General features: G+C 44.7%; 118 protein-coding genes, 1 tRNA gene and 1 pseudogene (2 of these 120 only partly in view). 75 read left to right on the plus strand and 45 right to left on the minus strand.

From position 1 onward, the window contains the following. Positions 1–67, plus strand: the 3' portion of a protein-coding gene (sixA, locus tag R7190_RS13685; RefSeq protein WP_005380537.1) for a phosphohistidine phosphatase SixA. 398 nt of this gene lie to the left of the window's left edge; the window shows 67 of its 465 coding nt (coding positions 399–465); the start codon falls outside the window, past its left edge; its stop codon occupies positions 65–67. Positions 68–163: 96 nt separating this feature from the next. On the opposite strand, the gene smrB is transcribed toward sixA, so the two are convergent. Beyond that, complete coding sequence (gene smrB / locus R7190_RS13690) at positions 164–694, minus strand: endonuclease SmrB (protein ID WP_005380539.1); 531 nt, start codon at positions 692–694, stop codon at positions 164–166. 62 nt (positions 695–756) lie between these two features. On the opposite strand from smrB, the gene prmB reads away from it, so the two are divergent. Together prmB and aroC are read left to right on the plus strand one after the other, a co-directional pair. Continuing rightward, positions 757–1689: a 50S ribosomal protein L3 N(5)-glutamine methyltransferase gene (prmB, locus tag R7190_RS13695; RefSeq protein ID WP_005380541.1), complete on the plus strand. Its 933-nt coding sequence runs from the start codon at positions 757–759 to the stop codon at positions 1687–1689. 179 nt (positions 1690–1868) lie between these two features. Beyond that, positions 1869–2954 carry a chorismate synthase gene (gene aroC, locus R7190_RS13700; RefSeq protein ID WP_031780893.1) on the plus strand — a complete coding sequence of 362 codons (1086 nt, stop codon included), beginning with the start codon at positions 1869–1871 and terminating at the stop codon, positions 2952–2954. Between the two features lie 223 nt (positions 2955–3177). Here aroC and R7190_RS13705 read toward each other — a convergent pair whose 3' ends face one another. Beyond that, complete coding sequence (locus R7190_RS13705; protein ID WP_005380544.1) at positions 3178–3801, minus strand: trimeric intracellular cation channel family protein; 624 nt, start codon at positions 3799–3801, stop codon at positions 3178–3180. Positions 3802–4133: 332 nt separating this feature from the next. Between R7190_RS13705 and R7190_RS13710 the strand changes: the two genes are divergently transcribed. The 3 genes from R7190_RS13710 (at position 4134) to R7190_RS13720 (ending at position 5624) form a co-directional block, all read left to right on the plus strand. After that, positions 4134–4664, plus strand: a complete 531-nt coding sequence (locus tag R7190_RS13710) for an elongation factor P hydroxylase (RefSeq protein WP_186584747.1) — start codon at positions 4134–4136, stop codon at positions 4662–4664. A 25-nt stretch (positions 4665–4689) separates the two neighbouring features. Continuing rightward, on the plus strand, positions 4690–4953 hold the full coding sequence (locus tag R7190_RS13715; RefSeq protein ID WP_017635933.1) for a YfcL family protein: 264 nt from the start codon (positions 4690–4692) through the stop codon (positions 4951–4953). Positions 4954–5099: 146 nt separating this feature from the next. After that, a complete protein-coding gene (locus R7190_RS13720; RefSeq protein WP_149192448.1) occupies positions 5100–5624 on the plus strand; it encodes an NADPH-dependent FMN reductase in 525 nt (174 codons plus the stop codon). Positions 5625–5699: 75 nt separating this feature from the next. Here the strand turns inward: R7190_RS13720 and mnmC are convergent, their stop codons facing one another. Continuing rightward, positions 5700–7718 carry a bifunctional tRNA (5-methylaminomethyl-2-thiouridine)(34)-methyltransferase MnmD/FAD-dependent 5-carboxymethylaminomethyl-2-thiouridine(34) oxidoreductase MnmC gene (gene mnmC / locus R7190_RS13725; protein ID WP_186584749.1) on the minus strand — a complete coding sequence of 673 codons (2019 nt, stop codon included), beginning with the start codon at positions 7716–7718 and terminating at the stop codon, positions 5700–5702. A gap of 128 nt (positions 7719–7846) precedes the next feature. Between mnmC and fabB the strand changes: the two genes are divergently transcribed. From fabB to purF, 10 genes are all read left to right on the plus strand, one after another. After that, the gene (gene fabB / locus R7190_RS13730) at positions 7847–9058 is read left to right on the plus strand and encodes a beta-ketoacyl-ACP synthase I (protein WP_005380557.1); all 1212 of its coding nucleotides are present in this window, start codon (positions 7847–7849) and stop codon (positions 9056–9058) included. Between the two features lie 340 nt (positions 9059–9398). Beyond that, a complete protein-coding gene (locus R7190_RS13735) occupies positions 9399–10532 on the plus strand; it encodes a 4-phosphoerythronate dehydrogenase (RefSeq protein ID WP_005380560.1) in 1134 nt (377 codons plus the stop codon). Then, positions 10529–11542: an aspartate-semialdehyde dehydrogenase gene (locus R7190_RS13740; protein ID WP_005380562.1), complete on the plus strand. Its 1014-nt coding sequence runs from the start codon at positions 10529–10531 to the stop codon at positions 11540–11542. The genes R7190_RS13735 and R7190_RS13740 overlap by 4 nt, the downstream gene beginning before the upstream one ends. Before the next feature lie 197 nt (positions 11543–11739). After that, a complete protein-coding gene (locus R7190_RS13745) occupies positions 11740–16179 on the plus strand; it encodes a FimV/HubP family polar landmark protein (protein WP_186584751.1) in 4440 nt (1479 codons plus the stop codon). Positions 16180–16321: 142 nt separating this feature from the next. Further along, positions 16322–17116: a tRNA pseudouridine(38-40) synthase TruA gene (gene truA / locus R7190_RS13750; RefSeq protein ID WP_017820799.1), complete on the plus strand. Its 795-nt coding sequence runs from the start codon at positions 16322–16324 to the stop codon at positions 17114–17116. 197 nt (positions 17117–17313) lie between these two features. Continuing rightward, positions 17314–18240: an acetyl-CoA carboxylase, carboxyltransferase subunit beta gene (accD, locus tag R7190_RS13755; protein WP_005380583.1), complete on the plus strand. Its 927-nt coding sequence runs from the start codon at positions 17314–17316 to the stop codon at positions 18238–18240. Between the two features lie 46 nt (positions 18241–18286). Then, the gene (folC, locus tag R7190_RS13760) at positions 18287–19549 is read left to right on the plus strand and encodes a bifunctional tetrahydrofolate synthase/dihydrofolate synthase (protein ID WP_017820798.1); all 1263 of its coding nucleotides are present in this window, start codon (positions 18287–18289) and stop codon (positions 19547–19549) included. A gap of 14 nt (positions 19550–19563) precedes the next feature. Further along, positions 19564–20157, plus strand: coding sequence for an SPOR domain-containing protein (locus R7190_RS13765; RefSeq protein WP_017820797.1), 594 nt, complete (start codon positions 19564–19566; stop codon positions 20155–20157). 61 nt (positions 20158–20218) lie between these two features. Beyond that, positions 20219–20710: a CvpA family protein gene (locus R7190_RS13770; RefSeq protein WP_005380590.1), complete on the plus strand. Its 492-nt coding sequence runs from the start codon at positions 20219–20221 to the stop codon at positions 20708–20710. A 36-nt stretch (positions 20711–20746) separates the two neighbouring features. Next, positions 20747–22261 carry an amidophosphoribosyltransferase gene (gene purF / locus R7190_RS13775; RefSeq protein ID WP_005380592.1) on the plus strand — a complete coding sequence of 505 codons (1515 nt, stop codon included), beginning with the start codon at positions 20747–20749 and terminating at the stop codon, positions 22259–22261. A gap of 67 nt (positions 22262–22328) precedes the next feature. On the opposite strand, the gene R7190_RS13780 is transcribed toward purF, so the two are convergent. Continuing rightward, on the minus strand, positions 22329–23204 hold the full coding sequence (locus R7190_RS13780) for a LysR family transcriptional regulator (protein WP_005384959.1): 876 nt from the start codon (positions 23202–23204) through the stop codon (positions 22329–22331). A 289-nt stretch (positions 23205–23493) separates the two neighbouring features. Between R7190_RS13780 and R7190_RS13785 the strand changes: the two genes are divergently transcribed. The 7 genes from R7190_RS13785 (at position 23494) to recR (ending at position 29242) form a co-directional block, all read left to right on the plus strand. Further along, positions 23494–24600: a response regulator gene (locus R7190_RS13785; protein WP_005380606.1), complete on the plus strand. Its 1107-nt coding sequence runs from the start codon at positions 23494–23496 to the stop codon at positions 24598–24600. 226 nt (positions 24601–24826) lie between these two features. After that, on the plus strand, positions 24827–24958 hold the full coding sequence (locus R7190_RS13790) for a hypothetical protein (protein ID WP_005380608.1): 132 nt from the start codon (positions 24827–24829) through the stop codon (positions 24956–24958). Between the two features lie 33 nt (positions 24959–24991). Next, positions 24992–25378 (plus strand): YbaN family protein, encoded by a 387-nt coding sequence (locus R7190_RS13795; protein WP_373921219.1) that lies wholly within the window; start codon positions 24992–24994, stop codon positions 25376–25378. A gap of 162 nt (positions 25379–25540) precedes the next feature. Next, positions 25541–26086, plus strand: a complete 546-nt coding sequence (gene apt, locus R7190_RS13800) for an adenine phosphoribosyltransferase (protein WP_005384957.1) — start codon at positions 25541–25543, stop codon at positions 26084–26086. Positions 26087–26094: 8 nt separating this feature from the next. Continuing rightward, the gene (gene dnaX, locus R7190_RS13805) at positions 26095–28200 is read left to right on the plus strand and encodes a DNA polymerase III subunit gamma/tau (protein WP_186584753.1); all 2106 of its coding nucleotides are present in this window, start codon (positions 26095–26097) and stop codon (positions 28198–28200) included. A gap of 82 nt (positions 28201–28282) precedes the next feature. Next, positions 28283–28612: a YbaB/EbfC family nucleoid-associated protein gene (locus R7190_RS13810; RefSeq protein WP_005380618.1), complete on the plus strand. Its 330-nt coding sequence runs from the start codon at positions 28283–28285 to the stop codon at positions 28610–28612. Positions 28613–28642: 30 nt separating this feature from the next. Further along, positions 28643–29242, plus strand: a complete 600-nt coding sequence (gene recR, locus R7190_RS13815) for a recombination mediator RecR (protein ID WP_005380619.1) — start codon at positions 28643–28645, stop codon at positions 29240–29242. Between the two features lie 51 nt (positions 29243–29293). Here the strand turns inward: recR and aqpZ are convergent, their stop codons facing one another. The 3 genes from aqpZ to R7190_RS13830 all read right to left on the minus strand — a co-directional run bounded on the left by aqpZ (position 29294) and on the right by R7190_RS13830 (position 30858). Then, a complete protein-coding gene (gene aqpZ, locus R7190_RS13820; RefSeq protein WP_054575356.1) occupies positions 29294–29992 on the minus strand; it encodes an aquaporin Z in 699 nt (232 codons plus the stop codon). Positions 29993–30223: 231 nt separating this feature from the next. Continuing rightward, positions 30224–30472, minus strand: a complete 249-nt coding sequence (locus R7190_RS13825) for a YkgJ family cysteine cluster protein (RefSeq protein WP_017820793.1) — start codon at positions 30470–30472, stop codon at positions 30224–30226. 137 nt (positions 30473–30609) lie between these two features. Then, positions 30610–30858 (minus strand): GlsB/YeaQ/YmgE family stress response membrane protein, encoded by a 249-nt coding sequence (locus R7190_RS13830; RefSeq protein ID WP_005380625.1) that lies wholly within the window; start codon positions 30856–30858, stop codon positions 30610–30612. A 188-nt stretch (positions 30859–31046) separates the two neighbouring features. Here R7190_RS13830 and R7190_RS13835 point away from each other — a divergent pair, with 188 nt between their 5' ends. Together R7190_RS13835 and R7190_RS13840 are read left to right on the plus strand one after the other, a co-directional pair. After that, positions 31047–31487: a YcgN family cysteine cluster protein gene (locus tag R7190_RS13835; RefSeq protein ID WP_005384948.1), complete on the plus strand. Its 441-nt coding sequence runs from the start codon at positions 31047–31049 to the stop codon at positions 31485–31487. A gap of 191 nt (positions 31488–31678) precedes the next feature. Continuing rightward, entirely contained in the window at positions 31679–33358 is a 1680-nt protein-coding gene (locus tag R7190_RS13840) for a mechanosensitive ion channel family protein (RefSeq protein ID WP_054575344.1), read from the plus strand. A 69-nt stretch (positions 33359–33427) separates the two neighbouring features. Here the strand turns inward: R7190_RS13840 and R7190_RS13845 are convergent, their stop codons facing one another. From R7190_RS13845 to gap, 10 genes are all read right to left on the minus strand, one after another. Next, positions 33428–33712 (minus strand): putative quinol monooxygenase, encoded by a 285-nt coding sequence (locus R7190_RS13845; protein ID WP_005384942.1) that lies wholly within the window; start codon positions 33710–33712, stop codon positions 33428–33430. Positions 33713–33729: 17 nt separating this feature from the next. Then, entirely contained in the window at positions 33730–34125 is a 396-nt protein-coding gene (locus R7190_RS13850; protein ID WP_005380685.1) for a VOC family protein, read from the minus strand. A gap of 140 nt (positions 34126–34265) precedes the next feature. Continuing rightward, positions 34266–34565: a ribbon-helix-helix domain-containing protein gene (locus R7190_RS13855; protein WP_005384938.1), complete on the minus strand. Its 300-nt coding sequence runs from the start codon at positions 34563–34565 to the stop codon at positions 34266–34268. Between the two features lie 136 nt (positions 34566–34701). Then, on the minus strand, positions 34702–36279 hold the full coding sequence (locus tag R7190_RS13860) for an alkaline phosphatase (protein WP_025767190.1): 1578 nt from the start codon (positions 36277–36279) through the stop codon (positions 34702–34704). A gap of 398 nt (positions 36280–36677) precedes the next feature. Beyond that, positions 36678–37037, minus strand: a complete 360-nt coding sequence (locus tag R7190_RS13865; protein ID WP_005380688.1) for a hypothetical protein — start codon at positions 37035–37037, stop codon at positions 36678–36680. Positions 37038–37288: 251 nt separating this feature from the next. Further along, positions 37289–38236 (minus strand): ChaN family lipoprotein, encoded by a 948-nt coding sequence (locus R7190_RS13870; protein ID WP_186584757.1) that lies wholly within the window; start codon positions 38234–38236, stop codon positions 37289–37291. Between the two features lie 98 nt (positions 38237–38334). Beyond that, positions 38335–39162, minus strand: a complete 828-nt coding sequence (rlmA, locus tag R7190_RS13875; RefSeq protein ID WP_186584759.1) for a 23S rRNA (guanine(745)-N(1))-methyltransferase — start codon at positions 39160–39162, stop codon at positions 38335–38337. 96 nt (positions 39163–39258) lie between these two features. After that, a complete protein-coding gene (locus R7190_RS13880) occupies positions 39259–41295 on the minus strand; it encodes a methyl-accepting chemotaxis protein (protein ID WP_025767192.1) in 2037 nt (678 codons plus the stop codon). 197 nt (positions 41296–41492) lie between these two features. Beyond that, complete coding sequence (locus R7190_RS13885; protein WP_017820788.1) at positions 41493–42377, minus strand: D-hexose-6-phosphate mutarotase; 885 nt, start codon at positions 42375–42377, stop codon at positions 41493–41495. A gap of 156 nt (positions 42378–42533) precedes the next feature. Further along, on the minus strand, positions 42534–43529 hold the full coding sequence (gap, locus tag R7190_RS13890; protein ID WP_047104409.1) for a type I glyceraldehyde-3-phosphate dehydrogenase: 996 nt from the start codon (positions 43527–43529) through the stop codon (positions 42534–42536). 337 nt (positions 43530–43866) lie between these two features. Here gap and msrB point away from each other — a divergent pair, with 337 nt between their 5' ends. Continuing rightward, the gene (gene msrB, locus R7190_RS13895; protein ID WP_005380698.1) at positions 43867–44274 is read left to right on the plus strand and encodes a peptide-methionine (R)-S-oxide reductase MsrB; all 408 of its coding nucleotides are present in this window, start codon (positions 43867–43869) and stop codon (positions 44272–44274) included. 118 nt (positions 44275–44392) lie between these two features. Here the strand turns inward: msrB and R7190_RS13900 are convergent, their stop codons facing one another. Next, on the minus strand, positions 44393–45214 hold the full coding sequence (locus R7190_RS13900; protein WP_065274728.1) for a DUF2989 domain-containing protein: 822 nt from the start codon (positions 45212–45214) through the stop codon (positions 44393–44395). Between the two features lie 101 nt (positions 45215–45315). Between R7190_RS13900 and R7190_RS13905 the strand changes: the two genes are divergently transcribed. Continuing rightward, complete coding sequence (locus tag R7190_RS13905; protein ID WP_186584761.1) at positions 45316–45600, plus strand: YeaC family protein; 285 nt, start codon at positions 45316–45318, stop codon at positions 45598–45600. Positions 45601–45695: 95 nt separating this feature from the next. Here R7190_RS13905 and ansA read toward each other — a convergent pair whose 3' ends face one another. After that, positions 45696–46709: an asparaginase gene (gene ansA / locus R7190_RS13910; RefSeq protein ID WP_017635822.1), complete on the minus strand. Its 1014-nt coding sequence runs from the start codon at positions 46707–46709 to the stop codon at positions 45696–45698. Between the two features lie 164 nt (positions 46710–46873). Further along, positions 46874–48724, minus strand: coding sequence for a signal peptide peptidase SppA (gene sppA, locus R7190_RS13915; protein ID WP_005380705.1), 1851 nt, complete (start codon positions 48722–48724; stop codon positions 46874–46876). 224 nt (positions 48725–48948) lie between these two features. On the opposite strand from sppA, the gene R7190_RS13920 reads away from it, so the two are divergent. Beyond that, positions 48949–50961: an NADPH-dependent 2,4-dienoyl-CoA reductase gene (locus R7190_RS13920; RefSeq protein ID WP_005380708.1), complete on the plus strand. Its 2013-nt coding sequence runs from the start codon at positions 48949–48951 to the stop codon at positions 50959–50961. Positions 50962–51020: 59 nt separating this feature from the next. Here the strand turns inward: R7190_RS13920 and R7190_RS13925 are convergent, their stop codons facing one another. Next, a complete protein-coding gene (locus R7190_RS13925) occupies positions 51021–52337 on the minus strand; it encodes an MFS transporter (RefSeq protein WP_186584763.1) in 1317 nt (438 codons plus the stop codon). 173 nt (positions 52338–52510) lie between these two features. Between R7190_RS13925 and R7190_RS13930 the strand changes: the two genes are divergently transcribed. Both R7190_RS13930 and R7190_RS13935 read left to right on the plus strand, forming a co-directional pair. Beyond that, positions 52511–53059: an NAD(P)H nitroreductase gene (locus tag R7190_RS13930; protein ID WP_005380711.1), complete on the plus strand. Its 549-nt coding sequence runs from the start codon at positions 52511–52513 to the stop codon at positions 53057–53059. A gap of 103 nt (positions 53060–53162) precedes the next feature. Further along, positions 53163–55130 (plus strand): DNA topoisomerase III, encoded by a 1968-nt coding sequence (locus R7190_RS13935; protein ID WP_149192546.1) that lies wholly within the window; start codon positions 53163–53165, stop codon positions 55128–55130. A gap of 44 nt (positions 55131–55174) precedes the next feature. On the opposite strand, the gene R7190_RS13940 is transcribed toward R7190_RS13935, so the two are convergent. Together R7190_RS13940 and R7190_RS13945 are read right to left on the minus strand one after the other, a co-directional pair. Then, the gene (locus R7190_RS13940) at positions 55175–55381 is read right to left on the minus strand and encodes a hypothetical protein (protein WP_005380717.1); all 207 of its coding nucleotides are present in this window, start codon (positions 55379–55381) and stop codon (positions 55175–55177) included. 183 nt (positions 55382–55564) lie between these two features. Continuing rightward, positions 55565–56254: an SDR family oxidoreductase gene (locus R7190_RS13945; RefSeq protein WP_186584765.1), complete on the minus strand. Its 690-nt coding sequence runs from the start codon at positions 56252–56254 to the stop codon at positions 55565–55567. A gap of 271 nt (positions 56255–56525) precedes the next feature. Between R7190_RS13945 and R7190_RS13950 the strand changes: the two genes are divergently transcribed. Further along, positions 56526–57449 carry a histone deacetylase gene (locus tag R7190_RS13950; protein ID WP_054577627.1) on the plus strand — a complete coding sequence of 308 codons (924 nt, stop codon included), beginning with the start codon at positions 56526–56528 and terminating at the stop codon, positions 57447–57449. A gap of 194 nt (positions 57450–57643) precedes the next feature. Here R7190_RS13950 and R7190_RS13955 read toward each other — a convergent pair. From R7190_RS13955 to R7190_RS13965, 3 genes are all read right to left on the minus strand, one after another. Continuing rightward, a tRNA-Ser gene (locus R7190_RS13955) sits at positions 57644–57734 on the minus strand. Between the two features lie 154 nt (positions 57735–57888). After that, positions 57889–59697 (minus strand): DUF3413 domain-containing protein, encoded by a 1809-nt coding sequence (locus R7190_RS13960; RefSeq protein WP_054577628.1) that lies wholly within the window; start codon positions 59695–59697, stop codon positions 57889–57891. 22 nt (positions 59698–59719) lie between these two features. Beyond that, on the minus strand, positions 59720–59947 hold the full coding sequence (locus R7190_RS13965) for a YejL family protein (protein WP_005380722.1): 228 nt from the start codon (positions 59945–59947) through the stop codon (positions 59720–59722). An 85-nt stretch (positions 59948–60032) separates the two neighbouring features. Here R7190_RS13965 and yejK point away from each other — a divergent pair, with 85 nt between their 5' ends. The 3 genes from yejK (at position 60033) to R7190_RS13980 (ending at position 63710) form a co-directional block, all read left to right on the plus strand. Beyond that, positions 60033–61031: a nucleoid-associated protein YejK gene (gene yejK / locus R7190_RS13970; RefSeq protein ID WP_005380723.1), complete on the plus strand. Its 999-nt coding sequence runs from the start codon at positions 60033–60035 to the stop codon at positions 61029–61031. A gap of 82 nt (positions 61032–61113) precedes the next feature. Beyond that, positions 61114–62442, plus strand: a complete 1329-nt coding sequence (locus R7190_RS13975) for an Hpt domain-containing protein (protein ID WP_170897258.1) — start codon at positions 61114–61116, stop codon at positions 62440–62442. 104 nt (positions 62443–62546) lie between these two features. Further along, positions 62547–63710: a hypothetical protein gene (locus R7190_RS13980; RefSeq protein WP_054701577.1), complete on the plus strand. Its 1164-nt coding sequence runs from the start codon at positions 62547–62549 to the stop codon at positions 63708–63710. Between the two features lie 90 nt (positions 63711–63800). On the opposite strand, the gene nhaC is transcribed toward R7190_RS13980, so the two are convergent. Continuing rightward, entirely contained in the window at positions 63801–65234 is a 1434-nt protein-coding gene (gene nhaC, locus R7190_RS13985) for a Na+/H+ antiporter NhaC (protein ID WP_005380726.1), read from the minus strand. A 431-nt stretch (positions 65235–65665) separates the two neighbouring features. Between nhaC and asd the strand changes: the two genes are divergently transcribed. Beyond that, complete coding sequence (gene asd / locus R7190_RS13990; RefSeq protein ID WP_005380727.1) at positions 65666–66781, plus strand: aspartate-semialdehyde dehydrogenase; 1116 nt, start codon at positions 65666–65668, stop codon at positions 66779–66781. 57 nt (positions 66782–66838) lie between these two features. Here asd and R7190_RS13995 read toward each other — a convergent pair whose 3' ends face one another. Both R7190_RS13995 and R7190_RS14000 read right to left on the minus strand, forming a co-directional pair. Further along, positions 66839–67702, minus strand: a complete 864-nt coding sequence (locus R7190_RS13995; RefSeq protein WP_170897259.1) for an ion transporter — start codon at positions 67700–67702, stop codon at positions 66839–66841. Positions 67703–67737: 35 nt separating this feature from the next. After that, a complete protein-coding gene (locus tag R7190_RS14000; protein WP_005380729.1) occupies positions 67738–68376 on the minus strand; it encodes a YchE family NAAT transporter in 639 nt (212 codons plus the stop codon). Positions 68377–69026: 650 nt separating this feature from the next. On the opposite strand from R7190_RS14000, the gene adhE reads away from it, so the two are divergent. Continuing rightward, a complete protein-coding gene (adhE, locus tag R7190_RS14005) occupies positions 69027–71729 on the plus strand; it encodes a bifunctional acetaldehyde-CoA/alcohol dehydrogenase (protein ID WP_005380731.1) in 2703 nt (900 codons plus the stop codon). Positions 71730–71872: 143 nt separating this feature from the next. Here adhE and R7190_RS14010 read toward each other — a convergent pair whose 3' ends face one another. From R7190_RS14010 to sodB, 3 genes are all read right to left on the minus strand, one after another. Further along, positions 71873–72616, minus strand: coding sequence for an SDR family oxidoreductase (locus R7190_RS14010; protein WP_005380732.1), 744 nt, complete (start codon positions 72614–72616; stop codon positions 71873–71875). A 134-nt stretch (positions 72617–72750) separates the two neighbouring features. Then, positions 72751–73254 (minus strand): VC2046/SO_2500 family protein, encoded by a 504-nt coding sequence (locus R7190_RS14015; protein WP_005380733.1) that lies wholly within the window; start codon positions 73252–73254, stop codon positions 72751–72753. A gap of 154 nt (positions 73255–73408) precedes the next feature. Next, positions 73409–73993: a superoxide dismutase [Fe] gene (sodB, locus tag R7190_RS14020; RefSeq protein WP_005396533.1), complete on the minus strand. Its 585-nt coding sequence runs from the start codon at positions 73991–73993 to the stop codon at positions 73409–73411. A gap of 285 nt (positions 73994–74278) precedes the next feature. Between sodB and R7190_RS14025 the strand changes: the two genes are divergently transcribed. After that, the gene (locus R7190_RS14025; protein ID WP_017635833.1) at positions 74279–74614 is read left to right on the plus strand and encodes a Grx4 family monothiol glutaredoxin; all 336 of its coding nucleotides are present in this window, start codon (positions 74279–74281) and stop codon (positions 74612–74614) included. 455 nt (positions 74615–75069) lie between these two features. Next, positions 75070–75930 (plus strand): HNH endonuclease, encoded by an 861-nt coding sequence (locus tag R7190_RS14030; protein ID WP_213962810.1) that lies wholly within the window; start codon positions 75070–75072, stop codon positions 75928–75930. A gap of 22 nt (positions 75931–75952) precedes the next feature. Here the strand turns inward: R7190_RS14030 and R7190_RS14035 are convergent, their stop codons facing one another. Then, positions 75953–76975, minus strand: coding sequence for a tyrosine-type recombinase/integrase (locus R7190_RS14035; RefSeq protein WP_318137551.1), 1023 nt, complete (start codon positions 76973–76975; stop codon positions 75953–75955). 157 nt (positions 76976–77132) lie between these two features. On the opposite strand from R7190_RS14035, the gene R7190_RS14040 reads away from it, so the two are divergent. Together R7190_RS14040 and R7190_RS14045 are read left to right on the plus strand one after the other, a co-directional pair. Beyond that, on the plus strand, positions 77133–77531 hold the full coding sequence (locus R7190_RS14040) for an ASCH domain-containing protein (RefSeq protein ID WP_258479787.1): 399 nt from the start codon (positions 77133–77135) through the stop codon (positions 77529–77531). Positions 77532–77577: 46 nt separating this feature from the next. Further along, a complete protein-coding gene (locus R7190_RS14045; RefSeq protein WP_258479786.1) occupies positions 77578–78090 on the plus strand; it encodes an ATP-binding protein in 513 nt (170 codons plus the stop codon). A gap of 30 nt (positions 78091–78120) precedes the next feature. On the opposite strand, the gene R7190_RS14050 is transcribed toward R7190_RS14045, so the two are convergent. From R7190_RS14050 to R7190_RS14060, 3 genes are read right to left on the minus strand one after another with little or no spacing between them, the layout of a single operon-like run. Further along, positions 78121–79182: an N-acetyltransferase gene (locus R7190_RS14050; protein ID WP_318137552.1), complete on the minus strand. Its 1062-nt coding sequence runs from the start codon at positions 79180–79182 to the stop codon at positions 78121–78123. A 6-nt stretch (positions 79183–79188) separates the two neighbouring features. After that, positions 79189–80712, minus strand: a complete 1524-nt coding sequence (locus tag R7190_RS14055) for a hypothetical protein (protein WP_318137553.1) — start codon at positions 80710–80712, stop codon at positions 79189–79191. Beyond that, complete coding sequence (locus R7190_RS14060; RefSeq protein ID WP_258479783.1) at positions 80709–81395, minus strand: helix-turn-helix domain-containing protein; 687 nt, start codon at positions 81393–81395, stop codon at positions 80709–80711. The genes R7190_RS14055 and R7190_RS14060 overlap by 4 nt, the downstream gene beginning before the upstream one ends. 163 nt (positions 81396–81558) lie before the next feature. Between R7190_RS14060 and R7190_RS14065 the strand changes: the two genes are divergently transcribed. The 8 genes from R7190_RS14065 to R7190_RS14100 all read left to right on the plus strand — a co-directional run bounded on the left by R7190_RS14065 (position 81559) and on the right by R7190_RS14100 (position 85854). Further along, the gene (locus R7190_RS14065; RefSeq protein WP_017821157.1) at positions 81559–81771 is read left to right on the plus strand and encodes a hypothetical protein; all 213 of its coding nucleotides are present in this window, start codon (positions 81559–81561) and stop codon (positions 81769–81771) included. Between the two features lie 110 nt (positions 81772–81881). Next, on the plus strand, positions 81882–82421 hold the full coding sequence (locus tag R7190_RS14070; RefSeq protein ID WP_104971994.1) for a phage regulatory CII family protein: 540 nt from the start codon (positions 81882–81884) through the stop codon (positions 82419–82421). Positions 82422–82430: 9 nt separating this feature from the next. Beyond that, complete coding sequence (locus tag R7190_RS14075; protein WP_318137554.1) at positions 82431–82766, plus strand: hypothetical protein; 336 nt, start codon at positions 82431–82433, stop codon at positions 82764–82766. A 63-nt stretch (positions 82767–82829) separates the two neighbouring features. Then, a complete protein-coding gene (locus R7190_RS14080; RefSeq protein ID WP_258479780.1) occupies positions 82830–83117 on the plus strand; it encodes a hypothetical protein in 288 nt (95 codons plus the stop codon). Continuing rightward, positions 83114–83335, plus strand: a complete 222-nt coding sequence (locus tag R7190_RS14085) for a hypothetical protein (RefSeq protein ID WP_258661817.1) — start codon at positions 83114–83116, stop codon at positions 83333–83335. Before R7190_RS14080 ends, R7190_RS14085 begins: the two co-directional genes overlap by 4 nt. Then, the gene (locus R7190_RS14090; RefSeq protein WP_104974954.1) at positions 83317–83544 is read left to right on the plus strand and encodes a hypothetical protein; all 228 of its coding nucleotides are present in this window, start codon (positions 83317–83319) and stop codon (positions 83542–83544) included. Before R7190_RS14085 ends, R7190_RS14090 begins: the two co-directional genes overlap by 19 nt. Then, complete coding sequence (locus R7190_RS14095) at positions 83541–83780, plus strand: hypothetical protein (RefSeq protein WP_054576242.1); 240 nt, start codon at positions 83541–83543, stop codon at positions 83778–83780. Before R7190_RS14090 ends, R7190_RS14095 begins: the two co-directional genes overlap by 4 nt. Next, on the plus strand, positions 83767–85854 hold the full coding sequence (locus R7190_RS14100) for a hypothetical protein (protein ID WP_318137555.1): 2088 nt from the start codon (positions 83767–83769) through the stop codon (positions 85852–85854). The genes R7190_RS14095 and R7190_RS14100 overlap by 14 nt, the downstream gene beginning before the upstream one ends. A gap of 136 nt (positions 85855–85990) precedes the next feature. On the opposite strand, the gene R7190_RS14105 is transcribed toward R7190_RS14100, so the two are convergent. After that, positions 85991–86368: a hypothetical protein gene (locus R7190_RS14105; RefSeq protein ID WP_318137556.1), complete on the minus strand. Its 378-nt coding sequence runs from the start codon at positions 86366–86368 to the stop codon at positions 85991–85993. Positions 86369–86439: 71 nt separating this feature from the next. Here R7190_RS14105 and R7190_RS14110 point away from each other — a divergent pair. Next, a pseudogene (locus R7190_RS14110) lies at positions 86440–86820 on the plus strand (replication endonuclease); the annotation flags it as partial. Here the strand turns inward: R7190_RS14110 and R7190_RS14115 are convergent. Then, the gene (locus R7190_RS14115) at positions 86817–87440 is read right to left on the minus strand and encodes a hypothetical protein (protein ID WP_213885520.1); all 624 of its coding nucleotides are present in this window, start codon (positions 87438–87440) and stop codon (positions 86817–86819) included. The pseudogene R7190_RS14110 and the gene R7190_RS14115 sit on opposite strands and share 4 nt — an antisense overlap. A gap of 199 nt (positions 87441–87639) precedes the next feature. Continuing rightward, positions 87640–87840 carry a hypothetical protein gene (locus R7190_RS14120; RefSeq protein ID WP_086458842.1) on the minus strand — a complete coding sequence of 67 codons (201 nt, stop codon included), beginning with the start codon at positions 87838–87840 and terminating at the stop codon, positions 87640–87642. A gap of 362 nt (positions 87841–88202) precedes the next feature. On the opposite strand from R7190_RS14120, the gene R7190_RS14125 reads away from it, so the two are divergent. Continuing rightward, a complete protein-coding gene (locus R7190_RS14125) occupies positions 88203–88475 on the plus strand; it encodes a hypothetical protein (RefSeq protein WP_086458841.1) in 273 nt (90 codons plus the stop codon). Between the two features lies 1 nt (position 88476). Here the strand turns inward: R7190_RS14125 and R7190_RS14130 are convergent, their stop codons facing one another. The 3 genes from R7190_RS14130 to R7190_RS14140 form a co-directional block, all read right to left on the minus strand. After that, the gene (locus R7190_RS14130; RefSeq protein WP_079765352.1) at positions 88477–88728 is read right to left on the minus strand and encodes an ogr/Delta-like zinc finger family protein; all 252 of its coding nucleotides are present in this window, start codon (positions 88726–88728) and stop codon (positions 88477–88479) included. A gap of 78 nt (positions 88729–88806) precedes the next feature. Next, positions 88807–89835 carry a phage portal protein gene (locus tag R7190_RS14135; protein WP_318137557.1) on the minus strand — a complete coding sequence of 343 codons (1029 nt, stop codon included), beginning with the start codon at positions 89833–89835 and terminating at the stop codon, positions 88807–88809. Continuing rightward, positions 89832–91607, minus strand: coding sequence for a terminase large subunit domain-containing protein (locus R7190_RS14140; RefSeq protein WP_318137558.1), 1776 nt, complete (start codon positions 91605–91607; stop codon positions 89832–89834). Before R7190_RS14140 ends, R7190_RS14135 begins: the two co-directional genes overlap by 4 nt. A 166-nt stretch (positions 91608–91773) precedes the next feature. Here R7190_RS14140 and R7190_RS14145 point away from each other — a divergent pair, with 166 nt between their 5' ends. The 24 genes from R7190_RS14145 to R7190_RS14260 all read left to right on the plus strand — a co-directional run bounded on the left by R7190_RS14145 (position 91774) and on the right by R7190_RS14260 (position 110198). After that, the gene (locus tag R7190_RS14145) at positions 91774–92631 is read left to right on the plus strand and encodes a GPO family capsid scaffolding protein (protein WP_318137559.1); all 858 of its coding nucleotides are present in this window, start codon (positions 91774–91776) and stop codon (positions 92629–92631) included. Beyond that, the gene (locus R7190_RS14150; RefSeq protein WP_318137560.1) at positions 92631–93635 is read left to right on the plus strand and encodes a phage major capsid protein, P2 family; all 1005 of its coding nucleotides are present in this window, start codon (positions 92631–92633) and stop codon (positions 93633–93635) included. The genes R7190_RS14145 and R7190_RS14150 overlap by 1 nt, the downstream gene beginning before the upstream one ends. Before the next feature lie 10 nt (positions 93636–93645). Beyond that, complete coding sequence (gene gpM / locus R7190_RS14155) at positions 93646–94362, plus strand: phage terminase small subunit (protein WP_031429732.1); 717 nt, start codon at positions 93646–93648, stop codon at positions 94360–94362. A gap of 114 nt (positions 94363–94476) precedes the next feature. Next, complete coding sequence (locus tag R7190_RS14160; protein ID WP_318137561.1) at positions 94477–94896, plus strand: head completion/stabilization protein; 420 nt, start codon at positions 94477–94479, stop codon at positions 94894–94896. After that, positions 94893–95384: a phage tail protein gene (locus R7190_RS14165; protein WP_140111655.1), complete on the plus strand. Its 492-nt coding sequence runs from the start codon at positions 94893–94895 to the stop codon at positions 95382–95384. The genes R7190_RS14160 and R7190_RS14165 overlap by 4 nt, the downstream gene beginning before the upstream one ends. Beyond that, entirely contained in the window at positions 95368–96024 is a 657-nt protein-coding gene (locus R7190_RS14170) for a virion morphogenesis protein (protein ID WP_140111657.1), read from the plus strand. The genes R7190_RS14165 and R7190_RS14170 overlap by 17 nt, the downstream gene beginning before the upstream one ends. A 3-nt stretch (positions 96025–96027) precedes the next feature. Continuing rightward, positions 96028–97158, plus strand: coding sequence for a DUF2586 domain-containing protein (locus tag R7190_RS14175; RefSeq protein WP_140111659.1), 1131 nt, complete (start codon positions 96028–96030; stop codon positions 97156–97158). 3 nt (positions 97159–97161) lie between these two features. Continuing rightward, positions 97162–97617, plus strand: coding sequence for a phage protein (locus R7190_RS14180; protein WP_025517560.1), 456 nt, complete (start codon positions 97162–97164; stop codon positions 97615–97617). 12 nt (positions 97618–97629) lie between these two features. Then, the gene (locus R7190_RS14185; protein ID WP_025517563.1) at positions 97630–97848 is read left to right on the plus strand and encodes a TraR/DksA C4-type zinc finger protein; all 219 of its coding nucleotides are present in this window, start codon (positions 97630–97632) and stop codon (positions 97846–97848) included. Further along, positions 97845–98342 carry a hypothetical protein gene (locus R7190_RS14190; RefSeq protein WP_318137562.1) on the plus strand — a complete coding sequence of 166 codons (498 nt, stop codon included), beginning with the start codon at positions 97845–97847 and terminating at the stop codon, positions 98340–98342. Before R7190_RS14185 ends, R7190_RS14190 begins: the two co-directional genes overlap by 4 nt. Then, positions 98339–98569 (plus strand): hypothetical protein, encoded by a 231-nt coding sequence (locus R7190_RS14195; protein ID WP_031856782.1) that lies wholly within the window; start codon positions 98339–98341, stop codon positions 98567–98569. Before R7190_RS14190 ends, R7190_RS14195 begins: the two co-directional genes overlap by 4 nt. 2 nt (positions 98570–98571) lie before the next feature. Continuing rightward, positions 98572–98856, plus strand: a complete 285-nt coding sequence (locus tag R7190_RS14200) for a hypothetical protein (RefSeq protein WP_045607483.1) — start codon at positions 98572–98574, stop codon at positions 98854–98856. Continuing rightward, on the plus strand, positions 98853–99116 hold the full coding sequence (locus R7190_RS14205) for a putative phage tail assembly chaperone (RefSeq protein ID WP_140111663.1): 264 nt from the start codon (positions 98853–98855) through the stop codon (positions 99114–99116). Before R7190_RS14200 ends, R7190_RS14205 begins: the two co-directional genes overlap by 4 nt. A 41-nt stretch (positions 99117–99157) precedes the next feature. Next, a complete protein-coding gene (locus R7190_RS14210; protein WP_164673212.1) occupies positions 99158–99298 on the plus strand; it encodes a DUF6890 family protein in 141 nt (46 codons plus the stop codon). 11 nt (positions 99299–99309) lie between these two features. After that, positions 99310–101196 (plus strand): phage tail tape measure protein, encoded by a 1887-nt coding sequence (locus R7190_RS14215; protein ID WP_318137563.1) that lies wholly within the window; start codon positions 99310–99312, stop codon positions 101194–101196. Then, a complete protein-coding gene (locus R7190_RS14220) occupies positions 101196–101537 on the plus strand; it encodes a DUF2590 family protein (protein ID WP_025605235.1) in 342 nt (113 codons plus the stop codon). Before R7190_RS14215 ends, R7190_RS14220 begins: the two co-directional genes overlap by 1 nt. Then, positions 101537–102724: a baseplate J/gp47 family protein gene (locus tag R7190_RS14225; RefSeq protein WP_318137564.1), complete on the plus strand. Its 1188-nt coding sequence runs from the start codon at positions 101537–101539 to the stop codon at positions 102722–102724. Before R7190_RS14220 ends, R7190_RS14225 begins: the two co-directional genes overlap by 1 nt. Next, positions 102711–103313 carry a phage tail protein gene (locus R7190_RS14230; protein ID WP_140111669.1) on the plus strand — a complete coding sequence of 201 codons (603 nt, stop codon included), beginning with the start codon at positions 102711–102713 and terminating at the stop codon, positions 103311–103313. Before R7190_RS14225 ends, R7190_RS14230 begins: the two co-directional genes overlap by 14 nt. Positions 103314–103326: 13 nt before the next feature. Beyond that, a complete protein-coding gene (locus R7190_RS14235; protein ID WP_318137565.1) occupies positions 103327–106518 on the plus strand; it encodes a phage tail protein in 3192 nt (1063 codons plus the stop codon). Further along, positions 106519–107055 (plus strand): adenine glycosylase, encoded by a 537-nt coding sequence (locus R7190_RS14240; RefSeq protein ID WP_318137566.1) that lies wholly within the window; start codon positions 106519–106521, stop codon positions 107053–107055. A 9-nt stretch (positions 107056–107064) separates the two neighbouring features. Next, positions 107065–107754 carry a hypothetical protein gene (locus R7190_RS14245; protein ID WP_318137567.1) on the plus strand — a complete coding sequence of 230 codons (690 nt, stop codon included), beginning with the start codon at positions 107065–107067 and terminating at the stop codon, positions 107752–107754. Then, positions 107745–108416 (plus strand): hypothetical protein, encoded by a 672-nt coding sequence (locus tag R7190_RS14250; RefSeq protein WP_318137568.1) that lies wholly within the window; start codon positions 107745–107747, stop codon positions 108414–108416. The genes R7190_RS14245 and R7190_RS14250 overlap by 10 nt, the downstream gene beginning before the upstream one ends. A gap of 2 nt (positions 108417–108418) precedes the next feature. After that, the gene (locus R7190_RS14255) at positions 108419–108616 is read left to right on the plus strand and encodes a hypothetical protein (protein ID WP_318137569.1); all 198 of its coding nucleotides are present in this window, start codon (positions 108419–108421) and stop codon (positions 108614–108616) included. A 952-nt stretch (positions 108617–109568) separates the two neighbouring features. Then, the gene (locus R7190_RS14260) at positions 109569–110198 is read left to right on the plus strand and encodes a DsbA family protein (RefSeq protein WP_186584790.1); all 630 of its coding nucleotides are present in this window, start codon (positions 109569–109571) and stop codon (positions 110196–110198) included. A gap of 78 nt (positions 110199–110276) precedes the next feature. On the opposite strand, the gene R7190_RS14265 is transcribed toward R7190_RS14260, so the two are convergent. Both R7190_RS14265 and rnt read right to left on the minus strand, forming a co-directional pair. Continuing rightward, positions 110277–111602 (minus strand): Na+/H+ antiporter family protein, encoded by a 1326-nt coding sequence (locus R7190_RS14265; protein ID WP_017821192.1) that lies wholly within the window; start codon positions 111600–111602, stop codon positions 110277–110279. A 28-nt stretch (positions 111603–111630) separates the two neighbouring features. Further along, positions 111631–112275, minus strand: coding sequence for a ribonuclease T (gene rnt / locus R7190_RS14270; protein WP_137282275.1), 645 nt, complete (start codon positions 112273–112275; stop codon positions 111631–111633). A gap of 341 nt (positions 112276–112616) precedes the next feature. On the opposite strand from rnt, the gene motY reads away from it, so the two are divergent. After that, positions 112617–113498, plus strand: a complete 882-nt coding sequence (gene motY / locus R7190_RS14275; protein WP_005384887.1) for a flagellar protein MotY — start codon at positions 112617–112619, stop codon at positions 113496–113498. 120 nt (positions 113499–113618) lie between these two features. Here the strand turns inward: motY and R7190_RS14280 are convergent, their stop codons facing one another. After that, positions 113619–113923: the 3' portion of a DUF2753 domain-containing protein gene (locus R7190_RS14280; RefSeq protein ID WP_005384886.1), read on the minus strand. It continues 130 nt past the right edge of the window; only the last 305 of its 435 coding nucleotides appear in the window; its start codon lies beyond the right edge, outside the window; its stop codon occupies positions 113619–113621.

The following is a 113923-nucleotide window of genomic DNA, read 5'->3' on the forward strand; positions in this document are numbered from 1 at the left end:
GCTAGTGTGCATTGAATATGATTTACAAACACAAAATGGTGAAGTGCTATGGCATATTACGCCATAAGTGTCTAAACCAAAATAAGCGTTTGCAAATTAGAGACAGAATAAGAAAGGCAGGAGATCCCTGCCTTTTCGTTTCGTCGTGTCTACAGCAAGCTTGTTACTTTTCAGGAATTGAAAGCAACACTAACAACGCACCATCACCACCAAATTCTAGTGGCGCTTGGTGAAAAGCCATAACGTCAGGATGCTGTGCTAACCAAAGTGGGGCTTTCTGTTTCAGGATGTGTTTCCCAATACCATGTTGCACACACGCACAATGAATCTCGTTTTTGATGCAATAGGCTATCATCGCACCAAGCTCGCGTTTTGCTTCTTGCTGTGTCATGCCGTGCATATCGAGGAACACGTCCGGTACATACACGCCACGACGTAGACGTTTGACTTCATAAGTGGAGACGTCGTCACGTGCATAACGAGTTGGACCTTCATCGTTTAATAGAGGGACAAACTCGTCTGAAAAGTAAAATTCAGAGTCACTCGCTTCACGGTTGGAGCGCTTGATTTCTTTTTGCTTAGTATTTTTTTTTGGTTGCTGGATTATGGTATCCTGTCGCAACTTTTTTACGCCCTGTACTGCTTCCTGAAACAAGGCGAAATCGTCATCGTTCTCGGTGTCTTTTTTGCTCATTAGGTAAACAATTTCATTAATAAACTTTATTGGCAGTATTGTAGCGCTTTTCGGAGGCAATTTTGGATAAGATTTTTGTAGAAGAAGCGGTATCGGAACTGCATACCCTTCAAGATATGATTCGTTGGACGGTAAGCCGCTTTAATGCAGCGAACCTGTTTTACGGTCATGGTACTGATAATGCGTGGGATGAAGCAGTTCAGCTTATCCTGCCAACCTTATACTTGCCGATTGATGTGCCTCCGCACGTATTGAACTCTCGCCTAACGACAAGCGAGCGTCTGCGTATTGTTGAGCGCGTAGTAAAACGCATCAACGAGCGTACGCCAACAGCATACCTAACAAACAAAGCATGGTTCTGCGGTCTTGAGTTCTTCGTTGATGAGCGTGTACTTGTGCCACGTTCTCCTATCGGCGAATTGATTCAAGCGGAATTCCAACCTTGGTTGGTGGAAGAGCCTACGCGCATCATGGACCTATGTACGGGTTCTGGTTGTATCGCGATTGCTTGTGCGCACGCTTTCCCTGAAGCAGAAGTGGATGCTATCGACATCTCTACAGATGCTCTACAAGTGGCTGAGCAAAACGTACAAGATCACGGCATGGAGCAGCAAGTGTTCCCAATTCGCTCTGATTTGTTCCGTGATCTTCCAAAAGAGAAATACAATCTAATCGTGTCCAACCCACCATATGTGGATGAAGAAGACATGAACAGCCTGCCAGATGAGTTCACGCATGAGCCTGAGCTTGGGCTAGCTGCGGGTACGGATGGTCTAAAACTAGTGCGTCGTATTCTTGCTAACGCGCCAGATTATCTAACAGATAACGGCATTCTTATTTGTGAAGTCGGAAACTCAATGATTCATATGATGGAACAGTACCCAGAGATTCCATTTACTTGGATTGAGTTCGAGAACGGCGGTCATGGCGTGTTTATGCTAACGCGTGACCAGCTGGTTGAGTGTGCAGAAGAGTTTAAACTGTACAAAGACTAATAGAGTCTTGCACTAAACATCAAAACACCGAGCTTTATGCTCGGTGTTTTTTTATGCATACCTCGCCGATATTAACTCTTTACATCAAAACGTAATAAAGCCACTATGAATCCACGAAGAATTGGAAAGCAGCTATGCTCTGTTTTGAGAGAGCGTGGCGATAAAAACTTGAGGAAGTAATGGCAGGAAACAGTATCGGACAACATTTCCGAGTGACGACATTCGGGGAAAGTCACGGTATCGCACTGGGATGTATCGTAGACGGATGTCCTCCGGGGTTGGAAATTACAGAAGCAGATCTACAAATTGATCTCGACCGCCGTCGTCCAGGCACATCACGTTACACCACACAACGTCGTGAACCGGATGAAGTTAAAATTCTTTCTGGCGTTTTTGAAGGCAAAACCACGGGCACATCGATCGGTTTGCTAATTGAAAACACCGATCAGCGCTCAAAAGACTACTCTGACATCAAAGATAAGTTCAGACCGGGTCATGCTGATTACACTTACCACCAAAAATATGGCATCCGCGACTATCGCGGTGGCGGCCGTTCTTCAGCTCGTGAAACCGCAATGCGTGTGGCTGCTGGTGCAATCGCGAAGAAATACTTAAAAGATGAGTTTGGTGTTGAGATTCGTGCTTACTTGTCACAAATGGGTGATGTATCTATCGACAAGGTAGATTGGAACGAAATCGAGAACAATGCATTCTTCTGCCCTGATGCTGACAAAGTAGAAGCATTTGACCAACTTATCCGTGACCTGAAAAAAGAAGGTGACTCTATTGGCGCAAAAATCCAGGTTGTGGCAACTAACGTGCCTGTTGGTCTTGGGGAACCCGTATTTGACCGTTTGGATGCAGACATCGCGCACGCACTAATGAGCATCAACGCGGTGAAAGGCGTAGAAATCGGAGACGGTTTCGAGGTGGTAAACCAAAAAGGCAGTCAGCACCGTGATACGCTTGCTCCTGAAGGTTTTGGTAGTAATCATGCGGGTGGCATTCTTGGTGGTATCTCGACTGGTCAAGACATTGTCGCAAACATTGCGCTTAAGCCAACATCAAGTATCACTGTGCCGGGTGAGACCATCACAAAAGAAGGTGAACCAACTCAGTTGATCACCAAAGGTCGTCATGACCCATGTGTTGGTATTCGTGCTGTGCCTATCGCAGAAGCGATGCTGGCAATTGTGGTGATGGATCATTTACTACGCCACCGTGGTCAAAACCATGGCGTAACAACTGAAACACCGAAGATTTAAGAGCTTTGTGTCATTCCAGCGAGCTATAGCGAGACTAGGAATCTAATTTCAGCACGATGAAAAGAGAAAGAAACATCTCTGACGACAGAGTGCTCGGATAATAGATCCTGAATCATGCTCCTTCGTCGCTGTTCAGGATGACTGAATATAAAATTATGCCACTCACTGAATCGCGGGTGGCACAATTTTATCAGGCAACCTTTTTTGTTTAAGTAGTTTTTGCTTAATGAATCGAGCCTTCGGTTTCCAAATGGAAAGAAGGCAGACGCCACTTAAAGCGTACCGCAGCCATACGCAACATGTAACCAGTAACCAGTGTAATAATAGTGGCAGTGACATCGGGAACATTGAATTCTAATAGCGCTAAGTACATTCCTGATGCGATAAGAGCGACAGAAGCGTAAAGCTCTTCATGCAGTACCAATGGTGTTTGGCGACAGATTAAGTCACGAAGTAGCCCACCGAATACACCAGTTACTAACGCTGAAACCATACAAATACCAGGGTGCAAGCCCATGCCCATCGCAATTTTTGTTCCGATGATACTAAACACGATTAAACCTAATGCATCGAGGCGAATGAACAGACCTTTCAGCTTAATCACCCATTTCGCTAAACCTGTTGTTAGCACACCTGCAACACACGTAATTGCAAGGAACTCTGGGTTTTTTACCCAACCAAGAGGGTAGTGGCCTAATAGAATGTCACGTACGGTGCCACCACCAATGGCCGTTGCGCTGGCCACCAACATAACACCAAACCAGTCCATCTTTCTTCTACCAGCACTTAACGCACCTGTCATGGCTTCAGCCGTGATACCAATGATATACAACACACTTAGCAACATAGGGAAACACTCAACGTAAAAAGTCACTACGTTCTACGAGAATCAGCGTAGGCGAAGTAACAACACTTACAAACGGTTCTATCTCTCTTAAAAAGTGATTAAAACCAGCAACATGCTTGTAATCAAACGGCTTCAAAATAGCGGTTTGAACGGCATCAAAATAAGGCGAGAGTGTAGTGGTAAATAAGTACGCTGACGAATGAGAAATTGTATGGAGAAAGCGACCTTCAGATAAATTCAACTAATAACCAAAAATGTGGGGGTGCCTTTACCTCATAACTAAAAACAGCGACAATATGCAGCGCATGTCAAACTGAAGTACAAACTCGACGATGACCCACGAATACCAAGACTTAATCACCATTTTTAATGACACCTTTTTAGAACAATTTAATACGAAATTAGAGTTAGGTGGTGATGAGCCTATTTATCTTCCTGCTGATGATGAACACCCTCATCATCGGATTATTTTTGCTCGGGGTTTTTACGCCTCTGCTTTACACGAGATTTCGCATTGGTGTGTGGCTGGTCCAGAGCGTCGTTTGCTGGAAGATTTTGGTTATTGGTATGAACCTGATGGGCGAACAGCAGAAGTTCAAGAGGAGTTTGAGAAAGTTGAAGTGCGACCTCAAGCTTATGAATGGATTCTGGCACAAAGCGCTGGCTTCCCTTTTACGGTGAGTTGTGACAATCTACACGGCGATTTTGAACCAGATAGGCTCGGCTTTATGAAAAAAGTGCATAAAGAAGTGCTAGGTATTTTGGACGTTGGCTTGCCTTTGCGAGTGAAAATGCTTTCTGATGCCCTGCGCGCATTTTATCAAACTAAGCCACTGGAAGCGTCGGACTTTTGCGTTAAATAACCACTAATAACCTCAGAGATACACCATGATTATTGAATTTGAAGAAAAACTACTGGAACTGATTGATGCTCGAATTGAAACAGCATCTGACGATGAATTGTTTGCTGGTGGTTATTTACGTGGTCACATCTCTTTATCCGCGGCGTCTTGTGAAGAAGAAGGGATTAGCGATATTACTGAGCTGAAGTCACGCATTGAGAGCAGCTTAGAAAATGCGCGTACCGAGTTAAGCCCGGCCGATCGCGTGATTGTCAGTGATTTGTGGCAAGAGCTCCAGGCTCAGGCTTAGTCCCTAAGCAGCGTTCTCCCTTTATTTAATCCTAGTCATTTACTACTTCGAAAAATTCGAACCTCTCCATAAAATTTTTGTGGTTGTAGCGAAACTGTTCAACTTTTATTCTGATCAGCATAAAACGTGAACAAAGGATTACAACCATGAAAATTGTCGCATTTGGTGCATCTACCAGCTCTACCTCAATCAACAAACTACTTGCTACATACGCAGCAAATCAAGTCGAAGGCGCTCAAGTGAATGTTCTAGACTTAAACGATTATCAAGCGCCAATGTTTAGCGAGGACAAAGAGAAAGAAATAGGTCAAGCTGAAGGGGCTGTCGCGTTTTTACGTGACTTGGCGGAGGCTGACGCTCTCGTTGTCTCCTTCGCAGAGCACAACGGTTCGTACCCAGCGGCCTATAAAAACTTGTTCGATTGGGCGACGCGCATTGAGCGTAATGTATTTCAAAACAAACCTGTCGTTTATTTAGCAACTTCCCCAGGTCCCAGTGGTGCGCAAAGTGTTCTTGCGGCGGCGACAGGTTCTGCACAATTTTTTGGCGCGGATGTAAAGGCATCGTTATCTGTGCCGAGCTTCTACGAAAATTTTGACGTGGAATCGGGTAAGGTTGTAAACCCAGAAGTGGCAGAGCAAGTGAAACAGGCAGTTGCACTGCTGAAGTAATCTCAGTACGAGCGACTTAATGAGTTAGCGATTCCCGACACGTATCTGTGTCGGGAATCAAAACAGAGAATACTCTTACAGCTCGGTAATGGCTTTGCCTTTTCTTAGTTTACGAACCCACATTCGACTTGGGTGAAGTTCGGTCAATACATCAACCGGTAATGGCAGCGGGTCCCCACAGATCTGGGAGGCCAACACTTCAGCTAATAATGGTGCAGAGCTCAGTCCACGAGATCCTAAACCTAAGAAGCAGAATAGGTTAGGGTACTGATGAATGGTTTCTACCTCTTCTTCTTTTTGATTTTGTAAGTTGGCGTATTGCGTTTTGATCGTCTCAAAGTCACCCACATTTCCGACAAATGGTAAGTGATCTCGGCTAACACAACGAATACCTTGGCGAGATTGATTACCAGTGATATCTACCTCTTTTGCCCATGTTTGATTCGGTACACATTTCACTAGCTTTTCCGCATTATCTTTTTGGGCGTTTTCATCAAATTCGTAGTCAAGGTGACTGCGGTCGTAGCTTGCACCGATACACAAGTGTTGATTACTTGGGTTAACAGGTGTCATGTAACCGTCGTAACACAACACCGTTTTCAGCTGACTCAGCGTTTCGGTTGCTGGCGCATGACTGACTTGTCCTTTCACTTGTCCCATTGGTAGGGAAGCGGTTTGACTCAATGTCTGGAACTCATGGCCGTTCGCAATTACAACCGTTGAGTGCTCAAATGTTTGACCACTCGCCGTTAGTAGCCAGAGCTGACGCTTTTCATCCCAATCTAATGCCTCAACAAGATGTTCAAACTTCGTTGAGAGTAACGACGTCTTCTCCAATTGTTTAATTAACCCACGCGTTAACTCGGCAGGGCACAGCCACCCTCCCATTGGGTAGTGCACAGACGCCATATCAATAGGTAACCCGATAGTGTTCGCAGTTTCCTCGGCGGACAGCTTTTGAATGAGCTCTGGAGTGAAGTTACCCGCAAGTATTTTCTCCAGTTTGTCTGTGGATTTGTCATCCCACATCAACTGAGTTACGCCACACCATCCATGATCAAAATCGATCTCTTGTGCTGCTTGTTCAACAAACTGACGTGCGAACAAAAATGCAGGAGCAAACACTCGTGAAACACCCGTGTGCGGGCCATTAAGCAGTGGATAAACGGCTCCTTGTCGATTGCCTGAAGCTCCTTTGGCTGGTTGTTTGTCTTTACAGTAAAGGGTGACGTTTTGGCCACGACGAACTAACGTTTTCGCTAACGCCGCGCTGGCTATACCACCACCAATGATGGCAATCGAATCAAGATTGCTAGATGCTGAGCGATTGAACCAAGGGAGATGGTTCGACTGCTTTTCACGTTGCTCCATAGAGCCGGCGATCATTTCTCGCTTAGTGCCGAAACCTTTCACCTTTTTCATTGTAAAGCCAGCTTCGTTCAAACCACGACGTACAAAGCCTGCTGCGGTAAACGTGGCAACTGTACAATCTTGCTTGGCTAGCTTTGCCATGTTGTTGAACAGGCCTTGGTTCCACATTTCTGGGTTTTTGCTTGGCGCGAATCCATCTAAGAACCAAGTATCAATCAAACCTTGTTCGTTGTATGGAACTTGCGGCATGCAGTCTTTAATGTCACCAAACCAAAGGTCGAGTGTGATTGCGCCGTCTTCTAAAACAATGCGATGACACTCCGGCACAGCGGCAGGGTAGTGCTTTTGTAACTTTTCCGCGTACTCAGCTAGCTCAGGCCAAGCTTCATGCGCCTTCTTTAAATCGGCTTTGCTTAATGGGTATTTTTCAAAGCTAATAAAATGCAGCTCTTTCAATGTTGCGTCCGGATGCTGACGACGAAACTCACTAAACCACTGGCATACTGCTAAGAAGTTTAATCCCGTGCCAAATCCTGTTTCACCAATGACAAAACGTCTTTGGTCAAATTCCTGCCATCTTTCTGGGAGATGATTTTGTTTTAAGAAAACGTAGCGTGTCTCTTCAAGACCGTTTACGTTAGAGAAGTAAACATCATCAAATTGGTCTGAAACCGGAGTACCAGCTTCGTTCCAACCAAGTTCTGCGTTTTTTATTGAAGTCATAATGGTGCAAATTTGTGATTTGGCGCGGTAAGAATGGGGCGATTGTACGAATTTATGGGAAAGCTGACCACTTTTGTTGACTATCTTAGTTATCATCTAGCGGATTTTTGAATTATAGGAATGTCATAATGAAACGAGTCGTAATCACCGGTATGGGTATTGTTTCAAGTATCGGTAACAACGTCGAAGAAGTTCTAGCGTCTCTTAAAGCGGGCAAATCTGGCATCACTGCATCTGAGCAGTTCAAAGAACACGGTCTTCGTTCGCAAGTATGGGGTGACCTAAAAATCAACCCGGCGGAACACATCGACCGTAAGCAGATGCGCTTTATGGGTGATGCGGCTGCTTATGCATACCTATCAATGGAGCAGGCAATCGCAGACGCTGGTCTTACAGAAGAGCAGGTTTCAAACGATCGTACCGGTATCGTTGCAGGTTCTGGCGGTGCTTCTGCATACAATCAAACGGTAGCGACAGACACGATGCGCGCCAAAGGCGTAAAGCGAGTTGGTCCTTACATGGTTCCTCGTACTATGTCTTCTACTGTTTCTGCTTGTCTTGCTACGCCATTTAAGATTCGTGGCGTGAACTACTCAATGAGCTCTGCATGTGCAACATCTGCACACTGTATCGGCCATGCTATGGAGCTTATTCAACTAGGCAAACAAGATATTGTTTTTGCTGGTGGCGGCGAAGAGCTAGATTGGTCTCAAACTATGATGTTTGATGCGATGGGCGCACTGTCAACCAAATACAATGACACGCCAGACAAAGCATCTCGTACATACGATGCAGACCGTGACGGTTTTGTTATCTCGGGCGGCGGCGGCATGCTGGTTATTGAAGAACTAGAGCACGCACTGGCACGTGGTGCGAAAATCTACGGTGAAATCGTAGGTTACGGTGCGACATCAGATGGCTACGACATGGTAGCGCCATCAGGTGAAGGCGCAATTCGTTGTATGAAGATGGCGATGCAAGACGTTGATGGTGTGGATTACATCAACACGCACGGCACATCGACACCAGTTGGTGACGTGAAAGAGCTTGGTGCTATCCAACAATTGTTTGGTGAGAACAGCCCTGCAATCTCTGCAACAAAAGCAATGACTGGCCACGCACTCGGCGCAGCGGGCGTGCACGAAGCAATTTACTCAACACTTATGCTAGACAAAAACTTCATTGCTCCAAGCATCAATATTTCAAACTTGGACGAAGCAGCACAAGGTCTGGACATCGTGACAGAAGCACGTGATGCAGAGCTAACGACCGTAATGTCAAACAGCTTTGGCTTTGGCGGCACAAACGCAACTTTGGTTATTAAAAAGTACCAAGGTTAACTGAATTTGTTGGCGCCTTGCGAGAGTACTGTAAACGCCAACAATCCAGTTTCCAGAGCTTGATCAGTCACACTGATCGAACAGACGCAGACTCTATCCCATGGAGAGCGGGATAGGATCCTTTTGTTCTGGAACTTTGCCCGGCTATTTAGCCGGGCTTTTTCTTTTCTCTGTTTCTGCTTTTCTCTAGGCTTCCCGTCAATCGATTCTATAGGAGTTACCTCCTTGAGGTTTATTGGTGTTATATCTTGAGATTTTTCGGGAAAAGGGCACAATCGCTTTAGTTTCGCATCTTGCGAATAAACGAACTCTTACAAATGGATGTTAGAACGCTGGCGCTATGAAAATTATTGTTGATGAAAATATGCCGTATGCTGAAGAACTATTCAGCCAACTCGGTAACGTAATTCTAAAACCAGGTCGTACACTGACCGCCGATGATTTAGTGGATGTTGATGCCCTAATGATTCGCTCAGTCACCAAAGTGAATGCTGACCTGATCAGCAAAGCAAACAAGCTGAAGTTTGTTGGTACGGCCACGGCAGGCATGGATCATGTTGACCAAGCACTCTTAAAAGAGAAAGGCATTTTCTTCACTGCGGCGCCAGGGTGTAACAAAGTGGGTGTGGCGGAATACGCGTTCAGCGTGATGATGGTGCTCGCTCAGCAACAAGGTTTCTCGGTATTTGACAAGACGGTAGGTATTATTGGTGCAGGCCAAGTAGGTAGCTACCTAGAGAAATGTTTGAAAGGCATGGGTATTAAAGTTCTCATCAATGACCCATTCAAACAAGAGGCTGGTGATCCTCGTAGCTTTACTCCGTTGACAGAACTGATTGAAAGCTCAGACATCATTACACTACATACGCCAATCACCAAAGATGGCCCATACCCAACGCATCATTTGATTGATGAGAAGGTATTAAATGGTCTCCGCAGCGATCAAATTTTGATTAACGCGGCTCGAGGTCCCATCGTTGACAACGCTGCTTTGAAGCAACGTCTTTTGAAAAACGATGGCTTTACAGCGGCACTTGACGTATTTGAATTTGAACCAGAGGTTGATATGGAGCTTCTGCCTCTGCTAGCATTCGCAACCCCTCACGTTGCAGGCTATGGTCTGGAAGGGAAAGCTCGCGGTACGACGATGATTTTCAACAGCTATTGTGAGTTCTTAAATAACGAATTACGTGCGCATGCCAGCGATTTACTGCCAACCGCGCCTGTTCCTACTATGGTATTGGACAGAGCTTGGGACGAAGCAACACTGCATAACATAACGCAGTTAATCTATGATGTGCGTAGAGATGACGCTCTTTTCCGCCGTGAAATCAGTAAGCCAGGCGCTTTTGACCTGATGCGTAAAAACTACTGGGATCGCCGTGAATACAGCGCTGTCACGCTAGTGGGTAACAAAACATGTAACCTTGCTCCATTAGCAGAACTAGGTTTTCAGATTGAGGTAAGTCAATGAGCCAGCAATATAATGTTGCCATTTTAGGTGCGACCGGTGCGGTCGGTGAAACAATTTTGGATGTGCTTCAAGAGCGCAAATTCCCAGTAGGCGAAATCTTCCTACTCGCGAGTGAGCGCAGCGAAGGCAAGACTTACCGCTTCAATGGTAAAACGGTACGCGTTCAAAACGTAGAAGAGTTCGATTGGTCTCAAGCGCATATCGCACTGTTTTCTGCTGGTGGTGAGCTATCAGCCAAGTGGGCTCCAATTGCCGCTGATGAAGGCGTGATTGTTATCGACAATACATCACACTTCCGTTACGAGTACGACATTCCTCTTGTTGTGCCAGAAGTAAACCCAGAAGCGATTGCAGAGTTTCGTAACCGTAACATCATTGCGAACCCGAACTGTTCAACCATCCAAATGTTGGTGGCACTAAAACCAATTCACGATGCGGTGGGCATTGAGCGTATTAACGTATCAACCTACCAATCGGTATCTGGTGCAGGCAAAGCGGGTATTGATGAGCTAGCAGGTCAAACGGCGAAGCTGCTAAACGGTCTGCCTGCAGACAAGAAGCAATTCTCTCAACAGATCGCGTTTAACTGTATTCCACAAATCGATCAGATGATGGAAAACGGCTACACCAAAGAAGAAATGAAAATGGTGTGGGAAACACAGAAGATCTTTAACGATCCATCAATCACAGTCAATCCAACGTGTGTACGTGTTCCTGTATTCTACGGTCACGCAGAAGCACTTCACATTGAGACTCGTTCACCTATCGATGCACAAGAAGTTGTTAACTTGCTTGAGCAAACAGACGGTATCGAAGTGTTCCACGGTGAAGACTTCCCTACACAAGTTCGCGATGCGGGCGGTAAAGACCATGTAATGGTTGGCCGTATCCGTAACGATATCAGCCATCATAGCGGCGTAAACCTGTGGGTTGTTGCTGATAACGTGCGTAAAGGCGCGGCAACTAACGCGGTGCAAATCGCAGAAGTTCTGATCCGCGATTACTACTAAGTCGCTTACAGTTCATTTCAAAGCCTCGCACAGTGCGAGGCTTTTTTGTACGAACGAAACAAAATAGTGTGAGATTAGTACGAATATGGCGAGAGCCACACATTTTTTATTCTCAACGCTATAGTTTTGCATGCGATATCCGATATATTTAACCGATCACCATTTCAAATTGTATTTAGCACAAAACTGAGCCTTCTATGCGTCAAAATTATAAGCGTTTGTTAGCAGCCCTTGTGTTGATGAGCGCGACTCAGACATCATCAGTGGTTCAAGCCGAAGGAATTCGTCTTGTTGGACCGTCTGGTGAAGTGCAATCATCTCCGAGCTATGCTGAAGATATTGAGCGAGCATTACCTGCTCCTCCTGCGAATACTCAACCGTCACGTTTCTTTGGTCCGACTGGTGAAAATCAAACACTATGGTCGATCGCTTCAGAATTACGACCTTCACGCGGTGTTACCGTTCAACAAACGCTTCTTGCCATTTACCGAATTAACCCTCAAGCGTTTGAGAACCAAAACATTCATGAATTGATCCCAGGGAGTCGGCTACGAGTACCTTCTTTAGAGCAAGTGCAAAGCGCGACCACAGCGCAAGCTGTTGCGATTATGAAGGCGCATGAAGCTAAGTTAAAACAGCCGAAGCCGACAAATAGAGCGACGCCAGCACAACGAGTCACCGAGCAACCAAAGCCACAAATTAAAGTAGAACCCAAGTCTGCGACTAAGCCAGAGACAGTGGCAGCAACGGAGCCAAAACCAACTCCGAAAACAATACCCGTCATCCCTGCGCCACCAGTAACCACCTCTCCGCAGGGTGAAAAGCAGGTCAGTGCGCTAAAGGACAAACTTCAAGGCTCACAAAGTGAATTAGAGTCATTAGAAGAGAAGAACCATCGTCTTCGATTGATGCTGTCAGAAGTGCAAAGCGAAGTCGAAACTTTGAAAAGCGAGTTGAATGACGAAGAACGCATTCGCTCAGAAGTCGAGAAGCTGCTTGCTGAAGAGCGCCAACGCCTTGCTGAACAACAGCGCATGCAACCAAGCACCATGGACAAAATTTTGTCTAATGGTTGGCTCGTTGGTCTTGCGGCATTAATTCCTGGTGCTTTGATTGCGTTGCTAGTTGTTATGCTTCTTGGCCGACGCTCTAAAGCGAAAGAGGAAGAAGCGGCTGCGCAGGAACAGCAAAACGTTGATCCTCTTGCGGCGCCAATCGGTTTAGCGGCGGCGGATGAGCTGGATGAAGAGCTCACGCTTGATGATGAATTGTTTGCAGATGAAGATATCAACGCACAGTCTTTACAAGAAGAGAAGTCAGATTTAGAAGAAGACGTCTTTGCTAACCTCGACGATGAAGAACTTGATTTCAATCTGGAAGGGGACGATGACCCATTTGCAGATATTGGCGATGACGGTGACCTAGATGTTGGTCTGGATGAGTTTGAGTCATCGAACAATGGTATCCAAGTCAACGGCGAAGAAAAGGCGCTTGGTTTAGAAGAAATGGAGCGAGCCTTAGATGAGGTTGCTCCAGAACTAGAAGTGCTCGATGACGATGAGTCTGGCTTCGATCTTTCGGATGATGCGAATGAGAAATCAGACTCGCTTTCAGACGACGCATTTGCCGAGTTACTTGCAGCCGATGAGCCGTCAGAAGAGTTACCAAGTGACACTGTCGACCAGGATATGCTTGATGACTTGTTTGCTGAACTTGGCAACGATGACTTCGATTTAGATACTGATGAGCCTGAGTTAAAACAGCCCGTTTCGGATGATGACTTTAGTGTAGGAGAGGCATCTGACGACGATATCGATAAGCTATTGGCCCAGTATGAACAACCGGCTAGTGAATCGGAAGTTCGAGAAGCTGACGCCAATGAAGGTCCTGTTCTAGATGAAAACAGTACAGAGCTACTCGATGAACTCATTGATTTTGATGAAGATGACACAGACGAGTTTGATCCACTAAACGAGCTAGAAGCAATCTCTGGTTTTGAAGGTGATGACTCGATCGAAGAGTTAGACGCAGATAGCACAGACTTACTGGACGAACTCATTGATGATGTTACCTCTGAACTTGATGAAGAGACTGAAGCTGATTTAGATCCGTTTGATGATCTGATTCGAGAGGACGAGAGCCCAGAGCAGAATAAATCGGAAGAGGAAGAGTTACTGAAATCACTTGGTTTTGGTGAGCCAGACGCCGACGAAAAGCCATCTCCCGTAGTTGGGTCAGAACAAACTCATGAAGATCAGGACATTGAGTCTGGGTTGGACATCGACGCTTTATTAAGTGAAAGCCAGCCAGACACGCAACAAGCTGTAGAAGATCAACCATTAACCGAGCCAGAGGCTGCCTCAGAGCCATTTAGCAGCGATGAATTTCTTGGTGATTTAGAGGACCTCTCACCAGAGAATGATCCTTTAATGAGCGAGCTAGACGACCTATTTGAGTCAGACAGTGAAGAACTTCTGCCAACAGAACAAGAAAAAGCGGATTTTTCTGCTGAACTTGACGCTCTATTTGATAGTGAAGACGATTTACCGCAGCAAGTTGAAAAAACACAAACGGAGATAGAGGAAGCTTCATCACTACAACAAGAGGCTACCGATACTGATTCAACACAAGAACCATCCGTGGAGTCCGATGCTGAGGTACAGCCTCACGTTGGGCAAGAGGAAGACATTCCAGCCTTCACGCCGACACCAAATACAATAGAAAATGAATTCGGTGTTCCACAAGAAGAAGATTGGCTACTGGATGAGCCTGAATTGGAGCCGGAAACTGAGTCGACCAACGATTCAGAAGAAGAATTCAATTTTGATGAGCTAGATCTTCCAGAATTCAGCGAAGAAGATGCTCTAGCATCTATGGCTGGCGAACCTGCGTTAGAAACGTCCGAGTCCGTTGAACCAGAACAAATTGAAGCCGACTTGCCAGCTGAGTCCGAAGAAGAGTTCAATTTTGACGAGCTGGATCTTCCTGAGTTTAGTGAAGAAGACGCATTGGCGTCCATGGCTGGCGAACCTGCGTTAGAAACGCCCGAGTCCGTTGAGCCAGAACAGGTTGAAGCAGACTTGCCAGCTGAATCAGAAGATGAATTCAATTTTGATGAGCTCGATTTGCCAGAGTTCAGTGAAGAAGATGCACTGGCGTCTATGGCTGGCGAACCTACGTTAGAAACGTCCGAGTCCGTTGAGCCAGAACAAGTTGAAGCCGACTTGCCAACTGAGTCCGAAGAAGAGTTCAATTTTGATGAGCTCGATTTGCCAGAGTTCAGTGAAGAAGATGCACTGGCGTCTATGGCTGGCGAACCTGCGTTAGAAACGTCCGAGTCCGTTGAACCAGAACAAGTTGAAGCCGACTTGCCAACTGAATCAGAAGATGAATTCAATTTTGATGAGCTAGATCTTCCTGAGTTTAGTGAAGAAGACGCATTGGCGTCTATGGCGGATGAGCCGGAGTTAGAAACGTCCGAGTCCGTTGAGCCAGAACAGGTTGAAGCAGACTTACCAGCTGAATCAGAAGATGAATTCAATTTTGATGAGCTGGATCTTCCTGAGTTTAGTGAAGAAGACGCATTGGCGTCTATGGTGGATGAGCCGGAGTTAGAAACGTCCGAGTCCATTGAACTAGAACAAGTTGAAGCCGACTTGCCAACTGAGTCCGAAGAAGAGTTCAATTTTGATGAGCTCGATTTGCCAGAGTTCAGCGAAGAAGATGCCTTGGCGTCGATGGAAGAAGAGCCAGAATTACCGAGCTCTGAGACTGCAGATATAGAACCAATCTCCGGTGAGGATGAAGAGTTAAGTTTTGACGACCAAGATCTTCCAGAGTTCAATGAGGAAGATGTTCTCGCGTCAATGAACGAGGGTGCTTCAGGGAGCCCTAAGGTTGAAGCAGAGACATCGAGACCAGCTATTCAAGCCGATAACGATCATGATGCTTTGTTTGAAGTATTTGCGCAGCAAAACGGCTTTGATACTGACCCAGAAGTGCAGCCAACAGCGACAGAGGGTGAGCCGCTCAGTAATTTGGATGATGAATCATCAATGGCTAACCTTCTTGCGGAAGACGCAAACTCAGAAGTATTTGAAGGTAAACTAGACAGTGACACCATCGCAAGTGCAGGTATGGATTTTGAAACCATGCTTGATGTTGGAGATGATTGGGATGGCTTTAAACCCGCTGCTGATAACGTAAGTTCTACTGAAGAAGTGCCTGAGGACCAGCGTGATGTTTGGAATTCGAGTGATGCACTAAGTCAGCCAGAGATCGCGCAAGAAAACTGGGCAGAGCAAAGCGACTTGGATGACTTCGACCCGAAGAAAAATCAATTTATGACGATTGATGAATTGATGGCTCAGGTCGACAGAGAAGGTGGTGAGTTCGAAGAAGAAGACCTTAAGCTCGATGTCGGATTGAACGAGTTTCCAGATGTTATCGGTGAGATCGGCGATATTGACGTAGATAGCAATGCTGAAGCGGCTGGGAAACTGGATTTGGCTAAAATCTATCTCGAGATGAACGATTCTCAAGGGGCGATTAAACTACTAGAAGAGGCGATTGTTTACGGTGAGGATGATATTCGCCGCGAAGCAAAAAGCCTGATTGACGCCATTAATGGCCGATAAACCGAAACAAAAGGGTAGCGTTTGCTACCCTTTTTGTGTCCCGTTAGTAGGATGCTACCTTTATGTCACCCTTGGTGAAACTGGCAACTTGAGGTGACTTGAGTATATACTTCCCGCCCCATTTTAGAGTTCGAAGGTTAAGATGAGAATCGCATTAGGTATCGAGTACAACGGTACAAACTACTTTGGTTGGCAGCGCCAAAGAGAAGTGAAAAGTGTCCAAGAAGAGCTAGAGAAAGCATTGTCCGTCGTCGCTAATCACCCAGTTGAAGTTCAGTGTGCTGGTCGGACAGACGCAGGCGTGCATGGCACGGGACAAGTTGTGCACTTTGATACCAACGTTACTCGAAAAATGGTAGCTTGGACCATGGGCGCAAACGCGAACATGCCGAGCGATATAGCGGTTCGTTGGGCTCAAGAAGTTTCAGATGATTTCCATGCAAGATTCTCAGCGACAGCGCGCCGTTATCGTTACATTATTTTCAATCATGCTTTACGTCCAGGCATCTTAAACTCGGGGGTTAGTCACTATCATGGTGAGCTCGACGAGAAAAAAATGCATGAAGCAGGGCAGTTCCTACTCGGCGAAAATGATTTTACGTCGTTTCGCGCGGCGCATTGTCAGTCTCGCAGTCCATTTCGAAACTTGATGCATCTGAACGTTACGCGCCATGGAAACTATGTGGTTATTGATATTAAAGCCAATGCGTTCGTGCATCATATGGTTCGTAATATCACGGGTAGCTTGATAAAAGTTGGACGTGGCGAAGAGAGTCCTGAATGGATCAAGTGGTTATTAGACGCCAAAGATCGCAAAGTAGCGGGTGCGACAGCGAAAGCGGAAGGTCTGTACCTGGTAGATGTAGACTACCCAGAAGAGTTTGGGTTACCTGAAGTGCCGATCGGTCCACTGTTTTTACCAGATAATTTGAACTAATTTTACAAACTTATTTCAAAATATCGGTAGTGTTTATATTGAATGTGAACGGAAAACATACGCTATTTACGATATCAAAAATAGGTACAACCAGTTTTTTATCTACAGTAGCTGCAAGATATGGTTTAATCCGTCGGTATTATGTCGAATTTATATCTTTCGCAATGAAGCGGAAGAGTTGAGAGAAAAGGTCTTCCATGAGTTGGCTTGAAAAGATTTTAGAGAAAAGCAATCTAGTAAGTTCACGCAAAGCTTCTATCCCAGAAGGTGTGTGGACTAAATGTACCTCTTGTGAACAGGTTTTATACCATGCTGAACTAGAGCGTAACTTAGAAGTTTGTCCAAAGTGTAACCATCACATGCGTATGAAAGCGCGTCGTCGTTTGGAAACATTTTTAGATGAAGGTAATCGAGTTGAATTAGGTTCCGAACTTGAGCCACAGGATAAACTGAAATTTAAAGATTCTAAGCGATACAAAGAGCGTATCTCTGCTGCACAAAAAAATAGCGGTGAGAAAGATGCGCTAGTTGTGATGCAGGGTGAATTGCTTGGTCTGCCGCTTGTGGCGTGTGCGTTTGAATTCTCCTTTATGGGTGGTTCAATGGGTTCAGTCGTTGGTGCTCGCTTTGTGAAAGCAGTGGATGCAGCCATTGAAAATAACTGTGCGCTTGTTTGTTTCTCAGCAAGTGGTGGTGCTCGTATGCAAGAGGCTTTAATGTCTCTTATGCAAATGGCAAAAACCAGTGCTGCGCTTGAGCGTTTATCAGAAAAAGGTCTGCCGTTTATTTCTGTTCTAACTGACCCTACAATGGGTGGTGTATCAGCAAGTTTGGCTATGTTAGGTGATATCAACATCGGTGAACCTAAGGCCCTCATTGGCTTTGCTGGTCGTCGTGTAATCGAGCAAACTGTACGTGAAGATCTTCCTGAAGGTTTCCAGCGTAGTGAGTTCCTACTTGATCACGGTGCTATTGATATGATCGTTGACCGTCGTGAAATGCGTCAGCGTGTGGGTGGTCTTATCGCTAAGATGACTAACCACAAGTCTCCTTTGGTGGTTTCGGTTAACGAATCTCCAAATGAAGAGCCATATTCTGTACCAGAAGCGGACGAAAAAGGGTAAAGTATCAACTAACATAAAAACCAAAGAATTTAATGGTTAAAGTTAGATGACCCAAAACCCAATTCCTCAAGCCACATCTTCATTAGAGATGTGGCTTGATTATTTAGCAAATATTCATTCCTCAGCAATTGATCTAGGCTTAGACCGTGTCCAAGCGGTAGCAAACAAAGCCAATCTTACCAAACCAGCTCCAACCGTAATCACCGTTGCCGGAACCAATGGCAAAGGCTCAACGTGTGCGTTAATGGAAGCCATTTTACTTGATGCTGGCTATTCAGTCGGTGTTTATAGTTCTCCGCACCTGATTCGTTACAACGAGCGTGTACGCATTAATGGCGTTGACGTTGTAGATGCCAAGCACTGTGAAGCATTCGATTATGTAGAAAAGCAGCGTGGTGATGTTAGCCTTAGCCTCTTTGAATTCGGTACGCTTGCTGCGCTACGTATTTTCCAAGTAGAGAAAGTTGACGTTGTCTTACTTGAAGTAGGACTTGGCGGCCGTCTAGACGCCACTAACGTTGTTGACCATGATGTTTCTGTTATTACGAGCTTAGCGATCGATCATGTGGATTGGCTTGGTGATGACATCAATGTTATTGGTTTTGAAAAAGCGGGCATTTACCGTTCAGGGAAGCCAGCAATTTGTGGTCAACCGACGCCACCAGCGACCGTGGCGGCTCATGCTGACGATATTGGTTCTGAGTTCTTCCAAGTAGGTATTCAGTACGATTACCAACTAACTGATAATGGTTGGAAATGGAGCAGTGGGGCATTTGAGTTAGAGGATTTACCAATCCCATCGCTACCATTACAAAATGCAGCCACTGCACTGATGGCACTAGGGGCTTCGGAATTGCAAATCACTGACATAAATATTGTCAATGGCTTGAATAATGCTCGTTTGGCGGGGCGTATGCAGGTACTGCATCACGAACCTGAAATAGTCCTTGATGTCGCTCATAACCCGCACTCTGCTGAGTATTTGGTAGAGAGAGTGAAGCAACAATATCTGGGTAAGAATATCCATATTGTGGTTGCAATGCTGCATGACAAGGACATTAAAGCAACCATTGAAGCTCTAACTCCAGTTGCAACACAATGGTATCCAGCGTCGCTTACTGGACCGAGAGCGGCGACCGCTGATGAATTGTGCCAATACTTACCTGATGGGCAAGTTCATTTTGAAAACCCTGTTGACGCCTTCGAGAGTGCGAGAAGCCACGCAAAGACAGGAGACGTTATTCTGGTGGTTGGCTCATTCCATACCGTCGGAGAGGTATTGGAACATTGGCAATCAAATAATAAATAAGTAAAGGTATTTTGATGGCAAGTAAATTCCAAAGTCGTTTAGTCGGCACCATCATTCTAGTCGCAGTCGGAGTCATTGTTCTTCCCGATGTGCTAGATGGTAAGAAACTGCACTACAAAGAAGAATTTGCCAGTATTCCTATCAAACCAGAACTTGATAGTGATGTGGAAAACTTCGAAATATTAGAGCCAGTGGAAGACGACATTACGTTACCGGATTCTCCGGTTGAAGCTGTAGTGCAAGAACGTGAGGATGCTCAAGTAGCCGTTTCTGAGCCCGAGCCAGCGCCAACATCTAAACCTGAGGTCATCAAACAACCAGAGCAAGTTGAGGTCGTCACTCGTCCTGTTCAAGAGAAAAATCAATATGAAGATTCAGCTTGGATCATTCAGTTGATGGCACTTAAGAATCACGAAAATGCTGTCGCGCTTGTCGCGGATTTGCAAAAGCGTGGTTATCAAGCTCACACAAAGAAAGAAAACGAGTTTACGAGAGTGATTGTTGGCCCTGATGTGTCAAAAAGTAAACTTGAACGACAAGTTCAAGAATTACAAAAAATTACAGGTTCAAAAGGTCAATTGCTTAAATTTAAGCCATTAAATCCATAAGAAAACGTTTGCGTCAGCATTTTTTCTGTTAAAATGCGCGCCAACTTAAGATGAAGAAAAGATGAATTGGATAGATTTTATCATTTTAGGTGTGATCGGATTTTCAGCTCTGATCAGTTTAGTTCGCGGTTTTGCTAAAGAAGCTTTGTCTTTGGTGATTTGGTTCGGAGCGTTTTTTATCTCCAGTAATTACTATGCCAAATTGGCGGTGTACTTCACCAACATCGAAGATGATATGTTTCGTAACGGAGCGGCGATTGCGGCGTTATTTGTCGCAACCTTGGTAGTTGGTGCAGTGGTGAATTACGTCATTGGTCAACTGGTACAAAAAACAGGGCTATCAGGTACGGACCGAATTCTCGGGATTGTATTTGGTGGTCTACGCGGAGTCTTAATTGTTTCTGCGGTGCTGTTTTTTATGGATGCGTTTACTGCATTCCCAAGCTCGGATTGGTGGAAAGATTCACAGTTGATCCCTGAGTTCAGCCGTATCATCGCCCCATTCTTCGAGCATTTACAAGCAACATCAAGTTTTCTGTCTGGCACTATCTAGTAGTGCCAGCTACTGTCGCAAATCGAGGATTAGGACATGTGTGGTATTGTTGGAATCGTGGGCACAACGCCTGTAAACCAGTCTATTTATGACGCGTTAACGGTGTTACAGCATCGTGGCCAAGATGCCGCTGGTATTTGTACCATAGAAAGCAATCGTTTTCGTCTGCGTAAGGCGAACGGTTTAGTCAAGGATGTATTTGAAGCAAGACACATGCAGCGCCTGCAAGGCGAGGTCGGAATTGGTCATGTTCGTTACCCTACAGCAGGCAGTTCAAGTGCTTCAGAAGCTCAACCTTTCTACGTAAACTCTCCTTTCGGTATTACACTTGCCCACAACGGTAACTTGACCAACGCTAACGAAGTTCGTCAGAAGCTGTTTGAAAAAGATCGCCGTCATATCAATACCACTTCAGACTCTGAAGTATTACTAAATGTACTGGCGCACGAAATTGACTCAGTAAAAGGAAATGTCACGACCGAAGACGTATTCCGCGCAGTCACCAATGTTCATCGCACAATTCGCGGTGCTTATGCTGTGACCGCCATGATCATTGGTCATGGTATGATTGCATTTCGTGACCCACACGGTATTCGCCCGCTGTGTTTAGGTAAGCGTGAAGTTAACGGCAGAGCAGAGTACATGGTTGCGTCTGAATCGGTGGCATTGGATGCGGTCGGTTTTGATTTCGTCCGTGATGTTGCACCTGGTGAAGCGATTTACGCAACGTTTGACGGTGAGCTTTACACGAAGCAGTGTGCAGATAATCCTAAGCTTAACCCTTGTATTTTCGAGTTCGTGTACTTTGCTCGTCCGGATTCGTTCATCGATAAAATTTCGGTATACAGCGCTCGCGTTGAAATGGGTAAAAAGCTGGGCGAACGTATTCGTGAAGATTACGCAAACCTTGATATCGATGTTGTCATTCCTATCCCTGAAACGTCTTGCGACATTGCACTGCAAATCGCTCAAGCGATCGATATCCCTTATCGCCAGGGTTTCGTGAAAAACCGTTATGTTGGACGTACGTTTATCATGCCTGGCCAGCAACAACGTAAGAAATCAGTACGTCGCAAGTTGAATGCTATTCGTTCGGAATTCAAAGGTAAGAATGTGTTGCTGGTGGATGACTCTATTGTTCGAGGTACAACGTCAGAGCAGATTATTGAGATGGCTCGTGATTCTGGTGCCAAGAAAGTGTACATGGTCTCAGCGGCTCCTGAAGTTCGTTTCCCGAACGTATACGGCATTGATATGCCAAGTGCTACAGAGCTTATTGCCCATGGCCGTGACAACGATACAATTTGTAAGCAGATTGGTGCCGATGCGCTTATTTATCAACGTCTAGAAGATTTGGTAGAGGCTGTAGGTCTTGGAAACCAAGACATTACTCAGTTCGATACTTCCGTGTTTAACGGCGAATACGTAACGGGTGATATCGACCAACAATACCTAGATTTCTTAGATGGTCTTCGTAATGATGATGCGAAAACACAACTTGAAATCCAACAGGATTTAGCAAACCTAGAGCTTCATAACGAAGGCGCATAGGATGCGCTTTCTTAAGTCGTAAAAAAACCAGAGCTTCGGCTCTGGTTTTTTTGTTTTCGCTATCTAGTTAGTGAATGTTATAAGCGATCACAAAGTCAATAAAGAGGCGAACTTTCTCTGGCAGGTGGTCTTTGTGGTTGTAAAGCATATAAATGTCGCGCGGGTTTGCACTCCAATCTGGCAGTACGCGTACCAAATCGCCGCTCTCGATGTACTCTTTGATCATTACATCTGGCATTAGTGTGATGCCTAAACCTTCGGAACAAGCGCTGCGCACCACATTGAGCGCGTTTGCTTGAAAACGACCACGATCAACATTCACCACAGACTCGCCTTTGCTATTAATCAAGGTCCACTTAATAAGTGGGTACCCTTTTAGCAATGAATGGTTAGATAGCTCTTCTGCATGGTGTGGCGCAGGATTCGAGGTTAGATAGTCAGGGCTTGCAACGAGAATATCCTTCACTTCGCCAATCTTACGCGCGATGAGGCTAGAGTCGCGTTGCGGTCCCACTCGAAAAATTACATCCCATTCAGTAGGGTCAAGCTTGTCCGCATTATTCTCTGTCGTTAGCTCAATGTTGATGTCCGGGTACTGCTTCATAAAGCTGTTGAACATCGGCATCATCATTCGTTTAGTTAAGTTGTAAGGCGCGGATATCTTAATCTTGCCGGATGCTCCTCGGCAGTCGTCAGTGATTTCCTCTGCTGCGGTTGTTAGCCTTTGTAGTAAAGGAGAGCACTCATGGTAAAAACGTTCCCCTGCTTCAGTGAGCGAGAGTTTGCGAGCATGACGGTTCAATAGTCGAAGATTGACAGAGTCTTCTAGCGCTTGAATGCGTCGGGTGATGGTCGCAACCGGGATCATGGTTTTTCGCGAAGTTGCGGTGTAGCTCCCATTTTCGACAACCAGTCGAAACAGGTTTAAGTCATCTAATTTCATATTTCCAGACACATTAAATTACCGATTACGGTTAATTTATAATTAACTTTGTGATCAAAGCTTGCTTTAAGTCAACATGTTGCATCATTTGAACACAGCAACCCTGTTTGAGTAAATACTGTTATACGCCGTAATATTTGTATTAATGCAGTTTCCGAGCTAAGTTTTATAACAAGGCGAAGCGGCCTCAGGTCTTGCTGTGACACGTTTTGCTGGAAGTAAACACAACAAAAATAATGACTTAATAATAAATCTGTTTTTTTGACTGAGCTTTGTGAGGGATAAAGGTATGTTTAAGACTCACAGTCAAACGGCAATGGTCTCGGCACAGGAAGTGATTAATCAAAAACTAATAATGTTGGTGGACGATGATCCAATATTTCGCAAAGTAACCAATGCCTATTTAGAAAGTCAGGGTTTTAAAGTAGTAGAAGCAGAAAACGGCCTAGAAGCGCTTCAACAACTCAGGGAATGCCAACCCGATCTTATCTTGTGTGATTTATCGATGCCGGTCTTAGATGGTATCGAGTTCGTCGAAGAAGTTAGTCTCGAATACCCATATATGCCGCTTATCGTGGTATCAGGCACGGATGAAATGTCCGATGTCGCGAAAGCGTTGCGGTTTGGTATTAAAGATTTTCTTCCTAAACCGATAGGTAATTATGAGCACCTATCTCAGGCGATAGAGAATACGCTAGAAGATACCGATAGCCACTTCTCAGAACAACGTGACTTTTCAAGTCAGTGGTTCAGGGTTGATGATGGTGGTGAAATCCCAGATGAACAAGAGCTGTATTGGCATCTGGAATATTTGCAACAGAATCCGAGTGCGGCAAGAGATTTACTGCAAGCTCTATTGCCAGAGAAGGATGCTGCTCAGGGAGATTGGCGCTGCTCGTACCGTTTATTGCAATCGACGGATGTGATGCCCTTGGTTTTCGATTATCGTTGGTTAATGAATGGTCAATTTGCGTTTTATCTCGTTGATTCTGCTTCCCAAGCTAATGATGGAGTTGCGACGACATTGCTCGTTAGGGCATTGTTTGACGATTATCTCCGTAACTTGAAAAGTTTCAGTGCTGATCTCAAGGACATGGTAGGGATCATTGAAAAAGGAATTGAGTGTTCGGAGTGTGCGGGTGCAGTCAATGCTGTGTTTGGTGTCGCCGACCTCGCTTCATCCTCGGTCTCTATATTGCCTGCGGGTTTAGATAGCCATTGGTCTGACGGAAATACGAATCAACACATCGCAGCAGGTAACCGTTTAGGGGGAGGAAGTATGAAAAACTTCATCACCCGCGATTTACCGCTTAGTGTTGCAGGACAGTTATCTATCGGGTGTTTAGGTTCTTCAAGTTTTAGTTTAAGTATTACCCGGAAATCCCGACTAGTATAATTATGACTTGCAAACCAACAATAAGCAGCGTCCTGACGCTGCTTATTATCTTTTTAGAACCACCAAAACAACATACGTTTAGTTTAATAACCTTACTTTTTACTGGTGTTTAGATTTGGCTGTTTAATGTATAGTCAGCGCTTAAAACAATAATGACCCATTTGTGCAACGATAATTTAACGCTGTGCCTTGGGAAAAGCAAAGTCAACTAGTGAGAAGACACATCATGGCAGACAAAGATTTTAAAGAGCCTTATAATATTTTTTACTTTTTAGGTTTTATTGCAGTTCTTTTGATCCCAACACTTCCTGCAACGCTAACCTGGCTTCGTGTAATGAATGGTTACGCAGGCTTTTAATCTAGCTATTTTGTACCGGAGTTCACCATTCGTATTAAGCGTTACTTTTTCAATACTGTTGGTGGACTCTGTATTGTGCTCGGCATAGCCGGCATAGCCCTTCCACTTTTACCCACCACACCTTTTATTTTGCTTGCTAGCGCATGTTTTATGCGTGGTAGCCCCGCATTTCATCAATGGTTACATAACCACAAAACGTTTGGACCCATTCTCGACAATTGGCATAAGCATCGGGCTGTTACTTCAAAAGTAAAAAAGCGTGGTGCGATTTTTATTGCGCTTAGTTTCATGGTTTCAATCGTTGTTATCCCCCTCGTTTGGGTAAAAATTGGTCTTTTAGTGATGCTAATCGTTTTACTCAGCTGGTTTATGCGTCTGCCTGTGATTGAGTTGGTTGCTGACCGAGAAGAAAATCACTAAGATTGTAGAGAATAGTGTGCCCGCTCTTCGAGTGGGCGTTTGTATTTTCAGCGCCTGTGACTTTTACGAAAATAAGCACATAGTGGTGAAAACCTATTGTTCGTTGCCCTCGTGATACTGCGATTAGAGAGGGCGATGAGCCAATCTAAGTAAATCGGTATTATGACTACAGAAACAATTTCACTGATCAAATCTAGCATCAAAAGCATCCAAGACTACCCAAAGCCAGGCATTCTATTTCGTGATGTGACGAGCCTTCTTGAAGACGCGAACGCATACCAAGCGACGATCAACTTACTTGTTGAACGTTACAAAGATATGGGCTTTACCAAGGTTGTGGGTACGGAAGCTCGTGGCTTTCTATTTGGCGCGCCTTTAGCGCTTGAGCTAGGTGTTGGTTTTGTACCAGTGCGTAAACCAGGCAAGCTACCACGCCCTACTGTTGCTCAATCTTATGAGCTTGAATACGGCGTTGATACACTAGAAATCCATACAGATGCCATCGTTGAAGGCGACAAAGTACTGGTTGTCGACGATTTATTGGCAACGGGCGGTACTATTGAAGCGACGACTAAGCTGATTCGCCAACTGGGTGGTGAAGTTGAGCACGCTGCGTTCGTTATCAACCTACCAGAAATCGGTGGCGATAAACGTTTAGAAGCACTAGGTCTAAACGTGTACAGCATCTGCGATTTTGAAGGACATTAATACATTCAATGAGTTATTTAGCTTTAGCGCGAAAATGGCGTCCTAATCAGTTTGACCAAGTTGTCGGACAAAAACATGTCCTGACGGCGTTGGAAAACGCACTGGCGCAAAACCGTTTACACCATGCTTATCTGTTCAGCGGGACTCGTGGTGTGGGTAAAACGAGTATCGGTAGGCTGTTCGCCAAAGGCTTGAACTGCGAAACCGGCATTACCGCGACACCTTGTGGTAAGTGTGATACTTGTCGTGAAATTGATGAAGGTCGCTTTGTCGATCTTCTTGAAATCGACGCAGCATCACGTACTAAAGTTGAAGACACTCGTGAACTGTTAGACAACGTTCAATACAAACCTGCTCGTGGACGTTTTAAAGTGTACCTCATCGATGAGGTGCACATGCTATCGCGTCACTCTTTCAATGCGTTGTTGAAAACCCTGGAAGAGCCGCCAGAGTATGTGAAGTTCTTACTCGCAACAACTGATCCACAAAAGCTGCCTGTCACTATATTGTCGCGTTGTCTTCAGTTTCATCTGAAACCAATCAGCGTTGATGATATTCACCAGCAACTTGATTACATCCTAGGTCAAGAGCAAGTTTCAGCAGAGCCAAAAGCGTTGGGTATGATCTCACATGCTGCAGATGGCAGTATGCGTGATGCTCTTAGCTTGACTGATCAAGCAATTGCATTAGGTAACGGTGCGGTGCAAGCCGATATTGTCAGCCACATGTTGGGGACGATTGATACCGACCAAGCGATTCACTTACTAGAGTCAATCAGCAGCAAGAAACCTCAACAAGCTATGGATAAAATCCAACAATTAGCGGCAAATGGTGTTGAGTGGGATGGTTTGTTGCAGCAAGTCGCAACACAGTTACACCGAATTGCGATGTATCAAGCGTTGCCCGCGTCGTTAGACCGAGCACAACCAGATGCAGAGAAAATTGAGCTGTTGAGTAAAGCTCTAAGCCCGCAAGACGTTCAGCTTTACTATCAAATTGCATTAAAAGGTCGTGAAGATTTGACCCTCTCGCCAAATGGGCGAGTCGGTTTGGAAATGATTGTGCTGCGTATGTTGGCGTTCCGTCCATCAAATAACAGTGGGGCAAATGTTGTTTCTAGTAACTGCGAGCCAGCGTCATCTCCGGCTCAAAGTACCAGTCAACCAAAGGCTGCGCCAGCTCGGACAGTAGCATCTCCTCGAGCTCAGCAGCCGAGTCCAGCACAAAGCTCACCACAAGTGGCGCCTCAACCTTCATCCAATTCACAACCTGAATATCACGCGAGTGGATATGAGACGGTTCCGCCACAGTATGATATGGCGCCGCCGATGAGCGAAAACCCTGCACCGCAGCATGAAACGCCACCTCAACAAGTGCAAGAGAGCGTTTCAACACCGGCGCGCGGTGGTCTAAGCGGTTTACGTCACCAATTACGTTCTCAGCGTCAAGGCCTACAACAGAACACTCCTCAAAATGGTGGCTCAAAAAAGCCTAAAGCGGCATCTGCACAACCAGAATCGGTTATCGACCGAGTAGCGCAATTGCATGGCAATTCCGCGCAGGTGTCGCCAAACTCAGCTCCGAAGTCGACGGAGCCACAAGTTGAAGAAGCGTATCGCTGGCGTCCAAGCAAGCCTGTTGAGACAAAAGTAAATACAAAACTGACACCTACGCAGCTCAAGCAGGCACTTGAGCATGAGAAAACGCCTGAAATGGCACAAAAGCTCATCGATGAGTCATTAGAACATAATGAATGGGCGAAGCTAATCAGCTTAATGGAGATCCCTAAGCTGGTAGAGCAACTTGCGCTAAACTCTCATTATAGTAAGGAAGGAACAACCGTTTCGTTACTATTGAGAAGCAGCCAAGCTCATTTGAATACTGATAGAGCTCAAGCCGAATTGCTCAAAGCACTTAATACCGTGTTAGGTGAAGAGTGCCACATGAGCATCGAAATAGGGGAGAGTGGAGAAACACCACTTGAACTGAGAGATAGGCTCTACCAAGAGAAATTACAGCAAGCGCTGAACAGTTTAGAAAACGATCCAAATGTTCAATTTATTGAACGTCGTTTTGCTGCAGAGCTTGATAAAGATAGTGTGCGCCCTATCTAATAATCGAATGGAATGGGGTTGAAAACCCAAAGGTATAACCCCATTAATTGATGCAACACCTCATTAAACCAGAGAGATAAACATGTTTGGTAAAGGCGGTATGGGCAACCTAATGAAGCAAGCCCAGCAAATGCAAGATCGCATGCAAAAGCTTCAAGAAGAAATCGCGAATATGGAAGTAACTGGCGAGTCTGGTGCTGGCCTAGTTAAAGTTACTATCACTGGTAGTCACAGCGTACGTCGTGTTGACATCGATGAAAGTTTGATGGAAGACGACAAAGAAATGCTTGAAGATCTGATCGCTGCGGCGTTCAACGATGCAGCCCGTCGTGTTGAAGAAACTCAAAAAGAGAAAATGGCTTCTGTAACTGGCGGTATGCAACTACCACCAGGTATGAAAATGCCATTCTAATCTGCTGATATTTAATTAAGCGGACTTTTAATGCGTACCAGTCATATGCTGGAGCAATTGATGGAGGCCTTACGTTGTCTACCTGGGGTTGGCCCCAAGTCAGCGCAGCGTATGGCCTTTCATTTGTTACAGCGCGATAGAAAAGGCGGTTTGCAGCTTGCAGATGCGCTTAGTCAGGCAATGACAGAAATAGGTCATTGTACTGAGTGTCGAACCTTCACCGAAGAAGAAGTCTGTCACATTTGTACCAACCCAAAACGCCAAGAAAATGGTCAAATTTGTGTGGTAGAAAGCCCGGCAGACATCGCAGCCGTTGAAGCAACAGGCCAATATTCTGGTCGGTACTTTGTTCTTATGGGGCATTTGTCGCCATTAGATGGTATTGGTCCAAGTGATATTGGATTAGATGTCCTTGATTACCGCTTACGTCGCGGTGATATTACCGAAGTGATTTTGGCGACAAACCCAACAGTTGAAGGTGAAGCCACTGCCCATTACATCGCAGAGCTATGTAAAGAGCACCAAGTTGATGCCAGCCGCATCGCGCATGGTGTGCCTGTCGGTGGGGAGCTAGAGCTTGTTGATGGCACGACGTTGTCACATTCGCTATTAGGTCGACACAGAATTTAATAAAAAGCCGCTGAACTCAGCGGCTTTTTTGATCTTGGGAGTTGGGAACGATTAATCGTTCGATTCTTCACCAAGAAGGTTTTTGTAGATAACCGCACCAAGCACGCCACCCACAATAGGCGCAACCCAGAACAGCCATAGCTGAGAAACCGCCCAGTCACCCACATATACTGCGACTGCCGTGCTACGAGCAGGGTTTACTGACGTATTGGTGACAGGAATGCTGATCAGGTGAATGAGAGTCAAACACAGGCCAATTGCGATAGGTGCAAAGCCTTGTGGCGCACGTTTGTCTGTTGCACCCATAATGACAATCAGGAACATCATCGTCATGACAACTTCAGTCACAAGTGCAGCGATCATCGAGTATTGGCCTGGAGAGTGTTCCCCATAACCATTGGCGGCAAAGCCAGAACCCACAACATCGAATCCTGCTTGTCCAGATGCAATAACGTAAAGCACGCCACCTGCGATAAGCCCGCCGATCACCTGTGAGATGATGTAGGGAGCAACGTCTTTTGTCTCAAAACGACCGCCAGTCCAAAGGCCAACTGTCACTGCAGGGTTCAAGTGACAACCTGAAATATGACCGATAGCAAATGCCATCGTCAGAACGGTTAAACCGAATGCCAAAGAAACGCCCAACAGACCAATACCCACTTCAGGGAAACCCGCAGCCAACACCGCGCTACCACAGCCGCCCAACACTAGCCAGAACGTGCCAAAAGCCTCAGCCAAATACTTATTCATGTTCTTTCCTGATCTTTAATTAAATGACCCGCTGAACATAGTCGAGAATTGTCAATAAATTGTGAGGAAGATCGCGCAAAAACCGCAAATGGAACGCTATGTGGCAAGATTTCTCAAGGGTGAGATAAAAAGCAGAGGGGGGGGAAGTGCTAAATCTTGAGTTTGCTTTGATTACTGCCTCGGAGAGAAACAACCGAGGTACTAACTTTAAACGTGTGGTCTAGAGTCGCATTACGTCAATTGTTCTAATTCAGTGATGTTGTCGAGTGCTTCTTGATTGGTGTTGCCGCATACAATCGGACACGGTTTAAAATCGTGACAGACTTTGGGGCGTTCAGGCTTACCAAATAGCTTGCACAAATTGTCGTCGTTGAGTTGCACACAACGAACACCTGCAGGTTTGCCCTTGGGCATTCCAGGTATTGGTGAAGAGATACTTGGCGCAATACAGCACGCTCCACATCCTAATCGACAATCCATAATGTAAACCTCTTAAAAATTAAGGGGGCAATTATGGTCATTTTGACGTGGATTGGAAGAGTGAAGAAAGAAAAAAATAAAAGGGCGCGCTTAACATTACGCTCCCTTTTTGGTTTTTTGCTTTTAAATCATCGTGATTATTTTAAGAAACGGTTATAAACAAACAACAGAATAAATGCGCCTAGTGTTGCGGTAATGATACTACCAATGTTGACGCCAGTTGCTCCGCCGAAACCGAGAATGCCGCCAAGGAAGCCACCTACAAATGCCCCTGCAATACCAAGTAACATTGTTGCAATCCAACCGCCCCCATCTTTTCCTGGCATGAGCCATTTAGCAAGTGCGCCGGCGATTAAGCCCAAAATAATCCAAGAAATAATACCCATGAAAACTCCTTAATGCCTTCTTGATCAATTGAGTAATGGAAACTTTTTTAAGGATAGAACAGTAAAACGAAAGTAGTTGAATATCTCCACCGTTATGTGGGAAGGATGCAAGATCTTCTCAAAACTTGAACTTTTGCGTTGAGAAGAGTATAAATCGCCCCCTAAATTCCCTTGGTGAGACCTGAAGTATGAGCACTCCATTTTGGCAAAGTAAATCGTTAGAGCAGATGACAGAAGAGGAATGGGAATCTCTCTGTGATGGTTGTGGCAAATGTTGTTTGCATAAGCTGATGGATGAAGATACCGATGAAATCTACTATACCAATGTGGCTTGTAGCTGGCTGAACAGTAAAACGTGTTCATGTAAGGATTACCCAAACCGTTTCACTTCGGGTGAAGAGTGCACCAAGCTGACCCGAGAAGACATCGACGATTTTACTTGGCTGCCACACACGTGCGCTTACCGTCTGTTGGCTGAAAAGCAGCCTTTACCAGAATGGCATCCGTTGATTACCGGCTCTAAGTCCGCAATGCATGCGGCTGGGGAAAGTGTCCGTAACAAAGTTGTTTACGAGATTGATGTGGTGGATTGGGAAGACCATATTTTAAATCATCCCAACCGTCCTTAGTCGAATAAAAACAAGCCTTTCATTTATTAAATGAAAGGCTTGTTTGCTATTGGGGCTCCCAACTTTGACGTCTCGCTAACGAAATGCTGCTCAGTTTATTATTTAGTGTTGTAAACTTAGGAGTATGATTTCAACGCTTTACACTTCTATTCCTGATTGTTTTGATCAGGATTGTTCCCTATGAGGTAAACATGACGTTTCATTTCCCCCAGAAACTGCGCCTGACATCTTGGGTGACATTATTCGCACTTGCCGTCATTATGCTCTCCCCAATGGCTGTTTATGCGACTGCTACTGACGATATCCAAGAGCCTTCTGCTGCCGAAATCTCGATTGACAACTTGAACCGAGAGATTGTGGATTTATCCCAAAGCCTCTCGCAAGCGAGTGGCGACGAGCGTGATGCCCTTCAACTGCAACTATTCCAAAAGAATGAAGAATTAAGAAGCCAGTTAGCGTCAGCGATTGAACGTGAAACTATCTCTCGCGACAAGCTGATCTTGCTAGTTAAAAAACAAGAACAATACTCTGAGGACGCGACGAACTATCTATCGGAAAAAATAAAGAAAGTCGTCGAGGATTTAAATAAGGCTAAGGATGAAGAGAAGCTTGCTCTTGTTAACGATTATCGAGAGCTACAGCGTTATCTTGATGTTAGCTTCGATTCGAGCTGGCAAAATCTCGCTTGGTTGAAGGAGCTAGGGGCCCAAAACGAGCGCGCAGAAGCGGAACTAAAAGATAAAATTGATAAACGTATGCGCTTACTGTCTGCTTCAATTGAGTACTTGAGTCAGCAAAGTGAGATCATTGGCTCCCAACTTTCGTCTAGCCCAGAGTCGGAAAAAGCGTCGTTGCAACTTAGTCAGCTCATTACTAAACAAAGGCTAAATATTGCGACAGAAAGCTTACGCAACCTGATTTCAATTGGTGATAAAGTCGGTTTAGAAACGTCTGAATACAAACGCCAAATTTTTGAAGTGACGGGTAATATCACCCATGATTTACTGAATACCAAAGTTGTGTGGTCAATACTGAGTCACTGGTCCAACTCGGCACTGGATTGGTTTGCCGAGAATGCACCGCAGCATATCTTCCAGTTGTTTGTTTTTGCGCTGATTTTATTGATCGCTCGCGGACTGGCTAAGTTAACTCGCAAAGTCGTCCGTAAAGCAGTTGCATCGAAAAACTTAAAACTTTCCCACTTGATGCAGGACTTCTTTATCTCGATGTCCGGCAAATTCGTGTGGGTGATCGGTATCATGGTGGGCTTATCTCAGCTTGGTTTGAACCTAGCGCCAATCCTAACCGGTTTCGGTATTGCTGGTGTGATTATTGGTTTCGCGTTGCAAGACACGTTATCCAACTTCGCGGCGGGTATGATGCTGCTTATTTATCGCCCATTTGATGTTGGTGATTTTGTGTATGCTGGCGGTGTGGATGGCAAGGTAAGCCATATGAGTTTGGTGAACACCACAATCCGTACGTTTGATAACCAAATTATTATTGTGCCTAACAGCAAAATCTGGGGAGATGTTATTAAGAACGTCACGCATGAACGCATTCGCCGCGTGGATATGGTGTTTGGCATTGGCTATGCGGATGACCTCTTAAAAGCGGAGTCAGTATTGTCTGATATCATTACCTCTCACCCTTCGGTACTTCGCACTCCAGAGCCAATGATCAAAGTTCATACATTAAATACGTCTTCTGTAGATTTTATTGTGCGTCCTTGGGTAAAAACGGATGATTACTGGGATGTATACTGGGATGTGACGAAAGAGGTGAAACTACGCTTCGACCGAGAAGGTATTTCGATTCCTTTCCCACAACAAGATGTGCATTTGCATATGGTGGAGAAGCAAGACGCTTAATCACAGGTCCCAACAAGTGAAAGGCACTCTAGGTAGAGTGCCTTTTTTGATCTTCGGTTAGCGTTATTGTTACAGTTCGTTAAAGAACACCAGTTTCGGCTCGCATTCTAACAAGTTGTCGATCTGGCTAATCAAAAGAGCAAAGTGTTCTGTTTTACCATGAAGCTCAAACGCTTGTTGGTTTTTAAATTGCTCCTGAAAAACGAAGTGGCATGTATTGTCTTTATCTTGGAACAATTGATAACGAACGCAACCTTCTTCATTGCGAGTAGGTTCAAGCGCTCGGGTAAGTACCTCTTTCAACTCTTGTTCTTTTCCCGGTTGTGCATGAAAGGTAGCCGTCAAGTGAATCATAATGTTTACTCTTTTTGTTATAGGTAACGCCCTTGGCGTTGCAGGAACTCAATTTTGTAACCATCAGGGTCGGTTACAAAAAAGAACGTTGCTAAATGCTTTTGTTGATGGTCAAAGGCTTTGATGTCACCAGTTTCAATGCCGAGAGATTTAATGCGTTTGTGGGCTTGTTCAATGTCCTCCACGCTGACGGCAAGGTGGCCGTAACCTGAGCCGTGAGTGTAGGGCTCACTTTGGTCGTGATTGTGCGTCAGTTCCAATTCAAAGCCAGTTTCTTGGTTGGCTAGATAGGTTAGAGAAAAGCCATCAAAGATGTATTGATCAGCGACTTCTAGTTCAAGTACGTCACAGTAAAATTGTAGAGAGCGGTCCAGATCACTTACTCGGATCATGGTGTGAATCATTTTTGTCATAGGTACTCCTTGATAGTCCGCACAGGTTAGCGATTTCAAAAGGAGTCTGGGTAGTACTCTAGTACGACAAATTAGAAGATGCTCAAGGGTTTATAATACGGATGCATAGCCTAGGATGGTTATTGCTCGGTTGGTTGCTATTAACTGTTAAGTTGCGCAAGTGCTTGACGAGTGGTCTCTTGAGGTTGGCGGGCGTAAGTGAGGCAAGCGCATCGAAGTAAGGAGGCAAAGTTGTTCACTTCACCATTGTATTCGAGTGCCTCTTGATAAACAGTGCTTATGAATTTAGGAACCGTCATGTTTTGAGCACTAGCGATTTCCTCAAGAATTGTCCAAAAGCTCGCTTCAAGTTTTACACTGGTCGCGTGACCATCAATACGGATAGAGCGGGTGATGAACTGATAGTTGTCTTGGGGTTGCTTAGCAAAGATTTCGCACATTTTCTTTATTCATATAATTAAAGACCCATAATTATTGTGGTGTACGATTTAAAACGTCAACTGTTTTCATGCATAAAAAAACGCTCCCTTGCGAGAGCGTTGAAACATCACGAGTTGTGAAGTAAGTGCAAGTTGATTATTTAATTTGTTGCTTCAAGTACTCGCCTAGTTGCGAGTGGTGCATGATTTTTGATACTGGAAGGATAGTTTCTGCAGGTCCCCAAGCAAATACGTTGACAGGAGTATGCGTATGAGTACCCGTCCCCCATACTGTGTTTTGCTTTGTTGCATGCTCACGCGCTAGCAAGTTGCCACGGTCGTTGTAAGGAAAGAAAGCATCAAAGTCATTGATTGTCGGTACGTTCTCTTCGCTTAAGTATTTGTGTCCAGCGAGTCGGTATGGATTTGGTTTACTTGCTAATACGCGTTCTGCTTGCTCAGGCGTAATCGAAAAATCGCTATTTGCGTTCACGACTTCCGCAAACTTCTCTGGAGTTTGCTCTTTCTTATCAAGCGCTTGGAATTCACTGATCATGCCGTAGTAACTTTTCTTTTGGTTGTATAAACCATCGAGGATCTCGAACTGACCAAAGTTGAAGTTTGGCGCGTAATCCTGATTTTTGAATGCTTCGCCGTCGCGTTTTTGTGGTTTAGGCAAGTTTGCTGATGAGTAGCTAAAGCCAAAAGAGCCGGTTTCGTGGTCAGCAGTAACAATGATCAGGGTGTCATCACGGCCTTTTGCCCACTCATAAACTGAGTTTACCGCTTCATCGAATTTAAGCATTTCATGCAGCATCGTACCTGCATCGTTACTGTGGCCAGCCCAGTCAATTTGGCCGCCTTCAACCATCAAGAAAAAACCGTCTTTGTCTTTTGAAAGAATGTCGATTGCTTTGGTGGTCATTTCTTTCAGCGATGGCTGCGTGCGTTTTGGATCGTTTTTGCTTTGACTGTAGGCAATACCATCGTTCATGCCCGAGTAAGCAAAAAGTCCAAGTAATTTGTCACCTTTAGCTTGTGTGAGCATATCGCGGCTGAAAGCCAGGTTGTAACCTTGGTCTTGCGCCTCAGTAAGCAAGTTGCGCTCATCTTTACGTTTCGACTTTAGGTAGACATTACCTTCAGTGAGCTTTTCAAGTTGCTCGTATGTCTCTCCCTTGTCGTTTGTCGACTTTGGAATCCAATGACGAAGTCCCCCAGACATCATCACGTCTACGCCTGTTTCGAGCATATCCGCCGCAATACTGTTTTCTAGGGAGCGATGTGGTTGATGAGCGGCAAATGCTGCTGGCGTTGCGTGGGTCATACGCGTATCAGAGACGAGCCCTGTTGCTTTACCTTTACTTTTGGCTTTTTCCAAAATAGTTTCGACATGGTTGCCTTGGCTATCAATGCCAATGACTTCAGAAGCGGTAGGGATTCCTGTCGCTAGCATCGTAGCTGAGCACGCAGAGTCGACGACAATTGCGTCTTCTGGATTGGTCAGTGATGATCCAATCACACCTTCTTGAGCGAGTTTGTATAACGCTGTGCTTTCGCCTTTGTAAACCGAGTTAGGTGCGTGTTTTGCGTAGGTCTCGAGTAAACCAACTTGTTGAGGACCCATGCCGTCGCCGATCATCAAAATGACGTTTTTGATTTCAGCTGAGAGTGCGTTGAAAGAGAGGGTAGATGCAGCCACTGCCGTAACGATTGGAGATACTAAGCGCTTCATTATATTTTCCTTGTTTATTGAAAGCGCAGGCATTAAAGCAATGATTTATGAAGGTTTTGTGTCGGTAATAAAAGTTTAACCAAATTGTCGTTTTTGTTTGGTTTTGCAGAAAAAATGAGTCGCTCTCTAACGTTCGTTAGTTTGGAAAGAAGAAAGCCCACAAACGTGGGCTTGGATTACGCTTAGGAGTTGAAAGCATGGACTAAAGTTATCCATTCAGTGCTTTCACAAGAAACCTAGTTTAGGGAGCAATAAACGAGCATGTATTATCGGGCCACAAGAGCGGTCGAATTCACTTACGTTTGCATCATATCGTTCTTTGGCTTATTAAATTATGGGCTGCAGTAAGTGTTTGGTTCAAATAGGATTTGTTGTCGTGATGATTATCAGACTGGTTATCAGACTAATGCCAGTATGATGCCACCAACGGTAAGTGCCGCAGAAAGGTATTGACCCGCAGAATATGAGCCATCCTCTTCTTTCTCGATTTTATCGGGGTGATCCATGCCAAGCGCACCATGCGTGAAAGATTCGACCTTTTCACCAACAGATTTATCTTCTGCTTCTATTTTCTTGCTGTCGTGCTCGATTTGTTGCAGAGCGGCAAGTAGCGCTTTGCCTTCGGTCGAAAGCGTCACCTTATTGTGTTCGACTTTCAGCGGTGAAGCACTAGTTTCTTCTTGTGCAATACTTGCTTGTTTAGAGGCGACAGATTGTTTGGCATAGCTATTAACAGAAGTGCTTCCTACTGGATTCATCGAATACTCCTTGGAACATCGACACTCGGTCACTGAGTGCGGGTAAAAAGCAGTTATATTTTTATCGGCGGCAAAGTTTATTTCTGAAGCTATTTGGATAAAAACAGGTCTGCTTTTGCCGCTTCTAGTTTCTATTGGTGATCATTAGCAAAAAATAGACCAGCAGGAAGCAGACCCTTGTCACTCGATGAACTCGGAGCGGTGTGATGATGCAACGCAACGGCAAGGTAGTAACTTAAATTGAAGACCAGCTACTTACATTGAAGATCGTTATTGCGTTTAGTTAGATGTTGATATGCCGCCATGCGGTGAGCATCTTGTACATACCGTACTGGTGGTGCGAGAACCTCTAACTGATAGTCTGTATTATCAGAAAGCACGTTATCTGTTGGGCTAATTACAACCACTTTTAAGCTCGGGCTGCGGCTTAAGATTGATGCTGCCGTACCCAACCCTTGCTCGGTGTGAAACTTGCCTGCAACATGGACAACCTGAGCGCCTGGGTTGTCGTCTAGGTAGCTAACGATAGATTCCGCCATAGTTTCATCCCAGGTAACTTGAGCTGCAAACTGTTTTTCCGTCTGCTCTGGCTTACCGTGATGCATGGATGCCATGAACTTTTCTTTGTACGGACTACTACCAGTGTTGATGGCTTGTGCAATGAACATCCGCTGATCATCATCGAGCTTGTTAATGTAATCTAACCCTTGTCGACCAATGCATCGGACAATGCTCTTTGGTGCATTTGCTGCAATGACCGGGAGATTTTTCTGCTTAGCAAACTCCACGAGAGGGCGATAGTCGCTTTCATAATTGGGCCAAGCGTTGGCTTGTTTCATTAAGTACTGTTCGCCGATCTCCCCACGTAGGTAAGCGTCAACAACAGGTTGTTTGTCGCGGGTAAATTGTTCCATAGATAACGCGAGTGAGCGGTCGTAGGACGTAAGTTGTTTGAGCATATCGGTTTGAAAGCGATGAACGCCGGCGTGTGTGTGCCATTCACCAATAAGAATGACATCTGCTTGTTGCAGCTCAATTGGCAGTTTGCTTAGAGCGATGTGCTCGCCAGAAGGGGTGTATAGTTGATAGTCGTAAAAACTAGTGACTTCCGCTGAGGTTGCGTGAGAGTTGGTGTGCGTATATGAAGAGCAACCAGTAAGTAAGCCTGCAAAGAGCAAGCTCAAAGTAGAAAAGCGCATTGAAAAGCCTCCAAAAATGTCCGGATGATATTAATGGAGGCTGAGCAATGAATCAATATAAATGATAACTATTTGCGTTTGTTGTTTTTTTTGACTTATTAATTGAGTGTTTTTTTGCGATATACACGCAACATAAAATCAGCCTCACATTGGAAAAGTGTAGCGGATTTCAACTCTTCACGAAGAGCATCGGTTGCTTTCCATGCGAATGGCGTCATTTGCAATAAATCGATTGCGGCTCCGTTTTTCAAGTCCATAACATAGTTAAGATGCTGCTGGTGCTCTAATTCAAACCCTTCAATATGTTCTGGTTCTTCATTGTGAAGACGAACTTCTTGATAAATGCGCTCACGCAGTTGGTATAAGTGGCGGCTAGCAGGAGTAACCGTGACAACAACGCCGTCGTTTTTTACAACGCGCTGCAGCTCCTCAGCTTTACACGGGGCATAAATGCGCAAAATGGCATCTAAGGATTTATTTGCGAAGGGAAGTCGGTGACTAGAAGCCACACTAAAGTTGCAGTGCGTGTAACGCTTCGCCGCGTAACGAATGGCAACTTTGGAAATGTCTAAGCCATAAATCGTGGCATGGTTCGCTTGTGTTTCTATCGTCTTTTGTACTTGATCTGTGTAGTAACCTTCACCACAACCAATATCTAATAATTGATGGGTGCTCCCCTCAGTGTATGTTGCACACAGCTGCGCCACTTCTTGGCGCATTGGGTTGTAGTAATCTCCTTCAAGGAATCGACGACGAGCTTGCATCATCTCTTTGTTGTCACCAGGATCTTTAGAACGTTTGTGGTGCGCTGGCATCAAGTTAACGTAGCCTTCTTTTGCTAAGTCAAACTGATGATTGTTTTCGCACTTAAACGTTTTTTCATTTAACGCTAGAGCTTGGTGGCATAGAGGGCATTGATAGTTCATGACGATCTCGAACAGAAAGTAGGGCGGCAAATTCTATCAAAAAGCATGGTCTCAAGTGAAACAAAAAGAGCCGACTGGGTCGGCTCTTATTAAGTATTAGTGGAAGAAGTCGACTTGCTCTTTCAAGTTTCGTGCTTGTTGTTGAAGTTCAATGGCACTTTGCGAGGTTTTTGCGCTCGTGTTGCGGCTTTCTCGGTTAAGTTCACTGATAGAATGGGCATTTGCTGCAATTTCTTGTGAAACTTGAGCTTGTTCTTCTGAAGTCGCTGCAATGGCGTCGGCTTGAGAGGCTATCGACTGCACTTGTACTGCGATGGCTTCTAATGCTGTGCCCGCGTCTTGTGCTTTGTCCAAGACCTGGTTTGCACTGCGTTGGCTGTCTGTCATCATATTAACTGCATTATGAGTCGACCCTTTTAGTTTCTCGATAATTTCCACGACATCTTGAACTGAGCTTTGGGTTCGGTGCGCAAGTGTGCGCACTTCATCTGCTACAACTGCGAAGCCACGGCCTTGCTCACCTGCTCGTGCTGCTTCAATGGCGGCATTCAAGGCAAGTAAATTGGTTTGCTCAGCAATTTCATCAATCATTTTAGTGACGGTTTGAATACTCTCGCTATCGCGATTTACTTGCTCGATAGCCGTTGCTGATTGATCCAATTGATCGTTAAGTTGAGCAACGTCGATACATACGCCTTCAACAATCGCGAGACCAGATTGACTATCAGTATTTGCTGAGCGTACGTTTTCCGCAATGCTTTCGACTTGTTGTGCGACAGATTGAGCGGAAGAGGCCATTTCTTCAATCGCTGTCACAACTTGCTCGACTTCTTGTTGTTGTCGGTCGGCTTGGGTCAAATTGCTATGTGCATCGTTGGCAACGCTGGTGGAGTTGCTCTCCACTAAGTCGCTTGTTGAACGGATCTTACCAACGAGTTCATTGAGCTGACTTGCCATACTGGCGACACCCGAGCTCAGGTTCGTAATTTCATTCTTTGATGCTTTACGAGACGCTGGAATGTTCAAGCTGACTTCGCCGCCCGCTAAGCGAGTCATGTATGAGTTTAGAGTCGTGAGAGGTTGTAAGCTGCGATTCAAGAAAAGTGTCAGTACAACAAAAGTAATGATTGCCGCTACCGAAGAAATGATGGCAATGAGTGTGAGAAGCGTGTCGCTACCTTTTGTTACTTCTTTGATAAACGTACCACCTAGCAGTTTCCAGTTCCAACCTGGAACCTCTGTGTAGACAAGATACTTTTCGCCTACGTTACCTTGGTACTCGAAAGGGTAGCGAATTAATCCACTAGATTGTTCGAAAATCTGGCCAAAAGGCTTGTGACCATTGTAGTCGGCGACTTCTAGTATTGACGAATCTGAGCCGCTTTTTGCTGGATGAAGTAGGTATTTACCAAGATTGTTTTCGTCGTTATCAACGATAATGGTGTAACCAGTGTCGCCCCATTTTATCTCTTCGAGTGCATCGAACAAGGTTTGTGTCGCTTGGTCTACTGGTAAGCCAATAAACGATAGGCCTGCTACCTTTCCTGTCGCATCTTTGATTGGGGCATAGTAGGTAATGTAGCGCTCGCCATACAATTTAATTTGAGCGTAATACGGTTGTCCTGCTTTAAGTTGCTGATAACCAGGATGGTTGATGCCTAGCGTGGTTCCGACCGCTCGCTGACCTTGTGGATCTTTTAGGGAGGTGGACACCCGAATAAAGTCGTCACCCAATGGTGCGAATAGCGTTGCTATAGCGCCGGTATCACGTGTGAAACTGTCGACCAACTTGGTGTCATTAATTAAGCTTTCACTGTATTGAGTGATGTTTGGTACTTCATGTCCCATGAAGTCAACCGTGTAATTTTCGACATAGACACCGGCAAGGTAGCCATTGCGAAAAGTAGATTCGAGGACTTTAGCGGTGTGCAGGTAAGCATCGAATTGGCCAGCAATGGTTTTTGCCATTGATTCTACTTTAGATTGGTGTTCTTTCAGTGTGCTTTCCAATAGAACATCGGAAGCGTTGCGGTAAACAAGCGCTGCAATACTGCTGAAAGCAATGAATAGACACAAAGTGATCACCAGTTTCAACTGGAATCCGACACTTTGATTTCGGTATCTCTCTAACATAGACTAATTCCTGATATTTTTATTATTTATGAGTTTTGTATCGGTATGCTATCGGTTTATATGATCAATTTTTTTGATATTTATTAATGAAACCGTCAAAAGTGACCAGTAACCAATAAGTTAGTAAAGATAGGACCATCTAAGCAGAGCTTTTATTACAAAAAAAGCCGGGTATCCCGGCCTTTATATGGTGATTCTTACTGCGCTGAAATGACAGTGACAAGTTCATGTGTCTCACCTGGTTGGAGCGTTTGACCTTGCTCAATACTTGGTGCATGAACAGCAGACTCCACACACAACATGGTTTGATAACCATCGTCAGCCATGTCACCCATGCTTTGCGCACCTTCTGCCCAAGGGTTCCATAATACTGCTGAGTTGTGGCCTTGGTTGTGTACGCTTAGCGTACGATCCAATACCGGGTCTTTTACCAAAATTTTCGCTTCTGGTTGCGTGTAAACGCGATCAATGGTGTCAGTTAGTTGTAGAACATTACCACCTTGGCATACCGCATCAGCTTTCAAGCTATCAATGTACTCGGCACCCATGCCTGTCGTTTGTGCTTGCTTAATGTCTCCAACGTTTAGGTAAGTATGTAATGCGCCAGAGAAGGTCCAAGCCTCGTCATCAATGTTCATGACTTTGAGCGTCACTTTTAGCTCATCGCCCACTTCAATCACCAAACGAGCGTCAAACATATGGGGCCAAATATCGTGGATTTCTTCTGTCGGGAACAGAGCAAGTTCAACAATCACACCGTTATGGTTCTCACGATGTTCAACCAACTCCCATTCTGCGGTGCGGGCAAAGCCGTGAGCTGGAGCAGCAATACGCCCAAACCAAGGCCAACAAACCGGAATGCCACCGCGAAGAGCAGCTTTACCATCGAAGACAGCTTTTTCGCTCATCCAGATCAGATCTTCTTGACCTTTAGGCGTGAACGACACGACATGACCACCGTGTAGCGAGATGCCTGCCGTTGCTTTGTCATGAATCACGCGGACGATTTTTATCTGATCAACTTCAACGATAGTGACGTTATCAGATAGCACCGTTAGGGCTGGGAGAGTTTTTAAATCCATGTGTAGTTTCCTATCGCTGGGGGAGAGCTTTTAGACGCGCTTCGCACATTAAATGCAACATCGAGCCTGCATTCTCTCAAATTCCAGATACAAAAAAGGCGACTCTAGAGCCGCCTTTTCTTTAACGAAGTTATTCGCTAATTGCTAACTTTCTAATTACTTAGAGATGTGAGCGATTAGGTCTAGAACTTTGTTTGAGTAACCGATTTCGTTGTCGTACCAAGATACAACCTTAACGAATTTGTCAGTTAGCGCGATACCAGCTTTAGCATCGAATACTGAAGTGCAAACTTCGCCGATGAAGTCTTGAGATACAACTGCATCTTCAGTGTAGCCTAGAACGCCTTTTAGTTCGCCTTCAGAAGCTTCTTTCATCGCTTTACAGATGTCTTCGTAAGAAGCACCGTTAACTAGGTTAACAGTTAGGTCAACTACAGAAACGTTAGCAGTTGGTACGCGGAAAGCCATACCAGTTAGTTTGCCGTTTACTTCTGGAAGTACAACGCCTACAGCTTTAGCAGCACCAGTTGAAGATGGGATGATGTTTTGAGAAGCACCACGACCACCGCGCCAGTCTTTAGCAGAAGGACCATCTACAGTTTTTTGAGTTGCTGTAGTTGCGTGAACTGTAGTCATAAGACCAGATTCGATACCGAACTTGTCGTTAAGAACTTTAGCGATAGGCGCTAGACAGTTAGTAGTACAAGAAGCGTTAGAAACGATGTCTTGACCAGCGTAAGTGTCGAAGTTTACGCCGTTAACGAACATTGGAGTAGCGTCTTTAGAAGGACCAGTTAGTACAACTTTTTTCGCGCCAGCAGTGATGTGCTTACGTGCAGTCTCGTCAGTTAGGAAAAGACCAGTTGCTTCAGCTACAACGTCAACACCGATTTCGTCCCATTTTAGGTCTTCAGGGTTGCGCTCTGCAGTAACACGTACAGTTTTACCGTTAACGATTAGGTTACCGCCTTCAACTTCAACAGTACCGTTGAAACGGCCGTGAGTTGAGTCATACTTAAGCATGTATGCCATGTAATCTACGTCGATAAGGTCGTTGATACCTACAACTTCGATGTCAGCACGCTCTTGCGCTGCACGGAATACGAAACGACCGATACGGCCAAAACCGTTAATACCTACTTTGATAGTCATTATAGTTGCTCCACAACTTAATTTCTGATTAAAGATAACTGGTAGTAAAATTACAGAATCCAGTAAACATCTGCAAGTGATAATCGGACTTAACTTGTTTAAAGTCAAAAAAAAGCGACGCTTTTTTTAACAATTCTTTGCAAATGTACGTTTTTTAAACTTTTGACTGATTCTTCTGTAGCCCAGTTGGCGTAATATAACTGGTGAGATAAGTGCTCTTATCAAATTAATTACGCATGGTGTCCTGGTGAGAAAGTATGTGCTACAACTGTTAAGAGAAGCAAGTTTTTTGCTAAAAAAGTCAATACCAAGAACAGTAAATAAGGAGCCGAAAGTCGTGGAACAAAGCGGGAAAAAAGTGACGAAGTCAGATGAACAGTGGCGTGAGCAACTGTCTGATGAAGAGTTCCGTGTTTGCCGAGAGCAAGGTACAGAGCCTCCTTTCAGCGGTAAGCTACTGCATAATAAGGAAACTGGTGTTTATGCTTGTACTTGTTGTAATGCCCCTCTCTTTGTCTCTGATAACAAGTATGACTCTGGCTGCGGATGGCCAAGTTTTGATGCGCCTATCAACGATCAAGCGGTGCGCTATTTAGAAGATCTAAGTCACGGAATGGTACGTACAGAGATTCGTTGTGCAACGTGTGATAGCCATCTAGGGCACGTTTTTGAAGATGGCCCACAGACCACAGGAGAGCGTTTTTGTGTTAATTCTGTGTCGTTAATTTTCAACAAATCAGAATAATAACGACAAAATTGTGCTCGAGATTGTTTTATCCTTTCAGGATGATTCATGCTCAACGGTGATCTGAGTGTCGCTCGACTTAAACGAAAAACTCCCGCTCATTGCGGGAGTTTTTCGTTTATATCTCAGTGGGTATCATTGCTGGGGAATAGATACCTTTCTCTATGGCTTTCGCCACCGATTCGGCTAATTCATCCAACTGCTTATATCGCTCTGGATGACTGAAATTGAACATACGTTGGAGCTGCTTTTCATCAGCAAGCGGTACGTCGAATCTCTTCGCGACCATTGCCCATAGATACGCTTGCTCTTTGTCTCCAAGCCCCTGATGAATACTTGCCATTGACTTGAGAATGACCGGATTGATGTTGTCTTCATCAGATAAAGACAACGCGTTATTAAGAAGCTCCAGGGTTTTCTTGGTATCTCGGTTGGTATAAAAAGTGGCTAATGCATATTGCATCTCAGCATTATTTAATTGGGGAGACCCTTCCATTTGTAAAAATGCGCGCCGAGCTTGAGTATCTCCCGTTTGAGACCATAAAAAATACAAAGTAGCCGGGTCTTCTGAGCCTTTTAACTCGTTTACAATGCGCTCTAGCTCATCAATACTGTGTACCAATGCATTAAAGCGTTGTCTTTTGAGAGCACTTTGATCAATAGGGGTGATCTGGGAGGCGAGTTCTAAGCATTTCCTATATTCAGCGACCAGACCGTATTCGATGATTTGGTTTGCTTCCGATGGGTTTTTCAATTGCTCAAACCGATGCCAAACCAAATTTGTTCTTGGAATTCGACATTGGCCGTCATCCATATTGAGCTGCTCGCAACGCAGTTCTGGTGTTTTTTGGCACAACTCTTCGGTTGTCACGTTACCTTCAAAACAGCCCGATAGCGCAAAACATGCGAGGCTGAGAAGTAACCAGTTTGTTCTTTTCATGGCTTTGCTTGTGATCCGTTACACCAATTCATTTTCGTATTCTTGACTCAGTTTCTTAACCCGTTATGTTCTGTAAATAGAATGTAATAAGAAGGTACACTATGGACGCAGAACAACTATTACAAGCGATGACTCCAGAAGTTTATGATCGCTTAGTCTATGCAGTAGAAACGGGAAGATGGCCTGAGGGTACAACACTTTCTAAAGAGCAGCGAGATTCGTGTATGCAAGCTGTGATGTTGTATCAATCAAAACATAATACTGATGCGCAGCATATGACGGTTGCAGCCGGTGGTGAAATCAGTTTTAAATCAAAACAAGAGCTTAAAAAACAATTCAGCGGAGAAGAGAGAGATATTGTTCGTGTGAATCCGAACATTGATTAATCCTTACGCCTTATTTCTCAAAATTTTATTATTTTGATTTTGAAAGAAAAAAGCCCAAACTGTATTGGGCTTTTTAGATCGTAGAAAGCTTGAACTTACAGGCTCATTTCACCACGCAGTACTTGTTGCATTCTCTCTTTTACTTCTTCGTAAGAAAGGTTTTGGCTTAGAAGGTAGTGTAGTTTTGCCAGCGCCGCTTCGGGCGTCATGTCAAAGCCACTGATAACACCAGAGTCTGCGAGCGCACAACCTGTGGCATATCCGCCCATATTCACTTTACCTGCCAAACACTGAGTTAGGTTTACGACAATAACGCCGCGCTCAGAGGCTTCTTTCAGGTGACCAAGCAGCTCAGGGTTCTGAGGAGCATTACCGACACCAAAAGTCAGAAGAATCATCGCATTCACGGGCTGACGAAGCGTGTTGCGGATAACTTCGTGTGAAATACCAGGGTACATGGTGATCACACCGATTGGTTGTGGCGTGATGTTGTGAACCTTAAACTCACCTTCTGGTTGTGCACCAACGGTTACGCTGTTGCTAACTTGAATATTGATCCCAGCTTCCAATAGTGGAGGAAGGTTTGGTGAAGTAAAGGCATTAAAACCGTCTGCATGAGATTTTGTGCTGCGGTTACCACGCATCAATTGATTATTGAAGAACAAAGTTACTTCGTTGATCGGGTAGTTTGCCGCAATATGTAGCGCGTTTAATAGGTTTGCTTGGCCGTCAGAACGCAGCTCTGCGAGAGGGATTTGTGAACCCGTTACAATCACTGGCTTACCAAGGTTTTCAAGCATGAAAGACAATGCGGACGCTGTGTACGCCATGGTGTCAGTACCATGTAGGATAACGAAACCATCGTATTTGTCATAGTTGTCACGAATATCATTCGCAATCTGCTGCCAGTCAGCAGGTGTCATATCTGATGAGTCAATCAGAGGGTCGTATTCGTGGATGGTGTAATCCGGCATTTCAGGACGATGGAATTCGGGCATGCTTGCTAATTGCTTTTCCATAAAGCCAGCAACAGGCACATAGCCGTGGTCGGATTTTTGCATTCCGATGGTACCACCGGTGTAAGCGATGTAGATGTGTTTTCTAGTCATCGTTTTTTCTTTCGTGTAGGGGAACAGAGGCGGGGATTATATACCTAAATAACCTTGAGATGCGAGGCTATACGCACAGCATCAGAAAGTCATCTGAGGAGATGCAAAGCCTAATAAAAAGGGCACTTCAAGTAGAAGTGCCCTTTGTAATATTGATGGAAAAACTACTGCACTTGGCAGTTCAAACAAAATGCGTATTGACCTTTAGGATCGTTGAAGCTTTGGAGCAAGCTTGCGTCTTGTTCGAATTGTTGAGCTACGGGTTGAAGACTTTTTGGTAGCAAGCTTGTAGCATCAATACCTAGAGAGACTTTCACCTGTTTCATAAACTCTTGTAGAAATAGTTCAGTAGGTGAAAGAGGCTCTTCTACCCAGTAAATGCCATAATCGGTCACGTTCGCTAGTTTCGCCGCTAGCTCTACAGCATCATCAAAGTCACCCATTTGATCGACAAGACCAAAGGATAGTGCATCTTGGCCAGTCCAAACTCGACCTTGAGCAACTTTGTCAACTTCCTCTAGAGACATATCGCGATTCTCGCCAACTAGAGAAATAAAGCGCTTGTAACCGTGTTCGATACCTAATTGGAACACTTGAGACGCGCCCTCAGAAAGGCCAGTGGTAATACCGTCACCTGAGAACGGCGATGTGCCAACGCCATCAGTGTTAATACCTAACTTGCTAAAGCCTTTTTCAAACGTGGTGATGACACTAAATATACCAATGGAGCCCGTCAGGGTTGTTGGCTGAGCAACGATTTTGTCTGCGCTCATTGAAATCCAATAACCACCAGAAGCAGCCAAACTCGACATGGATACAACAACCGGCTTACCTGCTTGCTTCAGAGCTTCTACTTCGTTACGAATCACTTCAGAAGCAAAGGCACTGCCTCCTGGACTATCTACTCGTAATACGACCGCTTTCACTTTTTCATCATTGCGTGCTTGACGCAGCAAGCTTGCGACTGTGTCACCACCAACAGTTCCGCGAGGTTGTTGACCGTCCATAATCGCGCCACTTGCTAGAACAACGGCGATGTCGTGCTGAGGTAGTGTGTAATCGGGACGAATCGTTGCAAGGTAGTCGTAGTAACCAATCGCGTTGTAGCTGTCTTTGCCGTCACTGCCAAACTGTTTTGCAAATAGAGTGCGAATGTCTTGGCGTGTAGCAAGTTCATCCACTAGCCCCAATTTGACTGCGAGCTGAGCAATATCGCCATTTACAGACTTCATCTCGTTAATCAGCTCATCCATGGTTGGATTAAGCACTTTCGCATCAATGTTTCGGTTTGTTGTTACGTCATCAACAAAAGCACTCCACAATTGAGTAACCCAACGTGTTGCTGACTCTTTCGCCGCATCGGACATGTCATCACGAATAAAAGGTTCGATAGCGGATTTATAAGTACCTACGCGAAAAACATGAGTAGAAACGTCAAGCTTTTCAAGTAACGTTTTGTAGTACATTGAGTAAGCGCTGTAACCTTTAATCAATACACCACCATCAGGTGCCAGATAAACTTTGTCAGCGTAACTTGCCAAGTAATATTGGCTTTGGTTGTAGAAATCACCTACGGCGTAAACGGGTTTGCCTGACGCTTTAAATTCGTTCAACGCTTTCGCGATGTAACGTAGTTTCGTGAGATTTGTTTCTGGCATGTCTCGCAGTGCTAGCACTAATCCAGACACTTTAGGATCGTCTTTCGCGTAGCGAATGGTATCAACGATATCGAAAAGGACGTTTTCTTTCGGTAACTCATTACCCAAAAGGGAACCAGCAAAAGAGTCCATTGGGTTTACATAACGTCTTTGTTCGACAATTGGGCCTGAAAGGTTCATCACCAATGCCGATTCTTTTTCGACGACAGGTTGACCGTCTCCGGTATAAGTAAAGGCAAAGTAGAAAACGGCAATCATCAGCAAGAAAATTAGGTTTGCCAGTGCGAGTCTGATGAAAGTGATACTTTTCCATATCCCTTTAAATATCAAACCAATAAATTTGAAGAGTTTTTTCATCTTGTCTCCATAACGAGATAGTTACGCCGAGTCTAACAAAGTATGGGTTCTTATCTCTAAGATCTCAAAAGATAACATTTTTTTAGCTTATCACGACCACTCAACAATTGGCATATTTTCACACGAGATTGATCGGTGTTACAAAAATGTAAACGCTTGTTTGATTTTTTGGTTGAGCAGGCTTAATCTGGTCAGACCATGATAATAACAATGGATGTTAAGTGATGTCTGCCATGTACCCAAACCTATTAAAGCCACTGGACCTCGGTTTCACACAATTACGAAACCGAGTTCTGATGGGATCAATGCACACGGGCTTAGAAGAGCACAAAGAAGGATTACAGAAGCTCGCTGCTTTTTATGAAGAACGCGCGAAAGGCGGTGTCGGACTGATTGTAACCGGAGGTTTTTCTCCTAACTTACGCGGTCGTTTACACCCGTTGAGTGCTGAATTCAGCAAGCCAAAACATGCTAAAGCCCATAAAGTTGTGACAGAAGCGGTGCACAAGCACGGTGGTAAAATTGCGTTGCAAATTCTCCATGCTGGGCGTTATGCAATGCATCCATTCTCGCAAAGTGCATCTGGCATTAAAGCGCCGATTGCAAAGTTTGCTCCGAGTGAAATGAGCGACCGCCAGATAAAGAAAACCATCGACGCGTTTGCTAATAGTGCGGAGTTAGCACAGCTTGCTGGTTATGATGGCGTCGAGTTAATGGGCTCGGAAGGTTACTTGATAAACCAATTCTTATGTAAACGTACTAATATGCGTTACGACGAATGGGGTGGCAGCTATAAAAAACGTATGCGTTTTCCGCTAGAAATTGTTAAAGCGGTACGCAAGGCGGTGGGTGACAAGTTCATCATCATCTTCCGTCTTTCTATGCTGGATCTTGTCGAGCAGGGCAGCACTTTTGAAGACGTTATCGAATTGGCGAAAGCACTTGAAGAGGCTGGCGTCACGATTATTAATACGGGTATCGGTTGGCATGAGGCTCGAATTCCGACCATTGCGACTCAAGTACCACGTGGTGCGTTTACATGGGTTACGGAAAAAGTTAAACCTCACGTTTCGGTTCCTATTATCACTTGCAACCGTATAAATACGCCAGATGAAGCAGAACGCATTTTATCTTCAGGTCATGCCGACATGGTTTCGATGGCGCGCCCATTCTTGGCCGATCCTTACTTTGTTGCTAAAGCCGAACAGGAAAAAGCGCAGCTTATTAATACGTGTATTGGTTGTAATCAGGCGTGTCTAGATAACGTGTTTAAAGGTAAGCGCGCCAGTTGCTTAGTGAACCCTCTAGCGTGCTATGAAACCGAAATTGTTGTTGAACCAGCCTTTAAGAAGAAAAACATTGCAGTTGTTGGTGCTGGCCCTGCGGGCTTGGCTTGTGCGACCACACTGGCTGAACGTGGCCATAAGGTTGATTTGTTCGAAAAGAACGACCGCATCGGTGGTCAGTTCCGTCTTGCGATGCAGATCCCTGGTAAGGAAGAGTTTCGAGAGACGATACGATATTTCGCTAACCGTATTGATGAAACAGGCGTGAATCTGCACTTATCGACGGAAGCGAACTATGACTTACTCACAGAATATGATGAGATAGTGATGGCATCGGGTGTTGAGCCACGTAAAGTCAATATTGATGGAATTGATAACCCAGAGAAAGTCGTCGACTATCAAACTCTCATTCGAGACAAAACGCCAGTCGGTGAGAAAGTGGCTATCGTAGGTGCTGGTGGCATTGGCGTAGATGTCGCGACCATGCTCACAGAGCCAGTTGGACAAACGTTGGATGACTGGTTGCATGAATGGGGAATCGACAAGGAGATGTCTCAGCCGGGCGGTTTATACCCTTACCCTGATGCGGTCAGCGATAAAGAAGTCTGGGTACTTCAGCGTCGTAAAGGTCGTGTAGGTAAAGGTCCGGGTAAAACGACAGGTTGGATCCATAAACGTACCCTTGAAAAACGGGGCGTACATTTAGTCGGCGGCGTGTCTTACGATAAAATTGATGATCAAGGTTTGCACATTCATGTAGACGGAAGCGCGCAGGTACTTAATGCAGACAAGGTTATCATTTGTGCTGGGCAAGAGTCTGTACGTCCGTTTGAAGATAAATGGTCTGAACTTGGAGAGAAGATTCATATCATTGGCGGAGCTGACCATGCGGGTGAACTTGATGCTGTGCGTGCGATTCGTCAAGGTGTTAAATTGGCGGTAAAACTCTAGCCTTTTAATGTGTGTTTACCATAAAAGCTGCGCTTTGAGCGCAGCTTTTTTGTATAGAACTAGTCACTGATATCTGGCAGTTGTTTGGCCATTACCACGCCAGCAAAAGTAATAAAAGAGAACACTAACACCACAGCTGAAAGGCTCAAGAAGTTCGACATAACACCAAGAGAGCTCATTAGAAGCAGCATTATCCCAACCACTGTGTTACTCACGGCTACATAGCTCGTACGTTTGTCACCTTCTGCGATATCAACTAAATAGGTTTTTCGTCCGACTCGTATTCCGTCGTGGGCAATACAAACACAAAAGTAAAGCAGAGGAATCACGAATAGGAAGCTTTGGCTAGCGGTGACCCATGTATCGTAAACAAATAACACAACACCAAGTAGCGCGCTCATCATTGCGCCTATGACCATCACACTGCGGCTAGAACGATCGGACATTCTTCCCCAGAAAGGACCTGACACAAAGGAGGCCAAGCCACTCGCAAACATAAAGAGAGCTAGCACCCAGAGCTGTCCACCCAGAGATTGCTGTGCCAGCACAACGTAGTACGGTGCACTCAGCGCAGAACATAAAAATAGTGTCCGCGTGATAACGAATCGACGAAAGGTCACGTCTGTCTTAAGTAACGCGAGTTGTTTAAATGCTTCGAGGACGCCATTTCTACCACCGTCTACCTCACCGGCATACTCATTAATTCGCGCATAGACGAATGCCGCGATGAGCCATATGACGCCCGCTAAGCCTAAACTCAGACCGTAAAAGCGCTCTGTCGGCTCTACGTCCCATAACCAGGCTAGTGCCAGAAGGCTAGCGAAAAGCAGCGTAACCAGGCCAGCAGCGCTTGAAGACCAGCCGTTGACTTGACCTCGTTGGTTTTTAGGGATGGTTTTGCCCAATACATCTTTTGATGCGACGGAATTTAAACCGCGTGAGAGGCTGAAGATCACAAGACATGCAATCACACCATAACCCGCAGCTGCTCCTGTTAGAGTTAATGCGACCAATCCGATTGCAAATATGGAAAGAGCCTGCAAGATGCTGCCAATTACCCAGACCCATTTTCTTACTGGAATGCGTCGGATGTAGTGCGCGATGCTAAGTTGTGGGATAAGGGATCCTGACTCACGAATAGGAACTAGCCAACCAATTAAGTAAACCGGAGCCCCGAGACTTTGTAGTATCCACGGCAACGTGACTTTAGGGTTGATTAACGCATCGCCGACCTTCGTTAAAAACTGAGCGAGAATGATTTTAACAAAGTTGCCGGGAACTTGATGACAAGCTGATTCAGGAATCGCCTTACAGGCACGGGCATCTTCGTCATTAACGATCTTTTCGTAAATGCTGTTTTGTTTGTCCTTGTTCATCAACCTGCCTATGTTCAACTTATTCATTTCGCGAATAAATTAACATTAAACCCAGTTTGATGTTAAGTGAAGCACGTTATCAAGCCCACAGAAAACCGGTTGTTATTCGCAGGAGCAGATTGTGCTAAAGTGGCGTAAACAAAATAACAACGATATTCAATAAGGATTCTTTCATGGACGCTCTCGATCTTTTGCTCAATCGCCGATCTATCGCGAAGTTATCTGCGCCTGCACCAGAAGGTAAAGCACTTGAGAACATCATTCGTGCCGGCCTTCGTGCGCCTGACCATGCGGGATTAACCCCTTGGCGTTTCGTTATCGCACAGGGCGATGGTTTGAAAAAACTGTCAGATATCTTGGTAAAAGCGGCAGAAGCTGAAAATAGTGATGAAGCGGTGGTCGAAAAGGTAAAGAATGCCCCATTTCGCGCACCAATGGTGATCACGGTGATTGCTAAAGTAACAGAACATGAGAAAGTACCAGCACTAGAGCAACACTTATCTGCGGGATGCGCTGTACAAGCGATGCAAATGGCAGCCGTAGCGCAAGGCTTTCAAGGGTTTTGGCGCTCAGGTAAGTGGATGTTCCATCCAGAAGTTCATCAAGCATTTGGTTTAGAAGGTGACGATGAGATTGTTGGTTTCTTGTACTTAGGCACGCCTGGTTGTACACCGATGAAAGTTCCTGAGCGTGACCTTTCTCAGTTTGTTGAGTTTCTATAACTGAGCATCTAGGTAAATTGACTGTTTATTTATACAGTTTTTCTTGATTTGTTAGGGCTACATTCGTTAATGTGGCCCTAATTATATTTATTTCCAAAACGTTATGTCTCGTCTGTTTATTGCTGAAAAACCAAGCTTAGGCCGTGCGATTGCCGCTGCACTGCCAAACCCTCAAAAGAAAGATCAAGGATTCATCCGCTGTGGGAACGGGGATATCGTTACTTGGTGTATCGGCCATTTGCTCGAACAAGTCGAACCTGACGCTTACGATGAGCGTTATAAAAAGTGGAATATGGCAGATTTACCAATTGTTCCGCAGCAATGGCAGCTCAGACCGAGGAAAAGCGCAAGTAAGCAATTAACAGTGATTCGTAAATTGCTCAAAGAAGCTAACGAAGTCATTCATGCAGGAGACCCAGATCGAGAGGGTCAGCTGTTAGTTGATGAAGTTCTGGACTATTGCAAGTTATCTAAAACCAAGAAGGAATCTACACAGCGTTTGCTGATTTCCGACTTAAACTTACCTGCGGTTAAACGCGCACTCAGTTCTATGCGCAGTAATCGCGAGTTTATCCCACTTTCAGTTTCTGCATTGGCCCGCTCTCGGGCTGATTGGCTGTATGGTATGAACATGTCTCGTGCTTATACCTTGCTTGGTCAAAAAGCAGGGTATCAAGGTGTTCTCTCGGTAGGGCGAGTGCAAACGCCAGTTCTTGGCTTAGTGGTGCGTCGTGATGAAGAAATCGAAAACTTTGTCCCGAAGGACTATTTTACCCTACATGCTCTGATCCCATATCAAGATGCCAATGGTACTTTTGATATTCGTGCTCGTTGGAAGCCAAGTGAGGCATGCAAGCCTTGGCAGGACGAAGAAGGTCGAGTGTTAAACCGTAAGTTGGTGGAAAATGTTGCAAACCGCATCGCAAATCAACCTGCAAAAGTGACGGAGTCGGAACAAAAGCAAACCAAGCAATCAGCACCATTACCTTATTCGTTATCTGCCTTACAGATCGATGCCGCGAAGCGCTATGGTATGAGTGCGCAACAAGTACTAGATACTTGTCAGGCATTGTATGAAAAGCACAAGCTGATCACTTACCCGCGTTCAGATTGTCGCTATTTACCGATGGAACACTACTCACAAGCAGGGACGGTGACAGCTGCTATTGCGAATAACGCAAAAGAGTTGCAAGTTGCCGTTCAGGGAGCAGACTTAACATTAAAGTCCAAAGCCTGGAACGATAAAAAAGTGGATGCGCACCATGCGATTATCCCTACACCGAAGCAAGCTAATGTGAATGCGCTTTCCGGCAATGAGATGAAAGTGTATCAATTGATTGCGCGCCAGTACCTCATGCAGTTCTATCCGGCGGCGGTTTACGCAGAAGCGAAATTGGTTTTCGATATCGCTGGTGGTACGTTTGTCGCGAAAGGTCGTCAGTTAGTTTCGCCGGGTTGGAAAGCGCTAATGGGCAAAACTGACAAGGAAGATGAAGGTATTGATGCCGTGCCACCGCTACCCGAAGGCACCGTGTTAACTTGTCGTGAAGGGGAAATAAAAGACCGAAAAACCGAGCCACCAAAGCATTTTACCGAGGCATCGCTGTTGCAAGCGATGACCGGGATCGCCCGTTACGTTGCGGATAAAGAACTGAAAAAAATCCTTCGTGACACTGATGGGCTAGGCACGGAAGCGACTCGCGCTGGTATTTTGGACACGCTGTTCAAACGCCAACTGCTTACGCGTCAAGGTAAGTCAATTCTCAGTTCTCCTGCGGGAAGAGGTCTCATTCATGCCTTGCCAGAAGATTCAACATACCCTGATATGACGGCTCATTGGGAGCACCAGTTACAAGGTATGGCAGAGAGAAATCAAGCATATCAGCCGTTCATGCAAGCACTGGAACAACGCATTGATAGCTTGATGGCACAAGTAAAAGCAGGCCCTATCCCTGATTCATTACGTCATTTACCCAAGGTGGAACGTCCTGCGTTTAAACGTAAAAAGCGCAGTTATTCAAAGAATGGTGGCGCGACTAAATCTCGTGCAACCAAAGGTAAGCAGGCATAGGACAAGCGCGGTGTAATTAAACACCGCGCATGCTTGAAAATAGATTACTCGAACAGGTCACCGTGGTTTTGGATCGCGCCTCTTACTTCACCTTGAGTTAACACGCGTTTGTCCAGTACCTCTTTCACCTGGTTGCCCAAGTCAACTAATGTATCTCGATTCGCTTGAGTTTGGCGTTTACCAGCACTTCTCAAGCAGTAATTTAGTTCGTGCTCTTCGCTAAAATTAACCAAATCCCTATCTGCTGCCATCGTGCTTTCTCCTTATTTGTTCTACTTTTTCCTAAGTCTGGATTGGATGTAGATAAATTCAAGTTAGATTGCGCGAATTATGCTGGTGGATCACTGATGAACATTATGTTTGCCAACCAAGTCACGATTATGAAGCCTAGCTTTGATGGTATTTGGTTTAGTGATGGCTGTGTCTTAATGCTGCTACCAAGGTAACTCAGTACCATCGTAGTTAATAAATCGACCTGAAAGCTGCGGTGTGCTCAGTTCTATCACGTTCGCTAGGCCTAGCGCGGAGGTTTGCGTATCTATCAAAGCATTTGGCCCGCCCATCGCCGTTTTTACCCAACCAGGGTGAAGCGCTAAAACGGTAAATCCTTCAGGTGTTAAATCATTACTTAAGCTTTTCACAACCGAGTTAAGCGCCGCTTTCGATGAGCGATAAATATAGCCGGCGCCGGACGTATTTTCGGTCATACTGCCGACTTTTGATGAGATACAAGCAATCTTTTTCATCTTGCCTTGTTGTAAGCGAGGGTAACAGTACTCAACCAGTTTTAACGGAGCAATGGTGTTTACTTCGAAGACTTTACGCCATGCTTCTACGTCAGTATTTCCAAAGCCATATCCCTTGGGGCCGTAATATCCTGCATTATTGATGAGTAAGTCGATGGCAGGGAGTTTATCGGCAAGCTTAGCGACTTGTTCGTAGTGCGTGACATCCAGTTCGTGCAAAACTAGATTGCTGAATTGTGAGGCTAGAGTTTGTAGTTCTGAACTGTTCTCTAAGGAACGGCTAGTAGCATGCACTTGGTGGCCTTGCTTCAGGTACAGCTCAGTTAAGCTAAGGCCAATGCCGCGATTTGCTCCGGTAATAAAGACGGTTTGACTCATACAAACACCTATGTTTTTTTGATTTCAGTTGAAAGTCATTGTGTTAGTTAAGCACAATAAAATCAACCAACCACCACGCACCAACAACAAGAGATGAAAATAGGGACAGGGCACAAAGAGAGCCAAATAGTGCGCCGAGAATAGCAAAGAAAGTAGAATTCATATGTATATTAAATTTAATTGATATTGAAAATCATTATCAATTAAATTGCGTTTTATTCAACCCTTTAAGTTGATACTATTTCGTTACCATTGTTATTAAGAATTTCTCATGCTGCCATTTATCTACCACCCGATTTATTCTCAACTTGAGTTGCCAGAGGGGCATCGTTACCCAATTATGAAATACCAGTACCTCTATGAATCGGTATTGGTGCATATGGAGAAAGATAACTGGAAAGAGCACACGCAGTTTTTCCAGCCCGAAGCATTAACTGTTGGGGAAGTAAAACGTGTTCATGACGAGGAATACGTCGAGTTACTTGTTAGTGGAAACATGCCAGCTGCGAAGATGCGCCGAATAGGTTTTCCTTGGAGTGAGTCTCTCATTACCAGAACGCTAACGTCAGCAGCGGGCACGGCTCTGACCGCAAAAAAGGCACTTGAGTACGGTGTGGCCATTCATTTGAGTGGTGGGTATCACCACGCACACAAAGAGTTTGGCAGTGGTTTTTGTTTATTTAATGACTTAGTGATCGCGGCCAGGCAAGCGCTCGAAGTCGAGCATGTCGATAAAGTATTGATCATTGATAGTGATGTTCACCATGGGGATGGAACAGCAACTTTATGTGACGATGAGCCAGATATCATCACGCTTTCTTTCCACTGTGATAAAAACTTCCCAGCGAGGAAGCCTCAGTCTGACCTCGATGTGCCTTTGGTGCGAGGAACAGGTGATGAGGATTTTTTAATGGCGTTTAAAGAAGTGGTCGATATGGCACTTAATCTTCATCGCCCTGATTTAGTTATCTACGATGCTGGTGTCGATATACATCAGGACGATGAGCTTGGATATTTTGATGTGTCGACTCAAGGGATTTTAGAACGTGATAGATTTTTAATGCACACAGTGAAATCTCGAGGTATCCCTGTCGCAGCTGTCGTTGGAGGTGGATATCGAACGAATCATGCTGACCTCGTCCCAATCCACTTGCAGCTTATCAATGCCGCTAAAGAAGCCTTTATTGATGAGTAGATACAACGAGACGTAAATATCAAATTGATTCAACACAGGAACGAACGAAAAGGGCATTAATTTTTTGTGGGTTCTTTCTGAGTGTGGCGGAGTGCTTAGTTGCGTTCAAGAAGTGATAAGTGATTTGTACAAATCTTTTTAAGTCTGGAGATGCGAAAAAGCCCGCTAATTTCTTAGCGGGCTTTTTCTAAAAGTGGCGGAGAGATAGGGATTTGAACCCTAGATACGCTATTAACGTATGCCGGTTTTCAAGACCGGTGCTTTCAACCACTCAGCCATCTCTCCGTTGTTGAGGCGCATAATATAAGGCTTTGAAAATGTTGTAAACCCCTAGTTGAACTGATTGGATGTTTACTGCGCAAATTTGTGGTTTGTGTTGTTTAAATAAACAAAAACTCCCCAAAAAGGGGAGTTTGAATAGTATATGGATTGCTAGGTATTAATCGTTTTTAGAATAAAAACGCTGTAACTCAGTTAAACCTTGCATCAAAACTGGCAACTTCGGTGCATCATCTCTAAGTCGTTTGTAGTTTTTGTCATACAGCTTGTAGTTGCCAAACTTATCGATCACTGTGGTTTGCGAGCTAGTAATTAAGGCAAGCTCGCGAGTATCGCCCGCCAAGATCCAGCGACGACGACTTTCATCGAATAGGTTGCGACCACTACTGTAATCATATGGGTTGGAAGATACGCCGAGCATATCTTGCAACAGTGTAACTGAGAGGTCCAAGTGACTTGTGCTGTGATTAAATTCGCCAGCTAGCATTCCAGGCCAATGGATCACCATCGGAACTTGTAATTGATAACGGCTGTAGTTGCTGTTTGCTCCCCAGCTGTTCGTGTTGGTTTCGTTAAATTCACTACCGTGATTAGAAGTGATGATTACGATGGTGTTTGTCAGTTGTCCCGTCGTTTCTAGTTCATCAATAATACCTGCGATAGTTCTATCCGCCGACTTCACTGCATATTCATAAGCTTTTTTGAATCGCTCACTTGCGGGCATTTCTTCGTCATTATTTGAAGGAATCGATTCAAAATTATCAACGGTGGTGACTTCGATGTAACTAAACCATGGCTGACTTGCTTTCTCTGCTAACCATGTATTCCAGTTTGCGATAGATTGTTTATCGGTATGAGCTTGCGTGCCATTTAGGTCTTCCGCTAAGTTCAAGTCGCGGAAAATAATTTCTGAGTAGAGATCATCTTCAAACCCACTGCCACTGAATAAACCAAAGTTGTAGCCCTGATCTTTCAGTACATCGAGCAATACTGGGGAAGCACCTTGCGCCTTGATGCTTGATGCATAACTGGTCGGTAAGCCATAGAACAAACCAAAGGCCCCGTATGTATCATTACTTGAGCTGTAATGATTACGGAAGTTCTGATTGTTTTCAGCAAACTCATAGAGGTTAGGCATCTCTTCTTGGTTCAGCGCATCCGCTCGTAAATTGTTTATGCTGATCATCAACACATTGAGCTTATTAACTCGGCGGTTAAACTCAAGCTTTTCAAGAGGGTAGTTGACTAACTCTACGTTGCCTTCGTTTTCTGCTAAACGTTTTAGGTATTCCTCACGGTCAAGTAGACCATGTTTTTCCATAAAACTCTTCGCCGTCATCGGGTAAGACAAAGGGAAGTTTGAACGCTGGCTAGTAATTGGGTTGTAAAAATACGCATCTGCCCAAATGTAAACCAAATGGCTGGTCATAAAGCTGAGGAAAAAGACGGCCGCGAGAGGGCGTCCTACGTGCTTATGAGATAGTTTGCGCTGTTTTCGCCATACCCATTCGGATAGTGCGAGTTGAATAAGGAAGATCAGCGGCATCACAACAAATAAATGTTGTAGGTCAGTGCTGAGCGCACTTTTGTCTTCGCTGAATAGTAACTCCCAGACAACGGGAGTTAAGTGCAAATTGATCGACTGATACGCTTGGGTATCAATTAATAATATGGTTTGCCCAACGGTTGCGAAAATCACTGCCACCAAACGGAACAATTTCCGCGATGGCAGGATAAACGTCAACGGGAATAGAACAAGCAAGTAAAGTGCGAAAACTAGAAAGCCAAAGTGACCAACCCAAGAAACCGCCAGATAAAACTGACCAAGTAACGTCTCGGGCCAAGGAGACTGAACAATGTAGCGTGTGCCTATCAACATCGATGCAACGATATTGAAGAATGCAAACCAGTGACCCCAACCAACTAGTCGAGATACACGTTCGCCGTATGAGTTTCCGCTGTCTACCATGTATGTGTTCTATTGTCCGTGATTAGTGTGTTTTTGGTGTTTCTAAAGAAGACATCAGCGCCTGAGCAAATTTTTCAGCAATCGCTTTGCGTTGTGAAGCAGCAACACGTTGATTTAAGACATTGGTTGCGATATTTCCGGCAATCATTAGCGTCAACTCAGGAGAAGCAGCGTGTTTTTCAAGAACTGTTGCTACTTCAGCAAGAATTTTTTCTACTTGCTCGTCAGTATATTTAGATGTAATCGGCATAAAGACTCTAATAATGATAGTAAAAGCGGCTTATGATAACCTACAATGCCCATCAACTAAAACCTTGTAGCAAGATAAAATCACTATGAGTCTTCATCTTTCAAACGTTATTCTGCATCAACTGTGCAAAAACGATCAGGACGAGCTGGTTGTAAACTTTCGTCCAGCATCATTAGAGAACGATGCATCTACAGAAAACTTAGTCGCTGAGCTTCACCGAGTATTCCATTCTAAAGCTGGTAAAGGTTTTGGCGCTTTCCAGTCAGACAGCGAATTTCAATTTTGGCTTCAAGAAATGCGCAAAGGAGAGCGAGATTTTTACGACTTCTCACAAATTAGTGCAAATCGCTTGAAAGAAGAGTTGATTAAGTACCCATTTGCGGATGAAGGTATCTTGGTTTTCGCTGAGTATCAGAGTTTAGCAACGGACTACTTGTTCATCGGTATCTTACCAATGAATCAAAGTTTAAAAGTGACCGAAGGTTTGGACATCAGTGCGACAGATTACTTAGATATCACCAAAATGGATATTGCCGCACGCATCGACCTGTCGAGCTACGAGACCGACAAGGAATCCAATCGTTATCTGCAATACATTAAAGGACGCGTTGGCCGTAAAGTGGCGGACTTCTTCCTAGATTTTCTGCAAGCGGATATTGGCTTAGATACTAAACAACAAAACTTAGTGTTGATGCAGGCGGTGGATGATTTTTGTGCTGACTCGAAGCTAGAAAAGCAAGAAGTGAACGAGTACAAGAAACAAGTTTACGACTACTGCAATGAGCAAATTAAATCCGGTGATGAGGTTCAAATCTCAGAGCTTTCCGGAGAGCTTCCTCAAAGCCAAGATGGCACGAGCTTTATGGATTTCACCAAAGAGCAAGGGTACGAGCTTGAAGAGTCTTTCCCAGGTGATCGTGCGACGGTTCGCAAACTGACTAAATTTGTTGGAGCTGGTGGTGGTTTGAATATTAGCTTCGATAGTCTCTTACTTGGCGAGCGTATTTTTTATGATCCAGAGACGGATACCTTAACGATTAAAGGGACGCCTCCAAATCTAAAAGATCAGTTAAGTCGCAATTAAAATCATATCGTTAAATAAAGAGAGCAAACGGCTCTCTTTTTTTATGTGAATAAGAAACATCCATAGTATATGCTTGTAATTAATGGAGATATGCGAGGGGCAAGTGTTGCTGCAGCTAAAAGAAGGAATACGGCGGTTTGTTTGGTTCTGGTTCGTTTTGTGGTGTGTTTTAGCACTTGGCATTTGGCTGCAAGCCAAACAAACGATTCAAACGATTTCGACTGTAAATGAGTTAGGAAGTAAAGTTGAAGAAGTCAGGCACTTTTTTAACTTCGATCTGCCTTACCGTGTTAAACACGTCGACCAAATTTCACTGAAACTTCAGTTGGCTTATGCAGTTCGCTTACAGCTTGAAAGTGAGTTTTCTGAAGGGAAAATCACACCAGACATCACTCAATTACTTTATACGACCGACCGATTTTTAGAAAGTGCTCGAGCTTTTGTAAGAAGTGACAGTGAATTGGTTTCGTTAGCAGAACAGTTACGAAGCAGCCGTGCTCGAACAGAAAACTCTGAGCAAATTCAGGCAATGTACTATCGTTTAGGTGCGCTTGTTTTTGAGTCTGTCTTTAGTGACTCTGCAACGAATAGCGATACTTACCGTGACTTAGACCGACTTTTTATTGAATCAGAGACGCTCTCTCCCGAAGAGCGAAGCGCTCTTCAGCGCCAGCTTGCTCATACCTCAAGCGCACTATCTGCTCAGGCACAGGGCAGTTATTTATCTAATCAACTGCTTAATCCAGATTTCCCGAACCAGTTAACTTCGATAAATGATCAGTTGGAACAGAAGCTAATGACTTTTATTGTTTGGTTGTCTGTAATCAGTGGTTTGCTCCTTTTCCTCATTTCATGGGGAGCCTTCTCCCCAAAAACGATTCAACCGATACCACTACCCAGAACCGATGATAAAAAGTCAGAGCAAGTTGGCGATGATAAAAATGGAGCTAACGCTGTTCCCTCAGCTCAGTCAGAAAACTTTCAAAACGTCCAAATGAACGAAGAAAGTTGTAATGAGGTGAATTCATCACAAGTGGAAGTAGTGGAACGTGAGCCGTACATAGATATCAATAAAATGTTAGATTCTCTGTCTGGTGACGAGGGCGCTGTGCGGATGTTACTGGAGGTCTTTATTCAGGATCACTCTGGCGATGGCACTAAAATGTATCAGCTGTTAGAAGAGGATAAAGAGCAAGCGCAAAGAGCCGCACACAGTCTTAAAGGGGTCTCAGGGAGTTTAGGTGCAATGCCATTGCACTGTATTTCGGGTGATATTGAACTGTTGATTAAACAAGGGCAAAAAGTGCCGGAAGAGAAGTTGGCATGTTTAGATGATGTCCTAAAACAAACCATACTTTTTGCTAATAATGTTCTCAATAGTAAAAAGATAACAGAAGCGCTAACAGATTGATATTGCTCTGACTTAATGTCATAAGAGTTGAGGTAATAAAGGCTCGAACTATATGACTTAGTTCGCTTTATTCCTGTTCTATACAATTTGTTAAAGGTGTTTTCATGTCCGTTCGCCGAATGTCTTCAATGATGTTGATAGGGCTGGTTATGATGCTTTCAGGGTGCTCCCTGCTCGAAGTCAAGATCGAGAGTCAAACCGTCCCTCTTACCAAACAAGAGCTCAATATGCGTCTTTTGACTCGTGAGTATGCGCAGCAGTTTTTTGCTCAGGTTGAGCAAGCAGCAGACGCACTACACGAACAATATGAGCCTCATGATAAAGTTCATCAATCTTATATTTTACTTTGGAAGATAAATGCTGAAGAAGGCATCCAAGCTTCTGCATACCAAGTGTCCCCAATGGCTGCACTGATTGATACATGGACTTTCACGCTACAAATGGAACAGTTTTTTACTACCGCTTCTGGTAATGAGCTCTTTGCGTCTGATGAGGCCAAGTTAGTTTCCGTTTATTTAGCGAAAGAGGTAGATAAACTGGCTCAATCTTTATTGAAGAAAGAAGCATACATCAAGACACAAACGTTTGTTGCAGAGTTCGCCAAGCAGCATCCATTCGCTGATTTAAGCATGATTAGGACTCCGGCTTACCGTAGGTGGTTAGATGCAAACCAAATTAGCGAAGAGGAAGCCGTTACAACGCTAGGCACGATGCCAGAAGCACTTGGGGATGTCTCTGAACGTCTAAGTCTGGTATCAGAACAGACACCAAAAATTATGACGTGGAAAGCGCAGTTGTTGGCCTTGAATAGCTCTGCCAGTATCGAAAAAGTCAATGCGGCGCTCAATAGTTTGCAAGTTACCGCTGATTCGATGAGGGATTTTATCGATAACAACCCAGAGTACATGCGTTATTTGGCAGAACAAATGGCGCTGGAGTTACAACCTTTGGTTGACGATATCGATCAAAGGACGGAGGCGCGTTTATCTCAGTTGGGTGAAGAACGCCAAGCTATAGAGCTGATGGTTGCCAGAGAACGTCAAGAAATCGCACAGATCATTACCCATGAGCGCGAGAAGTTTGCTCAAGATATGGATCGAGTGTCGCAAGAGGTTGTGAATCTCGCAATGACTAAGCTGATTGAACTTGTCAAAAGTACCATCATCTACTTTATTCTGTTCATTGCCGTTATATTCTTTGCACCGCTTGGCTTGGGCTATTGGTTTGGGAAGCGTGCAGCCGTGAAAACGCCAGTCAAACAAAGCTAACGATTTGTTTTGGAAATAAAAAAAGAGCGCTTTAAAGCGCTCTTTTTTAGTATTGAATTCGAAAGGGAGGTTCTTCCTATCTCTGCGAAGTTAAGCGGTTTGCTGCTTTAATTCGCCTTCAGCTTCTTCAACTGCTTCTGCTGTTGGTTCGCACTTATCAACAAACCAACCCATGTAAGAAGTGAAGATCGTTACGATGATACATACAAAACTCAGCCACATGAACGGGGCATAAGACAGTGTAGCAACACCCAAAATACTGGCCATGTAGATACCGTTGTCACTCCAAGGGACCATACCTGAGGTTAGCGTGCCGCCAAATTCTGCGTTACGAGACAAATTCTTACGTTTGTAGCCTAGACGGTCATAGTTCTTCGCACAGATTTTTGGGGTCAGGATAAGTGAAACGTACATCGCTGAACCAAATACGTTGCCCATAAAGGCCGTACCAATTGTGCTTGTTGCCAATGAACCTGCACTTTGAACGCGTTTTTCAAACAGCTTCGCGATAGTCTCTAGCACGCCTACTTTATCTAGTAGACCACCAAAACCAAGGCCGAATACGATAACCGCTACCGACCCAAGCATTGAAGACATGCCGCCACGGTTAAGGATTGAGTCAATGAAATCTACGCCAGATGAGATTGCAAACGGAGCCCAAGCCGTGTTGAACGCGGTTAGGAAATCGACATCTTGGATCATCACTGCCCAAATAATACCTAGCAGAGAACCAAAACTGATCACTGGGAATGAAGGCATACGCATCGCTAGAAGTGACAATACGATGATCACAGGAACAAATGAGTAAGGGGTGATGTAGAACTGCTGTTCCATCGCTTTAATGACAGAGTCTACCTGGCTCATGTCAACTTGACCTGCGTAGTGGAAGCCAAATGCAGTAAACATAATGCCTGTAATAATGTAGCTAATGAGTGCTATCGGCAACATGCCTTTGATATGTTCCATCACTTCAACGTTAGACATAGATGAAGCAAGGATTACTGAATCCGATAGAGGCGACATTTTGTCACCAAAGTAACAGCCTGAAAGTACGGCACCTGCAGTGATTGGCGCAGGAACACCAAGACCTTGACCGATACCCATCATTGCAATACCTGCCGTGCCAGCCGCACCCCAAGACGTGCCAGTCGCTAGCGCAGTCAATGAACAGATGATCATGGTCGCGAGCAAAAAGATGGAAGGGTGGATTGCTTTAAGGCCGTAGTAAATAATGGTTGGAACAATACCACCAGAGATCCAAGTACCTACAAGCGCGCCAACGGCCAAAAGGATTAAAACGGCTCCAAGTCCATTGGAAATGCCATTTAGTGCTGCTTTTTCCAGATCTTTATACTGATGGCCAAGCTTTATGCCCAATATCATGACAATGAACCAACCGATGTATAGCGCTAGCTGAATCGGTAGGTCTAGCTTGGCTGTGAACGAAAATGCCAGCAGGAGAAATAAACCGAGCGAGATAAATACCTGTATCAAGCTTGGTAGGCGTGGTGTAACTTGCTTCATATGTGCCTCTGTCAATCTTGGAGCAATAGAGGAAGGCGCTCCTTGTTGTAATCGCGCATAACATACATTAACAAAAATTATATTTCGAACATTTGGTGTTTTATCTTGATGTTCGTCGGTAAAAACGTTTGCTTGTGAAATTAACTGTTAGTTTGTTTTAACTTTTTTGGTTTTAAATGTTGTGTAATGTGAAATTATTGTGCTTCATGTGTTATTTTCTCATTGAGTGGTAAGACCAATTAGGGGGCTAAAGTGCTTTCCCTACTTGAAAAATGGTTAAAACCGCAAACCAAACACTAAAAAATCTCGTGTCACCCGGTTTTTCAGAGGAAAAGGTTAAAAAACGCGCTTATTTACAAAATAGGGGTTGAGATTTTGCTGTGAAAAATTAACTATGGGGTAGGTTTTTTAATACATGGAGAGTTAATACGATGAGAGTTGGTTTAGTTGGTTGGCGCGGTATGGTTGGTTCAGTCCTTATGCAGCGTATGGTTGAAGAGAAAGACTTCGACCTAATCGAACCAGTATTCTACAGTACTTCTCAAGTTGGTATTCCTGCTCCTAACTTAGGAAAAGACGCAGGCTTACTGCAAGACGCGTATGATATTGAAAGCTTAAAACAGCTTGATGCGGTAATCACCTGTCAAGGTGGTAGCTACACAGAAAAAGTTTTCCCTGCACTTCGTCAGGCTGGTTGGAAAGGCTACTGGATTGACGCGGCCTCTACGCTACGTATGGCTGAAGATTCGATCATCACACTTGATCCAGTGAACTTAAAGCAAATCCAACAAGGCATCCACGGTGGCACGAACACATTTGTCGGTGGTAACTGTACGGTTAGTTTAATGCTAATGGGGCTAGGTGGTCTATTTGAGAAAGGTCTTGTTGAGTGGACAAGCGCAATGACTTACCAAGCCGCATCTGGTGCTGGTGCGCAAAATATGCGTGAATTGATCTCGCAAATGGGCGTTATCAATGACTCTGTTAGCTCTGAACTTGCAAACCCATCAAGCTCTATCCTAGATATCGATAAGAAAGTCGCGGATACAATGCGCAGCGGCTCTTTCCCTACCGATAAATTCGGTGTGCCACTAGCTGGTTCGTTGATCCCATGGATCGATGTGAAGCGCGATAATGGTCAGAGTAAAGAAGAGTGGAAAGCGGGCGCCGAGGCGAATAAAATTTTGGGTTCTCAAAGTTCACCTGTCCCAATTGACGGTACTTGTGTGCGTATTGGCGCGATGCGTTGTCACTCTCAAGCACTTACTATCAAGCTTAAACAAAATGTACCAATGGACGAAATCGAAGAAATCATCGCCACTCATAACGATTGGGTGAAAGTGATTCCTAACGACCGTGACATCACTGCTCAAGAGCTAACACCGGCAAAAGTTACGGGCACAATGTCTGTACCAGTGGGTCGTCTACGTAAGATGGCGATGGGTGATGATTTCCTAAATGCTTTCACTGTTGGTGACCAACTGCTTTGGGGTGCTGCGGAGCCATTGCGTCGTACTCTGAGAATTATTCTGTCTGAGAAAGCATAATCACATCAATCCTTTATTTGATGACAAAATAAAAGAGCTCCGTAGGGAGCTCTTTTTTCATGCGTCGTCTTCCGTTCGAACGACTCTTTTGTCTGGATCGGCCAGTTCACTACCACAATGTTTACAGTAAATTGCGTCAGAGTCGTGCCCTGCGTGGGAGCAGTTTGGGCATTTCACCAATACTTTGTGCGATTGCATCTCTTGGTGCAGTTCGGCAGTGAAAATACCTGTAGGTACCGCCAAAATGGAATAACCCAGTAACATGGTGAGTGATGCAAGCCCTTTACCTAGGTCTGTTTGAGGGACCAAGTCACCATACCCAACCGTTGTGATGGTCACGATCGCCCAATAAATACTCTTAGGAATGCTAGTAAATCCGTTTTCAGGTCCTTCAATGATAAAAATCAACGAGCCGAAAATCGTTACCATAATGGCGACGGAACTAAAGAAGATAAAAATCTTTCTGCGCGCCATAAGCAGTGAACGTAAGAGGATATTGGACTCTTGGAGGTATCGGACTAACTTGAGTATGCGGAATATTCGCATCACTCGCAGCGCCCTGATCACACCCATAAACGAAGCGGATGGGAAGAAGAGTGCTAAATAGGTGGGCAAAATCGCAAGTAAATCGACGACACCATAAAAACTCTTTGCGTAGGCGGCAGGTTTAGGAGAGCAATAAAGCCTTAGAAGGTATTCAATCGTGAATAGGCCAGTAAATGTGTATTCAATAAACTTCAGCTCTTTTTCCCACTCGGCCCGAACGGAGGGTATCGAATCTAACACCAGTACGATTAACGAACTGATGATCGCGACAATGAGAGCAATATCGAACGTTTTACCAGCTTTGGTATGAGTACCAAAAATGGTGACATATAGAGTATGTTTAAGAGAGTCAGTCGTCATGACAAAGCGATCCATTGTTGAATCGCTCTATCATACAATTTTATAGAAACTCAGGCTAATCCTGGAAATAAGTTGCGTAAGCCATTCGCAATGAACTCTATGCCAAGCGCGCCCAATATCAAACCCATGATACGAGTAATGACGTTGATTCCAGTTTGACCTAAAAATCGTACGATCAATGGGGCAGAGCGGAACAATAGCCATGAACAAAGGCAGAACAAACCAATCGTAATACTAATGCCCACGGTATCGAACATGCTTGGGTAGCGTGCACCATAAACAATAGTCGAACTGATTGCACCAGGACCTGCCATTAAAGGCATTGCAAGAGGGACCACACCAATCTGTTCACGACTGACGTATTCCGTTTTCTCTTGTTTGTTCTGCTTATCTTCCCCCAGTTTACCGCTCATCATCGAGAATGCGATGCTAAGTAATAGCAACCCGCCAGCGACACGAAACGAATCCAGAGAAATACTGAACATGTCTAACAGTAACTGACCAGCAAAAAGCGAAATGATCAGGATGATCGCAACAGCCACATTTGCTGTTGTTGCCGTATTGCGCTTTTCGTCTGGAGTCATATGCCCGGTTAGTGACACAAACACAGGCATGATACCAACAGGGTTTACTGCGGCGACCAAACCGAGAAAAAACTGCAAGAAGATAGCAAGTTCAAAAGTTTGCATGTTGCGTACTCATCAAAGTTCACATTAGTGAAAAGGAGAAGGGGTAATTTGGGCGTAATGTAAGGCAAAAGTTAGGTTGTAAGAAATGAAAAAAACTAACGCATTCCCTGCCATTTAAGTGAGAAAAACTAATTCTTTAATAAACTGTATCTAATCTGGAAAGGAAATGTTACGTATAAAGTTGCTGATAAATTGCGCTGTTTTACATAAACGTTAACATTCGCACATTTTTGATAAAAACCAAGGTGGTTTGTAGAGAGATGTATTCGGTTCGATATACTCTCAGTAGCACAAAGAATTGGGCCTACATGTAATTTTGTTGGTCAAAAATGAAACTTTTTTACAGGTTGTTGTAGTTTCTTTTATTTATTTGTCCATTTGCTTCTTTTTTACTCAATAAAAAATGAAAGTTAATTTATTTGTTTATCAGTGATTTATGTCATTTTGGTGTGATGAGGCACCACTTTGGTAGTATTTAGGTGGTGAGAACTGATCCAAGTCAATTTTTTTCACACTATGAAATATTATACTCAGTCCTGAAAGCAATTTACTAAGACGTTTGTTTTCTAAGTGACTGATAAACAGTAAAAACGATAAGTAATAGCCTTAGTAAAAAGTTTTTAATATTTGTTAATTTTAGGAGATTCCCTATGCCTGTAACTAATATGGCTGAACTAGATGCAATGGTTGCTCGCGTTAAGAAAGCGCAAGAAGAGTTCGCTACTTACTCTCAAGAGCAAGTAGATAAAATCTTTCGTGCAGCATCGCTTGCAGCTAACCAGGCCCGTATCCCGCTAGCTCAACAAGCGGTAGAAGAATCTGGTATGGGTATTGTTGAAGATAAAGTAATCAAGAACCACTTTGCTTCTGAGTTTATCTACAACAAATACAAAGACGAACAAACGTGTGGCATCTTAGAAGAGGATGACAACCTAGGTACTATGACTATCGCTGAGCCTGTAGGCATCATCTGCGGTATCGTACCAACGACTAACCCAACTTCTACAGCGATCTTCAAATCTCTAATCTCTTTGAAGACTCGTAACGGTATCATCTTCTCACCACACCCACGTGCGAAAAACTCAACTAACGATGCAGCTAAACTCGTTCTAGATGCAGCAGTAGCAGCAGGCGCACCAAAAGACATCATCGGTTGGATCGACCAGCCTTCTGTTGAGCTTTCAAACGCTCTAATGAAACACGATGACATCGCTCTTATCCTTGCAACTGGTGGTCCAGGCATGGTTAAAGCCGCTTACTCTTCTGGTAAGCCAGCAATCGGTGTAGGTGCAGGTAACGTTCCTGTTGTTATCGATGAAACAGCAGACATCAAACGTGCTGTTGCTTCTATCCTTATGTCTAAGACTTTCGACAACGGTGTAGTATGTGCTTCTGAGCAGGCTGCAATCGTAGTTGACGAAGTATACGACGAAGTGAAAGAGCGTTTTGCTTCTCACAAAGCGTATGTCCTAAGCAAAGCAGAAGCTGATAAAGTTCGTAAAGTTCTTCTTATCGATGGCGCGCTAAACGCGAAAATCGTAGGTCAGCCAGCAGCAGCAATCGCTGAAATGGCAGGCGTTAAAGTTCCAGCAGACACTAAAGTTCTTGTTGGTGAAGGTCTGGGTAAAGTATCTCACGATGACGCATTCGCTCACGAGAAACTATCTCCAACTCTAGGTCTATTCCGTGCTGACAATTTCGAAGACGCGGTTGCTCAAGCGGTAACTATGGTTGAGATTGGTGGTATCGGCCACACATCTGGTCTTTACACTAACCAAGATACTAACGCTGATCGTATCCGTTACTTCGGTGACAAGATGAAGACAGCTCGTATCCTAATCAACATCCCGACTACTCACGGTGGTATCGGTGACTTGTACAACTTCAACGTTGCGCCATCTCTAACGCTAGGTTGTGGTTCTTGGGGTGGTAACTCTATCTCTGAGAACGTAGGTCCTAAACACCTAATCAACAAGAAAACTGTAGCGAAGCGAGCTGAAAACATGTTGTGGCATAAACTACCTAAGTCAATCTACTTCCGTCGTGGTAGCCTTCCAATCGCGCTTGGCGACCTAGAAGGTAAGAAACGTGCATTCCTAGTAACTGACCGTTTCCTATTCAACAACGGTTACGCAGATGACGTAGTAAGCCTACTGAAAGCTCAAGGCATGGAAGTTCAAACATTCTTCGATGTTGAAGCTGACCCAACACTGTCTGTAGTAGAAAAAGGTGCGGCTCAAATGGCTAGCTACCAACCTGACGTTATCCTAGCGCTAGGCGGTGGTTCACCAATGGATGCAGCGAAAATCATGTGGGTAATGTACGAACACCCAGAAACTCACTTTGAAGAACTAGCAATGCGCTTTATGGACATCCGTAAACGTATCTACAAGTTCCCTAAAATGGGTAAAAAAGCTGAGCTTGTATGTATCACTACAACTTCAGGTACTGGCTCAGAAGTTACTCCATTCGCGGTTGTTACTGACGACAAGACTGGTGCGAAATACCCACTAGCTGACTACGAAATCACGCCAAACATGGCAATCGTTGATGCGAACCTAGTAATGAACATGCCTAAGTCTCTAACAGCATTTGGTGGTTACGATGCAGTAACTCACGCTCTAGAAGCTTACGTATCAGTTCTTGCTAACGAATACTCAGATGGCCAAGCTCTTCAAGCACTTAAGATGCTAAAAGAGTACCTACCATCAAGCTATGCGAACGGTGCAAATGACCCAATCGCTCGTGAGAAAGTACACAACGCAGCTACTATCGCTGGTGTTGCATTTGCGAACGCATTCCTAGGTGTTTGTCACTCAATGGCTCACAAACTGGGTGCTGAGTTCCACTTGCCACACGGCCTAGCTAACGCACTACTTATCTCTAACGTGGTACGTTACAACGCGAACGACAATCCAACTAAACAAACTGCGTTCTCTCAATACGACCGTCCACAAGCACGTCGTCGTTACGCTGAAGTTGCTGACCACCTAGGCCTAAGCCAAGAAGGTGACCGTACTGCTCAGAAGATTGAACGTCTACTAGCATGGTTGGATGAACTAAAAGTTAACCTAGACATCCCAATGTCTATCCAAGCGGCAGGTGTTGCTGAATCAGATTTCGTAGCGAAACTGGATGAGCTAGCGGTAGAAGCGTTCGATGACCAATGTACTGGTGCGAACCCACGTTACCCTCTAATCAGCGAACTTAAAGATGTGTTGATGGCTTCTTACTACGGTAAAGCATTTGTTGAAGGCGAAACTTTCGAAGGTACAACTGTTATCAAGAAGAAAGCAGACCAAGAAGCAGCAAAAGCAGCACCTAAAGCAAAGAAAGAAAAAGCTGACGCGTAATTAAAAAATCGAGTGAGCAAGGTTTTCGCTAGCACGGAACCTTAATCGGGAAAAGGTTAAAGCCCCAGTCAAATGACTGGGGCTTTTTTTATTTTGGTGCAGGAGTTACATCTGGCTTGGGAAAACAGAGTTGCTGTGTATGCTTACACTTCGGTCGCAACTACTCGGCCACTGAAGTATTCATTCGCGACGATGTATGCTGTGTTGCGGACTAGTTCGTCTTGGATCTCAGCCCAGTGTCTCTCGTTGAGCTCTTCTTTTGTATGATTTACCGAGGGAATAACGCCGCCCACTCGAATGTTGAATGGTGTGAGTTCTTTTGCCCAGCTGTGAGTAAAACCTGACACCAACGCCGCCATGCTTTCAACTCCCGTAAAGTCTTCATGGTTGTCATGAGAAATGACGTTAACAATGACGCCTTTCTTGTTTCTGGCTCGAAAGCGCTCTGCTCCTACTTGGCCGTAGGTATAAAGGAAGCGTGCCGCAGACGACAAGTGATCAATGTAAGTACTCATTGGTTCTGGCGCCATTAAGCCAGGCATAGGAGAGCTGGTCCAGCAATTAACAATCACATCTGGTGTCGCACGTAGCTGTGATTCTATCTGGTCAAACAATAAGTTAATGGACGTTGTGTTATCACTACACACATTCATCGCATACACTTTGTCAGTGAAAGCGCTGATTTGCTCATAGCTCGCTCTCAAAGCGCTAGAATTTTGGTCACAAAGAATCAACGTTGCTCCAAGGTGAGCAAAGTGATTTGCACAGGTTCTTCCTATAACCGAACCTGCAGACGTGACGAGAATAATTGATTCTTTGATATCCATAGCACCTTCACTGTATCCATATGTGAAAAACAATACACCAGTGGTTTGTGCTAATAGCATGGTTGAAATTCGTTGAGTTCAGTGTGAAAGGCTTCAAACTAACGCTTTCGAGTGAGGACTATTGTGCGGTAATTTGTAAGACGTCACATTTCTGACGTGTAGGTATTGCAAGCTATTGGATAAAAAGCGGATCTCTATGCTTTAGCTTGAATTTGATGCTGACGTTGAGCCGTCACTAGCTGATTATATAGCCCAGCATCTGGGATCAGTTGTTTGTTGCGTTCGCCCAATCTGCGTCGCTCATGACCAGATAGGTTGTGATAAACCTCCTCTGGTAGGTTGAATGTGTCTTCAGGCAGGTAAGTCAGCGCATCTGGTTTTAGGTAATGGCTCAGCTTTGCGGAAGGCAATCCTGCATCGTGAAACTGTTTCGCTTGTTCAGCTGCGAGTTCATAGCTGCTGCTATCAGAACGAAGAGCTTGAGGTTGCGATAAACCCAATTGTTGGCGAAGAATACTGTCACTGGTGATGACTTCCTGGACCTCTTCAACTGGGACCACATCGCGAACATCATTAGAGAACATAGACAGAATCAGCGAGAAATCCGCACGACGACCGTCGTGTACGGCATGGTTAATACCATTACCGAACTGAAGTTCGTTGATAATTGCAGCTTTGTCTAAAGTATGAATTTGCATGATGTTCCTCGCTCGATGCTCTTTTAACGGCGTGGATAAGAAGAACTTTAGTAAAAGAGGGAATTATTTAAAGGTGCTAGGGAAGGCGAAACAAAAAAGCCCGCTAAATAGCGAGCTTTTGAATAAGACTAAATTGAACTTAGGGGGAAGTATATTACTTCGCTAGGTTCTCAGCTACGAAGTCCCAGTTTACTAGAGCCCAGAAGCCGTTCATGTAATCAGGACGTACGTTACGGTAATCGATGTAGTACGCGTGTTCCCATAGGTCAACAGTTAGAAGTGGTGTTGTACCTTCTTCTGTTAGAGGAGTAGCAGCGTTAGAAGTGTTAACGATCTCTAGAGAGCCATCAGCTTTCTTAACAAGCCAAGTCCATGAAGAACCGAAGTTGTTGATTGCTGAATCAGTAAACTTCGCTTTGAATTCTTCAAAAGAACCGAATGCTGCGTTGATTGCGTCTGCAACTGCGCCAGTTGGCTCGCCGCCCGCATTTGGAGCAAGACAGTGCCAGTAGAACGTGTGGTTCCAGATTTGCGCTGCGTTGTTGAATACGCCACCAGTAGAAGTCTTGATGATCTCTTCTAGAGTTTTGCCTTCGAACTCAGTACCAGGGATAAGACCGTTAAGCTTAACAACGTAAGTGTTGTGGTGCTTACCGTGGTGGTAGTCTAGAGTCTCTGCTGAGATGTGTGGTTCTAGTGCGTCTTTCGCGTAAGGAAGAGCTGGTAGTTCAAATGCCATTACTCGATTCTCCATTGATTTGAAAGGATGACCTTTCGATTGCTTCCAGTGTTTTTTTATAGCTATGTCGCCTTTAAGGCTGACTTGCTAAGTATTTTAGCAAGTTTTTACTTTATTAAAACCCCGATATGAAAATATTTTAAGAGGTTAGCAGTGGTGAAGTGCTGCATTGCTCGCCAATGAGCAACCTAAAATTAAGCCTTATTAATTATATGGTTTTTATTCTGTCGTTATTGAGTAGAATGTGGCAAATAAATAAAGTTCAAACCCATGAATGAGGAAGCGATGGAAACTATCGACAAAATCAAACAGCAGATCTCTGAAAACTCAATCCTGCTGTACATGAAAGGATCACCGAAACTACCTAGCTGTGGTTTCTCTTCTCAAGCGTCACAGGCACTAATGGCATGTGGTGAGAAGTTCGCTTACGTAGACATTCTGCAAAACCCAGATATCCGTGCTGAGTTACCAAAGTACGCGCAATGGCCAACTTTCCCTCAACTATGGGTTGAAGGTGAGCTTATCGGCGGTTGTGACATTATTCTAGAAATGTTCCAAAAAGGTGAACTGCAGCCTCTAATCAAAGAAGCAGCAGCGCGCGCTGAAGATCAAGCTGAGTAATTCGTAAATACTCACATTTAGCGATAGAATACGAAGGAGCCGTACTGGCTCCTTTTTCTTTTTAGGTTAGTGGAATGAACATAAAGCTTTATTATGTCTCACAGTCCTTAGAAACCCCTCCACCCCTTGCTATTCCTTGTTATATAAAGAGTTATATAAACAAATCAATCTGGTGATAGCTTATAGATAACGACATAAACTGACCTCTGCCGCCATTTTGTCGCCATTGAACTGTTGGTGCTTGATGTCTGACAGTTAACTTTCGATAGAGTCGCTTGGTGGTCACATAGTGTATCGTAAAAGCTCTAGCATTCAGGTTGTTTGAAGTTATCCAATCTATTGTTCTTCGACTGACCTAGTGATTGTAAATTGAAGTACTATATGAAAGGCTACTTCATAGAGGTAGGGAAAGCGGCTTAGTGTCATTGATAAGCGTTAAATTTCAAGGAGGCTTGATGCTTCAAGCTAAGTTTTACGAGACATACTACTTTTGTAACGTCATACATAATATTTTACGAGATCAATTCTCATATATACGTAGGCTTCATGACTTTTATTGTGATGACCAAATCTTCTATTTGGCTAACCCTTTTCAGAAATACTCTGCGTTTCATTACTTTATAGAGTTTGTTGTAGAAGATGTATATTCGGAAGAAGCGTTTGAAGTTGATCTAAATGAGTTAGCCGGTAAGACAAGGACTAATGCTGCAGTTCGTGAACACTATAATCTCGACAAACTTCCTATTGAAAGGGCGTTTGATTTTCACGAAATTGAATATCAAAGTTTTGCGAATTATCTAGCCAGTTCTGGAAAGTCGTTATCAAACTTTGATGTTAATGACCTCGATAATTTTATTGAGGAAACTCGTCTTAGTCAGTCTTATGAAGATTTAGTTCGCCAAACAGTCAAAGAAATATTCCATGTCCTTTTTCAAAATAGGGAATTGATGCTAACGTTCAATGATATGTTGGCGAGAGCCTTAGAGATGAGTGCCGATGAACCTGTTGCTGAAGAAGCTGAAGTATGGTTTTCTAGGCTAGGAATAATCAAGAGGCATGCTATACCCAAATGGGCGCAAAGAGCTGTTTTTTTCCGAGATCGTGGGCGTTGTGTTTTGTGTGATAAGGACCTATCCGGAACCATAAACCTTGATAATCATACAAATTATGACCACATAGTTCCTTTAGCAAAGCATGGCTTCAATGATGTGTCCAACCTTCAGCTTTTGTGCCGGGAATGTAACCAACAGAAAAAAGATGGGCATGCAGTTACGTCGAGCCAATATCAATCATGGTACTCATACGATGAAAATTAACGAAGGTTTAACGCTATCAACTCTAGATATCTAGAGTTGTCAGAGGATTAAACCTCACCGCATCACTCAAATGGTTTGGTGAAAAGTGCGCATAAATCATCGTGTGGTCGATATGCTGATGGCCTAGGATTTCCTTCAATACAAGAATGTTGCCGCCATTAGACATAAAGTGGCTCGCGAACGTATGACGTAAAACGTGAGTTGCTTGGCCTTCTGGTAAATGGGGCAGGGCTTTAGTTAGCCATTTGTACGCCACGCCGTAACCGCAAGTGAAAAGCCGGTCATTGGTTGGCTTATAGATTTGGTTATACAACTCTTCAGAAATCGGTACCGTTCTGTTTCGTTTGCCTTTGGTGTTGTTGTAGGTAATGCGGTATTTCGTCAGGTTAGAGCCTTTCAGATAAATCGCTTCCCTGATACGCGCACCAGTCGCCAGGCAAACCTTATATATCTTCGTTAGCTCATCACCAATCGGGCTTTGTTGAGCAACCTCAAACAAGTGACGAATTTCCTGTTCGGTCAGGAACGCAAGTTCGGACTCAGGCTTTTTGATTGCCTCAATACCATCGACCGGATTAGGCAGTTTCCACTCTCCAAGCTTTATCAACTTATTGAACATCGCCTTTAGCAACCCAAAGTCCACATTATTCGAAGCGATGGAAAGCTCTTTATGCTCCTGTCCTCTGCCTTTGTTGGCACGGTTAGCTCGATAAGTAGCGAGTTGCTTTGCGTTAAGCTGTGAAGCTATTGGATTACCTAAGTCGGAAACCATGCTTTCTAAGCGCAAGCGAGTATGCTTCCCAGATTTGAGATTCTTGCCATGCAGCTTAAACCACAACTCAATTAAATCATACAGGCGACGGTGATCGGGTTTATCACCAAGCCACGGTTTATCGTTAACTTCGCGCATGACGAATTGTTCATACGCAGTTGCTTCGCCTTTGGTAGCGAAGCGTTTACGAACACGTTTACCAGTACGGCCCTGTGGGTAACACTCACAGATCCAAGTTTTTTTACTGCCGTCTTTTAAGTTACGGATAGACATAGTAATTTAATTTTATAACTGTATACTTATACAGTATCACTTTGAGTGAAGGGTTCAATGTTTAGCTGAATAAACTTCGCACATCGTCAGAATTTCTGATGAAATATTGAGTGTATGAGTTTAGAATTTGTGGTTACAAAGATTTAAGAGCACTTTCATGAAAGCACTATTGTCTATTAAACCGGAGTTTGTTGATAAAATACTCTCTAAAGAAAAATTGTTTGAGTACCGGAAAGCAGTCTTCAAAAGACCGGAGGTAAGGTCTGTAGTTATCTACTCGACAATGCCAGAAGGCAAAATCATAGGCGAGTTCACTATTGGCCATATTTTGGCGAAGTCACCAGAAGAGTTATGGAATGAAACCCAACAAGCTTCTGGTATAAATAAAGAGTTCTTTGATGCGTACTTTGATGGTAGAGAAGTTGCTTACGCTATCGAAATCAAAAACTTAGTGAAGTATGATAATCCGATAGACCCATACGAGGTAGAACCAAACTTTAAGGCACCTCAGTCGTTCAAGTACTTAGATAGTAACTCGAACTTGTGTATGAATTGATTGAAGCTGGGCTGATGCCCAGCTTTTTTATTACAGGACGTAAAAGATGAAAAAAATTCACTTTGTGGCAGGTGTTCATGGCGTCGGAAAGGGGACGCTTTGTAAACATTTACAACAGTCGTTAAACATCCCTACTTACTCATGCAGTGATTTAATTAAACAAAATTCTGACTATATTGAGGAAACGAAGGAAGTCACGACGGCAGAACGAAACCAAAGAGCATTAATAAACGGTTTATCTAAGATAGAAGATAGTGAGTTTTTGCTTGATGGACACTTTTGCTTAGTCGGTAATAGCCAAGATATCATTTCGTTGAGCTATGATGTTTTTGATGAAATAAAGCCGAGCTCAATTGTATTAGTCTCAGCTGAAACAAAGACGATCTTTGAACGCTTACACGCACGTGATGGTCACGCTTTGAACCAAGAAGTGTTGTCTGAATTGCAGAATCAAGAGAGGCATCGAGCACTAGAATATGCTCAATTGAAAGGTATTGAGCATCATATCCATCAATCAGGATCTTCGACAGATACAATCGAAGCATTTATAAAAGGTTGAAGAAAAAGAAGCACCTAAGTGCTTCTTTTTTTATTTAATCAGTATTCTTGTATCAAGCTCTGATAGTTCAATAATGTTGTCGAACTGCTTGTCCGTTAACTTCAAAACGCCCCAGTAGTCGTCTCGATTTAAGCCAGCGTAATCGGCCAGTTTTTGTCGAATAGGGCGTTTTGGTAAAGCGGTGTTGTAAGTAAAATTGATTATATAAGGGTACTTTTTCTGCCTGTAGATAGTACGTAATTCATCTTTTGTGAAAACACTAAATTTAGAGCAATAGTCTACGAAAGCATCTTCACTTTCATATTGATCAATAGTACGAACGTTTTCCACAACGCATAGTGATGTTGCGACAGAACGAAACTCTGCAGCCCCTTGTCCGTCACCTGTTCGGTAGATAACGATAGCATCCCCACGCTGAAACTTCATTACATCTGCCATAGCGCATATGTAGATTTTATGGATGCTGTTCGAGTGTGATATGTCACGAACGATGTTAGGACTCTCCGTAAGTAACTTTGAGTCAGGAAATAGCTTCGTATGGAAGTGAGGAAATATACTAAGTAGGTACTTATTGTTTCCTTTCGTATTGATGAAGGGGTAATCCTTGTCAACATCGCCCACAAAGCTATTCAGATCACGAAGTAACACATCTTCTGTACCATTAGGTGTTACCTTATTAGCATATTTTTTGAAGCCGTAACGTTGAAAAAGTTCTGCTAAGTACGGATGTTTATCACCAAATACAGTGACATAAATGTCATCTACATTAGGTTGATACGCTAGTGCATAGTCAAAGATTTTCTTAAGGTAACGATCACCACGTCTTGTTTGTTTGGGGTTAAACTTAAAGGTGCCCACTTTCATATGCTGAGTGTTTGGTAGTAAAGGGTCGGTGTCATCACCGGGGCCTTTCTCGTACTTACAGTACAGAAAGCCTTCAATTTGCCCCGTGCTGTTGTAAAGTACTAAAGCATTATTATCTGACTTGCGTTCAAACCACTGCTCAAACTCTTTGTAGTCATTCTTCAAGGTGTCAAAGAATGGATCACCTAAGTCGATTTCAGCAAATTTTTGAATAACTAAATTTTCCATATTCTGTTAGCTCTCCACTGACGAAGTTAGACGTTTGCGGCGTCTGAAAGTGCGCTTATTAGTTGTTGGCTGAGTTGCTCTGTCGATTGAACGTATAATCTTCGTCGTTTCTTTCAGGTCACGTAAGAAATCAGGTACGTTCTGAGTGTCTGCTTTGCCGTCATGGAAGGAGAAAAATGACTGAACAAGTTCTTTCTTGATGGAATTACGTTCAGTTTCTTCCAGCTCTTTAAGGTATGGAGTGATAGAAGCCAGTTGCACACCGCGTTGGCGATAAAGGTTTTCTTTTGCGCGGTGGTTCGCTGCTTCTTTTAGCAGATACAGACCCGGAGCAGTCAGTAATACAACTATCGATATTCTCTTGAAAAACCAAGTGGCTTCAGAAGCACTTCCAGCCGCCGTAGAGCCTTGAATTTGTATCGCACCACTGGTTTCGGAAAATTCAACGAGCCATGTGAGCCACGGAAGTCTTAGACCAAGAGAATCACCGAATATTGCCACACTCATTAGTATCGCCGTAAACAGGAATAATAATCCGGCACCCTGAAAACCCCAATAAGCGAACGCTTCTCTCTCGGCCTGTTTGAGATGCTCGTGAGCCAGTGCCTTTTTGGATAATGTGCCAACAACTTCTTTTGCTTCATCTAGCTGTTCTTTAAGAAGCCGCCGAACAGTTTTATAGTTGGCAACTTCTTGTTTGATTGAATCTTGAAAAGCTAGCTTAAACGACTCTTGCTCTTGGTCGAAGCGAGAGTTAAGGTTTTCCGCTTGTTGTTCAAATGCAGAATTTAATGTGTCAATTTTTCTGTCAAAATCAGAACGGATTTCATCTGTCTGCCTAATTTGATCTTGAGTCTTGTTGTTAAGCTCAATGTATAACTTATCGTAATCTTGTTGATGTCGCTTAAGTAGCGTGTCAGTAGCTTCTTTAATGGTAAGCGATAATTTGGAGCCTGCTTTTTCTAAAGTGGTTTCAATATCACTGACCGCATCTCGTTTTTGAACCGTGAGTTCAGCAGAATGAGCCTCTTTTAACTCGCTTACTTCTCTACGAATCTCGGCAATGGCATTTCGTTGTACCCTGTCAACGTGACGCTCTGCTGCGCCAGTTCGCTCATCTACTTTTTGTAGGCTATCTGCTATGGCTTCATTCAGTTCGTCCTGACGTACTGAAAGTTGTTGTAGCAATCCCGACGCTTCCGGGGAATCATCTGATATTTTAGTCTCGTTCTTTATACTGGAAATTAACTTTCCAAGCTCACTAACTATTTGATTTTTATAGCTTAAAATCTTTGGGTAAAGTGACCTAACTGGAGATGATTGTAATTTCTTTCTGTACGATGATAGCTCAGTGAGTAACCGATCATCTACACCCCACAAAGTAAATGGGTCTCTAAGCGTTTCAAGGAGCAGCAGAGTATCTGAACGGAGGTTTAATATATACTTTTCTTTCGTAGCTACCGCTTCTATTTCGTGAATGAACTGTTCGAGTAGACTAGCAAGGTAAGCCATCTGATTTTGATTCATCACTTCTTCTCCAACGCTACCGCTACGCGGCCAATTACTTTTATATCTTCTTCTGAGATTTCAACGGTACTGTCACCAAACACCACGGCAAGTTTTTTACCTGGTAAACGCTGAATATGATTTAGTGAGTGCCGTTCATCAATACTAATCAAGTAGTCGCCAGTAACAGGATCAGTTTCATCAACATCAACTAAGTAATGAGCGGTATTGGTTTCAAGCTCAATTGTTTTGTTTGGACGAAGGTTATAACTATTGAATCTTCTTTTTGGGTAAGCAATCCAACCCGTATCAATTAGTTTGCCATTAGATAAGCAAAAGGTTGATATCGTATGAGTCTCGGCATGCTCCTTGACAGTATCACAAACGGGCTTATCAAAAATTAGTGGTTTAGTGTTATTACGCGTCCACGCAATATGCTTCTTTGAAAAGTCTAGCCTTGCCTTGTCTTCTAGTTTCAACGCAAGTTCTTCAACTGGGATACCTAGAGCTAAGTGCAGTCTAACCATGAGCTCATGAGATGTTCTGTCATGGGCGTTCCATGTTGTAAAGGTAGATTTTGGTATGCTCAAAATCTCACTCAACTCTTCTAGGTTTCGACAGCTTAGGACTCTTTTGAGATTTTCAGTGAATTCCCGTCCCTTTAAGTAGTCGTATGGCAATATTTCTTGGTTGTCATTAATGCTCATATAAAACCTAATTGTGATTCTTGTCCCAAATAAATTCCATAAATACTCAAATAAGATCTTGTAAGTATGTCAAATGAGATCAATAATTCTTGTGTTCCGGAAGTCACGCCGACCAAAGCAAGTGACAGCCGATAAAGATAGACATAAACGCAAGGATATCACCATGTTAACGTACAAGATACCTCCACTCAGCCCATATGTGACTTACGAAGAATACTCTCGCCTTACTGGTTTGCCGATGGGCACTATCAAACAATATGTGACTGAAGGTCGCGTCATCATCAAACCAAAAGATAAACGTCGAGATAAGCCATTGATTAACATGGTTGCTATGCACGAAATGGCGGCTCGTGAAGCCATTGCTGCACTGGGCTAAGTCATGGGTTTTTCCTCTCTTATTCCAACCAAAATACACTGCCTAATGTGGCTAAATGAGTTTGAGTTGGTTGTCATTCACGTACCGCTTTTCATGTAAGAGTGTGGATCATGGACGCAAATATCGCTATGTGCGGATTCCGCGAACGCAAACAGCAATCTTTTAACGCTGCATGCTGCGACTTCGCCATCAATCACAATATGGAAAAGCTGGCTCCACGCATTGGCCTAACTGGGAGAATGCTGCGTAACAAGCTAAACCCAGAGCAGCCTCACAAACTAGATCCAGTGGATTTGGCATTGCTGAGTAAAGAATCCGGCGATTACACCATTGTGAACACACTCTTTGCTGACCTAGGTGTCGTGACGGTTCAGTTACCTCAAGACGGGGAAGAGAAGAACCTTCTAGAGCGCACGTTACTTAACAACCAATATTCAGGTGAGCTGTCTAGCGATGCAATGCACATGTGCAGCGCAGACCGTTTACCTCGCAGTCAAAAGCGCAAAACCATTGCCAAGGTTCAAGCGGCCATCGGCAACTTGGTTTTGTTCGTCAACGATTTAGAAAATCGCACCACCGGCTTTCAGCCACTCATGCAAATGGGCACAGATTTCCTCGCCAACGGTGCGCCACTTCCAGGCTTAGCCTAAGGAGAACCAATGAGTCAGCTAGCTGTTCAACAAGAACAACAAAAGCAAATACCCAACGCCAGCGAGAGCATTGCCGCTTGTAAAGCCTTGTTCAATGGTTCCGCTACACGCGGCAAGTTGAAAAAATTGTGGGACGCTATGCCACCACGTTTTCGCGGTATGGTTTTAGTCGCCGGTGATCTGAAAGCCTCGGAGCACGTGCGAGAGTTTGAAAGCTTCAATGATTTGGAACTTCAAAAAATCCGTAACGGCATGCAACAGATTAAAGAAATCGCGACGTTGTTCGATCGCAATCTTGGTGATGTTCGACGCCTCAAGCATTACCAACTCAGTAGTACGCATTAATTCTCCAAGCCTTTGCCCCTGTAACAGGGGGCTTTTTTTCGTCTTAGCGTAGGAGCATAAAAGATGAATCTAAATGAAGTTGCAAACAAACTCGCTATCCAAACAACCATCAATAGTCTGTTCGCTTTGGCGTTGGATAGCTCAGACATCATCAGTATTCGTATCGAGTACTCATCGAAAATGAGCCTTCTTAACGTGATTGTGTTCGACGAAAACACAACGAATAACGCTCATAACGTTGTATTGATTGATAAAGAGCGTGCGCTAGAAGAACTACTAAATATTGAAGATTACCTGATTGAACGCATTGCTGTTCGTCGCGACCAAATTGAATCGGAGGACGCAGTATGAGTATTAGTTCGAGCGAAGCCAACCAGTTAATTGAAATGTTGAAAGATCGATTGGAAGAGTGTTGTGACTGCATTGAAGCTGGCTATGAGATTACGCGTTCTGCTGGGTACACGACTATCGATGCAGAGTTAACGGTGGAAGGCGGGCGCTCTTTCATTGATGAGGCAAGTCGCTACTTAAAGGAACAGGAGCGCGAGTCATGCAATACGCCGCAATAATGCTTTGTCCAGCTGGCGGTGTTATCCGCCATGAAGACACTCAAGAAGTTGCCAATGTAATGGTTGGCGACTTCGACTCGCTAGATCAAGCGATCGAACAAGCGTGTGTATCCCTCAGTTGCACTCATTTAACCAAAGGCGTTTTGAGCAAAGGCAATGGGAAAGGCGGCTTTATGTTGGTAACGACCCAAGAACTGGAGGCGGTATGAAAAATAAAAGGATCACTTCAGTTAGTGTCGGTGATGATGTCATTCAAATTTTGGAAGGACGAACAAAGACTTATGAAAAGTGTGCTATTGCATATTTTGCTGGGCCGGAAGGATGGGGCATAACCATGACTATTCGACTCGAAGAGGTCGAAGGTTTTCTGAAGTCTCCTGATACACAGAGACTATTCGTTAAGTTTTCGAAAGAAAAATTAGGGATAGAGTATGAACCAGTCTGACCTTCTCTATATCGGCGGGGCAGTGATGCCCCTGGACCGAATCAAAAATAATGACGCCAGCTATAATGCTGGTTTTTTAGGTTCCAAAATTTACTCAGACCAAGAACAAGCGCTTCTGGATAGTGGAATGGTCAAAAAAATAGCGATATATGACCGCGTTCCCAATCGAAAGTCTAAGCGTGAGCGAGATCTTCAAGAGCGAACTGACTTCTATAAATCTGTAAATTATCTCTCGGAACACGACCGCGAAGCGGCGGCGAGAATCGCCGAAGAGTATAGGCTAGTCAAAGGGCGCAAAAGTCCGACAGAGAAATTTCGCCACAGAAAAGACAAGCAAATTAAGCAATTGATGAGTCTGAGCAAGTCTCTACGCCCTAAAAGTATCATCAGCAATGCCGACGCCAACTTCAGCCATGATGCTTTGTATGAAACGAACGAGCGCTCCAAACCTGCCATTCTCAATCAGAATGGAAAACGAGGGCAAGGCGAACCTAAAAAGATTCCTATTTCAATGCAGCTAATGCACCGGTCTTGGAATGAAACTTATAAGTTTCAGGCGGTAACCGAAACGCCATCTAGTGCTGCGCCTTCGGAAAACAGTGGTGAGAGATTCTCGGAAAAGTTGACGTCCCGTTCTGTTTCTAAAATCTTTGAGGCAGGGGCTTACACTGCAGCTTGCCATGGTGGTTTCTCTACTTTTCTCACGCTGACTTTCACCAAGGCACAACGAATGGCCATATTCGGTGGAATGTTGGATGGAAGTGAGTGTGTCAGCATGGGGTCGCATCATCCAATAATCTATAAGCGCAACATGGTGACAGTACATCCTAAGCGTGGTGAAAAGAAAGTTGACCAACCAATCACGGATATTGGTGGAGAATACTGGCTGTTTCCAACCTTAGATAGTAAGCGTGTTAAAGCTATGAACCAGGGCAGTGTCATAGCCGGGCCGTATTGCGATCTTAAACAAAAGCCCAAGCAAGAGTTCTCGATGGAAAAAACCTTAGAGACAACGATAGGTAAAGAAGTCTCTCGTTTTCTTGATGGCGCAAAGAAAATGTATCAACGCGGCTGGGTTGCGGATCATACCATCCAAGTTGACAAAGATAGTGGACGAAAGTACTGCGACTTATCCCAGGAGAAGGTTGCTAAACATGCTCAACCCAGCGATGTTGGGCCGACTAACTTACCTGCTGATTTCCATTACATATGGGTAGCCGAGTGTCCAGCCAATGAAGATGGAGAGCCTAATCCACACGTTCATATTTTGCTACGTTGGACAGTACCAGAGCATCTCTTTAGTCCTTGGGCCAAGCGACTTGAAAAGATATGGGGGCATGGGTTTGCGAAATTAGAGCGAATCAAAAAGCCAAAAGCCGCCAGTTCTTACATTATCAAAGCAGTCGGTTATGCCGCTAAAGGTGAAAATGCTGACCAAGGGCTAATCAAGGGAAATCGATACAATATCGCGAAGTGCTCAAGAGCTCCTGCCTGGGAAACTCTTGCTTCGTTTGAAGCTGGCAATATGACCGCAATAATTAAGGAGTTAGGCTACAAACTGGAGCAATGGAAAAAGCCAATTAAGCGGCAAATCCGCAAGCTACGAAATGCCAAAGAGCAAACCATCAAGGCCAAAGCGATCGCCAAAAAGCAGCAGAAATCTGAGGAATATCAGAACAAGCTTTATCAGAGAATCATCCGTTTGGAAAAGCAGGCCGAAAAGCTGAGTCAGAACTTACATAGCAGGGGAGTGCACGTTAATACGAGTAATCGATTCTGCATCACTTTCGAAGGCGAACAGGCCAAAGATAAAGTCGATAATTTTATGCTTTGGGCTGCAGGTGCTAGAGGATGGTCATTGAATTGTAGAGATGTGGATTTGAGTGACATCAAACAGAGTGCAACCTACTATTATCAAACGGAATATCATCGATTTAAAGACAATCAGTCATACTGGCAGTCATTGCTGAATGAGCCCGTTCCCCACTTTGAAATCGACGAAAGTGAGCATAGCTATTGGAATGGTGTTGCCGCAGATTATCTAGAGGGGCGGCTTTTGCCCATGTTGAGTTAGAAAAGAGGGGGGCAAAATCTTAAGTAAAAGGTTTGCAAGCTAGACTCCAGGCTCTCCACTTTCCGTATAGACAAAGGCTTAGTTTTGTCTAATGAGCCTGGATTTTGAAAGTAAGAATGCAGGTAAGCTAGAGATTCTAGATCCCGATTTCCTCTTTTAGACTTGCGAGTTGCTCTTCAATTCTTTCTTCTAAGAAAGGGATTCCAGCGGGACTATGCTTGACCGCCCATTCTTGTTTTTCCTCGCTGACGTAAAAAATGTTATCGCCTTCAAAATACTCAGAAGTTTCTGTTTCAATTCTTTGTCGCTCATCGAGAGATAATCCACTGACTAATTTGTTTAAATCATCAAGTTGAGATTGGAGGTTCTGAATTTCATCTAGAGCAATATTGATTTGTTCCAACTCATCGTCATTAATTGATGTATATAGCTGGGTGAGTTCTGAAAGGTGTTTCTTTTCAGAAGGGCTTAATTTATTTATGAACTCTACAAAGTCCTCAATAAAAATGGTCATTTTAGTTTCTCGAATTCCTTAAACGCTGTGGATAATACCTTATATAATGCATGTCGTTACGTAAATGTTTTTCTCGGAGTTCTGTCAATAACTGTACGGAGCATCGCGAGTCACAGGTCAGCGATCAGCTATCCCGAATACTTGAACCAATGAAGGATAGGGCGACTTCACCACCAAATATTGATGAAAGGGCACTGGCCGCACTGCTAAAAGGCAGCAGTTTACGCATTGATGATGAGACTAGTATCCAAATCCGCGCAGCGGAGGTCGATGGGTACGGCAACGTTCGTCCAGCTCAACTGGTTGAAGTTACCCGCACGCCTGCAGAAAACAATAGTTGGATGAATTTTGAAGGTTGGGACCAGGCATTAGCCCAACCAGAAAAGCAAGAGTATCAACAACCAGACCTGTCGTTCTTCCCAGAGATGGAAGATGAGTGGCCGTTGGTTTAGTCTTCATTAGGTGTATTATGGTATCTAATGTGCGACGTGTATGTGTCGGGGTAAGGTGTACTAAGTGCTTTACGTTTTTTCGCCATTTCTTTTTTCTTGAACGCAATGTAAGTGCTCAAATCAAAAAAGGAAAAAGTCTCAACTTCGTCAGTTGGGACAATAATTCTAAAATGCTCTTTAGTTAGCGCTTCATGCTTACCTTCTTCAATCCCCTCTTCAATGTAGTGACTCTGGTAATTGTTGGTAATATCGATAGATAAATCATCTTTATCCCTATACCCACTCAGAAGCGGGATGATAGCGATATGTTCGATTTTACTATTGATAAGCTCATCACCAAGACAAATGCCTATATAGGTTTTTCGAGATTTAAGTGTAAGGGCGATAGGAAATTGTGTGAAAGAAGCTTCAACAATGAAGTTTTCAATGTGGTTTTCGCTGACTATTTTTTCGATTTTTAAGGCTTTCCTTTCTGGGAAAAACCAGTACCAAATAAGAGTAATTAAACCAAAAATGAATGCTAAGAGTATAGTCAGTATCCCCCAAGCGCCTTGCTTTAGCATTTCTGTGGAGATAGAAAGATCTTTGAAGTTCTTCAGCTCAAAGCCAAAGTGCTGCATGAGAGCGGCAATACAATCAAAGTAATCGATAAAGAAGCACAGAATCATGCTGATCACGGCAAAAAAAATGCCTCTGGCAGCGACGAAGAAATATGAGTGCCAACCGTCAGTTCTGGTCAGTTTGTAGTGTGAGGATAAATGTAAGTAAGAAAAAAGGTAGCCCGAGATGAGGACTACCACTACTAATGTAACACCCATGTTATACGGCGTATTTATCTAATTCTTCAAGCTCTTGAAGCTTGTCGATGTGTTTTTGAATCTCTTTCTTCACATCTTCGTTGTCGAGATTTACGCGTACAACGCCATTGTGGCTGATGGTTACTCGATCGTGGTTTTTAAGCATTAGCTTCAGCAAGCGATCGGGTTTCTCATCTTTGTTCTTACAGAAAAAGCTAAGCATACTCGTTTCCTTTGCTGTGTCGTTGGTTGGTTTACCTAAAATGTGTGTTTGATGCTTGAGCCTGTTTATGTAGGTTCAAGTTTCAGTTTTTGTAAAACAATCTAAATATTTCGAGGGACTTAGTAAAACTACTTTACACGTGCTAAGTCTCCATCATTTTGGCTGTTTCGTCAAATAATACGAGTTGTTGATACAACGCATATCGTCATTTATAAGCCTCACTCGGCCGCTGTCGTTTTGAGTATGGAGCGCGGTTATAGGTGGTTCAAGTAGAGAAGTGGCTAGGTTATTCCTACTTCACAGAAACGAAAGAAAATTTTTGAAGACAAAGGAATGTCAAAAAAACCACTGTAGAAACCTGTATGGATATACAGTATATTTCAATGGTGATTAGTAAGGGTGTTGATATGTCGGATAAAAATCAAAACGATATCATGTTGTCTGCTTTAGAGATCGTCATTGATGGTGTAGCAAATAGTGAGGCGACAGAGCGAACTCGAGCGGCAGGTGCATACATAGCAGGTTTAATACTGGCGGATGCGAAAGGGCAGTTGGACTCCAAAAAACAAAAAGCCATCTTGAGTATTATCGAGATGGCTTGCGAAACGGAGAGTACTGCTTTTATGTCGAAGTAATTTACAACATAGATAGTTGGTGTTTGAGCTGTTGCCGTGCCTCTGGCGGCAACGCCTTACACAAGTTGAATGCCAGTTGGCTTGTCGTTTTTGCCGATGGGCTCAACGTATGGCTATAAGACAAATTCATCACAAATGTATGTCCACATTCGGGGTCACTGCAGCTGCAATATAAATCTGAATGACTGTTGGTTAAGCGGTTGGATTTTTGGATACGGCTTTTGCTTCCACATTCGGGGCACAACACTCTCATATTAAACACCTAGCTTATTGACTGACTTAATAATCATACGTCAAAGGGCTGTGTTTTTATACAGCTCAAAGTAAGTCCTTAAGCAGTATCTCCATGTATTAAATTGAAATTAAGCCGCAAGTGCTTAGGCACCTCTGGGTCTGAGTTCACCTCGTCCATAATCAGCTCACACACCGGGATGATCTCATCCTTGGCGTACTCACTACCTATCTTCGTTGGATCGCCTAAACTGGTCGTGCCCTGCGGAATAATGCCTGCCTTACCGACTGGGAAGCGGTGGCCGACGAGAATGTCCTGCGCGGTAATATTTTTAATGCGCTCAAACTCATCTTTGGTTGCGATATCACCAACCGGAATCAGCTGAATCCCTTTCTCTTTGCCGTTCGGAATATTCACAAACATACTGCGGAAGTTACCCACACCCTTAGAGCTGGCGATCTTCTGCTTCAACATTTCTTCATCTTCTTCACTAAGGTTTGGGTCGGTGGCGTAGAAGATAAAACCCATGTGTGCGCCGTTCTTATAGTAGCGACGGCGGAACAAAGTAGCGTCTTTATTCAACAAGCTGCTTTGAATGCTACCAAGATAATCCGCCAAACCGTAGATTTGCTGCTGTGGGTCGTACTGAGGCAAGAAAATAACATCTTCCTTGCGATATTCACGTTGCTGGTTGTCGCGTTCCAGAATGACGAAATTGCCGTTTTTACGTCTACGAAGGTACATGCCAGGTAATGAGTGTAAACGAACCACACGTTTGAAACCGTCACGGATTTTAAGAAAAGCAGCATCGCCAAAGGTGAAGTAATCACGGCAAAAAGCTTGGATATGTCGGCGGCGGGTAGCGCCTCCATTTAGGAAACGTCCGGCTACGTAGTTAGCTCGGGCTATCAACAGTGAACCATGATAGGCATTGGCACGAGCGATATCAGCCAAGCCGCTGCGTGAAATAGGAGGCTCCCAATAGTCGTCACCATCGTTGTAAAACAAATCTGAATAGGTGGTCATCCAACTGTTTGAGTCGATGGACTCTGGTGAGGAGTCGATGTGATAGACCGACTCTGGCGCGTGTTCTTCTTGTTTGACTAAAGTGTTCATTTGCTCGGTCATGCTGCAGTGGCCCAGGTTGATTTAGTTGGTGTTGAGTGATCTAACGGCTCGTTAATGATGGCGTGAGAGATTGCCCAGAATGCATCGGCGTGTCCGGTCGTTTCGCTGCGTTCTGCTTTAAAGGTCATGGCGTTACCGCTGGCCGTTGGGACACGCTTTATCGCCATAAACGCCATGGCAATGTCTTTGTGCTGCGCATCGAACTGCAAGCGTTTGGCTTCTACGACATCAATCATCTTCATTACCAAGCGGTTCTTATTTTCGTTGCTGTAGTGGATGGCGTGGGCTTCACGTGGGTATTTCTTCGAAATTAAGTCCCAAACACCGCCGCCAATACCCGTGGTGTCGACTCCGATGTAAGTCACTTTGTAGCGCTGAAAAACTTTCTCTATTTCTGAAACGTGATATTGGAAGTTAAGCCCTTTCCAATAGTGTTTTTCTAATACACGGAAACGTTCACCCGCTACTACAGGCGGAGCGACAACCACCAAACAGGCATTGTCTCGGGTGCGGCTTGGGTCATAACCCAACCAAACTTCCCGAGTGGCAAAAGGGCGTTTGTTATTTGGTTTGAAGTCTTGCCAGTGAGCGGCATCCACCATGCCTTTTTCAAGGTCAGAGAATTTAAAGACAGACAATGAACCATCGACAAATACGCACATGAATAGGTTTTTGAAGTCATCATCGCTGTATTCTTCGCGCAGTTCGTCAATGTCGAATAGGTCACAACCACCATTCGCGGCATCTTCAATGGTGACAACATAACGCCACTGTTTGTCGGGGCAGAGTCGCCCGCCATCTCGAAATTCATCAAAGGTCGGGAATTCGACATGGGCGCGAGAGTCTTTACCTTTGCGCCACTGGTCTCCAGTCCAGAACGGGTAAGCCTGGTGCATTTTAGACGATGGCGTAGAAAAGTAGGTTTTGCGCCACTTCTTATGCGTCGCCATTGCCGAAGCAAGTTTGTTCAGCTCATCGAACTTAGGGATCCAGAAATATTCATCGACATAAACGTGGCCGTGGTAACTCTGCGCGGTCTTGCTGTTCGTGGACAAAAAGCGCAGCTCGGCACCGTTGGAGAGAATGATAGGGTTGCCAGTTAACTCGATGTCTAAAAATTCTTTAGCAATCGCAATGATGTAGCTACGGAAAACTTCAGCTTGTGCGCGTGATGCAGAAAGAAAAATTTGGTTGTCACCAGTCAGAATCGCATCTTCTAAGGCTTCACCACTGAAATAGTAAGTAGCACCAATCTGGCGAGACTTGAGAATATTACGAATGCGCTGTTTGATGTTGTTACGCATCGTGTGCTGGTATTCGAACAGGGATTCGTGCCAGCCTATAAAGTCATCTTCTGTCAGGTGCTCAATGTTGTTTTTCTTACGGCTTTTTTTACGGTTGCCATTACTGCTGCTTTGTTTTGATGAGTCACCATCACTCTTTGGTGAGCTGCCTTGCGAAAGGTGTCGCTCTGCTTTGGCTTTTGCATCAGCGTGAGCTTTTAACAGCTTAACGTGGTGATCGATTAGCTTGTCCATTTCCTTGAGCTGCTGATCGGTTTTCTCATCCTTATCTATCAGCACCGCTAAACGGCGGTTAATCATCTGCTCTACAGACAGTTCATCCAACAACAACGCCCAGCCGAATTTCTCCGCCCAGGTATAAAGGATGCGCTCACTATTAAGATTCAGTTGCGCTGCAATTTCTTTTGGAGGAACACCGCGTAAATAGAGCTTTTTCGCGGCTTCTCTTATTTCATCTGAATATGCCATAGCTGCATCATACGCGCCGAAAACTTGCAGATGACCTAGATAAATTCCTGAAAATTCTAGTTTTGGCAAAATCCGAATTGGTAGGAATTGAAGTGGCTGAAAGCCGTTATTCAAAGGCGTATTGTTTGCTCACACCGATATGTGAATGACAAGTTTGAGTACCAAAATGCCAAAGATTAGTGACTGGAAAATCATTGCTACTGAGGGGCCAACCGTAGACGGGCGCAAAATTACCCGTGATTGGATTGAGCAAATGGCGGCAAGCTATGACCCAAAAGAGTACACCGCGCTAATCTGGCCAGAGCATCGTCGATTTTATGGTTACGGTGATAACTGGGGCAAAGTTATTGAGCTCAAAGCGGAGGAAGAAAGCGGCAAAATGCGTCTGTTCGCGAAGTTAGAGCCGAACGACTTCATGCTCGAAGCCAACCGAAAAAAGCAAAAGCTATTCACATCCATCGAGCCAAATCCTGATTACAAGGGCGAAGGACGTTGCTATTTAATGGGCCTAGCTGCGACTGACTCCCCAGCCTCCACGGGTACTTCGCTCCTTCAATTTTCTCGTCAATCTGGCGAAACCACCGAGATGAAAGCAAGCCATTTAGAAGAGGTGGACTTCTCCGATTGCTTTACACGCAAAGACCGATTTTTTGCGGCATTCAATGAATTTTTCTCTTCTGGCGATGAAGTGCCAGAAACTCCATCACAAGTAGAGGACACCGACGTGACCGAAGCGCAACTTAAAGCAGCACTGCAAGAGCAGTTTTCTGCATTCAAAGGCGAGTTCAAGCAAGAACTGAAAGAAGAGTTCAACTTGCAAGACGGGCCAGAAACACCAGAGCCAGAAGAGAAGGGCGCAACTGTTGAGCAGTTCTCTGCCACTCTGGACGAAAAGCTAAAACCGTTAACTGAGAAAGTGAACGGTCTCGAAACAAAATTCGCTGAACTTTCACAAGAAGTACCAGGCCAAGAGCCGAACCCATCGGGTACCAGTGAGAAGTTCTCATCTGAGGAGATTTTTTAATGCTGAATGCACTATCTACCACCTACCTACAAGAGTTTTGTGCAGCGACGTTAGCAGCAGCAAATGCTCCGCAGGGTACTCAGTCATTTAACCTAACACCACCAATGGAAACCAAGCTTCGTCAGGCGATCATGGAGTCTGATGCTTTCCTTGGCATGGTCTCATTGCTGCCAGTTCAGCAAATTAAAGGTCAGGTTGTTGATGTAGGTGATGATGGCTTGTCTACGGGTCGTAAAGACAGTGGTCGCTTTAGCGTTGAAGTCGGCCAAAGTGGTAATACTTACGAGCTGACTAAGACGGATTCTGGCGCACATATCTTGTGGGAAACCATGACTCAGTGGGCAAACTCAGGCTCAAAAGGCCAATGGTTGACCATGATGAAAAACGCCATCTCTCGCCGTTTCGCATTAGACATGTTGCGCGTTGGCTTTAATGGTACGTCTATCGCAGCTAACACAGACCCAGTCGCTAACCCGCTTGGTCAGGATGTGAACAAAGGTTGGTTAACCATCGCGAAAGAGAAGAAAGCGAGCCAAGTTCTTGCTTCAGCCCAACTCGACCCAACAGGCGCAGCCGCGGATTCATACAAAAACCTAGATTCGTTGGTTCAAGACCTGATCAATACCACGATTGCACCAGAACATCGTCAAGACCCTGATCTAGTGGTTCTCGTCGGTTCAAACCTGGTCGCAGCAGAGCAGCATCGCTTACTGGAATCCGCAAACACACCAACGGAACACAAAGCCGCGCAGCAGTTAGCCAAAACCATTGCGGGTAAAAAGGCCTATACGCCGCCTTTCTTCCCTGCCGATATGGTTTGGGTAACCAACACTAAAAACCTGCAAATTCTTACTCAGGAAGGGACGCAGTGGCGCAAGCAGAAGAATGACGAAGACGAGCTTCGCTTCAAGCAAAACCACATCCGTATGGAAGGTTATGCAATCGGCAATCTTAATAAGTTCGCTGCTATCGAGTCTGTCACCGTTGTTGAGCCTGTAGCTTAAGGAGTAATGCATGGTTAGCCCATTAGCAAAACAGCGCCGAAAGCTCATTGAACAGCAAGCTAACCAGTCTGCACCGGAAGCCGTTTCCGGTGCAGATACCGACAGCCTGCACATCAAGCTGATTGAGTTTGAAGAAGACCGCAAGTATTTGCGCTCATTCAACGCCATCGCTGATCGAATTAAGCACAAACGTGAAGTACTGGTACCGAAGTACAAGCCGTATGTTCAAGCCTACTTAGAAAGTGGCGAAGCGTTTGAAAACCCAATCTTTACCAACATGGTGGTTTGGCTATTCGACGTTAAAGAACTGGATACGGCGATTGATTGGTGCATGAAAGCCATTGAGCTGGACTTACCAACGCCAGAAAACTTCCGCCGTGACTGGCCGACGTTCTGTGCTGACGAAGTGTTGGCATGGGCGGAGATTGAATCTGAACGTGGTCATTCCATCGAGCCTTATTTCTCCCAGGTATTCGAAAAGGTAGAGAAAGAGTGGCGCTTGCACGAGAAGGTTCACGCCAAGTGGTACAAGTTCGCGGGTTTATACCTGATTCGAAATGAAGAAGGCCAGCCGCAAGCCACGGCAGTCGGAAATGTGGAAACGTTGGAAAAAGCATTGGCTCTGCTTCAACACGCTCACGATAAGAACAGCAAAGTGGGGGTGGGTACCCAAATCAAAAAGATTGAAGCCCGTATTCGCGCCATTAACGAAGGCAAGAATTTGTAAAGACTCCTACGCCACCGCGCCTCGGCTGGTGAGGTAAGAGAAGCCAACTGGCTAACTCGATACCGTCGACCCAGTGGCTAGAGGCGCCCTAATTTAAATAAGCAAGGAACCGTTATGAGCTTTGGCGGAAATGTTAACAGCGCAGTCGATATCGCCATACCAGGTGAAGGATGGCCGGATTTATCCACGGCTGAATTTCGCAGTTTACGTCGTGTTCCCCATACGTTTGATAACGACTCTTTGAACTATGCGGTGACCATCGCCTCGCTAAATATCCAAGAACGATTAGAAAGCTTGATCGTAGATGGTGAAAAGCCAGTGCTGAGCAACCCGAAAATCATGCTCTACAAACGTGCGGTTTATGGTCGGGCTCACGCCGAGCTGCTGAAAGAGTTTGCGACTCAAGACCGCCGAAAAGAAGGTGAAAGCGTGGCAACGGATGAACCGGAACAAGAGGCACGTTTTCTCGCCCAGAGTAACAAAGATGTGCGCGCACTCCTTGGTCGCAGTGCGAATGGGATTGACTCGATATGAGCGAAACCACTTACAACAAAACCAAGCTTGAGCACCTGACGGATTACATCGTCAGTCACCTGAACTCCAATGTGCTCGATAACAAAATCGATGCCTGGCAGGAAAACGGCTCCATTGTGCCAAACGGTGAAGACAGAGGGAACGGCGGTTATATCGCGTGTTACTGGAAGTACAACGCAGTGGTCAGTATTGAAGAGTTTCCACACCGACTTTTGGACCCTCGCTGCTTACTTGCTTTGGTTGCCTGCTGGCTGAGCGATTACGACACCACGCGTAATGAAGATGAGTTAGGTGACCCAGACCTTTCGGTTGATGTGATCAGCAGTGAAGTAGCCGATGTTGCTATTGAACTGGAAATGATGGAGCCGATTGAGCTGATCCCTGACCCTGCGGGAATGATCACTTGGCGAAGGGAAACCTACCGAGTACAGGCCGTTGAAATCTACACCGCAGAAGAAGCGGAGTTGGTGAATGAAGCCACAAATTAAGGTCAATGAGCGCGATGTGCTCAACATGCAGGAAAAGCTGGCCATGCTGGCTCTGCCACCTAAAAAGCGAGTCTGGATACTGAAAACCCTTGGCCGTTGGGAAACGACCAATACCAGAAAGCGCATTCGCTCCCAAAAAGACGTTAACGGACGCGCTCTGCAACCAAAGAAAGGAAAGAAGAAAGGCAAGGTTTTAAAGCGGATGGCAAAGGGCTTAACGCCTTATGTGAGAAACGCTAACCAGCTTGATTTGACTTGGAGTAACAAGTTAACCGCAAAAATCGCAGCAAGGCACCACCTTGGTCAAAAGCAAAAAATGACCAAGCGCCAAATGCAAAAGCGATGGGGTAAACCAGATTACTCAGCACCTTGTACCAAAGGGCAAGCGAGAAAGCTAAGAGAACTGGGTTACACGGTACCGAGAAAAAGCGGTAAAGGACGAAAGAAACCCAGTTTACGTGAGTTGATGGCAACCATCACCCACGGACAAGCAGGACAGCTTATTCGAGAACTCTCTAATCAGCCAAATATCACCAGTTGGGATATTCCATTAGCAGAGCGTCAGATTCTCGGTAGTAAAGAACGTGAAGTGAACCGCCAGCTCATCAAGATATTGGAGCAGGCAAAACAGAGGAAATAACCAATGGCAACCGGAAAGGTAGAGGTTAACAATCTCAATTTGGCACAAGGCGGTATCCCTGAGATAGAACGTCACGTGCTTTTCATCGGGCGTACTGACAAGGCAGAACTGCAAGGCAAAGTGACCCGCATTAATAACATGACCAACCTTGACGAAGTTGTTGCCGATGATGCGCTTGGTCTGAACGTGAAAGCCGCCCAACTTAACGGCAAACAAAACTGGACGGGTGCGATTGTCGGCTTAGGTGCAGACGATACGTGGCAAGACGCTGTTGATCTGGCGAACCGGACTGACTCATTCGAAGGTATTGCCATTTGTGACCCAGTCACGGTCAAAACTCAGTTTGATGACATGCAGTCGAAAGCAACCGAGCTGACCAGCAAACTTGGCCGTTGGGTGTTTTTCCTCGCCGCTTGTGCGGGCATTGACTCAGCCCCTGATACAGGCCAAACGTGGGCAGAGTACGAAACCGCGATGCTTGACTTGGTGAAAGATGTTTCTGCAAACCTCGTGACGCCCGTTCCTCTGCTTAACGGCAATAACGTGGGTGTACTGGCTGGTCGTTTATGTGATCGAAACGTCACGGTAGCAGACAGCCCAATGCGTGTCGCAACAGGCTCAGTATTGAGTTTGGGTGACATGCCAACGGACAGCGCAGGCAAAGCATTAGAGATGAGCACCATCGCAACGCTAGCCGACGCACGTTACTCACTGCCGCAATGGTACGCCGATTTAGAAGGGGTGTACTGGTCGGACGCAACCACATTGGAAGCCAAAGGCGGCGATTATCAGTACCTCGAATACGTTCGCCCGGTGCACAAGCTTAACCGCCGTGTCCGTATCAAAGCGATTCGACGTATTGCCGATCGCATTCTTAACTCAACGCCTGCAAGCATTGAGCTGAACCGCACTTACTTTCGCAAAGATATGCGTGATATGTCGAAAACGACAGAAGTTGGTGGCATTACCTTCCCTGGTGAAATCATGCCGCCAGAGGATGGTGACGTCACCATTCAGTGGATGACTAAAACCAAAGTGTCGATCGGTTTGATGGTCCGCCCTCATAACTGCCCGAAACACATCGTGGTCAACATCGCGCTTGATCTTACTAACCCTGCAGATTTGGAGGCGTAATCCATGAGCATGAGAATTTCTGGCAAGAACATGCATTTCTCTTTGGGTGACTACAAGCTCAAAGCTCAAAAAGTCACGTTATCCATTACCGACAATTCCGCCGTCAATAAAACCTCTGGTGTGCCAGATGGTTGGGTAGATGGTGACGTTGAAGCAAGTGGTGAAATGGAGCTAACCACGCAGCAATTCAACCTACTCAGCAAAGCTGCGAAACAAGCCGGCTCTTGGCGTGGAATGCCTGATTTTGACGCGCTGTTCTACGGCAAGATTGATAAAGATGAGCTCAAAATTGAAGCCTTCGGATGTCGTATCAAAATCTCTGACCTACTTGATGCCGATTCGAATGGAGGTAGTGCATTAGTTCACAAGCTGCCGTTCGAGGTGACAAGCCCAGACTTTGTCAGCATCAACGGTGTGCCGTACCTACGTCCGGATGAAACCGAAGATTTAGTTCAATAACAAGGAGGCATGATGGCAGATGTTATCGACCATGCCTGCGGTATTGAAACCCAATTCACAGAAGTGGCGCTTGCCAACCAACTGGCAAGGGCTAAGCGAATTGAAGAACGGGAAAGCGCACATGAATGCGGCGAATGTGGCGACCCAATCCCAGAAAAACGCCGCCAAAAAGTACCAGGTTGCATCTACTGCACCCAGTGTCAAAGCGAATTGGAGCGAATGACCCGATGAATTTAGCAAAGCTCTTTGTTGAGAAAATCATGAAGCCAGTCCTTGACCACTTAGATATGGCATCCGGTGGTAAAGGCACGATGAACACTCAAGCGGCCATTAATCTGATCCTGATGATTATTGCCCATGAGTCTGGAAAGTTTACTTACTCAAAACAGGTGCGTGGTCCTGCATTGGGCTTTACCCAAATGGAACCCGCCACCTTCAACTGGCTTGTCGAGTGGTTAGGGAGCTGCCGCCCTCACTTGTTGGATGCATTGTCGATGTTTTGCCCCGTTGAGCACTTAGACCCTCGTTACATGGTGATTTCACCCGAGTTCGCAGTGGCAACCGCACGACTCAATTTAATTCGGTTCCCAGAAGCCTTGCCAGAAGCCGATGACCTAGAAGGCTTGGCTCGGTACGCGAAGAAGTACTGGAACACAAGCGCAGGTAAAGCAACAGCAGAAGATTACCTACAGGCATATCAATCGTTAATCGGAGAAGCAGCATGAGTTTCATAACTGGAATCGTTGGCAAGACATTGTTGGAAGTATTGAAAGGCCTGTTCTTTCAAATCAGTTGGTCAATCATCCTTGAACGCTTCGCCACACGTCTTGTGGTATGGGGTTTGGAAACCTTGAAAGGCCTGAGCACAAACGATGTTCTGCAAGAAACCGTGGATGACATCATCAACGCTTTACAAGGCAAACGCTTAAAAGAAGTGCCACTGAAGGAATAGCGATGGATTCATCATGGATATCGGCGATTGTGGCAACGATAGCGCTGCTTATCGCCATCATCAATGTGGTTTTCGGCAGAACGGATAAAGGGCAAAGCACCGCCCGAGATCATGATCGTCGTATCCATGCCAATGAGCTAGCCACTGAGCGACTGCGTGGTGATGTCGCTGAAAAGTACGCCACCAAGCACGAACTACGGGAAGCCGTAGATGATTTGAAAGATTCAATTAACGGACGGTTCGACCGTTTGGAAACCAAGCTAGATAAAGAGAGAGATGTAGCATGAGCAAGCAAATTGTATTAACGGTCGGTGATGCAGATATCACGTTCGTCCCTACAGAAGCGGATTACAACGACTACATGAACGCGTTGGCACAGGGGGAAATCGTGAACTCTGCGCATAACTTTCTGATGAACACCGTTATAGAAGAAAGCAAAGAATTATTCCGTGAGCTGACGAACGAGAACCCAGGTGCAGCGATTCAGGTTGTGGGTGAAGTTCTCAAGGAATACACGCCGAAGCTGCAAATCAAAGTAAAAAAATAGATGCCCTTGTTCGGGCTATGGACTCCAACGAGCTCGAACAAATGCTTACCTGGCGCCGTAAGTGGTTGCCGGGTGAGACAGACAGCGAAGAGAACCTTGCAAGGGCAATTTGGTTAGAGCGTCAGTATTGGGAAAACATGCAAGCTGCCACCGCCAATGGGGTTGCCAGGGCGTTTAGCTGATAAGGAACAAGATGTTACCAGAAGCACTCAGATTTCAAGTTGGATTGATTGACCAGATTTCTAAACCTCTGGGCAATATTCAACGCAATTTGAATGATGTCACCAATACCTACCGTCAGGGTACTCATACCATGATGGCTGGCGCGGCAGGCATGGTGGGTGCTGGCTTTGCATTGCAACAAGCCTTGATGCCAGCAATTGAGATGGACAGGGCATTAGGTGAAGTGAAATCACTTGGTGTTGCCGATGACCAACTAAAAACCCTGACCCAAACCGCAATGAAGTTTTCGGTTGAATATGGTAAGTCGGCCACTGAATTTGTAGCGGCTTCGTATGATATCAAATCTGCTATGGGAGATATGACAGGTGATGAACTGGCGGGTGTCACAAGAAGCTCGGCTATTTTAGCCGCTGCGACTAAAGCAGATACAGCCACCATTACCAACTACATGGGCACCATGTACTCGGTTTTTAAAGACCAAGCCGATCGGATTGGTAAAGACAACTGGGCTGAACAAGTTGCAGGTATGACCGCAAAATCTGTCGAGAGGTTCAAAACCACGGGTCAAGGCATGTCGGATGCGTTTAAAGGTGTTGGCGCATTAGGTAAAACTCACGGCGTAGCCATTCAAGAGCAAATGGCCGTGCTTGGCCTACTACAAGGCTCTATGACTGGTAGTGAAGCGGGGACTCGTTACAAAGCTTTTATGAACGGTGTTGTCAAAGCACAAGACAAGCTTGGTATGTCGTTTACCGACAGCAACGGAAAAATGCTGCCCATGTTCGACATTATGTCGAAACTACGCAACCAATTCGGTGATTTAGATTCACTGGAAATTGATCAGATTAAGCAAGCTTTCGGCTCGGATGAAGCCGTGCTGCTTATCACCGACTTGATAGGCAAAACGAATGAGCTGCAATCCAGCGTCAAAGACCTAAATGATGCTAGTAACTTAAATACGGCAATTAACATGGCCGGAGCGATGACCGACCAATGGGAACGACTCGAACAAGGCGTGTTTGCAGTTCGCACTGCTTTTGGTGCCGCGTTGTTGCCTTCTCTCTTACCTGTGATTTCAAGCTTGGCTGATGGTGCGATAGAAATCATCGAATGGACAGAGATGTTCCCGAACCTGACCAAGTACATTGGTTTTGCTGCTATGGCGATTTTAGGTGCAGCAGCAGCGGGTGGTGCTTTTACCTTAATGATGGGGGTCGGTAAACAAGCCATGGCGACTTATATGCTCACCATGAAGATGTTTACAGGGGTGAACTTTTTACTAACCAAAGGAATGGCAGCGCTTCGCGTTGCAATGCTAGCGGTAAACATCGCAATGATGGCGAACCCAATAGGATTCATTACTGGTGCTGTCGTTGCCGCAATCGCGGCAGTGGGTGCGCTGATCTTCTACTGGGATGATCTGAAAGCCTCGTTGGGTGACACGACCTGGTTCCAAGTACTAGAAGGGGCAATCACTTTAATCACACTTCCATTCAGAGCCATGTTTGAGTTCATCAAGGCAGGTTGGCAATGGGTCATGAGCGGCTTTACCGACACTAGTGGATTTGCCTTTATCGGTGATATGGCCAACTCAATTAAGGACGTTTTTTCCGGAGTGTTCAATTGGATTACTCAGAGCCTAGCGGGAATTTGGGACTCAGTGAAAGGACTCATTGATTGGATACCAGGTTTGGGCGGTGATGATGAAGCGACTCAAGTGAAATCTAAGTCCGTTCAAAGCGCTACGCCTCGAGCACAAATTCAACCTGGGGGCGCAGCCAAGAACATTGCCAGCTATCAAACCAGCTCAACCAACTACGGCGGTGTGGCGATTTATCCAACCTACATGAACAGCCCGCAAGACATGGCGAGTGAAATAGAAATGGCGGCAGGCTAATGGCGGATTACAAATACCAGGACATTTTGATTGAGAACGGGGATGTGGTGCTCGATGCAGGCCGCAACCCAATCTTGATTCAAGACCGAGCGGTGATCGCCCAAGACATCAAACACGCCATCATCGAGAGCCACTTAGCGGTGGATTTAATCGCTGAGCGAAGCCCATCAAAGAAAGCTGATATCCGCACCAAGCTGGAATTGCTGGTTGAAGAAGACGTTCGATTGGTACCTGGTACCGTGCGTTTGGATGAACCAACCGAGAGCACGATTTACGTATTTGCTGACACCATGGACTTTGGCGAGTTGCAATTAGAGATAGTGAATAACGGAGAGCGTTAATGACTGATATTCCAAAACCAGATTATTCCGAACTGGTGAAGCAATCGGGTGTCCCAACCGATGAAGCAGGGTGGAAGAAAGTACTCAAAGAGGAGATGGACAAAGAAGGTTCCATCATCTCAAACGACTCGCCGTTCTCTCCATTTTGGCGCCTCATTGAAGCCACGGTAGTGAAAGTCACGATGTGGCTCATCAATACCTTATTGGTTGGCTATGTCTTGCCGAATATGTTTGTTGCGACCGCCGTTGATCAATGGCTCGACCTGTTGGCGTGGCAATGCAAACTCACCCGCAAAGGGGCAACAAAAGCCAGAGGTATGATCGCTTTTCAACGTTCTGCGGCTAAAGGGCCTGCGTTGGTTATTTCCAAAGATACATGGGTACAGACCGAACCGATTAATGGCACGATTTACCGAGTAAAGGTGCTTGCGGATACCACGATGCCAGAAAACGAAACCATGGTGATGGCCGAAGTCGAGGCAGAGAACGAGGGCGCGGCTTACAACCTAGGCGAAGGTTACTACCACATTTTGCCTACTGCAATTCCGGGCATTGGCGCAGTGACGAACCCTGCCGAATGGTTGAATGAAGCAGGGGCAGACAAAGAGAGTAATGACGAACTCCGCCTTCGTATCCGTAACCAGTGGAGCGCAGTAGCAAGATGGCACATTGATGCGGCTTACCGTTCACTGCTCACCAGTCGCGCAGGCATCAACGACGACAATGTCTATTTTGAGCATAACGCACCGCGTGGGCCAGGTACCGCAAACGCGCTCATTCTATTGGATACGGGTGAACCATCGGCAGAAATGTTGGCGGATTTGAATGAGTACATCCGTGTCGAAGGTCAGCACGGCCATGGTGATGATCTGCAAGTGCTAGCCATGCCAGAAACGACCCACGATATTGTCTGCCGAGTGTGGCCACTGCGTTCATTAACAATGGAAGACCGAGATGTGTTGAAAATTAAAGTGGAGCAGTTCATCGGTGCGGCTTTCCGTGAGAACACCGATTACTCGCCAACGGTTACCAATCCGGTACTTCGATTCAGTTTCTCAAGGTTAGGGCAGGAGCTGCATGCGCAGTTCTCAGAGATTGAATCCCTCGAATTTGATAACGCTGACATCATTAACAATCTGACGGTACCGCGAATTAATTCTCTGGGGGTGACGATTGAAAATTCCTGAGATTAATCTGCGTTACTGGATGGGCAGAGGCGAGCTGGCTAAGTTCGCCCGAGCCATGCGCAATTACTGGGAACATGTGAGAGCCGCATTCGAAATGCCACTGCAACAGCATGATCCGTTAACCGCCCCAATGGCACTGGTGAATATTCTTGCCTGGCAACGAGAGATAGAACGCTTAGGCCAAGAGCCCGAAGAGTTATTTCGAATTCGTGTGGCTCATGCATACGGGTTTGCTCGCGACGCAGGCACGATAGCAGGTTGGGAAGATATGTTTGAAAAGCTCGGTTATCCGCACATTGCTCAAGATGAAAGGTTAGCGAATGTCGATTGGGATGTGATCAGCCTAAAGATTCGAGATGGTGATTTAACCAATGTCCCGAAGTTATTAGACACATTAGTACGTCAATACGGGCGTACCTGCCGCCGTTATCAATACACCAGTTATGTCGAAATGCCGTTGGCCGCGCGAAGCAAGAACGTCGAAGCGCAATACACCACGTCTCACGTTAAGACCAGACTCAACGTTGGCATGCTTCCAAGTGTGCTGAATGTCGACTGCGAATATTACCAAGCCACAGTGAAGGGTTAAGGAATTACTAAACATGGCAAATACCACTGACAAGTCAATTTTAACCGCCGCAGGTAAAGCACTGTTGGCACAGCTCAACGCCGAAGAAAAACCACTTATCATCGACAAGATGATATTCGCCAACGTACCAAACCGCCGAGAGTTCCCGCAGCCAGATGATGTTGTACCGACGGATGACATCGTTCACCAAGAGCAGGTTGAGCAGCGCGGCCGCCTTTCTGCAGACTCGGTGATCTACAGCACCACATTGACCAGCGATGTTGGTCCGTTCGAGTTTAACTGGACAGGCGCATACTGCTCTGAATATGGCGTACTCGTCACGATTGACCATCACGCGCTTACACCTAAAACAGCAGATGAACCGGGTGTTGCGGGCAATACCTTAGTGCGTTCGGTGGTACTTGAATACAAAGACATTGCAGAAATCACCAACATCACGGTGGATGCATCTAGCTGGCAATACAACGCCACTGACAGAATGAAGAAGATGGACAGCGATGTGGCGCAGTCCATCATCGACCAGAACGGCAAAGACTGGTTTATTGAAGATGGTTTCTTGGTTACGCCATCGGGCAGCGCTTACAAAATCAAAGCGGGTGCTGGTTATGTATCTGGTAACCGAGTGAGCATGGAATTTGACCGAAGCGTTAAGGTACCTAGCAAACCCTCGTTCGTCTATATCGATGCGCACCGCGAAGGAACACCAACAGGTGAACAAGAAACGTTATTCAACTTTATCGTAACCGCAGAAGAAAAAGACGATTACATCGATTCTTCTGCAGGTAAAGGCATCCCGCACTACGTATGCAAGGTTGCGCAGGTACATGCTGATGGAAGTGTGAGCGATTTGAGACCGGAAGGGGAGAGTGCGGATAAAACTTGGGTTAGCAAAGAAGAAAAATTGCAGACGGCAATGTTAAGTGAGAGAAACTTACTTGCTATCAATTATGGACATTATGGGCAGGTTTTGGATGGTGTTGGCGCACTACAAGTAGACAATTGGCCAACTGGGGAGAAATCGCTCTGGTATGCCTGGGATACCCCGCATGGTGAGCTTGCTGACTTCATTGATAATGGCGATTATGGAACAGCCACCATTGTGAATACTGATGGCAATACCTTCGAGTTCATTAATAAACGAGTACATGAACTACGAGTTAACCCAGCAAAAACGGTTTATGCAGAAGGTTTTGGCGCTGATCACAAAGGCGTTAAAGACAGCACTGATGCCGTTCGTCGAATGGCTCTTTTTGCTAATGCGAATAACTACAAAATTGATGGTGGAGAAGGGGAGCTAGTTATTAGAGCTACTGATAATCCAATCCCTCTGACAGTTGACGCAGATTTTAGTCGTGTTCGAATTCGTCCTGATACAGTTCAGCCTCAGGGTAAGAACTATGTGATTTTTAAATGTCCGCAAGATTGGGGGCTAGACCTAACGGATCTCATCGACCAGTCAAAAATGGTGAAGGGCGCCCATAGACTGTATAGCAAAGTCACGAATTCCCCGATAAATCTTGAAGGCTTTGTCATGATCGAAAGTGACGATATTGTAAGGTATCGCTTTAACGATGACTTATGGACTCCAGTTTATAAGTGCGAACCGTTGAGTATGAGCGGATATTGGGGAGACTTATCAAAGCCGCTGTATTTTGACTACACCAATGCTTCGGGCCTGAAGATCCGTTTTAAGCCTCAGAAGTCCAAGATAAAAATTCGATTTGGTGAGATTGACCTGTCAAATTCGAAAATATATGACGTATGTACGGCAGAACGTTGTGACGTAGAGATTAATAGCATTACATTTATCAATCGTAATAATGACAACAATGATGCAATTTATACGGTTGCGCAGAATCTATATTGTAACAATACAAAGCTTACTAATGTTGATGCGGGGCAGTTGAGGAGCGAACTGAATACTGGGTATTTTTTCCTCGCCAACAAAAGTGATAATACGCTGGTTGAAGGTGCTCAAAACCGACTGGGGTGGGGAGGTATTGATGGAAATCATTTCTCTCGCTTAACTGTTAAGGACTCGACGGTATATAGCGTGAGTAGTCATGCTTATGGTATGGACATCGTTGTGAAAGATACCAACGTTTATCGCTATTCAAATATTCATGGTGCCGGGAAATTTATATTAGAAAACGTTAAATTGCTGTCACAAGGTCAAAAGGATGTATACGAAAATGACTATATGGTTCGAACTCGCACGGATTATGGCAGCAGTTGGGATGGCATAATCAAAATCATCAATCCGTCAATTGAGGCAAAACGGGAACTGAGTAAATTTGACCTGGTCTTTATCGAAGGTGCGCCGACATCAGATGAGTGGCGAGGTGAGGACTTGAACTACATTCCAGATATCGTGCTGGAAAATATCCGCTTCCGTTCTGAAAGTTCAATTAAAAGCCACATCACAGTGAATCTGATTTCAATTCATTGCCCAGTATTGAGAAAAGATTGGATTAAGTACACGTACTTACCAAGTTCTTTTTCAATTAAACACGCTGATGTTAAGGCAAGTAATTATGTACGTATTAAATCGGTTAAAAATACCGTTGAGCATGTTGATGACCTGTATTTTTTAAAACGATATGACAAGTTTAAATGTGTTGTAGAGAACGTAGATGGCAATGTTGACCCCGCTTACGCAAAACGTTGGTCTGAAATCTCCTCAGTTTATGGCATTGATACTTTCGCTATCCCTGACTCATCGGGTGTGAATCAGTCTTATCGAGTGGTTAACTCGGATTGGCATGCACCTTACTTGCGTTCAACCATGAATATTAAGTTTGAAATGGTCGATTCTGAGTGTGTTGGCCCTTGGATTGCATCGTCAATGGAGAATGCCGGGAACATCTATAGCCTTGACCCTGACAGCCAGATAACATTTTCGAACTGTCGAGTTCTAAAGTTATGGGGGCTTGGAAGCGAATTTGACTCTCTTATTATGCCAACGCTGTTTTTACCTGGGACGATATTTGATTGGCAGTCTTATTATACGGGAGATACCAGTGAGTATGACCCTATGTTCAGCGAAAGGTTTAAGAAGCAGATTGTTTTCATATGGGGGGCTAGAATAGCCAGCCCTAGAGGAGCAAATGATGTCGTTACTCAAGATGTTGTGAATATGGTTAAGTCCGGATATTCAAATGCGACAGTTTATGGCTCGATTCAGATTCCTGTAGGAGTTGCCTAGATGCTAACCCTAAACGGCACCCAAATTTCACTGAAAAACCTGCGCATCAGCGTTCGCCAACAGCTTGCCGGACAAGATATGTCCGGCCAGTCCTCATCCACTGACAAAGCCGAAACAGGCAATAAAGGTAAAGTGTTGTCTGTCAGTGGCGTGATCCCATTCAACAAGAGTGAAGCATTAAGCAACCTTTTTACCATGGCAGGCGGGCAAGATAACAGTGCCCGCCAGATTTACCGCATCAGCAACAACACGGCTGCTGCACTCAAAATTCGCCAGGTTAAATTCCAAGGCACGATTAGAGCCAATGAACAAGAGAGTAACCGACAATGGAATGTTGCGTTCGATCTGGTTGAACACTTGTCTGTTCCTGAGCGTGTTGAACAGCGGCAGGAAGATAAACCAGCAACACAACAGCAGGTGCAAGGGGTGACTACTCCGGTAGAAATTGGAGAAAGTGAAGACGTTCCGCCAGATACCAGCGTAGAACTCACAGGCATCATGAAGTTTCTCAAATCACTAGACGAAACATTGTCATAGGGAGAGGTAATGGAGCTAAACCATAAGTTTGTGTGTCGAGCCTATCTCGGTAGTCAAAAGGTTAAAGCAAAGAATCATCGCATTCTCTTTGATGTGAATACACCTGGTCGCTGCTCGATTTCCGTTGAAGGTTCTTCAAAGGTAAATACAATCATTGCCGTAGATATTGGATGGGGTGACAGCATATCGCGGGTATTCCTTGGTTATGTTGAACGGGTTCAAGCTGCGGAAAGAGGGTGGTCAGAACTGTTTTGTCGCGAGTTGGCAGCATTGTTGTTTAAGCCACTAGATATCGCGCTTCGTCATCCGACATTAATGCAATTGCTTAGCGATGTAACCAATAAAACGGGATTGCAGTTTGTCGTACCAGAAGCGGCCTACAGTAAAACTTCTATACCTTGCTTTTACAGTGATGGGAATGGCTATCGGGTGATGGACGAGCTGTCTCAAGCCTTCGGCATTGAAGACCTGTTTTGGCAACAGCAGGGTAACGGTCAAATCTATGTGGGAACTTGGAAAGACTCTTACTGGGCAGATAAGCCGGTGACTATTCCAGATAACTTCATGACGGGGCACACTACGGCCAAGTCAGTGAAAATACCCGCGAGCCCGAAGTTAAGACCGGGCGCCATCGTCAATGGCGTGCGTTTGGTGGGCGTTGATTTTCTAGGAACAGAGGTGAAGCTGACATGGATGTAAATGCAATTAAGCGGATCATATTCCGACTGTTTCCAGAACTGACTGGACGCTGGCATTTGCCGCGCTGGGGTAAAGTGGTTGCGTTACCTGAGCTGCCAGAAGAGGGCGACATGTCTGATCGCTTTTACCCGCATTACGCGGTGGACGTGCAACTGCTCGATGAAAAAGGCGTGGAGTTCAAAGACAAATCACCACTTCAGGCGGTACCACTACCAATACCTGGTGTGGGTGAATATGCAGGTAGACTTGAGCCACCTGCAATCGGAAGTATTGTCGAAATAGGCTTTATGTTCGGTCAACCGGATAAGCCTTTTATTCGTTGTGTGCTGCCATTGGGGTTCAAGTTACCCGCAATTAAGCAAGGCGAAAGCCGTTACCAACAACGCCAAGGTGTTTACCAGTTGGTCGACGAAGAAGGCAACTTTGAAAGCAAGACCGACAAAGACAACATCACCGAATGTTTAAACCAACGCATCAAAGTGTTGGAAGACAAAATAGAAGAAATCACAAACCACAAAACCACTACTGCCAAGAAAATCATAGAAGTCGCTGATATTATCACCATGAATGGCGGTAAAGGTGTTGTGCAAGGTGACTGCATTTGTGCTTACACAGGCAAACCCCACTCTGATTTATCATCGACAGTTAAGGCAGGTAAATAAACATGGCGATGAGTAAAGCATCTCTCAAAGCGAAGTTGAAAAGCGAACTCCAAGCACAAGGGTTCGTTCTTACAGGTGAATTCGCCATGGCGGGAAAAATGGCAGAAGCGATCGCCAATGCTGTGTATGACGAAATCACACAAAACGCCGAGGTTCCAGTTACTGGCGGTAGCTCAGCTGGTAACTACAGCGTGACGTAAAATCGTGTCTCACACTAAGCACGACTTAATTAAACAACCCTATAGATAAATAAACATATCTATAGGAGCAACGAAACTTGAACATTACACCAAACGACTTAGTCGTTTACCTAACAATCCTTCACCTCATCATCCTTATTATTAAAGAGCTATCGACATTCTAACTTGTCATCCATAGCAAATATTAAATCAAGCGCCCGCTTTGGGCGCTTTTCTTTCACCTCGAATACTGGGGGCAATTACGCGAACGACACATTCAAATGACGATCAGCGTCCTACGGTGACGAAAAGCAACCTCAAGGTGACGGAATCCGCACTCCTCCTCCCCACCTGCGACGTTTTCGTTCTGGTTTTTTCGCAATTCTTAAATGTCGAAATCCAGCTGTCTACGGAACACGGTAGATATCAAGCGAAGCCTTAGCCATACGGCGTTCGAGAATCCCCCCAGACCTCTAAGAATCGCTTCTACAGCGTTTTTAAAAATTTCAAAAGTTGAAAAAAATTTCAGTAAATTGCGATTTTAATGATCAAGAAAGATCTAGTAATTATTGGTAAGTATTTGATAGTTATGGATGTAAAGTGTTTTTTGTCATAAATAAAGACGATCACATGAGTAAAGGTAAGATCTGCAATGCAGCTTCCCACGCCTTGTATAGACTGGCTTTAGAGCGAATTATTAAGATAAAGCAGTTTTTCAATTTATGAGACGGTATAATTAAACTCAGATGTCAAAATCACTGTGCAGTTAACGGGACAGAACCGCTGTTTACGTGTTGATGAAGAAGAGGGGAACGAGTGAGTGCTGGACCTATATTGTTATCAGGGTTATAAGCAAAACTCGTTAACTCTTAAGCAGAAACCAAGCAATAAGATTTAAATGTGTCGCCACTTTATCGCCATTTATTATTCTTGTTTCATTTAACTAATTGATTTTATAGGTTAAAAAATTAAAGTGGATATAAAGCTTTACTACGTGCATGACCCAATGTGCAGTTGGTGTTGGGGTTACAAACCAACGCTGGATAAACTAAAACAGCAACTGCCAGGTGTGATTCAGTTTGAGTATGTGGTTGGTGGTCTTGCGCCAGATACTAATTTACCGATGCCGCCCGAGATGCAACAAAAACTCGAAGGTATTTGGAAGCAGATTGAGCGCCAGTTAGGCACTAAGTTTAACTACGATTTCTGGAAGCTTTGTACGCCAGTTAGAAGCACTTACCAATCTTGTCGTGCGGTTATTGCAGCGGGCTTTCAAGACTCTTATGAGCAGATGCTAGAAGCGATTCAGCATGCGTATTACTTACGTGCGATGCCTCCTCATGAAGAAGCCACTCACTTGCAACTAGCGAGAGAAATTGGCTTGAATGTTCAGCAATTCAAGAATGACATGGATGGCTCTTTCTTAGAAGGTGTGTTCGAAGATCAATTGAGCCTTGCAAAGAGCCTAGGTGTGAGCTCTTACCCTAGCTTGGTTCTTAAAATTAACGACGCTTATTTTCCGATTGCCATCGATTACCTGTCGACAGAACCAACCTTGAAGCTGATTCGTGAGCGTATTATTGACAATATACCAGCGCAATAACCACAGTTATGAATAACAAAAAGCCGCTCATTGAGCGGCTTTTTCGTAACTAAATGTATATCCATCCAAGCAATAGTATTAAAGCACCATTGCTGCAATCCAACCAAAGATGATTAGAGGGATATTGTAATGGATAAAGGTTGGAACGACTGTTTCCCAAATGTGCTCATGTTGACCGTCGGCATTTAGACCAGATGTAGGGCCTAATGTAGAGTCAGAAGCTGGAGAGCCTGCATCACCTAACGCAGCCGCAGTACCTACCAGTGCAATCGTTGCCATCGGCGAGAAGCCGAATGCTAGCGCAAGAGGCACATAGATAGTTGCAAGGATTGGAATCGTAGAGAACGATGAACCAATGCCCATTGTTACCAACAGACCAACGATCAGCATCAGTAGTGCAGCTAAAGGCTTATTGTCACCGATGCTGGTTGATAGCGATTGTACTAGTGTTTCAACACCGCCAGTTTGCTTCATTACTGCTGCAAAACCTGCCGCTGCAATCATGATGAAGCCAATCATTGCCATCATGTGTACACCTTTAGTGAACACGTCGTGCGTCTCTTTCCATGCAATAACGCCGCCGAAAGTAAACACCATAAAGCCAGCTAGAGCACCGATAATCATTGAACCCGTGTAAAGCTGAACACCCAATGCAGCGACAATACCAAGTGCCGCAACTAAGATGTGCTTTTTATTGATGACATGATCGGTTTCGTCAACGACAGTCAACTCAGTTTCTTTGTAGACACGCGGTTTACGATAGCTAACAAAGATAGCCAGTAATAGACCAAACAGCATGCCTGCACCTGGCAGTAACATGGCGGTTGGGACTTGGCTTGCAACCACGTTTTCCAAACCGTTGTCATGTAGGTTCTTTAATAGAATGTTGTTTAAGAAAATACCGCCGAAACCAACAGGTAAGATCATGTAAGGTGTGATCAAACCGAAGGTAAGAACACACGCGACCAAACGTCGGTCGAGCTTAAGTTTCGCGAATACGCCCAAAAGAGGTGGAATCAAAATTGGAATAAAGGCGATATGGACCGGAATTACGTTCTGAGATGACATCGTGACAAGCACTAATGCCACCAACACGGCGTACTTTAACCCGGTAGTTGACGCCGAGTTTTCTTTACCATTTAAGCGCTTGATAACACTTTTGGCCAGTAGATCCGTGATGCCTGATTTCGAGATGGCAACAGCGAAAGTACCTAACATGGCGTAGCTTAGCGCGATAGTTGCACCGCCACCTAGACCACTTTCAAATGCGGCAACCGTATCCCCAAGGCTCATGCCTGCGACTAGGCCGCCTACGATGGCACTAAACGTGAGGGCAACCACCACGTTTACGCGCATCAATGCTAACACGAGCATGACGCACACTGATATAACGACAGGATTCATACTTTTCCTAATATGTTGTGTTTACTTATTATTCTTCGTCGACAAGCGGCCAACCGCCGAGGGCCTTCCATTTGTTGACAATACCGCAGAATAATTCTGCTGTTTTTTGTGTATCGTAAAGCGCAGAGTGTGCTTCACGGTTATCAAATTCCATCCCGGCTGTTTTGCATGCTTTAGCGAGAACTGTTTGGCCATAAGCAAGGCCACTTAATGTAGCCGTATCAAAAGTAGCAAAGGGATGAAAAGGGACTCTTTTTAGTTTACAGCGTTCATTTGCTGCATTTACAAAACCCAAGTCGAATGCTGCGTTATGAGCAACCATAATTGCACGTGAGCAATCTGCGGCTTTTTGTTCCTTTCGAATAAGCTTATAAATTTCCTTTAGCGCCTCTTGCTCAGAAACAGCACCACGAAGAGGGCTGAAAGGTTCACGAATACCATTGAATTCAAGCGCTTCTTTTTCTAAGTTAGCGCCTTCAAATGGTTCCACATGAAAATGAATGGTGGAGGCCGGATGCAACACGCCATGTTCGTCCATTTTCAACGTAACGGCACAGATTTCTAAAAGTGCATCAGTTTGAGCATTGAAACCAGCGGTCTCAACGTCTACTACCACAGGGAAATAACCACGAAAGCGTTTTTTCAAGGTTAGAGCTTCATTTTCTAGTGTCATGTTGGCTTATTTTTGTGTGACGAAGGCTGCATTATTGCAGATTATACCGATGAGAAAAACCGCAATTTAAGAGAAAACCGGAATTCTATTTTGCATCCAATCAATAAGTTTGTATTGCATATTATGTAGACGTTTATTCGCCATACTTTGCATCATGTAAACCGATAAAACATGAGTAAGTAAAACGCTAAGTGGCGGTTAAGGTGATTGGAACACGGTGGCTCACATTAATGGCAGTGTGACAGATAACCCTATATTGGCGAGATTTTTGCATGCCGGTTGAAGTGGTTTTATTGATGCAAATTGACGGCAACAGACTGCCGTTTAAGAGACAGTATTAGATGAAGAAATGGCTGATTACCAGTGGTGTTGTATTTTCGTTGTTTAGCACAAGCAGCTTCGCTTTGATGGGCAAACGTTATGCTGCAACTCCACAGCAATCTCAATGGGAAATGGTGGTCAATACACCATTAGAATGTCAGCTTGTACACCCCATTCCAAGCTTTGGAGATGCGGTATTTTCATCTCGTGCGAATAAAAAAATCAATTTAGACTTTGAGTTAAAAATGCGTCGCCCGATGGGAGAAACACGTAACGTCAGTCTCATTTCTATGCCGCCACCTTGGCGACCAGGTGAACACGCCGATCGAATTACAAACCTAAAGTTTTTTAAACAGTTTGATGGTTATGTCGGAGGGCAAACAGCATGGGGCATTTTGTCTGAGCTGGAAAAAGGCCGTTATCCGACCTTTAGTTACCAAGATTGGCAGAGCCGAGATCAGAGAATTGAAGTCGCATTGTCATCAGTACTATTTCAAAACAAGTACAACGCGTTTAGCGACTGTATTTCCAACTTATTGAAATACAGTTTCGAGGACATTGCTTTTACGATTTTGCACTACGAAAGACAAGGTGATCAGTTAACCAAGGCTTCTAAAAAGCGTTTATCACAAATTGCAGATTATATCCGACATAATCAAGATATCGATCTCGTGCTGGTGGCGACGTACACAGATTCAACCGATGGTAAAAGTGCGAGTCAAAGTTTATCAGAGCGACGTGCAGAGTCACTTCGTGATTACTTTCAGTCTCTAGGGCTACCGGAAGATCGAATTCAAGTGCAAGGGTACGGCAAGCGTCGTCCTATTGCAGATAACGGTTCGCCAATAGGAAAAGACAAAAACCGCCGAGTCGTGATATCTCTAGGGCGAACCCAAGTGTGATGCATATAAAAACGCCGAAGCTGAAAGCTTCGGCGTTTTTGATTTACTGACGTTGTTAATAATATTTTAGTGGTATTTTGCCAAGCACCTTTCGGTGATTCTTGCTGTATAATTTGAATGTTAGTTTAAGCGGAATTTGGCAATGACTTCGCAATTGGTTGCGGTATCTATTTTTTCAACCTGTTTGGCAATAGCCGGATTAGGGTGACGCTTCATAAAGTCTATCAACGCCTTAGTACAGCATCCTATCGAGTCGATAAAGCTTGCACACTCTTTATTTGGGCATTGTGGGATAAGTGTTAAGACTTTCTCAGAGGCCAGTTGAAGGTATTTGAGTTCATAGTCAGTATCTCCAGCCCAACGCCAGAACTGAGCTAAGTTATGACAAGAAATCACAGAAATTAATAATCGCTCGTCCGCCTCAA

It is taken from the genome of Vibrio sp. 1078-1, from assembly GCF_033340475.1.

What these genes read in the sequence shown, in the direction of transcription:
- fabB (WP_005380557.1), top strand. Translation starts at nt 7,847, where the DNA reads ATGAAACGAGTCGTAATCACCGGTATGGGTATTGTTTCAAGTATCGGT.
- R7190_RS13785 (WP_005380606.1), top strand. Translation starts at nt 23,494, where the DNA reads ATGTTTAAGACTCACAGTCAAACGGCAATGGTCTCGGCACAGGAAGTG.
- R7190_RS13845 (WP_005384942.1), bottom strand. Translation starts at nt 33,712, where the DNA reads ATGATTCACTTGACGGCTACCTTTCATGCACAACCGGGAAAAGAACAA.
- R7190_RS14125 (WP_086458841.1), top strand. Translation starts at nt 88,203, where the DNA reads ATGGATATACAGTATATTTCAATGGTGATTAGTAAGGGTGTTGATATG.
- R7190_RS13995 (WP_170897259.1), bottom strand. Translation starts at nt 67,702, where the DNA reads ATGGATCGCTTTGTCATGACGACTGACTCTCTTAAACATACTCTATAT.
- dnaX (WP_186584753.1), top strand. Translation starts at nt 26,095, where the DNA reads ATGAGTTATTTAGCTTTAGCGCGAAAATGGCGTCCTAATCAGTTTGAC.
- R7190_RS13745 (WP_186584751.1), top strand. Translation starts at nt 11,740, where the DNA reads ATGCGTCAAAATTATAAGCGTTTGTTAGCAGCCCTTGTGTTGATGAGC.
- R7190_RS14000 (WP_005380729.1), bottom strand. Translation starts at nt 68,376, where the DNA reads ATGCAAACTTTTGAACTTGCTATCTTCTTGCAGTTTTTTCTCGGTTTG.
- R7190_RS14195 (WP_031856782.1), top strand. Translation starts at nt 98,339, where the DNA reads ATGAGTTTCATAACTGGAATCGTTGGCAAGACATTGTTGGAAGTATTG.
- R7190_RS13765 (WP_017820797.1), top strand. Translation starts at nt 19,564, where the DNA reads ATGGCAAGTAAATTCCAAAGTCGTTTAGTCGGCACCATCATTCTAGTC.
- R7190_RS14150 (WP_318137560.1), top strand. Translation starts at nt 92,631, where the DNA reads ATGCTGAATGCACTATCTACCACCTACCTACAAGAGTTTTGTGCAGCG.
- R7190_RS14235 (WP_318137565.1), top strand. Translation starts at nt 103,327, where the DNA reads ATGGCAAATACCACTGACAAGTCAATTTTAACCGCCGCAGGTAAAGCA.
- R7190_RS13930 (WP_005380711.1), top strand. Translation starts at nt 52,511, where the DNA reads ATGGACGCTCTCGATCTTTTGCTCAATCGCCGATCTATCGCGAAGTTA.
- R7190_RS14165 (WP_140111655.1), top strand. Translation starts at nt 94,893, where the DNA reads ATGAGCGAAACCACTTACAACAAAACCAAGCTTGAGCACCTGACGGAT.
- R7190_RS13710 (WP_186584747.1), top strand. Translation starts at nt 4,134, where the DNA reads ATGACCCACGAATACCAAGACTTAATCACCATTTTTAATGACACCTTT.
- R7190_RS14120 (WP_086458842.1), bottom strand. Translation starts at nt 87,840, where the DNA reads ATGCTTAGCTTTTTCTGTAAGAACAAAGATGAGAAACCCGATCGCTTG.
- nhaC (WP_005380726.1), bottom strand. Translation starts at nt 65,234, where the DNA reads ATGAAGCAAGTTACACCACGCCTACCAAGCTTGATACAGGTATTTATC.
- asd (WP_005380727.1), top strand. Translation starts at nt 65,666, where the DNA reads ATGAGAGTTGGTTTAGTTGGTTGGCGCGGTATGGTTGGTTCAGTCCTT.
- smrB (WP_005380539.1), bottom strand. Translation starts at nt 694, where the DNA reads ATGAGCAAAAAAGACACCGAGAACGATGACGATTTCGCCTTGTTTCAG.
- R7190_RS14170 (WP_140111657.1), top strand. Translation starts at nt 95,368, where the DNA reads ATGAAGCCACAAATTAAGGTCAATGAGCGCGATGTGCTCAACATGCAG.
- R7190_RS13945 (WP_186584765.1), bottom strand. Translation starts at nt 56,254, where the DNA reads ATGAGTCAAACCGTCTTTATTACCGGAGCAAATCGCGGCATTGGCCTT.
- R7190_RS14240 (WP_318137566.1), top strand. Translation starts at nt 106,519, where the DNA reads ATGCTAACCCTAAACGGCACCCAAATTTCACTGAAAAACCTGCGCATC.
- R7190_RS14075 (WP_318137554.1), top strand. Translation starts at nt 82,431, where the DNA reads ATGAGTCAGCTAGCTGTTCAACAAGAACAACAAAAGCAAATACCCAAC.
- sppA (WP_005380705.1), bottom strand. Translation starts at nt 48,724, where the DNA reads ATGAAAAAACTCTTCAAATTTATTGGTTTGATATTTAAAGGGATATGG.
- rnt (WP_137282275.1), bottom strand. Translation starts at nt 112,275, where the DNA reads ATGACACTAGAAAATGAAGCTCTAACCTTGAAAAAACGCTTTCGTGGT.
- R7190_RS13885 (WP_017820788.1), bottom strand. Translation starts at nt 42,377, where the DNA reads ATGGATTTAAAAACTCTCCCAGCCCTAACGGTGCTATCTGATAACGTC.
- recR (WP_005380619.1), top strand. Translation starts at nt 28,643, where the DNA reads ATGCGTACCAGTCATATGCTGGAGCAATTGATGGAGGCCTTACGTTGT.
- R7190_RS14060 (WP_258479783.1), bottom strand. Translation starts at nt 81,395, where the DNA reads ATGAGCATTAATGACAACCAAGAAATATTGCCATACGACTACTTAAAG.
- purF (WP_005380592.1), top strand. Translation starts at nt 20,747, where the DNA reads ATGTGTGGTATTGTTGGAATCGTGGGCACAACGCCTGTAAACCAGTCT.
- R7190_RS14255 (WP_318137569.1), top strand. Translation starts at nt 108,419, where the DNA reads ATGGCGATGAGTAAAGCATCTCTCAAAGCGAAGTTGAAAAGCGAACTC.
- R7190_RS13965 (WP_005380722.1), bottom strand. Translation starts at nt 59,947, where the DNA reads ATGCCGATTACATCTAAATATACTGACGAGCAAGTAGAAAAAATTCTT.
- R7190_RS14145 (WP_318137559.1), top strand. Translation starts at nt 91,774, where the DNA reads ATGCCAAAGATTAGTGACTGGAAAATCATTGCTACTGAGGGGCCAACC.
- R7190_RS13855 (WP_005384938.1), bottom strand. Translation starts at nt 34,565, where the DNA reads ATGTGCGAAATCTTTGCTAAGCAACCCCAAGACAACTATCAGTTCATC.
- sodB (WP_005396533.1), bottom strand. Translation starts at nt 73,993, where the DNA reads ATGGCATTTGAACTACCAGCTCTTCCTTACGCGAAAGACGCACTAGAA.
- R7190_RS14200 (WP_045607483.1), top strand. Translation starts at nt 98,572, where the DNA reads ATGGATTCATCATGGATATCGGCGATTGTGGCAACGATAGCGCTGCTT.
- R7190_RS14130 (WP_079765352.1), bottom strand. Translation starts at nt 88,728, where the DNA reads ATGAGAGTGTTGTGCCCCGAATGTGGAAGCAAAAGCCGTATCCAAAAA.
- R7190_RS13920 (WP_005380708.1), top strand. Translation starts at nt 48,949, where the DNA reads ATGTCTGCCATGTACCCAAACCTATTAAAGCCACTGGACCTCGGTTTC.
- mnmC (WP_186584749.1), bottom strand. Translation starts at nt 7,718, where the DNA reads ATGACTTCAATAAAAAACGCAGAACTTGGTTGGAACGAAGCTGGTACT.
- adhE (WP_005380731.1), top strand. Translation starts at nt 69,027, where the DNA reads ATGCCTGTAACTAATATGGCTGAACTAGATGCAATGGTTGCTCGCGTT.
- R7190_RS14100 (WP_318137555.1), top strand. Translation starts at nt 83,767, where the DNA reads ATGAACCAGTCTGACCTTCTCTATATCGGCGGGGCAGTGATGCCCCTG.
- truA (WP_017820799.1), top strand. Translation starts at nt 16,322, where the DNA reads ATGAGAATCGCATTAGGTATCGAGTACAACGGTACAAACTACTTTGGT.
- R7190_RS14135 (WP_318137557.1), bottom strand. Translation starts at nt 89,835, where the DNA reads ATGACCGAGCAAATGAACACTTTAGTCAAACAAGAAGAACACGCGCCA.
- R7190_RS13735 (WP_005380560.1), top strand. Translation starts at nt 9,399, where the DNA reads ATGAAAATTATTGTTGATGAAAATATGCCGTATGCTGAAGAACTATTC.
- R7190_RS13935 (WP_149192546.1), top strand. Translation starts at nt 53,163, where the DNA reads ATGTCTCGTCTGTTTATTGCTGAAAAACCAAGCTTAGGCCGTGCGATT.
- R7190_RS13715 (WP_017635933.1), top strand. Translation starts at nt 4,690, where the DNA reads ATGATTATTGAATTTGAAGAAAAACTACTGGAACTGATTGATGCTCGA.
- R7190_RS14050 (WP_318137552.1), bottom strand. Translation starts at nt 79,182, where the DNA reads ATGGAAAATTTAGTTATTCAAAAATTTGCTGAAATCGACTTAGGTGAT.
- R7190_RS14030 (WP_213962810.1), top strand. Translation starts at nt 75,070, where the DNA reads ATGCTTCAAGCTAAGTTTTACGAGACATACTACTTTTGTAACGTCATA.
- R7190_RS13810 (WP_005380618.1), top strand. Translation starts at nt 28,283, where the DNA reads ATGTTTGGTAAAGGCGGTATGGGCAACCTAATGAAGCAAGCCCAGCAA.
- R7190_RS13900 (WP_065274728.1), bottom strand. Translation starts at nt 45,214, where the DNA reads ATGAAAAGAACAAACTGGTTACTTCTCAGCCTCGCATGTTTTGCGCTA.
- R7190_RS13960 (WP_054577628.1), bottom strand. Translation starts at nt 59,697, where the DNA reads ATGGTAGACAGCGGAAACTCATACGGCGAACGTGTATCTCGACTAGTT.
- R7190_RS13825 (WP_017820793.1), bottom strand. Translation starts at nt 30,472, where the DNA reads ATGGATTGTCGATTAGGATGTGGAGCGTGCTGTATTGCGCCAAGTATC.
- R7190_RS13950 (WP_054577627.1), top strand. Translation starts at nt 56,526, where the DNA reads ATGCTGCCATTTATCTACCACCCGATTTATTCTCAACTTGAGTTGCCA.
- R7190_RS13740 (WP_005380562.1), top strand. Translation starts at nt 10,529, where the DNA reads ATGAGCCAGCAATATAATGTTGCCATTTTAGGTGCGACCGGTGCGGTC.
- R7190_RS14175 (WP_140111659.1), top strand. Translation starts at nt 96,028, where the DNA reads ATGGCAACCGGAAAGGTAGAGGTTAACAATCTCAATTTGGCACAAGGC.
- R7190_RS13980 (WP_054701577.1), top strand. Translation starts at nt 62,547, where the DNA reads ATGTCCGTTCGCCGAATGTCTTCAATGATGTTGATAGGGCTGGTTATG.
- R7190_RS14065 (WP_017821157.1), top strand. Translation starts at nt 81,559, where the DNA reads ATGTTAACGTACAAGATACCTCCACTCAGCCCATATGTGACTTACGAA.
- R7190_RS13975 (WP_170897258.1), top strand. Translation starts at nt 61,114, where the DNA reads ATGGAGATATGCGAGGGGCAAGTGTTGCTGCAGCTAAAAGAAGGAATA.
- R7190_RS14105 (WP_318137556.1), bottom strand. Translation starts at nt 86,368, where the DNA reads ATGACCATTTTTATTGAGGACTTTGTAGAGTTCATAAATAAATTAAGC.
- R7190_RS14045 (WP_258479786.1), top strand. Translation starts at nt 77,578, where the DNA reads ATGAAAAAAATTCACTTTGTGGCAGGTGTTCATGGCGTCGGAAAGGGG.
- R7190_RS14010 (WP_005380732.1), bottom strand. Translation starts at nt 72,616, where the DNA reads ATGCTATTAGCACAAACCACTGGTGTATTGTTTTTCACATATGGATAC.
- yejK (WP_005380723.1), top strand. Translation starts at nt 60,033, where the DNA reads ATGAGTCTTCATCTTTCAAACGTTATTCTGCATCAACTGTGCAAAAAC.
- R7190_RS13850 (WP_005380685.1), bottom strand. Translation starts at nt 34,125, where the DNA reads ATGACAAAAATGATTCACACCATGATCCGAGTAAGTGATCTGGACCGC.
- gpM (WP_031429732.1), top strand. Translation starts at nt 93,646, where the DNA reads ATGGTTAGCCCATTAGCAAAACAGCGCCGAAAGCTCATTGAACAGCAA.
- R7190_RS14160 (WP_318137561.1), top strand. Translation starts at nt 94,477, where the DNA reads ATGAGCTTTGGCGGAAATGTTAACAGCGCAGTCGATATCGCCATACCA.
- R7190_RS14090 (WP_104974954.1), top strand. Translation starts at nt 83,317, where the DNA reads ATGCAATACGCCGCAATAATGCTTTGTCCAGCTGGCGGTGTTATCCGC.
- R7190_RS13925 (WP_186584763.1), bottom strand. Translation starts at nt 52,337, where the DNA reads ATGAACAAGGACAAACAAAACAGCATTTACGAAAAGATCGTTAATGAC.
- motY (WP_005384887.1), top strand. Translation starts at nt 112,617, where the DNA reads ATGAAGAAATGGCTGATTACCAGTGGTGTTGTATTTTCGTTGTTTAGC.
- folC (WP_017820798.1), top strand. Translation starts at nt 18,287, where the DNA reads ATGACCCAAAACCCAATTCCTCAAGCCACATCTTCATTAGAGATGTGG.
- R7190_RS14085 (WP_258661817.1), top strand. Translation starts at nt 83,114, where the DNA reads ATGAGTATTAGTTCGAGCGAAGCCAACCAGTTAATTGAAATGTTGAAA.
- aqpZ (WP_054575356.1), bottom strand. Translation starts at nt 29,992, where the DNA reads ATGAATAAGTATTTGGCTGAGGCTTTTGGCACGTTCTGGCTAGTGTTG.
- gap (WP_047104409.1), bottom strand. Translation starts at nt 43,529, where the DNA reads ATGACTATCAAAGTAGGTATTAACGGTTTTGGCCGTATCGGTCGTTTC.
- R7190_RS14190 (WP_318137562.1), top strand. Translation starts at nt 97,845, where the DNA reads ATGAATTTAGCAAAGCTCTTTGTTGAGAAAATCATGAAGCCAGTCCTT.
- R7190_RS14140 (WP_318137558.1), bottom strand. Translation starts at nt 91,607, where the DNA reads ATGGCATATTCAGATGAAATAAGAGAAGCCGCGAAAAAGCTCTATTTA.
- R7190_RS13720 (WP_149192448.1), top strand. Translation starts at nt 5,100, where the DNA reads ATGAAAATTGTCGCATTTGGTGCATCTACCAGCTCTACCTCAATCAAC.
- R7190_RS13870 (WP_186584757.1), bottom strand. Translation starts at nt 38,236, where the DNA reads ATGCGCTTTTCTACTTTGAGCTTGCTCTTTGCAGGCTTACTTACTGGT.
- R7190_RS13780 (WP_005384959.1), bottom strand. Translation starts at nt 23,204, where the DNA reads ATGAAATTAGATGACTTAAACCTGTTTCGACTGGTTGTCGAAAATGGG.
- R7190_RS13835 (WP_005384948.1), top strand. Translation starts at nt 31,047, where the DNA reads ATGAGCACTCCATTTTGGCAAAGTAAATCGTTAGAGCAGATGACAGAA.
- aroC (WP_031780893.1), top strand. Translation starts at nt 1,869, where the DNA reads ATGGCAGGAAACAGTATCGGACAACATTTCCGAGTGACGACATTCGGG.
- R7190_RS14070 (WP_104971994.1), top strand. Translation starts at nt 81,882, where the DNA reads ATGGACGCAAATATCGCTATGTGCGGATTCCGCGAACGCAAACAGCAA.
- rlmA (WP_186584759.1), bottom strand. Translation starts at nt 39,162, where the DNA reads ATGAACTATCAATGCCCTCTATGCCACCAAGCTCTAGCGTTAAATGAA.
- R7190_RS14220 (WP_025605235.1), top strand. Translation starts at nt 101,196, where the DNA reads ATGGCGGATTACAAATACCAGGACATTTTGATTGAGAACGGGGATGTG.
- R7190_RS14025 (WP_017635833.1), top strand. Translation starts at nt 74,279, where the DNA reads ATGGAAACTATCGACAAAATCAAACAGCAGATCTCTGAAAACTCAATC.
- R7190_RS13860 (WP_025767190.1), bottom strand. Translation starts at nt 36,279, where the DNA reads ATGAAGCGCTTAGTATCTCCAATCGTTACGGCAGTGGCTGCATCTACC.
- R7190_RS14250 (WP_318137568.1), top strand. Translation starts at nt 107,745, where the DNA reads ATGGATGTAAATGCAATTAAGCGGATCATATTCCGACTGTTTCCAGAA.
- R7190_RS14215 (WP_318137563.1), top strand. Translation starts at nt 99,310, where the DNA reads ATGTTACCAGAAGCACTCAGATTTCAAGTTGGATTGATTGACCAGATT.
- R7190_RS14185 (WP_025517563.1), top strand. Translation starts at nt 97,630, where the DNA reads ATGGCAGATGTTATCGACCATGCCTGCGGTATTGAAACCCAATTCACA.
- R7190_RS13705 (WP_005380544.1), bottom strand. Translation starts at nt 3,801, where the DNA reads ATGTTGCTAAGTGTGTTGTATATCATTGGTATCACGGCTGAAGCCATG.
- R7190_RS13830 (WP_005380625.1), bottom strand. Translation starts at nt 30,858, where the DNA reads ATGGGTATTATTTCTTGGATTATTTTGGGCTTAATCGCCGGCGCACTT.
- R7190_RS14225 (WP_318137564.1), top strand. Translation starts at nt 101,537, where the DNA reads ATGACTGATATTCCAAAACCAGATTATTCCGAACTGGTGAAGCAATCG.
- R7190_RS13790 (WP_005380608.1), top strand. Translation starts at nt 24,827, where the DNA reads ATGGCAGACAAAGATTTTAAAGAGCCTTATAATATTTTTTACTTTTTA.
- R7190_RS14265 (WP_017821192.1), bottom strand. Translation starts at nt 111,602, where the DNA reads ATGAATCCTGTCGTTATATCAGTGTGCGTCATGCTCGTGTTAGCATTG.
- R7190_RS14180 (WP_025517560.1), top strand. Translation starts at nt 97,162, where the DNA reads ATGAGCATGAGAATTTCTGGCAAGAACATGCATTTCTCTTTGGGTGAC.
- R7190_RS13905 (WP_186584761.1), top strand. Translation starts at nt 45,316, where the DNA reads ATGGACGCAGAACAACTATTACAAGCGATGACTCCAGAAGTTTATGAT.
- R7190_RS14205 (WP_140111663.1), top strand. Translation starts at nt 98,853, where the DNA reads ATGAGCAAGCAAATTGTATTAACGGTCGGTGATGCAGATATCACGTTC.
- R7190_RS13880 (WP_025767192.1), bottom strand. Translation starts at nt 41,295, where the DNA reads ATGTTAGAGAGATACCGAAATCAAAGTGTCGGATTCCAGTTGAAACTG.
- R7190_RS13840 (WP_054575344.1), top strand. Translation starts at nt 31,679, where the DNA reads ATGACGTTTCATTTCCCCCAGAAACTGCGCCTGACATCTTGGGTGACA.
- R7190_RS14245 (WP_318137567.1), top strand. Translation starts at nt 107,065, where the DNA reads ATGGAGCTAAACCATAAGTTTGTGTGTCGAGCCTATCTCGGTAGTCAA.
- apt (WP_005384957.1), top strand. Translation starts at nt 25,541, where the DNA reads ATGACTACAGAAACAATTTCACTGATCAAATCTAGCATCAAAAGCATC.
- R7190_RS14040 (WP_258479787.1), top strand. Translation starts at nt 77,133, where the DNA reads ATGAAAGCACTATTGTCTATTAAACCGGAGTTTGTTGATAAAATACTC.
- R7190_RS13770 (WP_005380590.1), top strand. Translation starts at nt 20,219, where the DNA reads ATGAATTGGATAGATTTTATCATTTTAGGTGTGATCGGATTTTCAGCT.
- R7190_RS14080 (WP_258479780.1), top strand. Translation starts at nt 82,830, where the DNA reads ATGAATCTAAATGAAGTTGCAAACAAACTCGCTATCCAAACAACCATC.
- R7190_RS14015 (WP_005380733.1), bottom strand. Translation starts at nt 73,254, where the DNA reads ATGCAAATTCATACTTTAGACAAAGCTGCAATTATCAACGAACTTCAG.
- R7190_RS14115 (WP_213885520.1), bottom strand. Translation starts at nt 87,440, where the DNA reads ATGCAGCACTTTGGCTTTGAGCTGAAGAACTTCAAAGATCTTTCTATC.
- ansA (WP_017635822.1), bottom strand. Translation starts at nt 46,709, where the DNA reads ATGACTAGAAAACACATCTACATCGCTTACACCGGTGGTACCATCGGA.
- R7190_RS14035 (WP_318137551.1), bottom strand. Translation starts at nt 76,975, where the DNA reads ATGTCTATCCGTAACTTAAAAGACGGCAGTAAAAAAACTTGGATCTGT.
- accD (WP_005380583.1), top strand. Translation starts at nt 17,314, where the DNA reads ATGAGTTGGCTTGAAAAGATTTTAGAGAAAAGCAATCTAGTAAGTTCA.
- R7190_RS13865 (WP_005380688.1), bottom strand. Translation starts at nt 37,037, where the DNA reads ATGAATCCAGTAGGAAGCACTTCTGTTAATAGCTATGCCAAACAATCT.
- R7190_RS14210 (WP_164673212.1), top strand. Translation starts at nt 99,158, where the DNA reads ATGCTTACCTGGCGCCGTAAGTGGTTGCCGGGTGAGACAGACAGCGAA.
- R7190_RS14095 (WP_054576242.1), top strand. Translation starts at nt 83,541, where the DNA reads ATGAAAAATAAAAGGATCACTTCAGTTAGTGTCGGTGATGATGTCATT.
- R7190_RS13940 (WP_005380717.1), bottom strand. Translation starts at nt 55,381, where the DNA reads ATGGCAGCAGATAGGGATTTGGTTAATTTTAGCGAAGAGCACGAACTA.